At 68.5% G+C, this 115,343-nt stretch carries 101 protein-coding genes, 1 pseudogene, 1 CRISPR repeat array and 1 riboswitch (2 of these 104 only partly in view); of the genes and pseudogenes, 60 read left to right on the forward strand and 42 right to left on the reverse strand.

All coding sequences use genetic code 11. The features are described 5' to 3' along the window. Together ABD848_RS07490 and ABD848_RS07495 are read left to right on the forward strand one after the other, a co-directional pair. Positions 1-279, forward strand: partial view of a Scr1 family TA system antitoxin-like transcriptional regulator gene (locus ABD848_RS07490; RefSeq protein ID WP_344969070.1) — the 3' portion only. Its footprint begins 147 nt before the window's first position; 279 of the gene's 426 nt are visible here — the last part of the coding sequence; its start codon lies off the left edge, out of view; it ends in the stop codon at positions 277-279. Beyond that, on the forward strand, positions 269-451 hold the full coding sequence (locus ABD848_RS07495; protein WP_344969072.1) for a DUF397 domain-containing protein: 183 nt from the start codon (positions 269-271) through the stop codon (positions 449-451). Before ABD848_RS07490 ends, ABD848_RS07495 begins: the two co-directional genes overlap by 11 nt. Positions 452-880: 429 nt before the next feature. On the opposite strand, the gene glnA is transcribed toward ABD848_RS07495, so the two are convergent. Next, the gene (glnA, locus tag ABD848_RS07500) at positions 881-2,305 is read right to left on the reverse strand and encodes a type I glutamate--ammonia ligase (protein WP_344968846.1); all 1,425 of its coding nucleotides are present in this window, start codon (positions 2,303-2,305) and stop codon (positions 881-883) included. A 250-nt stretch (positions 2,306-2,555) separates the two neighbouring features. Here glnA and ABD848_RS07505 point away from each other — a divergent pair, with 250 nt between their 5' ends. After that, the gene (locus tag ABD848_RS07505; RefSeq protein WP_344968848.1) at positions 2,556-2,999 is read left to right on the forward strand and encodes an RDD family protein; all 444 of its coding nucleotides are present in this window, start codon (positions 2,556-2,558) and stop codon (positions 2,997-2,999) included. Between the two features lie 39 nt (positions 3,000-3,038). Here the strand turns inward: ABD848_RS07505 and ABD848_RS07510 are convergent, their stop codons facing one another. From ABD848_RS07510 to ABD848_RS07550, 9 genes are all read right to left on the reverse strand, one after another. Beyond that, positions 3,039-3,773, reverse strand: coding sequence for a DUF4191 domain-containing protein (locus ABD848_RS07510; protein WP_344968850.1), 735 nt, complete (start codon positions 3,771-3,773; stop codon positions 3,039-3,041). 113 nt (positions 3,774-3,886) lie between these two features. After that, the gene (gene lipA / locus ABD848_RS07515) at positions 3,887-4,831 is read right to left on the reverse strand and encodes a lipoyl synthase (protein WP_344968854.1); all 945 of its coding nucleotides are present in this window, start codon (positions 4,829-4,831) and stop codon (positions 3,887-3,889) included. Positions 4,832-4,886: 55 nt separating this feature from the next. Further along, entirely contained in the window at positions 4,887-5,618 is a 732-nt protein-coding gene (gene lipB, locus ABD848_RS07520) for a lipoyl(octanoyl) transferase LipB (protein ID WP_344968858.1), read from the reverse strand. Positions 5,619-5,640: 22 nt separating this feature from the next. Continuing rightward, positions 5,641-6,537: a TIGR01777 family oxidoreductase gene (locus tag ABD848_RS07525; protein ID WP_344968862.1), complete on the reverse strand. Its 897-nt coding sequence runs from the start codon at positions 6,535-6,537 to the stop codon at positions 5,641-5,643. A gap of 337 nt (positions 6,538-6,874) precedes the next feature. Continuing rightward, positions 6,875-8,356 (reverse strand): 2-oxoglutarate dehydrogenase, E2 component, dihydrolipoamide succinyltransferase, encoded by a 1,482-nt coding sequence (sucB, locus tag ABD848_RS07530; protein WP_425567459.1) that lies wholly within the window; start codon positions 8,354-8,356, stop codon positions 6,875-6,877. Positions 8,357-8,426: 70 nt separating this feature from the next. Further along, positions 8,427-9,806: a dihydrolipoyl dehydrogenase gene (lpdA, locus tag ABD848_RS07535; RefSeq protein ID WP_344968864.1), complete on the reverse strand. Its 1,380-nt coding sequence runs from the start codon at positions 9,804-9,806 to the stop codon at positions 8,427-8,429. 91 nt (positions 9,807-9,897) lie between these two features. Beyond that, entirely contained in the window at positions 9,898-11,403 is a 1,506-nt protein-coding gene (locus ABD848_RS07540; protein ID WP_344968866.1) for a leucyl aminopeptidase, read from the reverse strand. 706 nt (positions 11,404-12,109) lie between these two features. Then, positions 12,110-12,835 carry an adenosylcobinamide-GDP ribazoletransferase gene (locus ABD848_RS07545; RefSeq protein ID WP_344969076.1) on the reverse strand — a complete coding sequence of 242 codons (726 nt, stop codon included), beginning with the start codon at positions 12,833-12,835 and terminating at the stop codon, positions 12,110-12,112. A 32-nt stretch (positions 12,836-12,867) separates the two neighbouring features. Next, on the reverse strand, positions 12,868-13,836 hold the full coding sequence (locus tag ABD848_RS07550) for a bifunctional adenosylcobinamide kinase/adenosylcobinamide-phosphate guanylyltransferase (RefSeq protein ID WP_425567464.1): 969 nt from the start codon (positions 13,834-13,836) through the stop codon (positions 12,868-12,870). A 185-nt stretch (positions 13,837-14,021) separates the two neighbouring features. Between ABD848_RS07550 and ABD848_RS07555 the strand changes: the two genes are divergently transcribed. Continuing rightward, entirely contained in the window at positions 14,022-14,240 is a 219-nt protein-coding gene (locus ABD848_RS07555) for a hypothetical protein (protein ID WP_344968869.1), read from the forward strand. A gap of 390 nt (positions 14,241-14,630) precedes the next feature. Here ABD848_RS07555 and ABD848_RS07560 read toward each other — a convergent pair whose 3' ends face one another. Next, a complete protein-coding gene (locus ABD848_RS07560) occupies positions 14,631-15,635 on the reverse strand; it encodes an aldo/keto reductase family protein (RefSeq protein WP_344968871.1) in 1,005 nt (334 codons plus the stop codon). Between the two features lie 177 nt (positions 15,636-15,812). Next, entirely contained in the window at positions 15,813-16,424 is a 612-nt protein-coding gene (locus ABD848_RS07565) for a DUF3043 domain-containing protein (protein WP_344968873.1), read from the reverse strand. Positions 16,425-16,541: 117 nt separating this feature from the next. Here ABD848_RS07565 and ABD848_RS07570 point away from each other — a divergent pair, with 117 nt between their 5' ends. From ABD848_RS07570 to ABD848_RS07605, 8 genes are all read left to right on the forward strand, one after another. Then, a complete protein-coding gene (locus ABD848_RS07570) occupies positions 16,542-17,342 on the forward strand; it encodes a PspA/IM30 family protein (RefSeq protein WP_344968875.1) in 801 nt (266 codons plus the stop codon). Further along, positions 17,339-17,641, forward strand: a complete 303-nt coding sequence (pspAA, locus tag ABD848_RS07575) for a PspA-associated protein PspAA (protein WP_344968877.1) — start codon at positions 17,339-17,341, stop codon at positions 17,639-17,641. The genes ABD848_RS07570 and pspAA overlap by 4 nt, the downstream gene beginning before the upstream one ends. 256 nt (positions 17,642-17,897) lie before the next feature. Then, positions 17,898-18,812 (forward strand): zinc metalloprotease HtpX, encoded by a 915-nt coding sequence (gene htpX / locus ABD848_RS07580; protein WP_344968879.1) that lies wholly within the window; start codon positions 17,898-17,900, stop codon positions 18,810-18,812. 51 nt (positions 18,813-18,863) lie between these two features. Next, positions 18,864-19,442 (forward strand): PspA-associated protein PspAB, encoded by a 579-nt coding sequence (pspAB, locus tag ABD848_RS07585; protein WP_344968883.1) that lies wholly within the window; start codon positions 18,864-18,866, stop codon positions 19,440-19,442. Between the two features lie 100 nt (positions 19,443-19,542). Next, the gene (locus ABD848_RS07590) at positions 19,543-20,343 is read left to right on the forward strand and encodes a maleylpyruvate isomerase family mycothiol-dependent enzyme (protein ID WP_344968886.1); all 801 of its coding nucleotides are present in this window, start codon (positions 19,543-19,545) and stop codon (positions 20,341-20,343) included. Positions 20,344-20,400: 57 nt separating this feature from the next. Further along, the gene (locus ABD848_RS07595; RefSeq protein WP_344968889.1) at positions 20,401-21,510 is read left to right on the forward strand and encodes a glycerate kinase family protein; all 1,110 of its coding nucleotides are present in this window, start codon (positions 20,401-20,403) and stop codon (positions 21,508-21,510) included. A gap of 185 nt (positions 21,511-21,695) precedes the next feature. Continuing rightward, positions 21,696-22,046 (forward strand): iron-sulfur cluster insertion protein ErpA, encoded by a 351-nt coding sequence (erpA, locus tag ABD848_RS07600; RefSeq protein WP_344968892.1) that lies wholly within the window; start codon positions 21,696-21,698, stop codon positions 22,044-22,046. Positions 22,047-22,328: 282 nt separating this feature from the next. Beyond that, positions 22,329-23,294, forward strand: coding sequence for a carbohydrate kinase family protein (locus ABD848_RS07605; RefSeq protein WP_344969078.1), 966 nt, complete (start codon positions 22,329-22,331; stop codon positions 23,292-23,294). A 48-nt stretch (positions 23,295-23,342) separates the two neighbouring features. Here the strand turns inward: ABD848_RS07605 and ABD848_RS07610 are convergent, their stop codons facing one another. Next, positions 23,343-24,137, reverse strand: a complete 795-nt coding sequence (locus ABD848_RS07610) for a DUF2470 domain-containing protein (RefSeq protein WP_344968895.1) — start codon at positions 24,135-24,137, stop codon at positions 23,343-23,345. 75 nt (positions 24,138-24,212) lie between these two features. Between ABD848_RS07610 and rpsD the strand changes: the two genes are divergently transcribed. Beyond that, on the forward strand, positions 24,213-24,824 hold the full coding sequence (gene rpsD, locus ABD848_RS07615) for a 30S ribosomal protein S4 (protein ID WP_344968898.1): 612 nt from the start codon (positions 24,213-24,215) through the stop codon (positions 24,822-24,824). A gap of 70 nt (positions 24,825-24,894) precedes the next feature. On the opposite strand, the gene ABD848_RS07620 is transcribed toward rpsD, so the two are convergent. Then, a complete protein-coding gene (locus ABD848_RS07620) occupies positions 24,895-25,131 on the reverse strand; it encodes a sulfurtransferase TusA family protein (RefSeq protein WP_344968900.1) in 237 nt (78 codons plus the stop codon). A gap of 648 nt (positions 25,132-25,779) precedes the next feature. On the opposite strand from ABD848_RS07620, the gene ctaC reads away from it, so the two are divergent. Genes ctaC through ABD848_RS07635 form a run of 3 tightly spaced genes read left to right on the forward strand, consistent with a single transcriptional unit; the run spans position 25,780 to position 28,931 of the window. Beyond that, complete coding sequence (gene ctaC, locus ABD848_RS07625) at positions 25,780-26,775, forward strand: aa3-type cytochrome oxidase subunit II (RefSeq protein ID WP_459112873.1); 996 nt, start codon at positions 25,780-25,782, stop codon at positions 26,773-26,775. Next, positions 26,772-28,451 (forward strand): aa3-type cytochrome oxidase subunit I, encoded by a 1,680-nt coding sequence (gene ctaD, locus ABD848_RS07630; RefSeq protein ID WP_425567460.1) that lies wholly within the window; start codon positions 26,772-26,774, stop codon positions 28,449-28,451. Before ctaC ends, ctaD begins: the two co-directional genes overlap by 4 nt. Positions 28,452-28,466: 15 nt before the next feature. Then, positions 28,467-28,931, forward strand: a complete 465-nt coding sequence (locus ABD848_RS07635) for a cytochrome c oxidase subunit 4 (protein ID WP_344968903.1) — start codon at positions 28,467-28,469, stop codon at positions 28,929-28,931. A gap of 1,093 nt (positions 28,932-30,024) precedes the next feature. On the opposite strand, the gene qcrB is transcribed toward ABD848_RS07635, so the two are convergent. From qcrB to ctaE, 4 genes are read right to left on the reverse strand one after another with little or no spacing between them, the layout of a single operon-like run. After that, on the reverse strand, positions 30,025-31,692 hold the full coding sequence (gene qcrB, locus ABD848_RS07640) for a cytochrome bc1 complex cytochrome b subunit (protein ID WP_344968906.1): 1,668 nt from the start codon (positions 31,690-31,692) through the stop codon (positions 30,025-30,027). 3 nt (positions 31,693-31,695) lie between these two features. Then, positions 31,696-32,799 carry a cytochrome bc1 complex Rieske iron-sulfur subunit gene (gene qcrA / locus ABD848_RS07645; RefSeq protein WP_344968908.1) on the reverse strand — a complete coding sequence of 368 codons (1,104 nt, stop codon included), beginning with the start codon at positions 32,797-32,799 and terminating at the stop codon, positions 31,696-31,698. After that, positions 32,792-33,694: a cytochrome bc1 complex diheme cytochrome c subunit gene (gene qcrC / locus ABD848_RS07650; RefSeq protein WP_344968911.1), complete on the reverse strand. Its 903-nt coding sequence runs from the start codon at positions 33,692-33,694 to the stop codon at positions 32,792-32,794. Before qcrC ends, qcrA begins: the two co-directional genes overlap by 8 nt. A gap of 16 nt (positions 33,695-33,710) precedes the next feature. Next, positions 33,711-34,340, reverse strand: coding sequence for an aa3-type cytochrome oxidase subunit III (gene ctaE, locus ABD848_RS07655; RefSeq protein ID WP_459112874.1), 630 nt, complete (start codon positions 34,338-34,340; stop codon positions 33,711-33,713). Between the two features lie 252 nt (positions 34,341-34,592). On the opposite strand from ctaE, the gene ABD848_RS07660 reads away from it, so the two are divergent. Next, positions 34,593-35,042 (forward strand): response regulator, encoded by a 450-nt coding sequence (locus ABD848_RS07660; protein ID WP_344968913.1) that lies wholly within the window; start codon positions 34,593-34,595, stop codon positions 35,040-35,042. Positions 35,043-35,263: 221 nt separating this feature from the next. Further along, positions 35,264-36,310: an anthranilate phosphoribosyltransferase gene (gene trpD, locus ABD848_RS07665; protein ID WP_344969086.1), complete on the forward strand. Its 1,047-nt coding sequence runs from the start codon at positions 35,264-35,266 to the stop codon at positions 36,308-36,310. A 39-nt stretch (positions 36,311-36,349) separates the two neighbouring features. Here the strand turns inward: trpD and ABD848_RS07670 are convergent, their stop codons facing one another. The 3 genes from ABD848_RS07670 to ABD848_RS07680 are packed head-to-tail and all read right to left on the reverse strand — an operon-like array spanning position 36,350 to position 39,148. After that, positions 36,350-36,625: an Lrp/AsnC family transcriptional regulator gene (locus ABD848_RS07670; protein ID WP_344968915.1), complete on the reverse strand. Its 276-nt coding sequence runs from the start codon at positions 36,623-36,625 to the stop codon at positions 36,350-36,352. A 56-nt stretch (positions 36,626-36,681) separates the two neighbouring features. After that, positions 36,682-37,443 (reverse strand): rhomboid family intramembrane serine protease, encoded by a 762-nt coding sequence (locus ABD848_RS07675; RefSeq protein WP_344968917.1) that lies wholly within the window; start codon positions 37,441-37,443, stop codon positions 36,682-36,684. Then, a complete protein-coding gene (locus ABD848_RS07680) occupies positions 37,421-39,148 on the reverse strand; it encodes a DEDD exonuclease domain-containing protein (RefSeq protein ID WP_344968919.1) in 1,728 nt (575 codons plus the stop codon). Before ABD848_RS07680 ends, ABD848_RS07675 begins: the two co-directional genes overlap by 23 nt. A gap of 722 nt (positions 39,149-39,870) precedes the next feature. Between ABD848_RS07680 and ABD848_RS07685 the strand changes: the two genes are divergently transcribed. From ABD848_RS07685 to ABD848_RS07700, 4 genes are all read left to right on the forward strand, one after another. After that, positions 39,871-41,235: an NYN domain-containing protein gene (locus tag ABD848_RS07685; RefSeq protein WP_344968922.1), complete on the forward strand. Its 1,365-nt coding sequence runs from the start codon at positions 39,871-39,873 to the stop codon at positions 41,233-41,235. A 499-nt stretch (positions 41,236-41,734) separates the two neighbouring features. Then, complete coding sequence (locus ABD848_RS07690; RefSeq protein WP_344968925.1) at positions 41,735-42,742, forward strand: C40 family peptidase; 1,008 nt, start codon at positions 41,735-41,737, stop codon at positions 42,740-42,742. Positions 42,743-43,230: 488 nt separating this feature from the next. Next, positions 43,231-44,253 (forward strand): C40 family peptidase, encoded by a 1,023-nt coding sequence (locus ABD848_RS07695; RefSeq protein WP_344968927.1) that lies wholly within the window; start codon positions 43,231-43,233, stop codon positions 44,251-44,253. Positions 44,254-44,332: 79 nt separating this feature from the next. Beyond that, on the forward strand, positions 44,333-45,460 hold the full coding sequence (locus ABD848_RS07700) for a glycosyltransferase family 4 protein (RefSeq protein WP_344968929.1): 1,128 nt from the start codon (positions 44,333-44,335) through the stop codon (positions 45,458-45,460). A gap of 109 nt (positions 45,461-45,569) precedes the next feature. Here ABD848_RS07700 and ABD848_RS07705 read toward each other — a convergent pair whose 3' ends face one another. Next, positions 45,570-47,366, reverse strand: a complete 1,797-nt coding sequence (locus tag ABD848_RS07705) for an AMP-dependent synthetase/ligase (RefSeq protein ID WP_344968931.1) — start codon at positions 47,364-47,366, stop codon at positions 45,570-45,572. Positions 47,367-47,799: 433 nt separating this feature from the next. Between ABD848_RS07705 and ABD848_RS07710 the strand changes: the two genes are divergently transcribed. From ABD848_RS07710 to ABD848_RS07720, 3 genes are all read left to right on the forward strand, one after another. Beyond that, positions 47,800-48,204 carry a hypothetical protein gene (locus tag ABD848_RS07710; protein ID WP_344968933.1) on the forward strand — a complete coding sequence of 135 codons (405 nt, stop codon included), beginning with the start codon at positions 47,800-47,802 and terminating at the stop codon, positions 48,202-48,204. 105 nt (positions 48,205-48,309) lie between these two features. Further along, on the forward strand, positions 48,310-49,260 hold the full coding sequence (locus ABD848_RS07715) for an ROK family glucokinase (RefSeq protein WP_344968935.1): 951 nt from the start codon (positions 48,310-48,312) through the stop codon (positions 49,258-49,260). Between the two features lie 201 nt (positions 49,261-49,461). Beyond that, a complete protein-coding gene (locus ABD848_RS07720; RefSeq protein ID WP_344968937.1) occupies positions 49,462-50,187 on the forward strand; it encodes an endonuclease/exonuclease/phosphatase family protein in 726 nt (241 codons plus the stop codon). Between the two features lie 189 nt (positions 50,188-50,376). Here the strand turns inward: ABD848_RS07720 and ABD848_RS07725 are convergent, their stop codons facing one another. Together ABD848_RS07725 and ABD848_RS07730 are read right to left on the reverse strand one after the other, a co-directional pair. Continuing rightward, complete coding sequence (locus ABD848_RS07725) at positions 50,377-51,201, reverse strand: prolipoprotein diacylglyceryl transferase (protein WP_344968940.1); 825 nt, start codon at positions 51,199-51,201, stop codon at positions 50,377-50,379. 285 nt (positions 51,202-51,486) lie between these two features. Further along, complete coding sequence (locus ABD848_RS07730; protein WP_344968942.1) at positions 51,487-52,263, reverse strand: alpha/beta hydrolase; 777 nt, start codon at positions 52,261-52,263, stop codon at positions 51,487-51,489. A 308-nt stretch (positions 52,264-52,571) separates the two neighbouring features. Between ABD848_RS07730 and ABD848_RS07735 the strand changes: the two genes are divergently transcribed. The 4 genes from ABD848_RS07735 (at position 52,572) to ABD848_RS07750 (ending at position 56,626) form a co-directional block, all read left to right on the forward strand. Beyond that, a complete protein-coding gene (locus tag ABD848_RS07735; RefSeq protein ID WP_344968944.1) occupies positions 52,572-53,462 on the forward strand; it encodes a lysophospholipid acyltransferase family protein in 891 nt (296 codons plus the stop codon). 9 nt (positions 53,463-53,471) lie between these two features. Further along, the gene (macS, locus tag ABD848_RS07740; RefSeq protein WP_344968946.1) at positions 53,472-54,584 is read left to right on the forward strand and encodes a MacS family sensor histidine kinase; all 1,113 of its coding nucleotides are present in this window, start codon (positions 53,472-53,474) and stop codon (positions 54,582-54,584) included. A 599-nt stretch (positions 54,585-55,183) separates the two neighbouring features. After that, the gene (locus ABD848_RS07745; protein ID WP_344968948.1) at positions 55,184-55,888 is read left to right on the forward strand and encodes a sulfotransferase family protein; all 705 of its coding nucleotides are present in this window, start codon (positions 55,184-55,186) and stop codon (positions 55,886-55,888) included. A gap of 75 nt (positions 55,889-55,963) precedes the next feature. Next, complete coding sequence (locus tag ABD848_RS07750; RefSeq protein ID WP_344968950.1) at positions 55,964-56,626, forward strand: response regulator transcription factor; 663 nt, start codon at positions 55,964-55,966, stop codon at positions 56,624-56,626. 66 nt (positions 56,627-56,692) lie between these two features. On the opposite strand, the gene glpK is transcribed toward ABD848_RS07750, so the two are convergent. Continuing rightward, positions 56,693-58,171 carry a glycerol kinase GlpK gene (gene glpK / locus ABD848_RS07755; RefSeq protein ID WP_344968952.1) on the reverse strand — a complete coding sequence of 493 codons (1,479 nt, stop codon included), beginning with the start codon at positions 58,169-58,171 and terminating at the stop codon, positions 56,693-56,695. A 284-nt stretch (positions 58,172-58,455) separates the two neighbouring features. Between glpK and ABD848_RS07760 the strand changes: the two genes are divergently transcribed. Both ABD848_RS07760 and thiI read left to right on the forward strand, forming a co-directional pair. Further along, positions 58,456-59,481, forward strand: coding sequence for a 6-phosphofructokinase (locus tag ABD848_RS07760; RefSeq protein WP_344968955.1), 1,026 nt, complete (start codon positions 58,456-58,458; stop codon positions 59,479-59,481). 274 nt (positions 59,482-59,755) lie between these two features. Continuing rightward, the gene (gene thiI / locus ABD848_RS07765) at positions 59,756-61,027 is read left to right on the forward strand and encodes a tRNA uracil 4-sulfurtransferase ThiI (protein WP_344968957.1); all 1,272 of its coding nucleotides are present in this window, start codon (positions 59,756-59,758) and stop codon (positions 61,025-61,027) included. A 41-nt stretch (positions 61,028-61,068) separates the two neighbouring features. Here thiI and aroF read toward each other — a convergent pair whose 3' ends face one another. Then, entirely contained in the window at positions 61,069-62,115 is a 1,047-nt protein-coding gene (gene aroF / locus ABD848_RS07770; RefSeq protein ID WP_344968960.1) for a 3-deoxy-7-phosphoheptulonate synthase, read from the reverse strand. A 333-nt stretch (positions 62,116-62,448) separates the two neighbouring features. On the opposite strand from aroF, the gene ABD848_RS07775 reads away from it, so the two are divergent. The 3 genes from ABD848_RS07775 to ABD848_RS07785 all read left to right on the forward strand — a co-directional run bounded on the left by ABD848_RS07775 (position 62,449) and on the right by ABD848_RS07785 (position 65,321). Beyond that, positions 62,449-63,048 carry a molybdopterin-dependent oxidoreductase gene (locus ABD848_RS07775; RefSeq protein WP_344968963.1) on the forward strand — a complete coding sequence of 200 codons (600 nt, stop codon included), beginning with the start codon at positions 62,449-62,451 and terminating at the stop codon, positions 63,046-63,048. Between the two features lie 82 nt (positions 63,049-63,130). After that, positions 63,131-64,300: a histidine kinase gene (locus ABD848_RS07780; RefSeq protein ID WP_344968965.1), complete on the forward strand. Its 1,170-nt coding sequence runs from the start codon at positions 63,131-63,133 to the stop codon at positions 64,298-64,300. Positions 64,301-64,586: 286 nt separating this feature from the next. Next, a complete protein-coding gene (locus ABD848_RS07785; protein WP_344968967.1) occupies positions 64,587-65,321 on the forward strand; it encodes a LytR/AlgR family response regulator transcription factor in 735 nt (244 codons plus the stop codon). A gap of 13 nt (positions 65,322-65,334) precedes the next feature. On the opposite strand, the gene ABD848_RS07790 is transcribed toward ABD848_RS07785, so the two are convergent. After that, positions 65,335-66,597 carry an RNA-guided endonuclease InsQ/TnpB family protein gene (locus tag ABD848_RS07790; RefSeq protein WP_344968970.1) on the reverse strand — a complete coding sequence of 421 codons (1,263 nt, stop codon included), beginning with the start codon at positions 66,595-66,597 and terminating at the stop codon, positions 65,335-65,337. Between the two features lie 276 nt (positions 66,598-66,873). On the opposite strand from ABD848_RS07790, the gene ABD848_RS07795 reads away from it, so the two are divergent. Then, complete coding sequence (locus ABD848_RS07795; protein WP_344968972.1) at positions 66,874-67,152, forward strand: hypothetical protein; 279 nt, start codon at positions 66,874-66,876, stop codon at positions 67,150-67,152. Continuing rightward, positions 67,149-68,858: a sodium:solute symporter family transporter gene (locus tag ABD848_RS07800; RefSeq protein ID WP_344968974.1), complete on the forward strand. Its 1,710-nt coding sequence runs from the start codon at positions 67,149-67,151 to the stop codon at positions 68,856-68,858. Before ABD848_RS07795 ends, ABD848_RS07800 begins: the two co-directional genes overlap by 4 nt. Before the next feature lie 528 nt (positions 68,859-69,386). Here the strand turns inward: ABD848_RS07800 and pknB are convergent. The 4 genes from pknB to thiO form a co-directional block, all read right to left on the reverse strand. After that, positions 69,387-71,270, reverse strand: a complete 1,884-nt coding sequence (gene pknB, locus ABD848_RS07805; protein WP_425567463.1) for a Stk1 family PASTA domain-containing Ser/Thr kinase — start codon at positions 71,268-71,270, stop codon at positions 69,387-69,389. A 256-nt stretch (positions 71,271-71,526) separates the two neighbouring features. After that, on the reverse strand, positions 71,527-72,330 hold the full coding sequence (locus tag ABD848_RS07810; RefSeq protein WP_344968976.1) for a thiazole synthase: 804 nt from the start codon (positions 72,328-72,330) through the stop codon (positions 71,527-71,529). 2 nt (positions 72,331-72,332) lie between these two features. Then, complete coding sequence (thiS, locus tag ABD848_RS07815; RefSeq protein WP_344968978.1) at positions 72,333-72,533, reverse strand: sulfur carrier protein ThiS; 201 nt, start codon at positions 72,531-72,533, stop codon at positions 72,333-72,335. A 6-nt stretch (positions 72,534-72,539) separates the two neighbouring features. Then, positions 72,540-73,718 carry a glycine oxidase ThiO gene (gene thiO / locus ABD848_RS07820; protein ID WP_344968980.1) on the reverse strand — a complete coding sequence of 393 codons (1,179 nt, stop codon included), beginning with the start codon at positions 73,716-73,718 and terminating at the stop codon, positions 72,540-72,542. Beyond that, positions 73,716-73,826, reverse strand: a riboswitch (TPP riboswitch). (Overlaps the previous gene by 3 nt.) A 179-nt stretch (positions 73,827-74,005) precedes the next feature. On the opposite strand from thiO, the gene ABD848_RS07825 reads away from it, so the two are divergent. The 3 genes from ABD848_RS07825 (at position 74,006) to ABD848_RS07835 (ending at position 77,082) form a co-directional block, all read left to right on the forward strand. Then, the gene (locus ABD848_RS07825) at positions 74,006-74,365 is read left to right on the forward strand and encodes an Rv2175c family DNA-binding protein (protein WP_344968982.1); all 360 of its coding nucleotides are present in this window, start codon (positions 74,006-74,008) and stop codon (positions 74,363-74,365) included. Between the two features lie 300 nt (positions 74,366-74,665). Further along, positions 74,666-75,301, forward strand: coding sequence for a thiamine phosphate synthase (gene thiE / locus ABD848_RS07830; protein ID WP_344969091.1), 636 nt, complete (start codon positions 74,666-74,668; stop codon positions 75,299-75,301). A gap of 161 nt (positions 75,302-75,462) precedes the next feature. Then, a complete protein-coding gene (locus tag ABD848_RS07835; protein WP_344968985.1) occupies positions 75,463-77,082 on the forward strand; it encodes a long-chain fatty acid--CoA ligase in 1,620 nt (539 codons plus the stop codon). A 766-nt stretch (positions 77,083-77,848) separates the two neighbouring features. Here the strand turns inward: ABD848_RS07835 and ABD848_RS07840 are convergent. Both ABD848_RS07840 and ABD848_RS07845 read right to left on the reverse strand, forming a co-directional pair. Beyond that, a complete protein-coding gene (locus ABD848_RS07840; RefSeq protein WP_344968987.1) occupies positions 77,849-79,123 on the reverse strand; it encodes a DUF418 domain-containing protein in 1,275 nt (424 codons plus the stop codon). Positions 79,124-79,439: 316 nt separating this feature from the next. Continuing rightward, the gene (locus ABD848_RS07845) at positions 79,440-80,555 is read right to left on the reverse strand and encodes a polyprenyl synthetase family protein (RefSeq protein ID WP_344968989.1); all 1,116 of its coding nucleotides are present in this window, start codon (positions 80,553-80,555) and stop codon (positions 79,440-79,442) included. 742 nt (positions 80,556-81,297) lie between these two features. Here ABD848_RS07845 and metF point away from each other — a divergent pair. Then, the gene (gene metF, locus ABD848_RS07850) at positions 81,298-82,239 is read left to right on the forward strand and encodes a methylenetetrahydrofolate reductase [NAD(P)H] (protein ID WP_344968991.1); all 942 of its coding nucleotides are present in this window, start codon (positions 81,298-81,300) and stop codon (positions 82,237-82,239) included. Here metF and ABD848_RS07855 read toward each other — a convergent pair. Both ABD848_RS07855 and bldD read right to left on the reverse strand, forming a co-directional pair. Further along, complete coding sequence (locus tag ABD848_RS07855; protein WP_344968994.1) at positions 82,175-82,789, reverse strand: GNAT family N-acetyltransferase; 615 nt, start codon at positions 82,787-82,789, stop codon at positions 82,175-82,177. The genes metF and ABD848_RS07855 overlap by 65 nt on opposite strands. A 1,142-nt stretch (positions 82,790-83,931) precedes the next feature. After that, positions 83,932-84,426 carry a transcriptional regulator BldD gene (gene bldD, locus ABD848_RS07860; RefSeq protein WP_114396263.1) on the reverse strand — a complete coding sequence of 165 codons (495 nt, stop codon included), beginning with the start codon at positions 84,424-84,426 and terminating at the stop codon, positions 83,932-83,934. Between the two features lie 563 nt (positions 84,427-84,989). Between bldD and pyrR the strand changes: the two genes are divergently transcribed. The 13 genes from pyrR (at position 84,990) to metK (ending at position 100,980) form a co-directional block, all read left to right on the forward strand. Further along, positions 84,990-85,670, forward strand: a complete 681-nt coding sequence (gene pyrR / locus ABD848_RS07865; protein WP_344969002.1) for a bifunctional pyr operon transcriptional regulator/uracil phosphoribosyltransferase PyrR — start codon at positions 84,990-84,992, stop codon at positions 85,668-85,670. Then, positions 85,667-86,593, forward strand: a complete 927-nt coding sequence (locus ABD848_RS07870) for an aspartate carbamoyltransferase catalytic subunit (RefSeq protein WP_344969004.1) — start codon at positions 85,667-85,669, stop codon at positions 86,591-86,593. Before pyrR ends, ABD848_RS07870 begins: the two co-directional genes overlap by 4 nt. 11 nt (positions 86,594-86,604) lie before the next feature. Then, the gene (locus ABD848_RS07875) at positions 86,605-87,912 is read left to right on the forward strand and encodes a dihydroorotase (protein WP_344969006.1); all 1,308 of its coding nucleotides are present in this window, start codon (positions 86,605-86,607) and stop codon (positions 87,910-87,912) included. Between the two features lie 71 nt (positions 87,913-87,983). Then, a complete protein-coding gene (gene carA / locus ABD848_RS07880) occupies positions 87,984-89,093 on the forward strand; it encodes a glutamine-hydrolyzing carbamoyl-phosphate synthase small subunit (protein WP_344969095.1) in 1,110 nt (369 codons plus the stop codon). Between the two features lie 70 nt (positions 89,094-89,163). Continuing rightward, positions 89,164-92,466, forward strand: coding sequence for a carbamoyl-phosphate synthase large subunit (gene carB, locus ABD848_RS07885; protein ID WP_344969009.1), 3,303 nt, complete (start codon positions 89,164-89,166; stop codon positions 92,464-92,466). A 61-nt stretch (positions 92,467-92,527) separates the two neighbouring features. Then, positions 92,528-93,424, forward strand: coding sequence for a dihydroorotate dehydrogenase electron transfer subunit (locus ABD848_RS07890; protein ID WP_344969012.1), 897 nt, complete (start codon positions 92,528-92,530; stop codon positions 93,422-93,424). A 164-nt stretch (positions 93,425-93,588) separates the two neighbouring features. Then, a complete protein-coding gene (locus ABD848_RS07895) occupies positions 93,589-94,536 on the forward strand; it encodes a dihydroorotate dehydrogenase (RefSeq protein WP_344969098.1) in 948 nt (315 codons plus the stop codon). Between the two features lie 486 nt (positions 94,537-95,022). Continuing rightward, positions 95,023-95,724 carry an orotidine-5'-phosphate decarboxylase gene (gene pyrF / locus ABD848_RS07900; RefSeq protein WP_344969014.1) on the forward strand — a complete coding sequence of 234 codons (702 nt, stop codon included), beginning with the start codon at positions 95,023-95,025 and terminating at the stop codon, positions 95,722-95,724. 328 nt (positions 95,725-96,052) lie between these two features. Next, positions 96,053-96,373, forward strand: coding sequence for an integration host factor, actinobacterial type (gene mihF, locus ABD848_RS07905; RefSeq protein ID WP_344969017.1), 321 nt, complete (start codon positions 96,053-96,055; stop codon positions 96,371-96,373). Between the two features lie 350 nt (positions 96,374-96,723). Then, the gene (gmk, locus tag ABD848_RS07910) at positions 96,724-97,341 is read left to right on the forward strand and encodes a guanylate kinase (RefSeq protein ID WP_344969019.1); all 618 of its coding nucleotides are present in this window, start codon (positions 96,724-96,726) and stop codon (positions 97,339-97,341) included. A gap of 576 nt (positions 97,342-97,917) precedes the next feature. Then, a complete protein-coding gene (gene rpoZ / locus ABD848_RS07915; protein ID WP_344969022.1) occupies positions 97,918-98,196 on the forward strand; it encodes a DNA-directed RNA polymerase subunit omega in 279 nt (92 codons plus the stop codon). A 114-nt stretch (positions 98,197-98,310) separates the two neighbouring features. Next, complete coding sequence (coaBC, locus tag ABD848_RS07920) at positions 98,311-99,531, forward strand: bifunctional phosphopantothenoylcysteine decarboxylase/phosphopantothenate--cysteine ligase CoaBC (RefSeq protein ID WP_344969024.1); 1,221 nt, start codon at positions 98,311-98,313, stop codon at positions 99,529-99,531. Positions 99,532-99,786: 255 nt separating this feature from the next. Then, positions 99,787-100,980, forward strand: a complete 1,194-nt coding sequence (gene metK, locus ABD848_RS07925) for a methionine adenosyltransferase (protein ID WP_344969026.1) — start codon at positions 99,787-99,789, stop codon at positions 100,978-100,980. A 361-nt stretch (positions 100,981-101,341) separates the two neighbouring features. On the opposite strand, the gene ABD848_RS07930 is transcribed toward metK, so the two are convergent. After that, positions 101,342-101,806, reverse strand: coding sequence for a nitroreductase/quinone reductase family protein (locus ABD848_RS07930; RefSeq protein WP_344969028.1), 465 nt, complete (start codon positions 101,804-101,806; stop codon positions 101,342-101,344). Between the two features lie 122 nt (positions 101,807-101,928). After that, positions 101,929-103,119, reverse strand: a complete 1,191-nt coding sequence (locus tag ABD848_RS07935) for an acyl-CoA dehydrogenase family protein (RefSeq protein WP_344969031.1) — start codon at positions 103,117-103,119, stop codon at positions 101,929-101,931. 561 nt (positions 103,120-103,680) lie between these two features. Here ABD848_RS07935 and ABD848_RS07940 point away from each other — a divergent pair. Both ABD848_RS07940 and ABD848_RS07945 read left to right on the forward strand, forming a co-directional pair. Next, positions 103,681-104,370 carry an SAM-dependent methyltransferase gene (locus ABD848_RS07940; protein ID WP_344969033.1) on the forward strand — a complete coding sequence of 230 codons (690 nt, stop codon included), beginning with the start codon at positions 103,681-103,683 and terminating at the stop codon, positions 104,368-104,370. A gap of 96 nt (positions 104,371-104,466) precedes the next feature. Continuing rightward, the gene (locus ABD848_RS07945; protein WP_344969035.1) at positions 104,467-104,604 is read left to right on the forward strand and encodes a hypothetical protein; all 138 of its coding nucleotides are present in this window, start codon (positions 104,467-104,469) and stop codon (positions 104,602-104,604) included. 1,065 nt (positions 104,605-105,669) lie between these two features. Here the strand turns inward: ABD848_RS07945 and ABD848_RS07950 are convergent. Beyond that, on the reverse strand, positions 105,670-105,870 hold the full coding sequence (locus ABD848_RS07950; RefSeq protein WP_344969037.1) for a hypothetical protein: 201 nt from the start codon (positions 105,868-105,870) through the stop codon (positions 105,670-105,672). A 28-nt stretch (positions 105,871-105,898) separates the two neighbouring features. Further along, positions 105,899-107,947 (reverse strand): primosomal protein N', encoded by a 2,049-nt coding sequence (locus tag ABD848_RS07955; protein ID WP_344969039.1) that lies wholly within the window; start codon positions 107,945-107,947, stop codon positions 105,899-105,901. Positions 107,948-108,539: 592 nt separating this feature from the next. Between ABD848_RS07955 and fmt the strand changes: the two genes are divergently transcribed. Continuing rightward, positions 108,540-109,472, forward strand: a complete 933-nt coding sequence (gene fmt / locus ABD848_RS07960) for a methionyl-tRNA formyltransferase (RefSeq protein ID WP_344969041.1) — start codon at positions 108,540-108,542, stop codon at positions 109,470-109,472. A 100-nt stretch (positions 109,473-109,572) separates the two neighbouring features. Here the strand turns inward: fmt and ABD848_RS07965 are convergent, their stop codons facing one another. From ABD848_RS07965 to ABD848_RS07975, 3 genes are read right to left on the reverse strand one after another with little or no spacing between them, the layout of a single operon-like run. Then, positions 109,573-109,749, reverse strand: coding sequence for a DUF397 domain-containing protein (locus ABD848_RS07965; RefSeq protein ID WP_344969043.1), 177 nt, complete (start codon positions 109,747-109,749; stop codon positions 109,573-109,575). Between the two features lie 37 nt (positions 109,750-109,786). Further along, the gene (locus tag ABD848_RS07970; protein ID WP_344969045.1) at positions 109,787-109,966 is read right to left on the reverse strand and encodes a DUF397 domain-containing protein; all 180 of its coding nucleotides are present in this window, start codon (positions 109,964-109,966) and stop codon (positions 109,787-109,789) included. Further along, complete coding sequence (locus tag ABD848_RS07975; protein WP_344969047.1) at positions 109,950-110,774, reverse strand: helix-turn-helix domain-containing protein; 825 nt, start codon at positions 110,772-110,774, stop codon at positions 109,950-109,952. The genes ABD848_RS07970 and ABD848_RS07975 overlap by 17 nt, the downstream gene beginning before the upstream one ends. 391 nt (positions 110,775-111,165) lie before the next feature. Here ABD848_RS07975 and ABD848_RS07980 point away from each other — a divergent pair, with 391 nt between their 5' ends. From ABD848_RS07980 to ABD848_RS07995, 4 genes and pseudogenes are all read left to right on the forward strand, one after another. Then, positions 111,166-111,621, forward strand: coding sequence for an ATP-binding protein (locus ABD848_RS07980; RefSeq protein ID WP_344969049.1), 456 nt, complete (start codon positions 111,166-111,168; stop codon positions 111,619-111,621). 471 nt (positions 111,622-112,092) lie between these two features. Next, entirely contained in the window at positions 112,093-112,716 is a 624-nt protein-coding gene (locus tag ABD848_RS07985; protein ID WP_344969051.1) for a hypothetical protein, read from the forward strand. A 171-nt stretch (positions 112,717-112,887) separates the two neighbouring features. After that, positions 112,888-113,526: direct repeats of the CRISPR family, unit length 29 nt; unit sequence GGTGCTCCCCGCGCACGCGGGGATGGCCC. A 755-nt stretch (positions 113,527-114,281) separates the two neighbouring features. Then, a pseudogene (locus ABD848_RS07990) lies at positions 114,282-114,410 on the forward strand (IS5/IS1182 family transposase); the annotation flags it as partial. A 316-nt stretch (positions 114,411-114,726) separates the two neighbouring features. Continuing rightward, positions 114,727-115,343, forward strand: partial view of a cellulose binding domain-containing protein gene (locus ABD848_RS07995; protein WP_344969053.1) — the beginning only. It continues 1,318 nt past the right edge of the window; only the first 617 of its 1,935 coding nucleotides appear in the window; the start codon lies at positions 114,727-114,729; the stop codon falls past the right edge of the window.

Below are 115,343 nucleotides of genomic sequence, written 5' to 3' on the forward strand. Positions count from 1 at the left end.
CACCTGGTGGAGCGAAGCGTCCTACGTCTTCAGGTAGTACCGCCGTGTCCCCCGTTCCATCATGGAGGTTCGGGACCGTTCCGGATCTATACGTTCCCGGACAAGCCTGTGGTCGCCTCAGCGGAGCACATGGGAGGGGAGCAACTGATGGATGAGATGATGCGAATACAGCACTGCACTGCCGTCTTCGGGCTCCTCCAGGCTGAAGCTCTCTCAACTCGCGCGAGCCGGGATCTGATCAGGAAGGTGAAGGAAGAACTCGATAACTATCAAGAGTGACCCGCAGTGGCACAAGAGCACTTACAGTGCCTCGCAGGGGAGCTGTGTCGAGGTGGCTGAGGGGGAAACGATCCTGGTCAGGGATACTCAGAATCGACAACAGGGCCACATCGAGTATTCGTCCGACGCCTGGACCTCGTTCCTGCGCGACGTGAAGAGCGGCCTCCTGTAGAGTTTCCCACCTTCGACGCGCCCTCGGGCCTTACCTGCGCCCGAGGGTTTCGTCATGCCGGATGAGTGGCGTTAGGGACCGCATGCGTCACACGGTGGCTCATGGGCTTCGCTGTGCCCCCTGAGGCCCCGAACCTGATCCCGGTTTCCTTTTCCCAACAGCGGCATAGCGTCTGGGGCGCATTCAGCCGGCTTGGTGCCCCGAGAGTCGGCGCCGCACGTGCTCGGCGCTGTCGCCTCTCGTGCAGCCGTGGTCTCCGCACGACAAAGCCCCCGCCGTAGTTGCCCTACAGCGGGGACTTGGCACTCTCACACGGTGCCTGCCGTGCGCGTGTGAGAGCAGAAGACGACTGGCAAGGGCCGGCGCGGGGAGCTGTCCCCGACCCCATAGGGATGCGGGACAACGTCCCAGGCCGGCGGGGCCACTGTCTTAGATGTCGTAGTAGAGCTCGAACTCACGCGGGTGCGGGCGCAGCCGCAGCGAGTCGATCTCCTCGGTGCGCTTGTAGTCGAGGTAGGTCTCGATGAGGTCCTCGGTGAACACGCCGCCTTCGAGCAGGTACTCGTGGTCGTTCTCCAGGTTGTCCAGCGCCTCTTCCAGCGAGGCGGGAACCTTGGCGATGTCGTTGGCCTCCTCCGGGGGAAGCTCGTAGAGGTCCTTGTCGACCGGCTCCGGCGGCTCGACCTTGTTCTTGATGCCGTCGATGCCGGCCATCAGCATCGCGGAGAAGGCCAGGTACGGGTTGGCCGAAGGGTCGGGAACCCGGAACTCCAGGCGCTTGGCCTTGGGGCTGGTGCCGGTGAGCGGGATGCGGATGCACGCCGAGCGGTTGCGCTGCGAGTACACCAGGTTGATCGGCGCCTCGTAGCCCGGAACCAGGCGGTGGTAGGAGTTCACCGTGGGGTTGGTGAACGACAGCAGCGAGGGGGCGTGCTTGAGCAGACCACCGATGTAGTGGCGCGCCACGTCGGAGAGTTGAGCATAGCCCGACTCGTCGAAGAACAGCGGCTCGCCGTCCTTCCAGAGGCTCTGGTGGCAGTGCATCCCCGAGCCGTTGTCGCCGAAGAGCGGCTTGGGCATGAACGTGGCCGTCTTGCCGGCCGCGTTGGCCACGTTCTTGACCATGTACTTGTAGAGCTGGACCCGGTCGGCCTCCTGGAGCAGCGTGCCCAGTTCGATGCCGATCTCGGCCTGGCCGGCGGTGCCGACCTCGTGGTGCTGCAATTCGACGTTCAAGCCGGCTTCGATCATGGTGCGGACCATGCGCGAACGCAGGTCGCTGTAGTGGTCAACCGGCTCGACCGGGAAGTAGCCGCCCTTGTAGCGGGGCCGGTAGCCGAGGTTGCCCCCCTCACGCGCCGAGCCCGTGTTCCAGGCACCCTCGATCGAGTCGATCGCGTAGTAGCCGGTGTTGGGCTTGGTGTCGAAGCGCACGTCGTCGAAAATGTAGAACTCGGCCTCCGGGCCGAAGAATGCGGTGTCAGCGATCCCGCTGCTCTTCAGGTAAGCCTCAGCCTTCCGAGCGACGTTACGCGGGTCCCGACTGTAGGACTCCAGCGTGAACGGGTCATGGACGAAGAACGTCATGTTCAGCGTCTTGTGCTCGCGGAAGGGGTCCAGAACCCCCGTGCTGAGGTCAGGCAGCAGGAGCATGTCTGACTCATGGATCGCCTGGAATCCGCGGATGGAGGAGCCATCGAACATCCGACCCTCAGTGAACGTCTTCTCGCTGACGCTCTCGGTCGGGATCGACACGTGGTTAACCCCACCGAACAGGTCAGTGAAGCGAACGTCGAGGAACTTGACGTCCTCGTTGCGGATAAAAGCGAGGGCCTCTTCGGCGCTGCTGAACAAAACGTACCTCCGTGCGGCTGTAAGAAGTCCTCTGGGGCGTGGCCCTCGGTTACCTCTTGACGTGCGATCTCGAAGCTAGGACGGGTCGGTTTCCCAATCATGTCTCCGATGTTTCGCCCATGTTACGGAAGCGGTTGGAGTCCGCATAACAGCCGTTCCGACCACACTTGTAACCGATATCACGGCATTCCGGACCGCCGGGTGCGAGGCTTGGCCCGGAGGGCGCGTGGCTCCCAGTACCGTGTGAGCTATGGGCGACAGAGACGATCAGGCCGGTCGCGGCGGGGGCACTGAGCCGCCGTTTTACTACCGCGGCAACCGGTTGGGCATGCCCAGGACAGGGCCTGGCTCCATCCCCGGATTTGGGCGCCGTTTCGTCGGCGTGCTCATCGACTGGCTGCTCTCGCTGGCGTTGGCCCGCCTGTTCGTCGACGACCTCACCGCCGTGGCCAACGCCGCGCTCGTCATCTTCGCGCTGGAAAACGTCGTGCTGCTGACCCTCATCGGCACGACTGTGGGTAAGCGCCTGGTCGGTATCCGGGTAGCCGCCACCGGAGAGCGGCAGCTCTTCTATCCCCTCGCCGTGCTCGTGCGCACCATCCTGCTGTGCCTGGTGATCCCCGCTGTCATCTACGACCGCGACGAACGGGGGTTGCACGATCGCGCCGCAGGAACCGTCACCCAGCGGATCTGACCGCCCGGCCGGAAGACGCCCCCGGCCGCGGCGGGCACGTCACTGATTCTGTGACTTGGGCATCTTGGGCATCTTCGCGCCGCGCGGCATCGGCCCCTTGGGCATTTGCATCGCCGGCGGCAGCGCCTTGAGGCGGTAGCGGAGCTCGGCCACCTCGGCCTTGCCGAGATTACGCGGCAGTTTCACCATGCTGCGTTGCAACTTCGCGATGTGGACCTGCCCCTCGGCGTTGCCGACCTGCACGTCGTAGATCGGGGTGTTGTAGGCCACCCGGGACAGCCGCTTCTTCTCGGCCGCGATCAGCGGCTTGAGCCGCTGTGGGTCTCCTTCGCCCACCAAGACGATACCGGGGCGCCCCACGGCGCGGTGGACGATGTCCATACTGCGGTTGCCGTTAACGCCCGGCTCGACCGACCAGTCCCCGCGCATGTTCTCCAGCACTGCCATGCCCGCGCCCAGTTGACCTTCGAGCATCTGGTACTGGAGGCGCTGTGCGCTGCGAGAGAAGAACAGGAACCCGCTCAGGAACGCGACCAGCACGCCGAAAGGCAGCCAATACATCCAGTAGCCGAAGATGAGCCCGCCCACGATGGCCACCGCCAGCACCCCCAGCGCGATCCCGACGGCGATGGGGATCGTGCGGGGGCTTTGCTGGTGGACCACCTTGGCCACCATGCCGATCTGCTTAAGACGGCCGGGCTGTTTCTCGCCGCCGCCCTTGCCCTGCTGTGTGGTCGCCGGGCTGGTACTGGAGTCCTTGGGCTGCTTCGCCATGCCTCAAGGATAGGGCGAACAGGACGGCGAGGGGGAAACGTGGCCCCGCGACAGCCGTTTCAGCTTGGTCACGACCTCGCGGGGCCGTCGCCGTTGGCGAGACGGGGCAGGGGTCAGCTTCTCGCGGCCGCGGGGGCTTCGCGCCGCTCCACGGCCTGCTGGTACAGCCGGCCAGCGCGGTAAGACGAGCGCACCAGCGGCCCCGACATCACGCCGAGGAAGCCGATCTCTTCGGCCTCGGTGTTCAGCTCGACGAACTCCTCGGGCTTGACCCACCGGTCGATGGGGTGGTGCAGCTTCGAGGGGCGCAGATACTGGGTGATCGTCAGCAGATCGCAGCCCGCGTCGTGCAGATCACGCATTGCCTGGCTGACCTCATGACGCTCCTCGCCCATCCCCAGGATGAGGTTGGACTTGGTCACCAGTCCCTCGTCGCGCGCCCGCCTGATGACCTCCAGCGAGCGTTCGTAACGGAAACCGGGACGGATGCGCTTGAAGATCCGCGGCACCGTCTCGATGTTGTGGGCCAGCACCTCCGGGCGCGAACCGAAGACCTCGGCCAACTGCTCGGGGTTGGCGTCGAAGTCGGGGATGAGCACCTCGACGCCGGTACCGGGGTTGAGCTCGTGAATCTTGCGCACCGTCTCGGCGTAGAGCCACGCCCCGCCGTCGTCGAGATCGTCTCGGGCCACACCGGTGACGGTGGCGTAGCGCAGCTCCATGGTGCGCACCGACTCGGCGACCTTCAGCGGCTCCATCCGGTCCAGTGGGCTGGGCTTGCCCGTAGCGATCTGGCAGAAGTCACAGCGCCGCGTGCACTGGTCGCCGCCGATGAGGAAGGTGGCTTCACGGTCTTCCCAGCATTCGTAGATGTTGGGGCAGCCCGCCTCTTGGCACACCGTGTGCAGCCCCTCGCGGCGCACCAACGAATGGAGCTGGGTGTACTCCGGACCCATCTTCGCCTTGGTCTTGATCCACGGCGGCTTCTTCTCGATGGGTGTCTCGCTGTTGCGTGCCTCGATCCGCAGTAGCCTGCGGCCCTCGGGAGCGACGGTCAACGCCTGCCCCTTCCTCTTCGCTCGTCCATGGTCCCTCGTGGGGAAGTTCGTCGTCTCAAGCGCTGCCCGTTCCCCCGCGCGCACCGGCCAACTCGGTCGCCTCCTGCGGTTCGGGGATCTCCTCGCCACGGCGGTAGCCGCTCGCGCCCAGCACCTCGGCCAGGTGCCGCTCGGTTCCGGGCAGGATGTCGTGCACCCCGATCTCGCGCCCCAACTCCTGTGACAGCGACGTCACTCCGGCGTCGGAGATGCCACACGGCACGATCCGGTCAAACCAGGAAAGATCATTGTCGCAATTGACCGCGAAGCCGTGCATTCCGACCCCGCGTGAGACGCGGCAGCCGATCGCGGCCACCTTGCGCTCAAGCAGCCCTCGCGCGGGGTCGGCTTCGAGCCACACCCCGCTGCGCCCCTCAACCCGCTTACCCACCAGCCCGAACTCGGCGATGGTGCGGATGATCGCCTCCTCCAGCAGGCGGACGTAGGCGACGACGTCGATGGGATCGGCCAGACCGACGATGGGGTACACCGTGAGCTGACCGGGCCCGTGCCAGGTGATCTTGCCGCCCCGGTCGATGTCGTAGATGGGGGCGCCGGGATCGGCGAGCGGGCGATCCCATTTCCCGGTGCGCTTACCAGCCGTGTACACCGGCTCGTGCTCCAGCAGCAGAACCGTGTCGGGGATCAGGCCGGCGACACGGCGCTGGTGCAGCAGCCGTTGCAACTCCCATGCCTCCTTGTAGGGGACGGGAGTCTCGCCCAGCCAGGTATAGACGAGTTCACTCACGCCCCCAGCTTACGCCCGAGGCTCATCGGCCCATGATGTCGGATAGCGCACTGTCGATATCGGGGTGGCGGAAGGAATAACCGGCCGCCAATAGACGTTCAGGTACCACTCGCTGACTGACCAACACGCATTCGTCGGCGAATTCCCCCACGGCCAGCCGCAGTGCCGGTGCCGGCGCCACCGTCACGGTAGGCCGGTGCAGCACCCGCCCCAGCGCCTTGGTGTAGGCGGCGTTGGTGGTCGGTTCCGGTGCGGTCACGTTGACCGGCCCTGTGATGTCGGGGTGGTCCAGCAGGAAGCGCAACGCGCCCACTGCGTCGTCCAGCGATACCCAGCTCATGTACTGCCGGCCGCTGCCGACCCGCCCGCCCAAGCCGGCCTTGAACAGCGGCAGCAAGAACCCCAGCAGCCCGCCTGAGCGCGCCACCACCACACCGGTGCGCGAGTGGGCCACCGACACCCCGGCGGCGCGGGCCGGTTCCGTGGCCTCTTCCCACTCGTTCACCAGGTTGGCCAGGAATCCCTCCCCTTGGGAGGCGGCCTCCGTCGTGGCCGTGGTGCCGGTATCGCCGTAGAAGCCCACCGCCGACGCTGAGATCAACCGCTTCGGCGGGTGGTCCATGCCGGCCACCGCCGTCGCTAGAGTGCGGGTGCCCTTGATTCGGCTGTCCCTGAGGAGGCGCTTGCGCCGCGCGGTCCAGCGGGTCGGCCCGATGGGGGCCGCCGCGAGGTGGACCACGGCGTCGGAGCCGGCTAGGCGCGCTTCGTCGACGTAGCCACGCTCGGGGTCCCACTCGGCTTCGCCACCGCCATGGGCCTCGTGGCGGACGAGCCGGATGATCTCGTGGCCGTCCTGGGCCAGCGAGCTGCGCAAGGCGCTGCCGATGAGTCCTGATGCTCCACTGATAGCGATTCTCACGCTGAGGCGCCTACCCACATCCGCTGCTGCGATTCCTGCCGGTGCCGCCACATCGGTAGCAGTGCCCTTACAGATTCGGGAGAAAAATTTGGCTCAGTAGGTGCGCGGAACGTTGTTCATGCATTACGCTGAGTATCGTAAGCCTCATCCGAGGGAAACCAACGGACGAGGCTGGCTGCACGGCCCCCGGGCCGTCGGCACACAGACCTTGGTGATGGGGATCATCAGGGGATGGTGATTGGTGGGGTGAAAAGGTGGGGTGGTACCCGAACCGGGTACCACCCCACTGCCGTTTTACCGACCCGTGGCAGGTGCGGGCCGCCCGTCGTGGCCCGGCTCAGCCCAGTTCCGCCTCGAAGGCGCCCTCCTCCAGGCGCTCCTTGACGCTGTTCATGAACCGCGCCGCGTCGGCACCGTCGATCAGCCGGTGATCGTAGCTCAGCGCCAGGTAGGCCACCGAGCGCACCGCGATGACCTCGCCCAACTGCGGATCGTCGACCACCACGGGCCGCTTGACCACGGCGCCGGTGGCAAGGATGCCCACCTGGGGCTGATTGATGATCGGCGTCTGGAACAAGGCCCCGTCAGCGCCGGCATCGACCAGGGTGAACGTGCCGCCGCTGAGTTCGTCGGGGCTGAGCCCGCCGTTGTGGGCACGGTCGGTCAGGTCGACGATCTTGCGGGCCAGCCCGCCCAGGTTGAGATCGCCGGCGTCCTTGATCACGGGGGCGAGCATCCCGCGTTCGGTGTCGATCGAAATACCGAGGTTTTCGACGCTGTGGTAGGTGACCTCCTTCTTGGCGCTGTCGATCACCGCGTTGAGTTTGGGGTGGGTCTTGAGCGCCTCGATCGTAGCCAGCGCGAAGAATGGCAGGAACGTCAGCTCCACGCCCTCACGGGCCCGGAACTGCTCGGCGGCCTGTTCCCGCAGCCGCGCCACTCGGGTGATGTCCACCTCGATCACCTGGGTGAGCTGAGCGGAGATCTGCTGCGACTCCACCATCTGCTCGGCGATGGTTTGGCGTAGCCGCGTCATCTGCTCGGTGCGACCGCGCAGCGTGGTGTCGGGGACCACGGGCCGCGGCTGGGGCGCTGCGGTGGGCGGAGCCGGTTGCGCGGCGGTTGCGGCGCGCTGCTCCTGCTGCTGGCGGGCGGCCTCCTGGACGTCCTGCTTACGAATTCGGCCGCCCACGCCGCTGCCCTTGACCGTGCTCAGGTCCACGCCCTGCTCGGCGGCGAGCTTGCGCACCAGGGGGGTCACGTAAGCTTCGCCGCCACCGCCGGCCTCGGTCTCGGCTTCGGTCTCGGCCTTGGCGGCGCCGGTGCCCGTTGCGGCCCCGGTAGCGCTCACCGTTTCCACGTCAACCGGGGGAGTGATGTCCTCACGGCTGCGGCGCGTCTCGGCGGGGGCAGCCGCAGCGGGAGCGGGTTGTGGCTGTGGCTCGGGTTCGGCCCGCGGCGCCGGCTGTGGCGCGGGCGCGGGCTCAGGTGCGGGTGCAGGCGCGGGGGCGGGCGCCTCCTGCGCCGGGGGCTCCTCGACCGTCTCGACCGCGGGGGCACCGCCCTCGGTGGGCGCCTCCCCGGCCTCGCCGATCACCGCGATCTGGGCACCGACCTCGACCGTCTCGTCCTCTGCTACCAGGATCTGGCTCAACACCCCGGCGACTGGTGACGGGATCTCAGTGTCGACTTTGTCGGTGGAGACCTCTAGCAGCGGCTCGTCGACCTCGACGGACTCGCCTTCTTTCTTCAGCCACTGGGTGACAGTGCCCTCAGAGACGCTCTCACCCAACGCGGGCATATTAACGGGAGTCGGCATGAGTTCCTCTTAGCTGAGCTTTCGGAACACGACGCGGAGAGGGCACCCCTCGTGCCCGCTCCACAACGTGTCAGTCGTGGACGTGCAACGGCTTGCCGGCGAGCGCGAGGTGAGCCTCGCCCAGCGCCTCGGATTGGGTGGGGTGGGGATGGATGAGCTGGGCGACCTCTGCGGGCAGCGCCTCCCAGTTGTAGATCAGTTGGCTCTCGGCGACGAGTTCGCCCACTCGACTGCCCACCATGTGCACGCCCAGTACCGGCCCGTCCTTCTCTGCGACGACCTTCACCGCGCCCTGGGTTTGCAGGATCTGGCTCTTGCCGTTGCCGGCCAGGTTGTAGCTCGTCTCGGTGATCTCATAGCCGCGTTCGCGTGCGGTCTGGGACGTGATGCCCACGGAGGCCACCTCTGGCTCGCAGTACGTCACGCGCGGGACCCCGTCGTAGTCGATGGCCGGCGGGTTCAGACCGGCAATGTGCTCGGCGACGAAGATTCCCTCGGCGAAACCGACGTGGGCCAGTTGCAAGGTGGGGATGAGGTCGCCCACCGCGTAGATGTTGCCGACCCCCGTGTGCAGGTTCTCGTCGACCTGCACGAAGCCGCGCTCCATCCGGATGCCGGCCTCGGCGTAGCCCAACCCCTCGGAGACAGGGCCGCGCCCCACCGCCACCAGCAGCATCTCGGCGTCGTGAGAGGTGCCGTTGCTCAGCGTGACACGCACCCCGTCGCCGGTGGTCTTGACCGACTCGAACGGCGTGCCCAGTTCGGACTTGATCCCGCGCTTGCGGAACGCCCGCTCCAGCAGCTTGGAGCTGGCCTCGTCCTCAGCGGGGACGAGGTGGGGCAGCGCCTCCACGATAGTGACCTCGGCGCCGTAGGAGCGCCACACGCTGGCGAACTCCACTCCGATGACGCCGCCGCCGAGCACGACCACCGACTCGGGGACGCGGTCGAGCTTGAGGGCGTCGTCACTGGAGATGATCCGCTCGCCGTCGAGTTCCAGCCCCGGCAGTGTCTTGGGCACCGAGCCAGTGGCCAGCAGGATGGTGCGCCCCTGGTAGACCGTGCCGTCAACGGTGACCTGGTCGGTGCCGGTGAGCTTGCCCTCGCCCTGGACCACCGTGATCTGACGTGCCTTGAGCAGCCCGCTGAGCCCCTTGTAGAGGCCACTGACCACCTTGTCCTTGTACTTGTTGACGGCATCCATGTCGATACCCTCGAACGTGGCCCGCACGCCGAAGGTTTCGCTCTCGCGGGCGTTTTCTGCGACCTCAGCCGAGTGCAGTAGCGCCTTGGTGGGGATACAGCCCCGATGCAGGCAGGTGCCGCCGACCTTGTCTTTTTCAATCAGGGCGACGCTCATGCCCAACTCGGAGGCGCGCAACGCGGCTGCATAGCCGCCGCTGCCGCCGCCCAGGACGACGAGGTCGAAGGTACCGCCGCTTTCACTCACGGGAAGGACACTCCTTGTTCGCGGTTTTCGGTTGCGTCTGGCTCAGACGGTGGTGCGGCCGGGTGCGGTAGGGGCGTACCCGACAGCGTGGTCAATGTTCGGCCGCGGTGGCCTCGCCGTAGCTCTCAACGATGCGCACCAGGGTGCGGGCCGCCGCACCGGTCCCGCCTTTGGGGGTGTGGCCATAGGGCTGGCCCTGGTTGAACGCCGGGCCTGCGATGTCGAGGTGGGCCCAATGGACGCCCTCGGCGATGAACTCCTTGAGGAAGACTCCCGCGCTGAGCATCCCGCCCCACCGGTCGTTGGCGACGTTGGCGATGTCGGCCACGGGGGAGTCGAGCCCCTTGCGCAACTCCTCGGGCAGCGGCATCGGCCAGGCAGCCTCGTCGGCCTCCTCGGCGGCGGTGACCACGCGCGCACGGACATCGTCGTCGTTGGCCATCACGCCGAACACTCGAGAGCCCAGCGCCACCAGTTGGGCGCCGGTCAGTGTGGCGACGTCGACGATGAGGTCCGGCTGGTCCTCATGGGCGCGGACGAGGGCGTCGGCCATGACCAGCCGCCCCTCGGCGTCGGTGTTGCGCACCTCGACGGTCGTGCCTCCGTAGATGGTGAGCACGTCGGAGGGGCGCTGGGCGGTGCCGCTGGGCATGTTCTCGGCGGTAGCCAGGTAGGCGACCACGTTGACCTTGGGTGCCAGTTCGGCGATGGCGCGCATCGCGGCCAGGACCGCCGCCGCGCCGCCCATGTCGGACTTCATCCACTCCATCGACGCCGCGGGCTTCAGCGACAGGCCGCCGCTGTCGAAGGTGATGCCCTTGCCGACAAAGGCGACGGTGTGCTCGGCGCCGGGGTGGGAGTAGGCCAGCCGCACCAGCCGCGGCGGCTGCGCCGAGCCTTGCCCCACGCCGGTGAGCCCGCCATAGCCCCCTTCGGCCAGGGCTCGCTCGTCGAGCGTCTCCACCTCCAGGCCGTGGGTGGCGGCGACCTCTTCGGCGGTGGCGGCTAGGTCCTGAGGGCTGAGGTCGGCGGGGGCGGTGTTGACCAGATCGCGGGCAAGCCCCACCGAGGCTGCCAGCACCGTGGCGCGCTCGGCCGCGGCAGCGGCCCCGGAGGCGGAGCTGACCAGCAGCAGGGTCCCGGTGCGCCGCGCCGTCTTGTCGTCCTTGCGGTAACGGTCGAACGAGTAGTTGCCCAGGAGCGCGCCCAACCCGACGGCGCCGGCCTGTTCGGCGGTTTCGGCCGGCAGCGCCAGCGCGACCCGCGACTTGCCCTCCAGCGACCGGAGCGCAGCACCGGCGGCACGCGCCAGGGTGTCCGTGGTCGCGCCGCCGTCTTCGGCCGCGCCCAGACCCACGGCGACCACAATGGGCGCCTGTATCGCCCCCATACCCGGGACGGTGTGTACCTCCTCAAGCGCGCCACTGGCCCCCAACAGGGACAAAGCGGCGGCGAGCCCACCGGTGAAGGCGGAGTCAACAGCATGAGCGCCGGATGCGGGGCGGGGCCCATCGGCCCCGTTGTGGTAACCGACGATCACCGCGTCGACGTCCAGTGAAGTGGGGGAATCCGTAATGACTGACAGCGACGTGCTCACGCACTCGATGCTAATCCTTTTGACGTGCGGCCGGATACGCCGCTCCCGGCGTGGCAGCGCTGCGCGCCGATTCGGCAGCGTAGCTGGCCACGCCGTCACTGGCCGGGCCGGTACAGGTCACCCCGATCGGTGCCTGCGCCCACCCCACCACCGGCGGGGTGTGAAAAAATGTGACGATCCTGACAGCGGATTCAGAGTCATTCGGCCAGCGCACAGCGTTGGTCGAGGGAGTGTGAGGTGTCGCAGCGCATCCGAGTGAGCTCCCACGGTCGTCTCCGGTGCAAAAGCGGGAGGGGCGCCGCCGGCGACGGAGAGCCGGCTGCTCGGGGGTGGGCTGCCCTGGCGCGCGGCGTCCCCACCGTCGCCGCGTAGCCCCCGGCCGACAGTACCGACAGTGGGGGTCCCGGTTTGACCCCTCATAGAAACACCGCGCAGGGCGAGCATGGCAAAGCCGGCCAACCGGGGCGTTCCTTGCGCGGGCGTGTCTTGGGCGTGCGAGGCGGCGCGTGTCTCCCACGCGCAACGGGGCCACCGCCCCCGGAGGGCCCAGGAGTCGGGCCAAGAGACGGCGCCCGCGCGTGCGCCGCTCGCGATGGACAGAGCCATAGCACAGTGCCTGGCGTGGGCCGGCGCGTCGGCGGTGGTCTCCGGGCTGGAGCGGCCAGCCGCGAGAACAGGGCCTTGGCGGCGACGCCGGGACCCGCCCTCACACCGTCGCCGCGGCCACCAGCAGCGCCACGGTGGTGGCGGTCTCCGAGAGCGCGCCAAGCACATCGCCGGTGATACCGCCGATCCGGCGGATCGCGTGCCACAGTAGGCCGGACGCCACGGCCGGCCCCGCTAGCAGCGCGAGGGCATAGCCCATCCCGCCCGCGCCCACCGCCAGCAGCCCCACGGTCACCAGCGCCGCCGCCCATACCGGCACCGTGCCCGCCACGAACGCCCCTAGCCCCTCGGGACGCGCTGAGGGAACCCGTCCGGTGCAGGCCCAGGTGATCGCCAGCCGTCCGGCGGTTACCGCTGTGATCACGCCCAAGGCGGCGCTCGCCCACGAGGTCTCCGCTAGGCTCCCCAGCGCCAAGACCTGGATGAGCAGCACACATACCAGCGTGATCACGCCAAAGGGTCCGATGTCGGAACGCCGCATGATCTCCAGCGCCTCAGCGGCGGGGCGGGCACTTCCCAGCCCGTCGGCGAGATCGGCCATGCCGTCCAGGTGCAGCCCGCGGGTCAGTACCGCCAGCGCCGCCACCGCCAGTGCGGCTCCCAGCGTCCCCGGCAGTCCCACCGCTTCGGCCACCAGGAGCACCAGCGCGGCGAGCCCTCCCAGCAGCAGCCCCACCACGGGGGCCAGGGCCATCGCCCACGCGGCCACGTTGCGATCTACACGCCCGCCGGGCACCGGGATCGCGGTGAGCGTTCCCAGAGCCATGCCCAGTCCCGCCGCAGCGGTCGCGCCCCACTTCACGGCAGTCGGGTAACGCGACCGGCCACGGTCAGGACGACCTCCTCCGACTCGGCGGCCAGGCGTTGGTTCAACCGCCCCAGGAGGTCGCGGAACATCCCGCCGGAGGCCGTCGCGGGCACCACCCCCGAGCCGACCTCGTTCGTGACGGCCACGATCCGGGCCGTGCACTGCCGCCACGACGCCACCAGTTCCTCGATACGGGCCGCCACCTCGGCCGCGGCACCCCCCGGCGGTGGGTCCTCCCACAGTCCGCATTCGCCCATGACTCCGGCCAGCCAGGTGCCCACGCAGTCGAACAGCACCGCGCCTTCGGCAGCGTCGAGGACTCCTACCACGTTGAGGGTCTCCTCGGTGCGCCACCACCACGGCCGGCGCTGGCGGTGGGCGGCCACCCGTTGGGCCCAGGCGGGGTCACTGTCGCTCTTGGGGCCGGTGGCCAGATAGGTCACGTCGGGCTCTCCCAACAGCCGCCGCTCGGCCTCGGCGGACTTGCCTGAACGCGCCCCGCCGGTGACGAGCATGCGGTGCGGCCCCCGCACGCGCGGCGGCGGCCACGTTGACGGCGGACACGACAGGACCTGGCCGTCAGAGGGGGCCAGCGCCCCCCACAGCTTGGCGCGCCGTGCGAACTCGGCGGGGGAGTGCACCCGATGGTCACCGCCAATGGCGACGACAGCCGTGGTCATCCCCACAACTCCGGCGCGCCGCAGCGCCCCGATCGTTTCCGGAGCCTCCACCACGTCGACCAGCGCCAGATCCACCTCGGCAGAGGCGTGCCCTTCGGGCGGGGCCACCGTCTCAGTGAGGTGATGTTGGGCGTCAGGCCTGCTGTAGAGCAGACGTCCGCCCTCGGGAGCGTCGATACGGGTGCCGTACGGCAGGGCGGTGACCCGGTAGCCGGCCCCCGAGAGGCGGGGAACCCCCACTTCCGGCGCCGGCACGGGAAATCTCTCGTCTACCATCACCCGCACGGGTAGCCGTCGATCCACCGCCGCCCGGTTACACGACGCGCAGCGACAGTTGGGGGCGGGCCAGCCTGCGGGACCACCGGTCCCGGAAAAACGGATACGCACTCCCGCAAGGTAGCAACCCACGCGCTGGCAGTGCCGCTAGGCTCGATACGTCGAACCCGGTCGAGAGAGGAGGCGCCATGGCGTGGAGCTGGCGTTACGAGACCGCTGCGGGAACCGTCGTGGAAAGCGGAGCTAACGAGTCGCTGCCCGCGGAGCTGTTCTCTTCACGTGGCGACGCCGAGAGCTGGTTGGGCGAGACCTGGCGTGAGCTGCGCGAGGCCGGGGCCGAGCAGGTCACGCTCTTGGAAGGGGACCGTACGGTCTACACCATGAGCCTCGACGAAACCGCCGACTGAGGTCTGCCCGCCGCCCGTCTTCGGCCCCTCGCCGCCGGCAGGGGAACACCGCGGGTGCGCCCGGAAAGCGGGAAACGTCGCGCTTTTGCCGTGCCCGTGCGGCTGCGGCCGGGCGCTGCGCCGCTGGTCAACCGACCACAAGACAGCCGCGGCAAGCCCGGGGAAGGTGAGGGCGTTTTCCACAGCCCACTGGTGCGTTGGAGAGCCGCCAGGCAGGCCCCGCGCCGCGGCGGTAGCCAGTGGCCTTTGCCGGGGCGGGCCGGTGGGAGCCGACGCCGGGTCGGCCCCCACCGGGGACACGCGCGTTTTCGCTCCCTTCCGAATCTTGCGAATCGGCGGGCAGCGCCACGTGGCCGGACCGCATCGCGCCGACGGTCGACCAGCCGGAGACTAGGGACGCTGCGCGGGGCTGACGGTGTGGGCCGGATCGCGCTGGATCGAGTCGCCAAGGATCTCGTCGATGCGGCGCATCAGGTCGGCGTCGAGTGTGACGCCGCTGGCGCTGGTGTTGTCGCGCACCTGCTCTGGGCGGGAAGCGCCAATGATGGCCGCTGACACGTTGGGGTGCTGTAGCACCCACGCCACAGCCAGTTGGGCCATGCTGTAGCCCGCCTCGTCGGCGAGCCCCTTGAGCTGCTGCACCCGCGCCAGCAGTTCCTCGTTGTCGATCAGGCGCTTGATGAAACCGGCGCCGCTCTTCTCGTCAGTGGCGCGGCTGCCCTCCGGCGGAGCCTGCCCCGGCAGGTACTTGCCGGTGAGCACTCCCTGGGCGATGGGAGAGAACACGACCTGCCCCAGCCCCTCGCGCTCGCACACCGGGATGACCTCGGACTCGATGACCCGCCAGATCATGTTGTACTGCGGTTGGTTGGACACGATGCGGTCGAGCCCCATCTCGCCGGCGATCTTGAGCGCCCGCTCGATCTCGTCGGCGCGCCACTCCGAGACGCCGATGTAGCAGACTTTGCCCTGGCGTACCAGGTCGTCGAAGGCCCGAAGGGTCTCCTCCAGCGGGGTGGCGTAGTCGAAACGGTGGGCCTGGTACAGGTCCAGGTAGTCGGTGCCAAGGCGGCGCAGTGTCTGCTCCACCCCCCGCACGATGTGCTTGCGCGACAGACCGCGGTCGTTCTTGCCCGGCCCGACCGGCCAGAACACCTTAGAGAAGATCTCCAGGCCGTCGCGGCGTTCCCCCTTGAGCGCTTTGCCGAGAACCTCCTCGGCGCGGCCCTGGGCGTAGGCGTCGGCGGTGTCGAACGTGGTAATCCCCTCGTCGAGTGCCGTACGCACGCACGCGATGGCGGCGTCCTCTTCGACTTGGGAACCGTGGGTGATCCAGTTACCGTAGGCGATTTCGCTGACAACGAGCCCACTGGTGCCAAGATGACGGAATTCCATGGTGTATCACCCTATGGCGCTGCGGTGGGCAGCCACCACATTTGGCACGGGCGTCACCGCATACCGCGTTGCCCGTGTCGCACCCACCGTGGCCCCTGCGTCGCTGCCCCCGTGCCGGCGGCCCCGGGGCGCTCGGCTGCCCGGGCCGTGATCCCCGAGTTTTCCCTTAGCTGAGACTCAGGTGCCCGGTGCCACTGGGTCGCCGGCCTTGAGGCGGGGCTTGGGCATCCGCAGCCGGCGGATTTGCAATTGGCGCATGGCGGCGTACATGGCTACGCCCCGCACCGGCTCGTCGGGGAAGTGTTGCGCCGCCGAGCGCCGTGCCCGGATTCCGACCTGGAAGCCCTCGAAGACGATGGTGACCATCATCAGTGGCCACACGATGTAGGTCACAGCCAACTGCACCTGCGGAAAGGGAAGGAACAGCAAGACGATGATGCCCAGCGAGAGGTAGAGGAAGAACTCGCTGACACTGCGGCGGGAGTCGACCAAGTCGCGCACGAAGGCGCGCTGCGGCCCCCGGTCCTGGGGGCGGAAGTACCGTTCGTCCCCGCGGGCGTAGCCCTGGCGTTCGAGTTGGGCCTGGCGCCGTTGGCGCTCCCGGTACTGCTGGTAGGCCTCTTTGCGCGTCTTGGGCGCGTTCAGCGGACGGCGTAGGTTTTTTTCGGCCTCTTTGCGTCGGGGCGTGGGGCGATCCTTGGGCGGGGTGTAGCCCTTGCCGGTGGCGGTGTCGGCTGAGCTGGCCGGGGCCTGCTCGGCTGATGGGGTGGCAGAGCGACGTCGAAACACACCCCTTAGGGTAACCGGTTCCCTGTTCATGGCGACCTGTTGCGATAGCGCGTAGGGTTGTATAAAGCGCCCGCCGGGAACAGCCGAGTATGGACCGAGAAGGGGACGGCCACGCCGATGAGCGTGTTTCAGCGACTTTCCATGATCTTCAAGTCCAAGGCCACAAAAGCCCTGGACTCCGTCGAGGACCCGCGAGAGACCCTCGACTACTCGTACCAGAAGCAGCTTGATCTGCTCCAGAAAGTCCGGCGTGGCGTTGCAGACGTCGCCACGTCCCGTAAGCGGGTGGAGCTGCAAATCCAGCAACTCGAACAGCAGTCGGGCAAGCTCGAGACGCAGAGCCGCACCGCCCTCAGCCAGGGCCGTGAGGATCTGGCCCGCGAAGCCCTCACCCGACGCTCGGGGTTGCAGTCTCAGATCGAGAATCTGCGCCAGCAGCACGAGCAGCTCCAGGGGGAGGAGCAGAAACTGACGCTGGCCGCGCAGCGGCTCCAGACCAAGGTCGACTCCTTCCGCACCCGCAAGGAGACCATCAAGGCCACCTACACCGCCGCGCAGGCCCAGACCCAGATCAGCGAGGCGTTCTCCGGCATCTCCGAGGAGATGAGCGACGTCGGGATGGCCATCGAGCGCGCCGAGGACCGCACCACCGAGATGCAGGCCCGCGCCGGCGCCGTCGACGAGCTGCTGGCCTCCGGTGCTCTCGACGACGTCTCGGGTACGCAAAAGGACGACATTCAGGCGGAGCTGGACCGCATGGCCAGCACCGACGGTGTCGAACTGGAGTTGCAGCGCCTCAAGGGCGAAGTCGGCCAAGGCAGCAGCTCCAGCACGCAGCAGCTCGAGAGTGGCACCGGTGACGCGTCGCAGACTGGCCAGCAGGCCCAGTCTCCCAACCGGCAGGGGGAGGGCGCGTGATCGTCCGAATCATGGAGGAGGGACAGTTCGACCTCTCCGAAGCGGATCTGGACCTGCTGAACTCCTTCGACAGCACGTTGGAGCGAGCCATCGAGACCGGCCATGAGGACGAGTTCCGGGCCGCGCTGCACGACCTGCTAGCCCGGGTGCGTCACGACGGCAAGCCGCTGCCGCTCGACGCCCTCCAACCCTCTGAGGTCATCCTGCCGCCCTCGGACGCAAGCATGGAGGAAGTCCGCGCCATGCTCGGCGACGAGGGGCTCATTCCCGACACTCCCGATATCGCGGATCGCACGTGACCTGTTCCGGTGGGCGCGCGGGGCGACGCCGACCCTGCCCATTGTCGTAGCTCGTTCCTCGTCGGTGATCCCGGGCCCGCGGGCCCGGGATCGAACGTCTCTTGTGCGTCTTCGCTGCCGCAGCCCCGTTGCACCACCCGGCCGCCGCGCTCGCGTGGCCCCTCCCGATTCCGCCACATTGTCGCCCCTCGTCTGATTTCCCATAAAATTCCTGGTCAGAGGGTATGTGCGTGGTTTCGGCGAAAGGTGGCCCGCTGTGGCTGGTTCCCGCTTCATCCCCGACCGCGGGCTCACGGCCCGCATGGTCACGACGATGACCCTGCTCGGCATCGTCTACGTCGCCTTCATCGTCGCCCTGATCCTCGTGGGCATGCCATGGTGGCTGGTGGCGCTGATCGTCGTCGGTTTCGCCATCGTGCAGTACTTCTCCTCCGACAAGATCGCGCTGTATGCGATGGGCGCGCGGGAGGTCTCCCCAGACGAGGCCCCCGAACTGCACGCCGTCGTCGACCGGCTGTGCGCGATGGCCGATATGACCAAGCCCCGGGTGGCCCTCGCACGCAGCGACGTCCCCAACGCCTTCGCCACCGGACACCGGGAGCACAGGTCGGTGGTCTGCGCGACCACGGGCCTGATGCGCCGACTCGACACCGCCGAGCTGGAGGCGGTGCTGGCCCACGAACTGTCCCACGTCGCCCACCGCGACGTCGTGGTGATGACCATCGCCGGTTTCCTCGGCATCGTGGCCGGTTTCCTCACCCAGATGGGGCTGCGCTTCACCCTCCTCAGTGGCGGGCGCGGTCGCGACAGCGCCAACCCGGCCCTGGTCGCTCTCGCGGTGGTGGCCGTAAGCGCGGTGGTCTGGGCACTCAGCTTCCTGCTCACTCGAGCCCTGTCGCGCTACCGCGAACTGGCGGCCGACCGCGCCGCGGCCTACCTGACGGCACGCCCCTCCTCATTGGGCAGCGCACTGACCAAGATCACCGGCGACATCGCCCGCATCCCCTCCCGCGATCTGCGCCGCGTGGAACCGTTTAACGCCTTCTTCTTCACCCCCGCCTTCACCAAGAGCGGGTTCAGCCTCAGTCAGCTCTTCGCCACCCACCCGCCCGTGCAGCGGCGGTTGGACCAGCTCGCCGACATCTCTCGACAACTGGGCAGCGGCGCATGAGCGTCGCTCGTCGCGGCGGACCCGTGCGCTATCAAAACAAGGGAGAAGCCGATGGGTTTCCTGCGGGCCCTGCTGGGTCGGTCCAAGCCGGCCAAGCCCGACCTCGACCGCCTCTTCGCCCTACCGTCGGCGGCCGTGACACTGCGCGCCACGGCCGGTTTCCTCCCCTCGGGCACGGCATCGGTGGCCTTCCGGGCCGCCGAGGGGCCGGCCTTCGCCGACCTGCAACGCGACCTCACCGAACTCCTCAACGCCAACAGCCACCACGCGGTCGAGCCGGTCAACGACGAGTACGGCTACACATGGCTGGTGCTCCGGCACGATCCGGCCGACCCCAGCGCCGTCGGCGAGCTCGTCACCGACCTGCACGCTGTCAACTCCACCTTGGAAAGCGCCGGCTTCGGCCCGGCGCTGCTGTGCTCGCTGGTGACCTTCGCCGACGACAGCCACCACCGCGTCGCGCTGGTCTACCTCTACAAGCGCGGCACCTTCTACCCCTTCGCTCCCACTCGGGACGGGCGCCGGGACAACGCACTGGAGTTACGGGTCGAGGCATCCCTGCGTGACGACCTGGCCATGGAGCCCGACAAGGCGCGCTGGTTTCCCGTCTACGGCGCTCCCGGTCTATAACCGGCCATCGGGAAGGCGCCGGCAACGTGGCAGCGCATTGACACCCCCGCAGGGAGGCGGTAACCAGCTCATAACCCCTCACCGCAGTCTAGGAGCCTCGTTGCCCAAGACCCCGCCGCCCGACCAGTGCCATCGCCTCTCCCACGAGACCTACGTCGACGCCCTCGCCGCCGAAACGCGACGCATGGCCGCCACCGTGGCCGGTGCCGACCTCACCGCCACCGTCCCCACCTGTCCCGAGTGGGATCTCGGCAAGCTCGTGCGCCACGTCTCCCGCGTGCACCGCTGGGTGAACACTCTGGTCAAGCATGGCATCACCGAGCCGACCCCCAGGAGCGAGCTGCCCAGGCCCGCCGCTCCCGAGCGCGCCGAGGACTATCCCGCCTGGCTCACCAGCGGAGCCGAAGAGCTGGCCACGGTGCTGCGCGCCGCCGACCCCAACGCCCCGGTGTGGAACTGGAGCACCGACCACTACGTGCGCTTCTGGTCCCGGCGCATGCTGCACGAGACGATCGTTCACCGCGTCGACGCCGAGCTGACCGTGGGGATCAAGCCCGCCGTGGAGCCGTGGTGGGCCGTGGACACCATCGATGAACTGTTCAGCAACCTCGCCGCGGCACGGTTCGGCGACACCCGTCGGCAGTTCCAAGGTGACGGCTCGGTGCTGGCCCTGGCCGCCACCGACGTCGACGTCCACTGGCGCGTGCACCTCCACGCGCGCGACTTCACCCTGGGCCACGCCGCGCCCGACGCGCCCGCGACCTCGACGCTGGCCGGACCCGCCGGCGAGCTGGCGCTTACCGTGAGCCGGCGCCGCCCGTTGGAGCCGTCCGCCCGTGGCTGCACGCTTACGGGCGAGCGCGCCCCCTGGGACTCGTGGCTGTCGACTCTGGCGTTCTAGCCGCGCACCGCCGGCCCACGTGCGCCCTCGCCTGGGCGTCCGGGCAGACTAAAGAGCGTGCGTATCCTCATAGCTCCAGACAAGTTCGCCGGAACCCTCACCGCGGTCGAGGCCGCCGAAGCCATCGCCGAAGGCTGGCGTTCCGTTTCCCCCGACACTGAGTGTGATCTCGTCCCGCTCTCCGACGGCGGTCCCGGCTTTGTCGAGGTCCTCCACGCGAATCTGGGCGGCAGGCGCGTCAGTTGCTCGGTCACCGGGCCGCTGGGCGAGCCCGTCACAGCCGACTATCTCCTCGTCGGAGAGGGCACACTTACCGCCTACATCGAGAGCGCGCAGGCCTGCGGGCTGCACCTGGTGCCCTCCGAGCAGCGCGACCCGGAACGGGCCACCAGCTATGGCGTCGGCGAACTCATCGACCGGGCCGTGGCCGCGGGGGCGCGTACCGTCGTCGTGGGGCTGGGCGGCAGCGCCACCAACGACGGCGGCGCCGGTATGCTCGCCGCGCTCGGTGCCCAGCCCAGCGCCCAACTGTGCAGCGGCGGCGCGGCGCTGGCCCGGCTTTCCGGCGCCCCCGACCTCTCCGCCGCCCGCGCGCGTACCGATGGCGTCACGCTGGTGGCCGCCACCGACGTCGACAGCACCCTGCTGGGTATCCACGGAGCCAGCGCTGTGTTCGGCCCGCAGAAGGGGGCCGACGCCGACCAGGTCCAGCGGCTCGACGCCGCTCTCACCACCTTCGCCCTCGCCACCGACCCCGCGGCGCTGCGTGAGGCTCCCGGCTCTGGCGCGGCGGGCGGTCTGGGCTACGGGCTGCTGCTGTTGGGCGGCACGATCGAGTCGGGCGTGGCCCGCGTGCTGGGCACGGTGGGGTTCAGCGGCTACGCCACCTCGGCCGACGCCGTCATCACCGGCGAGGGGTCCTTTGACTTCCAGTCGCTGCGCGGCAAGTTGCCCCACGGTGTGGCCAAAGTCGCCACCGAGTACGGCAGGGCCTGTCTCGTGTTGGCCGGCAACGTGGCTGTGGGCCGGCGCGAGGCAGTGGCGGCGGGCATCACCGAGACCTACTCCCTGGTCGACTCCGCTGGATCGGTGGAGGCTGCCCTCGCCCAGCCCGCTGCTGAGCTGCGGGCGCTCGCAGCCCAGGTGGCCCGGCGCTGGCGGCGGTGACGGGCCTGGCGGAGCGGATCATAGCCAGGTGTACAACGACGACCTACCCTGGAGGCCAGCAGAGGCCACCCCAGAGGGGGGTCACCCCCAGGCGGGGAATGCACGAAATCGATCAGACGTTATACGACGTTGCAGAGCATGGAGGTCGCCGCAGCGGCGGCCACCCGTTTTGGAGGATCTAGCAGATGACGGTTCAAAGCGAGGCCCCCGCGCAGGGTGTCATCCTGACTGACGACGCGGCAGCCAAGGTCAAGGCCCTGCTGGAGCAAGAGGGCCGCGAGGACCTGCGGCTTCGGGTCGCCGTCCAGCCGGGTGGCTGCTCGGGGCTGCGCTACCAGTTGTTCTTCGACGAGCGTGAGCTCGACGGTGACGTGGTGGCCGACTTCAGCGGCGTCGAGGTTGTCACTGACCGCATGAGTGCTCCTTATCTCATCGGCGCCACGATCGACTTCGTCGACACCATCGAAAAGCAGGGCTTCACCATCGACAACCCCAACGCCACCGGCTCTTGCGCTTGCGGTGATTCCTTCCACTAGGCCCGGACACGGGGGCTCAGGTGGAGTCCACTAGGCTTCCCTAGCGGCGCTGCCCCGAACAGCCTCGCGATGGCCCGCACGGGGAACCGTGCGGGCCATCGTCGTGTCCAGGTGGTTTTCCCGTGGGCGCGGTGGGCGCGAATCGCGTCGAGGCGCTGTCCTCGGGGGCGCTGGCCTGCACCGATCGTGTCTGATTTGCCCCAAGGGTGTGGTTCGAATAGGCCGGTCGGTACTCTTGAGGTCTTGTCCGAACGTGTCCCCACACACAAGGAGCCCTCCGCAGTGCGCATCGCGGTTACCGGATCTATCGCCACCGACCATCTGATGAACTTCGATGGCAGGTTCTCCGAACAGTTCATCGCCGACCAGTTGGAGCAGGTGTCGCTGTCGTTCCTCGTGGACGACCTGGAGATCCGTCGCGGCGGAGTCGCGGCCAACATCGCCTTCGGTATGGGCCGGCTGGGTCTGAGCCCCGTTCTCGTCGGCGCGGTTGGCGCCGACTTCGACGAGTACCGCTCCTGGTTGGAGCGCAATGGGGTCGACACCACCGGTGTCCACACCTCCGAAATGCGGCACACGGCCCGCTTCGTCTGCACCACCGACCGTGACCAAAACCAGATCGCCTCGTTCTACGCCGGTGCTATGGCCGAGGCGCGCAACATCGAACTGAATCCGCTCCAGCAGAGCGGGCTCGACCTCGTGCTGATCGGCGCCAACGACCCCGAAGCCATGGTGCGCCACAGCGAGGAGTGCGTCGCGCGCGGTATCCCCTTCGCCGCTGACCCCTCCCAGCAGCTCGCGTTGCTGGACGGCCCCCAGGTGCGTCAGCTCATCAAGGGCGCCACCTACCTGTTCACCAACGAGTACGAGAAGGCGCTGGCTGAGCAGAAGACCGGCTGGAGTGAGGAAGAGATCCTCGACGTCGTCGGCACCCGCGTCACCACCCTCGGGGCCAAGGGCGTACGCATTGACCGCAAGGGAGAGCCCTCCGTGCAGGTGCCGGTGGCTGAGGTGGGCCAGAAGGCCGACCCCACCGGCGTGGGTGACGCCTTCCGCGCCGGGTTCTTCGCCGGCGTGCACTGGGGAGAGTCGCTGGAGCGGTGCGCCCAACTGGGCAACGCCGTGGCCGCCCACGCCATCGAGGTCGACGGTCCGCAGGAGTACCACCTGACCAAGGAGAGCCTGATTCAGCGGCTGACCGCCTCCTACGGCGAGCAGGCCGCTGAGCCGGTGCGTAAGAACCTGTAATCGTCCGCATCGCCTGGGGTGACCTTCGCGGTCGCCCTGCCCGGGAGGTCACGGGTTGGCACGGTCTGTGGCCTCCCGGTGCGCGATGAGGTGGTGCAGCGCGCGTTCCAGCTCGCACGCCGCCGTAGCCGGCACGTTCCACGGCACCCGCACCACGGCCGGCTGTGAAGCGTCATAAGGCGCCACCCACAGCGTCACGCCGTGGCTGTCGAGATCCCAGACCCAGGCCGCTCCCTCGGGGACGCCGGGCAGATGGGAAAGGGCCGCGCTCAGATCGTCGCGGTGGCGGTCGTTGACCTGGCTGAGGATGCGTTCGGCCGCGGGCAGGAGGGGGTCGGGCCGGGCCCGGCGGAAGGCCGCGCCCTCGATGACCCCGGCCTCGTCGTAGGCGTCGTAGAACACGAGGTCGGGCTCGACTCTGGCCAGTAACGGCATATCGGGGTCGACGGCTGTGGGATCATTGTCCACTGCGGTCAGCAGCTCCTCGCTGGGGTGGCGTTCCCACACGGCGAGGGCCGCTTCGCGGCGTTCGCGAGTGGGCACGGGCGCTATCGTGCCCTCCCACCACATGCGAGCGCGTACAGTAGAGATGTGACCCACGTGCCGCAGCGCGGAGATCTCTAGGCCGACCGCGAGGTCGGCGTGGCCCGGCCGGGGCCTCCGCAGCGCCTCGCGCAGCGGATGGTCGGCGTCGAGCACGAGCACCGCGCGACCGGCATGGTCGACCGCCCCGCATGCGCTGAAACGCGTGGCGGGATCGTCTGCCAACGCCGCCGAGGTGGGGGTCGCCGTGGCGGCAAGGGAGCGGATCCGTTCGATCGTGGACGGGCCGGGTCGTCGCATGACACCTCCTAGACTTAGGCAAGCCTTACCTAGGATTCCCGTTTTCGCAAGAGACTGACATATCGGAGGACTTGAATGCGCTACACCGGACCTAAGGTGCGGTTGTCCCGGCGCGCCGGTGTCCCGCTGACCCGTAAGGCGGTCAGCTACTTCGAGAAGCGGCCCTACCCGCCGGGTGAACACGGCCGCCGGGTTCGGCGCTCCACCAGCGACTACGCCGTGCGCCAGGCAGAGAAGCAGAAGCTGCGCTGGTACTACGACCTGTCCGAGAAGCAGCTCGCCCGGGTCTACGACACGGCCAAGAAGCGTCCTGGCCGTACCGGTGAGGAGATGATCTCCGAGCTGGAGCTGCGACTCGTCACCGTCGTGCTGCGCTCTGGCCTGGCCCCCTCGATCTACGCCGCACGCCAGTACGTCAACCACGGCCACATCACGGTCGACGGCAAGAAGGTCGACATCCCGTCGTACCAGCTCAAGCCGGGCCAGGTCGTTGGCGTGCGCCAGAAGTCGCGCAACATGGTGCCCTTCGTCGAGGCCGCCGAAGGCGTGCACGCCGACGAGAAGACCGCCGGTTACCTGGCGGTGAGCCACAAGGATCTGCGCGTCGCGGTCGTCGACCGCCCCAAGCGCGAGCAGGTACCGGTGCCCTTCGACGAGCAGCTCGTCGTGGAGTACTACGCCCGCTGACCTCGGGCCATCCTCACGGGCCGCACGGCCACGCCGGTTCGTGCGGCCCGTGAGGTCGCCGCTGGGGCCTTCAGTACATCCGACGGATGTGGAAGGCGCTGCCCTGGGACAGCGGCACCTCGGCCACGAACTCCTGCATCTTCATCCGGCACCACGAGGGGATATCACTTCGGGCTGCCGGGTCATCGGCGGTGACGGCGATCACCGATCCGATGGGCACCTCGCGAATGCGTCCCGCCAACATGATGATCGGGATCGGGCACTTGCGGCCGATCGCGTCGATGGTCAGCAACGGCTGGTCGGACACAGACGCTCCTTTTGGGCTGCTCCCGCTGTGGCGAGGTGGGACGTTGGCGTGGGGGTGACGCGCGTCCCATCGGCGGTCCCGCCCTGCCGCTCGCCGTGTGGCCTCAGGTCAGTGCCGCGGGCCATACCCCAGGATCGGGCCTCCCGCGCCCCCGGCTGTCGCCACCGCGAGAGACGGGTCCACCGAGCCTTACATCCTATCGGCCGGCGGGGTCGCCGGTGAGAGGACACGCGCGCCGGCACCCCGTAAGGAGCAGTGGTCACGGGGTCTGTTAGAACAAGGCCTGTGTCCCAATCTTTACCCGTGGCCGCCGTTAACCGGCACCCGGTTAAAGGGGGCCGCGATACAGCGGTACTCTCGCTTTAGCCCGTCCGTGAGCGCAGGATCACCGGTGCTGCGTACCGGTACCGGACTCACGGGACAACGGGTGGGGCCGACCATTGCGACACCTACTGCCGCCCCGCGCGAGCGCGGCGTCGGCTGGCGGAGACGCTGGTGACCGCGCCGCCAACGGCGCGCCGCGCACGACGCTGACCAGGCGTGCCCGTGATCAGCGCCGTATACGGATCGCGATAGGTTTGGCCTCGGCAAGCTCTGGATAACGACCGCCCGCGCGCGTCGCGGGCATCACCGCTGGGAAGGCAATCCGTGAGTCCGACCCGCCATAGGAATCGGCGCCACGCGCTGCGCCGATGGGCACCGCGCGGCGCCGCGCTCGCCGCTTTGGGGATGGCCGCGACCGGCTGCGCGTCGAATGAGTTCACTCGGTTGGGTGTGCCAGAGCCGATCACCGAGCAGGCCGAGCGTGTCCTCGCGCTCTGGCAGGGCTCGTGGGTGGCGGCGTTCGCGGTCGGCATTCTTGTATGGGGACTGATCATCTGGTCGGTGATCTTCCACCGCAAGCGCTCCAATCAACTGCCGCCTCAGGTGCGCTACAACATGCCCATCGAGGCGCTCTACACCGTCCTGCCGATCGTCATCATCGCGGTGCTGTTCTACTTCACCGCGCGCGATCAGACCTACCTCCTGGAAACCGACGAGCCCGCCGACGTCAACGTCCACGTCAACGCTTTCCAATGGAGCTGGGAGTTCACCTACGAGGACGAGACCAACGTCAACGGCGAGAACGTCTCGGTCGTGGGGACTCCCGACGAGAAGCCGACGCTTGTCATCCCCAACGACAGCGTCATCCACTTCGACATGACCTCGCCCGACGTCATCCACTCGTTCTGGGTCCCCAAGTTCCTGTTCAAAATGGACGTCATCCCTGGGCGTACCAACGAGTTCCAGGTCAAGGTCAACGACGGCGTCACCGGTGAGTTCGCTGGCCGCTGCGCGGAGCTGTGCGGGGTGGACCACTCCCGGATGCTGTTCACGGTGCAGGTGCTCGAACCAGAGGACTACGAGGCCTGGCTCCAGGAGCAGAAGCAGAACCCCCCGGAACTGCCCTCGGCTCCCTCGCCTGACGAGGAAGGCGCCGACGGTTCCCAACAGACCCCGCCCGCCGCCGAGGATGGCGCCGCGGCGCAGGAGTCGCAGGAGCAGCCCGAAGCCGGTGCGGCAACGGCCGAGGAACCGGTGCCGTCAGGGGAGGGCTCGCCGGCTCCCACCACGACGGCTGACGAGGAGGCAAGCCAGTCATGACCGCGATTGACGAGCCGCGCGCCAGCCAGCCGGCGACGCCGGCGCCCACCCCCAAAGGGTCGATGATCGTCAACTGGCTGACGTCGACCGACCACAAGGTGATCGGGTACATGTACCTGATCACCTCGTTCGGGTTCTTCCTGTTCGCCGGCCTGTTGGCGCTGCTCATCCGGGCCGAGCTGATGCTGCCGGGGCTGCAAGTCGTGAGCAACGAGCAGTTCAACCAGTTGTTCACCATGCACGGCACGATCATGCTGCTGTTGTTCGCGACCCCGCTGTTCGTCGGGTTCGCCAACATCATCATGCCGCTGCACATCGGCGCCCCCGATGTGGCGTTTCCGCGCCTCAACCTGTTCGGCTACTACCTGTTCCTCTTCGGTGGGCTCATCGTGGTGGCCGGTTTCCTCACGCCGGGGGGCGCGGCCAGCTTCGGCTGGTTCGCCTACACGCCGCTGTCGGACGCGGTGCGCTCGCCCGGGATCGGCGGTGACCTGTGGATCTTGGGTCTGCTCGTCGGTGGTCTGGGCACCATCCTCGCCGGTGTGAACTTCATCACCACCGGGCTGTGTATGCGAGCCCCCGGCATGACGATGTTTCGGATGTCGATCTTTTCGTGGAACACGATGCTGACGAGCGTGCTCGTCCTCGTGGCCTTCCCGGTGCTGACCGCGGCGCTGATCGGCCTGGCCGCCGACCGCTTGGTCGGCACCCACGTGTTCGACTCGACCCACGGCGGTGCCCTGCTGTGGCAGCACCTGTTCTGGTTCTTCGGCCACCCCGAGGTCTACATCATCGCTTTGCCGTTCTTCGGCATCGTCACTGAGGTGATCCCGGTCTTCAGCCGCAAGCCCATCTTCGGCTACAAGGGGCTCGTCGCGGCGACCATCGCCATCACCGGGCTCTCGGTGACGGTGTGGGCGCACCACATGTTCCCCACCGGCGCGGTGCTGCTGCCGTTCTTCTCGTTCATGTCGTTCCTCATCGCCGTGCCGACCGGCGTGAAGTTCTTCAACTGGATCGGCACGATGTGGCGCGGTCAACTGGACTTCAAGTCGCCGCTGCTCTTCGTGGTGGGCTTCCTGGTGACGTTCCTCTTCGGCGGGCTCACCGGCGTGTTGCTGGCCTCCCCGCCCATCGACTTCCACGTGACCGACTCCTACTTCGTGGTGGCCCACTTCCACTACGTCGTCTTCGGCACGGTCGTGTTCGCGATGTTCGCCGGCTTCTACTTCTGGTGGCCCAAGTTCACCGGCAAGATGCTCGATGAGGGGCTGGCCAAGGTGCATTTCTGGTTGCTGTTCTTCGGCTTCCACGGCACGTTCCTGGTCCAGCACTGGCTGGGTGCCGAGGGCATGCCGCGCCGTTACGCCGACTATCTGCCCGGTGACGGTTTCACCGCGCTCAACATGGTCTCCTCAGTGAGTTCCTTTGTCCTAGGAGCCTCCACCCTGGTGTTCTTCTGGAACGTGTGGGTCACGCACAAGAACGCCCCCAAGGTCGAGACGGATGACCCGTGGGGGTACGGATGCTCGCTGGAGTGGGCGACCTCGTGCCCGCCGCCGCGGCACAACTTCACCTCGCTGCCGCGCATTCGCTCCGAGCGTCCAGCGTTCGACCTGCACCATCCCTACGTCGCCTCCCCGGGCGCGGCGTCGCAACCGGAAAGCGTCAAGTAAGGCGGGCAGATCACCATGAAGATGCAGGCATATCTGTTTATGGGCGTCTCGACCTTCTTCGGTCTCGTCGCTCTTCTCTACGCCTACTGGTCGTGGGCGGTGCAGGGCCGGATCGAGTGGGCCGGCACCGTCGCTCTCGGTGTGGCCATCGGCTTCGGGTGGATGGTCGGCTTCTGGCTGTGGCAGTCCACCCGGCGCAGCGAGCGTTACCACGGCCCGCCTCCTGAGGAGCGGCTCGACGGCGAGGTCGAGGACAACAGCGGCACCTACGGGTTCTTCAGCCCGCACAGTTGGTGGCCCCTGTTCGTGGCCGCCTCCGTCGCCTTTACCGCTGTGGGAGTGGCTATCGGCTGGTGGATGGTGTTCATCGGGGGACTCGCCCTGATCCTGACGACCATCGGATGGGTCTTCGAGTACTACCGCGGTGAGTTCGTCGACCAGATGGAAGCTGAGAAGGTCGAAAGCGCCGGCGAGCAGTAACGTCCCGATCCCCGGGGCGGTCGCGTCCCGCCTGATCACGGTCCCCGGGTGGGAGCCACAGTGTGGCTCCCACCCGGGGATTTCTCGTGCGCGCCCACGCACGCCCTCCCGGAGGGCGCGTGTGGTGGGGTAGGGCTGTGGGCTGAGAAGAGCGTGCGGTGTTTTCCCCTCGCTCGTGCCTCGATCGCTGCGCGATCTCGACAGCCTGGGGGCTGTGGCCACGCTGGGGTGGGTGCTGTGGCTCGACGCTTTCTGGGGTGCCGCCTGCCACAGAGATCGCCGCCCACCGCTGTATCCCCCACGACAGCGACCTCGCACGCGAGGGGGTGTCTTGTGTGGCAGCGACCGCGTATGTGACGGCAACGTTTCGCGCGGTAGTGGTGTTTTGGGGAGCGAGCTTGGAGGCGAGGGGTGTCTTGTGTGGCAGCGACATCCCGTGTTGGAGCGATGTTTCGACCTCGGTGGCTGTTCCGCGTCGTTTCCGGGCGCCTCCGCCACGGCGCCCCTGTGAAGCTGCCGAGATCGCGCAGCGATCGAGGCACGAGTGTGCGGCGAACCTTTCAGCCGCGGCCCGCTTCCGAGGGTTGTTGAGTTCGCGCGGCGACCGAGGCACGAGCGAACAGCACCCCCACCCCGCTTGCCACCAACACCCCGGGGCGCCTCGGTTTCCCGGGGAAAGTACCTTCGGGCCTTCGCCGGTCGGGGACTCGCTGGCACGGCCGGCGGCGCTGAGCGCCACACAGCGCCGTTGTTCTGCCGAGGGGTAGTCCAGGTCAGGTGTGGGGCAAGTGACGCGGGAGCGGGCGTCTCAGCGCCGTACGGCCTGGTTTATCGGTTTTGGTCTCACTCCATACCGGCTTTGCTGCTGACACGTATTGGGTGCTCGCCGCTTGGGCAGCGCCGCGCGGTTCTCTAGCGTTCCCGCGTCGACTGGAAAGCCTGAGGGGCGCAGGGGCGCCCCCTCGACTCCGGAAGATCCCAGGATGAAGGGGGCGCGCCAACCCACCGGGGCCACACACGCCAACGGCCCGGTCGCCCCTCCCGATTGTGGGAGGTGGCGACCGGGCCGTGACAAAGGACCGGGCTGCCCGGATCAGGGTGTCTTGACGGGCTCCTCTGGGGTTTCCGAGCCCGAGCGCTCCTCGACGGCCACCGTTTCGGGGACAGCGTGGGGCTCCCGATGGGGCTCGGCCCCCTCGAAGGGGATGTCGTCCTTGGTGTACCAGTGGGCGAGCGCCCGGCGCAGCCTGCCCATAGCCTTGCGGTTGCCGGGGGCCTCGACACCGTTCTCGTCGACCTCGGCGGCGCTGACGCGCGCCACCGGTTGCTTGGCCTCCAGCACGTGGACCGAATCCTCCGAGGTCGGCCGGTGGACCTCGATGAACTCGCCGCTGGAGAGCTGCTCGATGCGTCCGCTCTCGTAGCCGTGCTCCAGCGTCTCAAGGTCGCGCCGTTGCAGCCCCAAGCAGATCCGCTTGGTCACGATGAAGGCGATCACCGGCCCCACGAAGATCGCGATGCGGAAGAACCACGTGGTGGCGTACAGGTTGATCGAGAACGTTTCCGAAAGGATGTCGTTCGACCCGGCCAGCCAGAGCAGACCGTAGACGGTGGAGGCCGCCACGCCCACCCCGGTGCGGGTGGGGGCGTTGCGCGGCCGGTCGGCCATGTTGTGGTGGCGCCTGTCGCCGGTGATCCACATCTCGATCCAGGGCCACGCCAAGAGCGCGATGGCCAGCAGTCCGATACTGCCCAACCCGGGCAGCAGGACCCCGGTGGGGATCGAGTAGCCTGCGACGTCGATATCGAACCAGTTCGGGAAGATCCGCAGCGCCCCCTCCATGAAGCCCATATACCAGTCGGGCTGTAGCCCGGAGGTGATGGAGGTGGGCGTGAACGGCCCGAACAGGTGGACCGGGTTGACCTGGACGAGGGCCGACAGGCCGGCGATCACGGCGAAGGTGAAGAAGAAGAACCCGCCCGCCTTGACCGCGAACGCCGGGAACATCGGTGTCCCTACGACCTGCTTCTCGGTGTGGCCCTTCCCCGGGTACTGCGTGTGCTTCTGGAACCACAAGATCATGATGTGGGCCACGATCAGCGCCAGCAGAATGCCCGGGATGAGCAGGATGTGCAGCATGTACAGCCGCGGGATGATGTCCTCGCCGGGGAACGCGCCACCGAACATGAAGTAGGAGATGTAGGTCCCGATGACCGGGATCGCGATCAGCACACCCTGGAAGATCCGCACACCCATGCCGGAGGCCAGGTCGTCGGGCAGGGAGTAGCCGAACAGACCCTCAGTCATCGACAGCACCAGCAGCAGTGCCCCGATCGACCAGTTGATCTCGCGCGGCTTGCGGAAAGCGCCGGTGAAGAACACACGCAGCATGTGCGCCACGATGGCGGCCACGAAGACCAGCGCCGCCCAGTGGTGGATCTGGCGCATCAGCAGCCCACCGCGCACATCGAAGGTGATGTGCAGCGTGGATGCGTACGCTTCGCTCATCTGTACACCGTTGAGACGCTCATAGGAGCCCTCGTAGGTGATCTCTTGCATGCTCGGGTTGAACCACAGGGTCAAGAACACCCCGGTGAGCAGCAAGATGATGAACGAGTACATCGCGATCTCGCCCAGCATGAACGACCAGTGGTTCGGGAAGACCTTGCGCAGGTTCTTCTCCCCGACCTTGGCCAGGTGGAAGCGGTCGTCGATGAAGTTACCGACGCCGCGTAGCCCTTTGGGTGCTGGAGTCGTCATCTGCTACACATCCCTCTCCGCGTCCCAGAAGGTTGGTCCGACGGCGCTGGAGAACTCTCCATCTGCGACGAGATAACCTTCACCGTCCACTGTAAGCGGGAGCTGGGGCAATGGACGATTGGCCGGCCCGAACACGACCTCGGCGGCGTTGGTGGCGTCGAAGGTCGACTGGTGGCAGGGGCACAGAATCCGGTGCGTGGTCTGCTCGTAGAGCGCGGCGGGGCAGCCGACGTGGGTGCAGATCTTGGAGTAGGCCACGATCCCGTCATGGGTCCAGTTCAGCCGCTCTCCGGTCATCCGCTCCCCGAACTCGGACTCGTTCATCTTGATCAGCAAGATGACCGACTGCGCCTGCTCGTCCAGCGTGAGGTGCTCGCCCTCAGGAACCGAGGGCAGGGCGGTGATCATGCCGCCCTCCTCCAGGTCGCTGGCGAGGATTTCACGCTCGGAGCCCTCCACCACCATACGCTGTCCCCGTTGCCAGGGAGTCTTGTGCAGCTCGTTGCGCGGCAGCGGCCCCAGGTCCCGCAGCAGCAGGATGGGGGCCAGCCCTAGCGGAAGCATCGACAACAGCAGCGTACGGCGCATCAGCGGCCGTTTGGTGATCCCGCTCTCCTCGCCGCCGCGCATGAAGAAGTCGCTGAACGAGCGCTTCTCCGCGGCGGGAGAAGGCATCTCGTCGTAGGGCGAGGAGACCTCGTAGTGCGGCATCACCCGGCGGGTCCACACGGTCATCCCCGCGCCGATGGCAAACAGCGCCACAGCCAGGGTGCCGCCCAACGCCAGGTTGGAAAGTTTGCCAATGGCCGGCGCGGCGATGGCCGGCTCGCCGTCGGGTCCGGGCGGGAACAGGAAGTAGCTCACCAGGAAGCCGATGCCGGCCAGGAAAGCCAGGGTGAACCACAGCGCGGCGACGCGCTCGCCCTTGCGCTGCTCTTCCTCAGTGTGCGTGTGCGTCTCAGCGGCCGGGTAGGGGCCGCTGTGGCCGCGGTGGTCGCCCGGGCCGACCTCGGTAAGGGCGCCCTCGGTCCCCGAAGGCGTGCCGAGAATCCGTTCCCGGGCACCGTCGCCGGCCGTGTTGTCGTGGTTGCTGGTGTTGTCAGTCATGGGCTCGCTGCTTCGCGGTGATCCAGATGGCACACGCCACGATCAGGCTGAGGCCGATGGTCCAGCTAATCAAGCCCTCGGCCACCTGGCCGACCCGGTTGAGCGCAAAGACACCGCCGGGGTTGGGCTCGTATTGCAGGTTCTTCACGTAGGCGATCAGATCCTGCTTGGACTCGGGCGTGATGGTCTGGTCGTTGAACACGGGCATGGCGCCGGGGCCGGTGATCATGGCCTCGTAGATCTGGCGCGGTGACGCCTCGTGGATCGAGGGAGCCCATCGGCCCCCAGTGAGGGCACCGCCGTTACCGGACCAGCCGTGGCAGTGCGCGCAGTTGGTCATGTACAGCTTCTGGCCGGCCTCGGTGTCGCCCCCACCGGAGATGTACTCCTCGAAAGCGGCCTCGTACTCCTCCAGGGCCTGCTCGTAGGCGGCCTCACTGTCGAACTCGGAGCGCTGCGGCTCGGTGCCGGGCACCGACGGCACCTGCGGCCCACCGCCGAATGCCTGCTGCACGTAGGCGGCCAGATCGTCGATCTGCTCCTGGTTGTAGACCGCCTCACCCCGAGGCATCTGCTGGTCGGGGTTGGTCGAGGGCATCCGCCCCGTGCTGACCTGGAAGTCCACGGCCGCGGCCCCCACCCCGTACAGGCTCGGGCCGCTGGCGGTGCCTCGGCCGTCCCTGCCGTGACAGCTCATGCAGCTCTGCTCGAAGAGCTCCCTGCCGTTGGCCAGATCGACCTCAGCCGATTCGGTCTCGGCCGCGTCGCTCTGCGCTTGAGCCCGCTCGGCCGAGGGCGCCACGACGGCGTATCCCAAGCCGAGGAGCGCCAGCGCGAGGGTGACGACGACATACCCCGCCAGGGGATGCCGTCGCCGCGCGGTAATCCATTTCACGGTTTCCCCGTTCGGGTCACTGGATGAAGTAGATGGTTGCGAACAAAGCGATCCAGACCACGTCGACGAAGTGCCAGTAGTAGGACACGACGATCGCGCTGGTTGCCTGCTGGTGAGTGAAGCTCTTCGCGGCGTACGTGCGTCCCAGCATGAGCAGGAACGCGATGAGACCACCGATCACGTGCAGGCCATGGAACCCCGTGGTGAGGTAGAACATCGAGCCGTATGCGCTGGACTGTAGAGTCAGCCCCTCGTGCAAGATCAGCTCGCGGTACTCGTTCGCCTGCCCGAGCACAAAGATCAAGCCCATGACGAAGGTGATGATGAACCACCTGCGGAGCTTGTGCACGTCACCGCGCTCGGCGGCCCAGACACCGGCCTGTGCGGTGAAGCTGGACGCTACCAGAATCACGGTGAAGACCAGGGCGTAGGGCACGTCGAGATGGATTGTGGGCCAATCGCCGAGGTTCTGCGGATCACCCTTGGTGACCGATCGGATGGTGTAGTACATCGCGAACAGCGCCGCAAAGAACATGAGTTCGTTGGCTAGCCACACGACGGTGCCAACGCTCACCAGGTCAGGTCGCTTAGCCGCACCGTGCCTAGGTGTCGGTCCTGTTTCTTGGTTCGCGGTTGCTGTCGCCACGGGAGCATTATTACGGCATCTGACGAGAGCTGTTGCACGACCCCCCGAAACGTGCCCACCACGCCGCCGCGAAACAGGTGCGTGAGCGCCCTAGTGGGCAAGCTTACCGCCCCAGCTCCACGCCCTGGTCGCCCCATGTGGCGTAGGCTGTCGTGTTCGGCGGCACAAGGCAACTAAGCTCGCAGGGGTGCCCGTCCGGTCGGGCGTGGCCGGTCCGGCGCCGCCGATGGCTAACGACAAGGACGGTGGATCATGGGCAACACTGGTGTGGAGGCTCCGGGGGGCACCTCGCAGGACTCCACCATGCGCATCCTCATCTTTAGTGACAACGCGAGTGTGCGCGAGGAGGTGCGGCTGGCTATCGGTCGTCGCCCCGCCGCCGACGTTCCCAAGGCGGAGTTCGTCGAATGCGCCACCGCCCCGGCCGCGCTCAAGCGTCTTGGCGACGCCGCGATCGACGTTGCCATCCTCGACGGCGAGGCTCAGCCCGCCGGCGGGATGGGCGTGTGCCGCCAGGCCAAGGACGAGATTTACCGCTGTCCTCCGATTATGGTGATTGTCGGCCGGCGAGACGACGGCTGGCTCGCCACCTGGTCTCGGGCCGACCGGGTGACCACCCACCCCATCGACCCCGTCGCCCTGGCCGAGTCCCTGGCCGAACTGATGCGCCAGCGCGCCCAGCGTCCGGCCGTGACCGGGTAAGCTCGGCTACCTGTCCCCGAGCTTCCCGGGGAGCCCTCGCAGCCCGGCACCGCAGCGCCCTCCCTATGGCTTGCGGTCCCACCCGAGGCGGGCGGCAGCCGGCCATGAGGAGCCCCACCGGCCACGTCCTCGGGGCGCTTCACACACCGGTGTGGCTGTGGCCCCGCCTCCACCGACTGCTGCATCGAGAATCCCCCGCCAGCCGAGGAAGTGACGTGAACATCCAGCAACGCACCTGGTCCGACCTGATCCACAACCTGCTCACCGGCGAATCCCTCACCGCGGCCGACACCGAGTGGGCTATGAACGAGATCATGTCCGGCTCGGCGACCGACGTTCAGATCGCGGGTTTCGCCGTGGCGATGCGCGCCAAGGGCGAGAGCGTCGAGGAAGTCACGGGGCTGGCCCAGGGCATGCTCGACAACGCGGTCGCCATCAGCGTGCCGGGGGCCACAGTCGACATTGTCGGTACCGGCGGCGACCGCGCCCACACGGTCAACGTCTCCACGATGGCCGCTCTCGTGGCCGCCGCGGCCGGGGCGCGCGTGGTCAAGCACGGCAACCGCGCGGCCTCCTCCTCGTGTGGCACGGCCGACGTCCTCGAACGTCTCGGTGTCGTTATCGACCTGCCGCCCGAGAACACCGCCCGGGTCGCCGACGAGGTCGGCATCACCTTCTGCTTTGCCAAACTGTTCCACCCTTCGCTGCGCCATGTCGCCAAGGCCCGCAGCGAACTCGCGGTGCCCACGGTGTTCAACTTCCTGGGCCCCTTGACCAACCCGGCCCGTCCACGAGCCGCCGCGGTGGGGGTGTTCGATCCGGCCATGTGCGAGGTCGTCGCCGGGGTCTTCGCCCGGCGGGGAATGTCGGCGCTGGTGTTTCGTGGCGATGACGGCTTGGACGAGTTGACGACCACGACCACGTCTTCGGTGTGGTTGGTCAATGACGGTCAGGTGCGTTCGACCACGCTGGACCCGAGTGCGCTGGGCATTGAGCCGGCCCAGCCTCAGGCGCTACGCGGCGGCGATGTCGAGTTCAACGCCCAGGTGGTGCGAGACGTCGTGGGCGGAGCCACCGGAGCGGTGCGCGACGCCGTCCTGCTCAACGCGGCGGCGGCGTTGCTGGCCGCCGAGGGGGTTTCCGATTCGTTGGAAGAGCCGCTGTGTGCGGCCTATGCGCGCGCGGCCGAAGCGGTCGACAGCGGCGCCGCAGCCGCCCTGTTGGACACGTGGGTCGAGGTCAGCCAAGCCTACGCCAAGCAGGTCTGAAGGGCGGGGCCCGACGGTTGCGCTGCCGGGCACGCCGGCTCACATCCCCAGCGAGAAGGCCGCCTCCAAGTCGTGGCGAGAGTAGGCCTGGAACGCGAGGTGGGTGTCCGAGGAGCGCACGCCACTCACCTTGTTGATGTGCGCCGGGATGACCTCAGCGAGTTCCTCGTGGCGCCGTACCCGCACCATCGCGATCAGGTCCACTCCGCCAGTGACGGAGTAGACCTCGCTCACCCCCTCGATCGCGGCGATCGCTTCGGCGACCTCGGGGATGCGCTGCACGTCGGCGTTGATCATGACGATCGCGGTAATCACGGCTGTTTTCTCCTGAGCTTTTCTGAAGTGGACCCGAGTCGGCCGGCGGCGCGGACTCAGTGTGCGTCGGACAGGCGGGCCCCCGCCCGCCAGGGCACACGGTAGACGAGGAGCCCCCCTACGACGCCGGCCACAAACCCGAACACGTGGGCCCCGTATGCGGTCGGGGGGCTCTCGACCGGCAACAGCGCGAAGCTGATGTAGAGGAAGTACTGCGTCGCGAAGTAGGTCCCGATCAGCACCCAGCTCGGCAACCGTACCGGGATGACTCCAAAGACCAGCGTGATGACGCGGCTACGGAACTGGACCACCAAGTAGGCGCCCAGGACCCCGGAGATAGCGCCCGAGGCGCCCACGAGCGGCACCGTCACCGGCCCCTCGCCGAGAGCGAACCCATAACAGGCGATAACCCCAGTGGCCAGGTAGAACCCCAGGTAGCGCAGCCGGCCCAGCCGGTCTTCCACGCAGGGCCCGAACACGAACAGGTACACCATGTTGCTCAGCAGGTGCAACGGCCCGCCGTGCAGGAACATGGAGGTGAAAGCCGAGATCCAGGGCACCTTCCCGAAGTCGCCGCCAGAACAGTCGGTCGGGTTGGCCAACTGGTGTCCGCTGAGCAGCTCCGCCGGGATCGCCGCCCACCGCAGCAGGTAGACCTCCTGGGAGCACAGCCGCGCCAGCAGGTCGTTGCTGTACCACAGGGCGAGCTGGGAGGCCGGCGAGGCCAAGTAGACGGTGACGCTAGCCCCGATGAGCAGGTAGGTGACGATCGGCGGTCGCCGCACCGGGTAGTCGTCACTCAAGGGAAGGCCGGCCATGCGTCCAGTCTGTCAGGCTCCGATATTTCTGTGCTCCACCGACAGGGCATGTCCACGAGCCTTCCAACTCGACCAGCCGCACGCCGGGAGTCTCCAGCCAGCGCAGCACGCACTCCATCTCCGCGGCGGTCGCGCGCGGCACCGGGCCGGCCTCGGGGGAGGCCACGGCGACCGTTTCGGCCGTGGCGACCAGGGCCTCCAGATAGCGCTGCGGATCGCTGTCGGCGGTGAGCACGCCCGAGGCGGCCAACCGCCCGTGCCGCACCACGCACATCTCCCAACCGGCTGCCGCGCGGCGGGCGGCCACCAGGTGCGGCAGCCGCGCCAGCGTGGTCAGCCGCTCGGCACGCGCGCACGCCTCGACGAACGCGGTGAGTCGGTCGCGGTGCACGGCCGCCTCCTCGAACCGCAGTTGCGCGGAGAGTCCGCGGATATGGCTGGTCAGCGCCGTGACGACAGGAGCGGCATCCACGGTCATCGCCCGGTGCGCGGCCTGGGCGTGCACCGCGTACTCCTCGGGGGACTCGCCGCCCTCGCACGGCGCCCCGCACCGCCCCATCTGCGCCAAGGCACACGCCGCTACCGGCGTTGACTTCGGCCCCAAGCGGTGGGAGCACTGGCGTAGCTGGAACGTGTGGTGCAGGGCTTCGCGCGCCATCTCAGCGCGCCGCGTCGAGGGGAAGGGGCCGATGTAGGCCGCGGCGTCCTCGCGGGTCTCCCGCACGATCGACAGTCGGGGATAGGTTTCGCGGGTGAGTTTGAGCCAGACCGCGCGTTCGGGGTGGCGTGAGCGCCGATTGTAGGCGGGTTTGCGTTCGGCGATCAGCCGGAGTTCGCGCACTTCGGCTTCGAGCCCGGTGGCGCAGGTGATCGGCGTGACCCGAGCGGCCAGCGCGATCATCTCCCGTACGCGCGCCCTGGTCTCGGCGGCGGTGAAGTAGGACTTGACGCGCTTACGCAGGTTGTCGCTCTTGCCGACGTACAGCGCCGCCCCGCTGGCGTCCTCGAAGATGTAGACGCCCGGAGTCTGGGGGAGGCCCTCGGCCAGGTGGCGGTTGCGCCGCTGGGCCGTGGTGGGCGCGCTGCGGAACCGGCACAGCTCTTCCGAGGTGGTCACGCCAAACGCCGCGATCCGCTCCAGCAGCCCGTGCAGCACCTCCACCGTGGCGCGTGCGTCGTCGAGGGCGCGGTGCGTGGGCTGTGTGGCGCCGCCGAAGAACCCGGCGAGGGTGGCGAGCTTGTGGTTGGCGACCTCGTCGCGGGTGACCAGCCGTCGCGCCAGTGCCACTGTGTCGACGACGGCAGGGGCGGGCCAGGGGTAGCCGTGCTTGACACAGGCGTCTTTGAGGAAGCCGGTGTCGAAGGGGGCGTTGTGGGCCACGAGGACGGTGCCGCGGTCAAAGCCGGCGAATTCCAGGAAGCTCGGTAGCACCTCGGCCACTGCCGGCGCCTCGGCCACCATCGTCTGGGTGATGCCGGTCAGCAGCGTAATGAAGGGGGGAATGGCAACACCGGGATCGACCAGGGTGGCGAACTCGCCCAAGATCTCACCACCGCGCACCTTGACCGCCCCGATCTCGGTGATGCCCGCCCCGTCGCCGCGCGAGCCGGTCGTTTCCAGGTCGACCACCACAAACGTCGTTTCCGACAGGGGAGTCCCCAAATCGTCGATGCTCACTTGGCCTGCGGGCCGCTGGTGTGCCATTTGGCCAGGCTACGAGGAGACGGCGTGAGCGGTCGCCGCGGGTGCTCACGTGCGCTGAAAGCCGAACGGCCTTGAGTCGACGTGGAAAGATGAGAATCATCGGCCGATCTGGTTGGGATCATGGGGGACCGGACCTTTGGTGCGGCCAGGATCAGGTTTGGCACCAGCGACAGGAGGACAAGCCCATGCGTATTTCGTCATTGACTGCCAGCCGGAACTCGCAGGGCACTGGGGGGCTGTTGCGGCCCCACCCCACTCGGGCTCGACGCCGGCGCGCCGGTAGCGGTGCTGTCGTGCAGTGTTGCGCCGCGGCGTCGGGCGGGGCCGGCCTGACGTTTCCTCCCGCTGCGGGGAGACAGTCCCGGGGCGCCCGGTGAGTTGCCCGCTTCGCCGCCGCCTGCACCAACGGGGGAGGGGGCGCTCGCGGCCTTAGGCCACCTTTCGCCCGTTGCGGTGCACGATGTCGCGGACGGGTTCGCCGCGGGCGTCTTTCCAGAAATGGGGAGGTCCTCGACGAGAGCCACCTGGGTGCTGCCGAGTATGCGGCGGTGAACGTGGGTGCATCGCTGTGAGGGGCTTCGTTGGTTCCCTAACACACTCTAAGGTCTACTCCACTTATGACCTTTCCGTGTTCCTTGTGACACTTAACGTGATTTCTGACAGGAAGGAGGAGGGCGTTTCCTCCCGTCCCTCAAGGGTGGAGTATCCGCGCCCAACATCTCATGACGCCCGACTCCAATGAGGCCCGCGCACAGCCGGCCGGCGCTGATCACGACGACGAGAAGGAGAGTGGCGCCCCGCTGCCTGAGCCGGTCCGCGCCCGTGTCGTCGAGTACGGTTCCGAGGTTCTCGGTCAACTGTCTACGGCTGAGCTGCCCTCCGCGCTGCGGCGCATCGCCAAGTTCGAGCCACGCCGCCGCGCCCGGCTGGCCGGCCCGCAGATCGCCGCCCAGTTGGAGGCCGATACCGCTTTCCGCCAACGTGTCGCGCAACGGGTCCAGGTGCTGTGGCCCGACCTTACCGCGCGGCTGGGCGAAGGGGTCGTGCCTCCGGCGGCCGAGCCGGTCACGGTGGCGGCGGTCGCCTACCTCCTGCGCCCCTCGGGGTGGGCGACGATCGTCGAACGGGTCCGCGACGAGCTGGATCGCCGCGAGGGCGTCAAGCAAGCCGAGGAGGCAGCCGAGACCATCGCCGACCTGCGGCACCGGTTGAATGAGGCCCACGCCCAGCACCGAGACGAGGTCGCCCAACTGCGTTCCCAACTCAAGCGGCAACGCAGCACGATCGCCGACCTGCGCCGCAGCCTGCACGCCGAACGCCAGCGCGCCAAGGAGGCGGTCGAGCGCAGCGAGGAGGCGATCGGGGAGGCGAATGAGCGCGCTGAGGAGGCGGCGGGCCGGGTCAACGCCGTGGAGTCGGAGAACCGGCGGCTGCGCAATCGCCTGGCCAGCGCCGAGGCACAGATGGAGAACGCCCGCCGAGCCGCACGGGCCGGACGCAGCGCTGACGACGCCCGGCTACGGGTCCTCCTGGATGTGCTGGTCGACGCCTCGCACGGGTTGCGGCGCGAACTCGCCCTGCCCACCTCCATCGACAGCCCTGCCGATCTCGCCGTCGACGAGGAGCGCGACACCGCCGCGGCTCTGTCCGGCCCGGGGCTGCCCGACGACGATCCTGGACTCATCGACCAGTTGCTGGTCCTTCCCCGGGTTCACCTGCTTGTCGACGGCTACAACGTCACCAAAACCGGCTATGGCACCCTGCCGCTGGCCGACCAGCGCGCCAGACTGTTACAGAGCCTGGAGGGGCTGGCTACGCGCACCAAAGCCGAAATCACCTGCGTCTTCGACGGAGCGGAAGTCGAGGTGCCGCCGGCCTCTAGTGTGAAACGGCGGGTGCGACTGCTCTTCAGCGATCCCACGGAGAGTGCCGACGACCTCATCGTTCGGCTGGTGCGCGCCGAACCCCCCGGGCGACCGCTAGCGGTGGTGACCTCCGACCAGGAGATCGTGCGGGCCGTACGCAGGGAAGGGGCACGCACGCTGGCCTCCTCCTTGCTGCTACAACGCTTGGAACCCGCGGGATAGCCGGGGACGCCCAGCTCCGCTCCTAGCGGCTGTGACCGCATGGCGCTACCGATTGGTGAAAAATGGCCGGATGTGGCCATTGGTGTTTCTTGTTCCTGTTGAGCGTGTTTTGTGGGGCGACCGCGCGCCACTCCGGGGCGGCCTTCGGTCCCAGCAGCGCCGCTGATCGCCGCCCACCCGCCACAGGCGGCGCCGGCCTACGCCACCGGTGTGTCGGACATGACAACTTTGGGGCCACAGTTGAGCTGGCACAGGGCGTCCGCTAAGTTTTTCGCGGAGCATGCTCGCCGCTGAGGCGCGTGGGTACCCCCTGGTCCCTCCGTGCCGCTGCCGAGTGGCTCTACATCGCATGCGGGAGGTCGAAAGGGGCGACTGCGCTCCCGGTGCTCTCCCGTCCTCCCCCCTGTGGGGCTGACGTGTCCAGTGGTGGTTGCCGTTCGCCGGCGCTCCTCGACACGTACCTGCCACAAGATATGACGAAAAGGAGCGTGTGCCTCCCATGACCAGTAACGATGGTCGGCGCGCAGCCCGCCGGATCGCGACCGGTCTCGGCGTGGCCGCTGCGGGAAGTCTGATTCTTCCGTCCGGGATCGCTCAAGCCGATCCCGAACCCACGCGCGAGGACGTCGAGCAGCGCCTCGACGAGCTCAATGCGGAGGCCAGCTCCGTCGTCGACGACTACAACGCGGCCAAGGAAGACTACGACGCCGCCAAAAAGAAGGTCGAGGAACTCGAAGAGCAGGTCGGCGACGAGGAGGAGCGCTACAACGAGCTGCGCGACAAGATCGCCAGTTTCGCTAGCGCCGCCTACCGCTCCAACGATCTCAGCGCCACGACCACCATCGTCTCTGCCGATGATCCCGACGCGATCCTGGAGCAGTCCGCCGATCTCAGTTACCTCTCCGCCAACCAGCAGGCCCAGCTTGAGGAGTTCGCCGGGTCCTCCGAACGGTTGATCAATCTCAAGGAGGAGGCCGAGGCGGCGCTGGAGAAGGCCGAGGCCAAAAAGGAAGAGCTGGAAAGCAAGAAGGACGAGGTCGACGCGAAGATCGCCGAGCAGGAGGAGTTGCTCGCGCAATTCCCCACCGCTGACCCCGCGTCGGACTCGACTGTCGACTCTTCCGGGGGCGCCACCTACACCGGTCCGGCTTCCGGCAACGCCCGCGCGGCGCTGGACTTTGCCTACGCTCAGGTCGGCAAGCCCTATGTCTACGGTGCCAGCGGTCCCGACAGCTACGACTGCTCTGGGCTGACGATGCGTGCCTGGGCTCAGGGCGGAGTGAGTCTGCCACGTACCACCTACGCCCAGGCCGAGGTGGGGCAGCGAGTCAGCCGCAGTGCGCTGCAACCGGGCGACCTGGTTTTCTTCTACGGCAGTCTCGGTCACATGGGGATCTACGCTGGCAACGGCCAGATGGTCCATGCGCCCCGTACCGGCAGGAACGTCGAGGTCGTCTCGCTGTCGGGCTACTGGGACAGCCACTTCCAGTTCGGGGTGCGTCCCTGAGCCGCTCTGGTATGTGTTCGACCGTTGACCCGAAGTTTCCGGGTTTCGGTCCTCGTCGATACGCCACCGGTGTGGTGGAGTGTCGTGCGGGGATGGTGCTCCCTACCGTCGTAACCCGCGCATTCGCGCTATGCGCCGCGGGGTATCGGACAGACGGTCACAGAGAAAGCCATATTTCGGACAAATATCAAGAGGCGCGCCAACGTAACGAAACGGTTGAGAATGGTGTTCGGGATGCATTAGGGTTCATCGCCGAGCAGGGTCGTCATCCTCGCCACTACCCGGTGGCAACGGCCGGCTCCCGCCACACCTCCGCGCTCTGACAGCTCGTACCCAATGGCGCGGAGACCGGGTCCGTCGCAGGCGTCGCCCCCGCATCGGCGCCCCCGCCGCGGATGACCGGGGCAGTAGTGCCTACCCGCCGCGGTACCGCGGGCGGTGCACTCGTGGCCCGGGAGGCGGAACTGGGAGAAAGGTGTGCCACAACCGTGGATGAACGCCGTGATCGTCGCTCCCACGGTCGCCATCTGGCGACCGTGAGCTTCATCGCCGCGGGCGCCCTCACCCTGTCACAGGGGGCAGCCCACGCCGATCCCTCGCCGGACGAGGTGCGCGACAGGATCGAGCAGCTCGAAGAGGAGTTCTCCGAACTCAGCGCGACCTACAACCAGGCCGAGCAAGACCATGACGCGGCCCAGGAGAAGCTGAAGGAGCTCCAAACCGACCTCGAAGAGGCTGAGAACGATCTCAGTGAGCTGCGCGAGTCGGTGCGTATGCTGGCCAACGCCGCCTACAGCGGCACCGACTACACTTCGCCCTCCTACCTGCTCAGCTCCACCGGCCCCGAGGACGCCCTCCAGCAAGCCGCCGACCTTGGCTACCTCTCCGCCAATCAGGAGCGCAGCCTCGAAGAGTACGCCGACAAAAAGGACAAGTTGGCCAAGCTCAAGGAGGAGGCTGAGCAGACCGAGGCCAAGGCCAAGGAGAAGCTTGAGGAGGCCAAGGAGGCCAAGGAGGAGGGCGAGGCCAAGATCGAGGAGCAGCAGGAGCTCCTCGACGAGCTGACCGCCGAGCAGCAGGCCCAGGCCACCGCCGGGGTCAGTAGCGACAGCTCCAGCGCCGCCGGCGCCGCTTACACTGGTCCGGCTTCCGGTAACGCTCGGGTGGCTTTGGACTTCGCCTACGCCCAGCTCGGCAAGCCCTACATCTGGGGCGGCACCGGCCCCAACGGCTACGACTGCTCCGGACTGACCCAGGCGGCTTGGGCCCAGGCCGGCGTGAGCCTGCCGCGCATCTCCCAGGACCAGTTCTACGCCGGCCAGCGCGTTACATGGGGCAACAAGCAGCCGGGGGACCTACTGTTCTTCTACAACAGCTCCGCACCCACCCACGTGGGGATCTACGCCGGCAACAACAAGATGGTCCACGCCTCGAACTCCAGCACCCCCATCAGCGAGGTCACGCTAGGCAGCTATTACCAGAGCAACTTCGTGGGTGCCGTGCGGCCATAGCGTCGCCCGCTGTGCGGCGTCACGCCTCTCCCGGCGGGGCTGCACGGGGGCACGCGGCGCAGATTCTAGACTCGGGCGCGTGGGCGCTACCCTCATCATCACTAACGACTTCCCGCCCCGCGCCGGGGGCATCCAGGAGTTCGTGCATCAGCTCGCGCTGCGCCGGCCGGCGGAATCGGTCGTGGTGTACTGCTCCACACCCCGTCGCCAGGACCCCACCAACTTCGACCTGCGCCAACCGTTTCCGGTGATCCGGGAACGCACCTCGGTGCTGCTGCCCACGCCCGACGTGCTGCGCCGGGCGCGCAGTATTGCCCGGCTGACCGGTTGCGACTCCGCGCTGTTCGGAGCGGCGGCCCCCTTGGGGCTCATGGCCGACGGGCTACGCCCGGCCGGCGTCGAGCGTGTGGTCGCCCTCACGCACGGTCACGAGGCGGGGTGGGCGATCCTGCCGGGGGCCCGCCCGCTGCTGCGGCGTATCGGTGAACGTACCGACACCATCACCTACCTGGGCGACTACACCCGCACCCGGCTGGCCCGCGCCCTGACACCGGCGGCGGCCTCCCGGATGCGTCAGCTCGCTCCTGGCGTTGATCTGGACCGCTTTTACCCCGGTGCCGGCGGGCAGTGGGTCCGCGAACGTTACGGCATCGTCGGGCGCCCGGTGGTCGTCTGCGTCTCGCGGCTAGTGCCCCGCAAGGGCCAGGACACGCTGCTGCGCGCCTGGCCTCGGGTGCTGGCCGACGTCCCCGACGCCGTGCTGCTGATCGTCGGCGGCGGCCCCTACGAGCGGCGGCTAGCAGCGATGACGCGCTCGCTGGGGATCACCGAGTCGGTGCGCTTCACCGGCTCGGTGCCGTGGTCGGAGCTCCCCGCCCACTACGATGCCGGCGACGTGTTCGCCATGCCCTGCCGCACCCGCAACGGCGGTCTCGACGTCGAGGGGCTGGGCATCGTCTACCTGGAGGCTTCGGCCACGGGCCTGCCGGTGGTCGCCGGTGACTCCGGCGGAGCCCCCGATGCTGTGCGCGAAGGAGACACCGGCTACGTCGTCAACGGACGCTGGCCCGGGCCGGTGGCCCGCCGGGTCATCCGGTTGCTGCGTGACCCCGCTGCTGCGCGGGAGATGGGGCGGCGGGGCCGCGCATGGGTCGAGCGCGAGTGGACCTGGGAATCGTCCGCGCGACGCCTTACGGAGCTGCTGTAGTCCCACCGCGGGGGCGGCTGGCCGTTATCCGGTGGCCGCTGTGCCGCGTGTCCCCCGTACCGCTGCCGTAGCCTGTGCGGGGCTCGGTGGGGCGACGGGGGCGACGGTCTCAGGCGTGGTAGAGGTCCTCGATCTCTTGGGCGAACTGTTCGGCCACGACGTGGCGCTTCACCTTCAGCGAGGCGGTGAGCTGCCCGCCCTCCTCGGTGAAGTCCGTCGCCAGGATCGTGAACCGGCGCACCGATTCGGCGCGCGAGACCGCCTTGTTGGCGTTGTCGACAGCTTCCTGGACTGCTGCGATGAGGTCGGGATCGTCGGTGAGTTCAGCGATGCCGCCGGTCTTGCCGCGTTGGTTCTTCCAAAACTCCAGGGCCTCGGGATCGAGGGTGATCAGCGCGGAGATGAAGTTGCGGTTGTCCCCGACCACCATGCATTGGCTGACGAGCGCATGCCCGCGTAGCCGGTCTTCGAGGATCGAGGGGGAGACGTTCTTGCCGCCCGCTGTCACGATGATCTCTTTCTTGCGCCCGGTGATGCTCAAGTATCCGTCATCGTCGAGCGAACCGAGGTCACCGCTGTGGTACCAGTGGTCCTGGTCGAAGGCTTCTTCGGTGGCGCGGGCGTTGTTCCAGTAGCCGCGCATGACGTGATCGCCCTTGATCAGTATCTCGCCGTCGTCGTCGATCCGGATGCTCACGCCGGGGAAGGGGGGACCGACCGTGCCGATCTTGACCCGGTCGGGACTGTTCACCGCTGTCGGGGCAGAGGTTTCGGTCAGTCCGTAACCCTCCAGGATGGCTAGGCCCACGCCCCGGAAGAAGTGCCCCAGCCGCTCGCCCAACGCCGAACCGCCCGAGACGGCGTAGCTGGCCCTACCACCGACCGCCGCCAGGATCTTGCCGTAGACCAATCTGGCGAAGACGGCGTGCTTGAGCCGCAGCGTCAGGCCAGGGCCGCCCGTGTCGAGGGAACGGCTATAGGCGATCGCGGTCTCAGCGGCAGCGTTGAAGATCTTGCCGCGCCCCTCCGCGGTGGCCTTCTGCTGGGCCTTGGTGAACACCTTCTCGAAAACCCGGGGCACGGCCAGCAGGAACGTCGGCTGGTACACGCCAAGAGCGTCGATCAGCTCGGGACCGGTCGAGGGGAAATGCCCGAGCACGGTGTTGGATTCCACACACCCCACCTGGATGATCCGGGCAAAAGAGTGGGCCAGCGGCAGGAACAGCAGGGTGGAGCGTCCCGGGAGGCTGAACACCTCCTCCAGCGGCCCTTGGATGATGTTGCGGATGGTGAAAAGCAGGTTGCGATGGGTCAGTTCGCAGCCCTTGGGGCGGCCGGTGGTACCGGAGGTGTAGATGAGAGTGGCCAGATCGTCGACTGTGCCGGCGGTGCGCCGCTGCTCGACCGCGGTGTCTTCGACCTCGGCGCCCGAGCGGGTGAACTCGGTGAGCCCCCCGTCCTCGATGCGCCAGATGTTCTTCAGGTCGGGAAGCTCTGTGGTGATCTCGCGTACCCGCGCCTCGTGCTCGGCGCCCTCGACGAACACCGCGCTGGCCCCGGAATCCTGCAAGATCCAGTGGATCTGCTCGGCCGATGACGTTTCGTAGATGGGCACGGTCACCCCGCCCACCGTCCAGATCGCGTAGTCGATCAAGGTCCACTCGTAGCGGGTGCGCGATATCAGCCCGATGCGGTCACCGTGGTCGACGCCGGCCGCGAGCAGTGCCTTGGCCACCGCGGAGACGCTGTCGCCGAATTCCCGGCACGTGACGTTGTGCCACTGGCCGGCCTCCTGGCGTCGCAGCATGACGGCGGTGGGTTCCTGGGCCGCCCGTGTGAAAACCGTGTCAGTCAGGTGCTCGTCAGGAGATATCTCGACTGTCACCGGACGACTGTATTCGCGCACGACTTTCGCTCCTGGGGTAGAAAATCTGTGTGGGGATGTGAGGACGGTAACAAGTTGTGTTATTAGCTGGTAGAACCGGTTTCTCGTTGGTATCCGATGGTGATACACACCTCCCGTCTCCCGTGATCGTGCCCATGGGGCGGTCGCCGCCCCCGATAGACCGCCGCAAGGACACCAGCCCGATCACTTCCTCGCCCCGCCGGATCGCCCACGAAGTGGCGCCGCGCCCGCCGAGCTTATGTCCTGCACACCGTGACCGGCCCACTGCCGCTGCTCCCGCTATCCCAGGACATGCCCACAGTCGTGGAGGTCACCAATCGGTACCGGGTTCGATTCCACTTCGTGATATTTCCGGTTTCGGCTCCTCCCCCCTCTGTCGTGGGCCCGTGGCGAGCTAACGTGAACTGGAAGACAAAGGCACAGGCAGGTGATCATGGCAGAGCCCAATCGCGATTCCGCTGGTTCGCAGGACATCATCGACGACGCCCTCCGGTTGGCCGATGCCCTCCAGCGCAAGCTGATCGTCGCTGGAGTGCGCCGCGGAGTCGGTAACACCACAGCCACCCCACCGCCCTCGAAAGGCGACGTGTGGGAGGAAGCGGTCCGAGAGCCTGAAGAGGAAGAGCCGCCGGCACTGGAGCAGGTGATCGATATCGCCCGCTCGGCCGGCCCTGAGGTCGCTGGACACCTCGGGCGGGCCGGAGGAACCCTCCTCAACGCACTCGGCCAGGCATGGCAGGTGGTCGAACGCTCGCTGGAGCAGGAGCGGGCCAGGCGGGAACAGCGCGATGACCATGGCTCCGGCGAGCCGCCGCCGCAGCTTCCTCGAACTCGATGAGGACACCGGTGGGCGTCATTGGTCCAATCCAATGGTTTACTCCAATGGGACATTCCGCGGGAGCTCGCCCCGGGCGTCGGGGCACGAGGTGGAAGGGAGTCACCCATGCGGTTGACCATCGGCGCTGACATCGGTGGAACGAAAGTGGCCACCGGGATCGTCGATGAACACGGACGCATCTTGGCCAAGATCAAGCGTCCCACCCCGGCGGCCAACAGCGACGCCATCGCAGATGTCGTGGGCGACACGATCGAGGAGCTTTTGGAGCGCTATCCCGACACGCCGGTCGACGGCATCGGGGTGGGAACCGCCGGCTTCGTCGACGAGGAACGCTCGACGGTCGTCTTCGCCCCTAACCTGGCTTGGCGCGACGAGCCGCTCAAGCGACGCTTGCAGCAGCGCGTCGACCTTCCGGTGGTGATCGAGAACGACGCCAACGCCGCAGCGTGGGGCGAGGCGCGTTTCGGTGCCGGACAGGGCACTAACTACGTGATCTGTATCACGCTGGGAACCGGGATCGGTGGCGGGATCGTCACCGACGGTTCGCTCTACCGGGGGCGGTTCGGACTCGCCGCCGAGGTCGGGCACTACCGTGTGGTGCCCGACGGGCGTCGCTGTGGGTGCGGTAACCGAGGGTGCTGGGAGCAGTACGCCAGCGGGCGCGCGCTCATCGCCGAGGCCCAGGATCTGGCCACAACCGCCCCGACCCGTGCCCGGCGGCTGTTGGAGCTGGCTCAGGGCGACCCCAGTCGTATCCAGGGCGCCGAGATCACCCAGGCTGCCAAGGAGGGCGACGCGGCGGCGCTGGAGTGCTTCCGAGCGGTGGGCCACTGGGTCGGCCTAGGGCTGGCCGATCTCGCGGCCATCCTCGACCCTGAGCGCTTCGTCATCGGCGGAGGTGTCTCCGATGCCGGTGACATCCTGCTCGACCCGGTCCGTGAGTCGTTCATCAAAAACGTCACCGGCCGGGCGGTGCGCCGCTTCTCCGATATCCGTACCGCTGTCCTCGGGGCTGCGGCGGGAATCGTGGGCGCCGCCGACCTCGCCCGTCGCTGAGCGAGCCCCGCGGGTCATCATGGTGGGACCTGCGGGGCTTAGGTGCTGTTGTGGACGGGCGGCGAGAGCAGGCGGTGGGCAAACGCCTCCGCTGTCGCCTTCGTAGGGAGCGAGATCGCGCAGCGATCGAGGCACGAGCCGACGAAGAACACCCCACGGCGCCCACACCCCAGCCGTTCAAAAACCAGAACCTAGCCGCCTATGCGTGTTCTCACCTACAACGTTCGGGGACTACGCGACGACCCCCGCGCTGTCGCGCGGGTCATCACGGCGTGCCGTCCCGATGTCGTGTGTCTCCAAGAGGCGCCTCGACTGGCCGGCTGGCGCGCCGGCCGGCGCGCTCTGGCCCGCGCCACCGGACTCGTGCCGGCGGTGAACGCGCGGGTCGGGGGGACAGCGGTGTTCGTCCGACCCGGGCTGGTCGTGCTGCGTGCCGAGCACCGGGTGCTGCGCCGCTACCCGTGGCTGCACACGCGCGCGGTGGCGATCGCCGTACTCGCCGATGGCAGGCACCGCCTCACCGTGGCCAGCCTCCACCTGGACCTGCACGCCGGGGCCCGGCTGCGCCACATGGCGCAGGTGGAGCCCCACCTGCGCCGCCTGGCGCGCCGCTATGGCGCGCCGCTGGTGGTGGCGGGCGACTGCAACGAAGGGCCGGGCGCGCCGGCACGTCGACTCTTGGGGCTTTTCCTCGACGATGCGGCCGAGCTCGCCCCGTGGGGAGAGGCGGCCACGTTCACCGCCCGCCGCCCGCGCCACCGCATCGACGTAGTCTTCGCCGACCCGGGGGTGGCGGTGGTACGGGCCGGCGTGCCCACGGCGCTGGTCCCCTCGGGCGCCCTCGTCGCCGCCAGCGACCACCGTCCGGTCCTGGCCGAACTCACCCTGCCCCGCTGGGCCGGCCCGCGCGCGGCCGACACGCCATAGCCGATGGCGCACAGGGGCGCCGGCGCCGGAACGGCACCTAAGTTCTGTCTTTCAAACGGGCGACGAGGGTAGGCGGTAAGCGCCTGCACTGCCGTCCCCAGGCTGGCGAGACCGCGCAGCGATCGAGGCACGAGCGACCGAAGAACGCTCCCACCACCCCTACACCCCCAGCCGTTCGCACCACAGAACCTAGATGACGGCACCGTCGTCGGGGCCGCTGTCGCGTGGCGGCCGGTCGCCCATGCGCACGACCAGCACGATGAAGCCGGTGATGAACCCCGCCACGGCGCAAAATGCCAGCCAGTCGGGCAGGTTGAGGCCCAGCAGCGTGGCGGCCAGCAGCACGAGCGGGCCGCCGAACAGTCCCGCCCACGACAGCCTGCTGACGAGGTCTCCCCGCGGCAGCGGCGGGGGCGGCGGCGGGATGTAGTGCTCCTCGGGATCGTCGTGGGGTTCCGCCGGGCGCACGACGCGCCCTTCGCCGGCTGAAGGCTCGTGATCGACGTCTTCGAAAGAGTCGGCATCGGAGGTGGCGTCAGGAGCCGTAGCCTCCTCGGCCGCCGGCACGTTCTCCGCGTCTGGCCACTCGCCCGCGGTGGTGCCGCTGTCAGCGGTGTAGAAGCGCGCGACCAGATCGGCCCAGACGTCGTCGTCGCCACGTTGGCCGGTTGTGGCCGTTTCGCCGCCTTTGAGACGTTCTGGCAGTTCGGAGGGCTCGGGAGCCTCACCTGTCCGTGGCTCGGTCAGACCGGGGAGTTCGACGCCCAGGATGCGTTCGGCGGCCTCGCGCTCAGCGGCGTCGACATAAAGACGATCGGTCGCCGCGCCGCCTTCGTCGGTTTTCTCGCCTTCGAGCGCCCGGTCCCCCAAAGGGTCGTCCCCGAGGGGAATCGCGTAGGCGGCCACACCGGCGTGGCGCAAGGCGTCGAGCATCACGTCGGCCAGGTCGGGTGAAAGAAGGACAAACGGGATGTAGGTATCCGCGAGCAGGCCGTTGCCGCGGCGATGCGTCATCGGGTTGTTGGGCGTGGGTGCCCTCGCCTTCAGGCGGGGGAGGAACGCCCGCCTCCTTTCCCGGTCTGGTGTTACACGATGTTGCAGTGACGGTGACGGTGTCCCAGGACAGCGCCGGACGCTGGGGCGTGCCGATGCGGCGCGAGGACACGCCCCAGCCGGCGGTAGGGGCGGGAACCGGTGTACGACCTCAACGGGAGTCCTCCCGGACGGGGCAGTCGGCGACGAAGCGGGAAACCCAGCGGGCGACCGCTGGCCTCCCCTCCCGTTAGGGAGGAGAGGAAGTCAAGCGTCCAACCCTTCCCCGCTCCTGCTGTGTTCGCGTACGAAGGCGAGACTGCCGTCGAAGATCGCCGTGGCATCGTTGTCGAGTGTGGCGACATGGTAACTGTCGTCGCACGAGCGAACGGTGATCCGCGCGTTGACGGCCTCTCTTGTGAGGATACGCAGACTTGCCGGCCCGACGACGTGGTCCTGCGGGCTGCGGTAGGCCAGGATCGGCGCAGTGACACTTGGCAGTGCCCGGCGGGTCGTGCGCCACAGCTTCGGGAGTGTCGCCGCGGCTGCCACGGGAATCCGGTCGTAGCCGACCTCATGGGCGCCCTCCCGCTTGATGTCGCTGGCCACGCCCCTCACCGCCGGCAGCACGTGCTTCAACAGCGGCGCCAGCCGCAGGAACCGATTCTCCATCGCCAGCGAGGGGTTGACCACCACGAGCCCCGCCACCGTTTCGGGGTGCAGTTGGGCCAGCCGCAGCGCCAGGCAGCCCCCCAGGGAAAGCCCCATGACGAAGACGGTGCCCTCGGGGCCGCAGGCGGCAGCCAGCTCCAGCAGCGCGCTCTCAGCCGCCGCCACCCAGTCGTCGGAGGTGGTGGCCGCCATGTCGCGCCATGTGGTGCCATGACCGGGCAGGAGGGGAAGCTCGACGCTCAGTCCGGCCTGCGCCGCGTGCTCGGCCCAGGGACGCAGGGACTGCGGCGTACCGGTGAACCCGTGGCACAGCAGCACCCCCACGGAGCCGCCGCTGTGTCGGTAGGGCTCGGCCCCCGCAAGTAAAGACATGGAGCACTCCCTCGACCCTCGTTCGCACCCCTACCGCCGTCGGTGTCGCCGCACCGACGCTCTGAAAAAGTAACCTAGCGAACCGTTCGCCGGAAACCCCGACAGGGCGGTGCCTGACGCCCTGTGGCACCCGGTGTTCCGCGGGCAGACACACCCGGTTGCGTCCACTCCGACAGGGCGCTCTTTCGGGCCGACATTGGTAGTCAGGCGCCAGCGATGCGAAGATAACCGCGATTGTTTGGTCGAGCGGGACAGCGAGCGTGGGTGACAACAACGGTCGCTCCCTACGGCTACGGGGGTGACACTAGATGTTTTACTGGGTGGTCAAGGCTATTCTCGGCCCCGTGCTGGCGCTGCTTTGGCAGCCGCGCGCCGAGGGCGTCGAGAACGTGCCCCGCCAGGGACCGGCCATCATGGTCAGCAACCATCTGTCGTTCTCTGACCATTTCTTCGGGCCGCTCCCGCTTCCGCGTAAGATCACGTTCCTGGCCAAGGCGGAATACTTCACCGGCAAGGGCGTGAAAGGTCTGATCAGCCGCTTGTTCTTCACCGGAGTGGGTCAGATCCCCATCGACCGCTCCGGCGGCAAGGCCAGTGAGGGAGCGCTGCGCACCGGCCTGCGCGTGCTCAGGCAGGACAAGCTGCTCGGCATCTACCCGGAGGGAACCCGGTCGCCCGACGGGCGCCTCTACCGGGGACGCACCGGTGTGGCGCGCCTGGCGCTGGAGGCCAAGGTGCCGGTGGTGCCCATGGCGATGATCAACGTCGACAAGATCATGCCTCCAGGCCGCACGCTGCCCAGGCTCGGTGTCCGCCCCAAGGTCGTCTTCGGCGCCCCACTGGACTTCTCCCGCTACTACGGCATGGAGAAGGACCAGCGGGTGCTCCGTGCCGTCACCGACGAGATCATGTACGCCCTGATGCAACTGTCCGGGCAGGAGTACGTCGACCGCTACGCCCAGTCGGTCAAGTCCGAACTCGAGGCAGCGGCCAAGGAGGAGCGCAAGGAGCAGCACGCCGACAGCAAACAGCGGCGCCAGGCCAAGCGCACGGCTCGCAAAGGCCAACGCGCCAAACGCCGCCAGGAGCGCCGGGACAAGCGGGCGGAGCACCGCCGGGGCAAGGGGGCGGAGCGTACCGCGGAGGGCGAGTACGGCCCCTCGTCCCCGGAGGCCTCCCAGGAGTCCAACGACGACTGAGGCCGGCTGATGGGCTTTCATGTACCGCTGTGGCGCGGTATCGCCGTCTTCCGTGTCGCCTCGCTCATCTACGCCGCAGCCCTAGTCCTGCAACATCTCGGGCGCATCGAGCGGCCGATCCTGGCCGGGAGTGTCATCGCCGTCATGGCGGCGTGGACCGTGGTCGCCACCTACGCCTACGCCGAGCCCTCTCGGCGCACCCGTACCCTCGTGGGCGCCGATCTCGCCGTCTCCTTCGCATGCATGCTCAGCACCTCGTTCGTCGTTGACACCGGCTACTTGACGGTCGCGCCGCCACTCACCGCGACCTGGTTCGCTGCGGCCCCGCTGTCGGCCGCGGTCATGGGCGGGCGCCGGTGGGCCGTCGGCGCTGCACTGAGCTATGGCTGCTGTGACACCGTGCTGCGTGGTGGGATTAACTCCGAGGTCGTCAATGGGGTGGTGTTGCTCCTGCTGGCCGGATACGCCGTGGGGTACATGACCCATATCGCCACCGAAGCCGAGGAGCGGTTCGCCCACGCCGTGGAGCTGGAGGCCCGAACCCGCGAACGTGAACGCCTGGCCCGCTCCATCCACGACTCCGTGGTGCAGGTGTTGGCCATGGTCCAACGCCGCGGTGTCGAACTCGGCGGGGAAGCCGCCGAGCTGGGACGCATAGCCGGCGAGCAGGAGGCGGCGCTGCGCAGCCTCATCGGAATGGAGCGCCACTCCACCACCCTCGCCGGCGGTCAGACCGACCTGCGCGCGCCCCTGGGGGGCCACGCCTCGGCCACCCTCACCGTCTCCACGCCAGCCACGGAGGTCGTGGTGCCGGCCGCCACCGCCGCCGAGATCGACGCCGCGGTACAGGCGGCGCTGTCCAACATCGACCGGCACTGCCCGCCGGGCACCCGCGCCTGGCTGCTCCTCGAAGACGAGGGCGACGCGGTCGTGGTCACCGTGCGCGATGACGGTCCCGGACTCGCCCCCGAGCGCGTGGCGCAAGCCGAAGCCGACGGGCGGCTGGGCATCGCCCAGTCCATCAAGGGTCGGGTGCGCGACCTCGGCGGAGAGGTGACCATCACCGCGCCGCCGGGGGAGGGCACCGAGATCGAGATGCGCGTCCCGCGACGCGGCGCTTAGGTTCTGTCGGGCGAACGGCCGGGGTGTGGGGGCTTCGGTCGCTCGTGCCTCGATCGCTGCGCGATCTCGCCAGCCGGCGGGGCGACGGCGGAGCGCTCACCCACGTGCGCCCACCGCCCCTTGCCGCCCTTCCGAAAGCTAGGGCTGTCCGCCCGCGGTCGACGCCGACTGAGCGTGGCCCGGGGGCGGGGCCCGATCACTGCGGTGCCTGGGGAGCCCGGCTACACCGCGGCCGGCCGGCGCGTTTCGGCAGCGTTTTTCCGCCCCTAACTGCCGCACGCATGGCGCGCCGCTTTCTCAAGCGTCAAGCATGTGACGAACTTGACGCGAGTTCGACCGCATGTAAATGTAGCTCGGTGGATCACATTGCCGTCGCTGATGCGGCAATAACTGCGGAATCTTCCGCAGGCCCCTTTTCTGGAGGCTGTTTCCAGGGTGATGATGTCCTCCGACTGTGCGGCGTCAGGACATTCTCTTCGGTGTAACGGTCAGTGCAAGGAGAGAGCTCGGGCCGAAATTTTGTGTCCCGAGGGGCGTGGCGTCACATCTGGTCGGGCACTGGTTTTCCTGGGAAAACTGAATGGAGATGAGGAGCGATCGTGCTACAGGTCATCGGAGCCGGCTTTGGCCGCACTGGGACCCTCTCGCTCAAGAGCGCCCTGGAGAGGCTGGGATACGGGCCCTGCTACCACATGGTGGAAGCGCTCTCCAACCCCGACCACATCAACCGTTGGGTCGCGGCGCTGGACGGCCGTATCGGCTTCGACCAGGTATTCGCCGGTTACCGTTCCACGGTTGACTGGCCCGGAGCCGGAGTGTGGCGCGAATTGGCGGCGGTGTTTCCCGACGCCATGATCTTGCTCAACACCCGCGATCCCCAGCGCTGGTACGACAGCGCCAGCAAGACGGTGTTTCGGATGCAGCTCGACCGGGACGCACCCGACATGCAGCAGGTGTGGCAGTTGATGGACGCGATGCCGCACAGCCAAGATGTGCTGTCGATGATCGAGCGGACCATCAATTGGGAGTTCAACGGCGACTTCAGTCGGGAGAACGCCGTCGCGGTCTTTGAACGCCATAATCAGCAGATTCGCGATGAGATTCCGCCCGAGCGACTGCTCGAATACCAGGTCGGGCAAGGGTGGGAGCCGTTGTGTGACTTTCTTGGGTGCCCCGTTCCCGAGGAACCTTTCCCCCGGCTCAATGACACCGATTCCTTCATGGAGATTCTCGAAGGGGCTCTGGCCAAATCCATGCACTCCACCGATGAACCAGTACAAGGCGGTCCGCCGGCCGGGGCGTGACGAGGGCACAGCCGACCCGCCCACTGGGACCGCGCCGCACTCCAGGGCGTCGCCCGGCTCGCTACAGTCGGTTCCATGGAGCGCGACGGGATTCGGGTCATGGTGGTCGACGACCATCCGATGTGGCGGGAGGCGGTCGCCCGCGACCTGAGCGAAGCCGGATTCGAGGTCGTCGCCACGGCGGGGGAGGGCGGCAAGGCCATCCGGGTGGCGCCCGCCGCTCGGCCCACGGTGGCGGTCGTCGACCTGCAACTGCCCGACATGCAGGGCGTGGCGGTGATCCGGTCGCTGCTGGCCACCCCGGAGCCCCCGCGCATTCTCATCCTCTCGGCCAGCGGCGAGCACCAAGACGTGCTTGACGCGGTCAAGGCGGGCGCCACGGGCTACCTGGTGAAGTCAGCCACCGGCGCCGAACTCATCGACGCGGTCTGCCGGGTCCACGAGGGGGACGCGGTCTTCACCCCCGGTCTGGCCGGCCTGGTATTGGGCGAGTACCGGCGTATGGCCGCCGCTCCGCAGCAAGGAGGGGCTGAGGGGGACGCGCCGCGGCTGACCGAGCGCGAGACCGAGGTGCTGCGCCTGGTAGCCAAGGGGCTGTCTTACAAGCAGATCGCCGCCCGGCTCACCCTCTCCCACCGCACGGTGCAAAACCACGTCCAGAACACGCTGAACAAGCTCCAGTTGCACAACCGGGTCGAGCTGGTGCGCTACGCCATTAACCAAGGGCTGGACCATTAGCCGAGGACGCCCCACCCCAGGGCACCTGCCTCTGCCCGCCCCTACTCGCGTCGTGCCTCGCCGCGGTCAGCTCAGCTCCGCCCACCCCTTGGAGCGTTCCACCGCCACCCGCCAGCGCCGGTAGGCGGCCTCGTCGCGCTCGCCGGGCTCGAAGCGCAGATCCAGTTGCCAGGTGTGGGCCAGTTCCTCGGTTGAGGACCACACGCCGGTGCCCAACCCGGCCAGGAACGCTGCGCCCAGCGCGGTCGTCTCCTGCACCCGGGGCCGGGCCGCCGTGACGCCGAGTTGGTCGGCCTGCATCTGGCACAGCAGGTTGTTGGCCGAGGCGCCGCCGTCGACGCGCAACTCGGGCAGGGTGGTCCCGGAGGCCGTGGCCATGGCCTCGACCACGTCGCGCACCTCGAAGGCGATCGCTTCCAACGTGGCGCGCACGAGATGGGCCCGCTGGGTACCGCGGGTGATGCCGAAGATCGCGCCACGCGCCTGCGGGTCCCAGTCGGGGGCGCCCAGTCCGGTCAGAGCGGGCACGAAGACCACACCCCCGGAGTCGGGAACGCTCGTGGCCAGCGCTTCCGACTGCGGGGCGGCGTCGATGAGGCCCAGCCCGTCGCGTAGCCACTGCACGGCGGCGCCGGTGACGAAGATCGACCCCTCCAGGGCGTACTCCAGCGCCCCGTCGGGGTGCTGCCACAGCACTGTGCTCAACAGCCCGTGCTCGGGGGCGATCGCCGTAAAGCCGGTGTTGATCAGGACAAACGAGCCAGTGCCGTAGGTGCACTTGGAGGTGCCGGGCGTGTAGCAGTTCTGGCCGAACATGGCGGCCTGCTGGTCACCGGCGATACCGGCGATGGGAAGACGCAGCCCCAAAAACTCGCTGGGCTCTGTTTCGCCCACGACGCCGTAGGAGGGCACGATTTCGGGGAGCGCCGTCATAGGCACGTCGAACAGGTCGCACATCTCCGGCGACCACCTACCGGCACGCAGGTCGTAGAGGAGGGTCCGCGAGGCGTTGGAGGCGTCGGTCACGTGGCGCGCGCCGGCGGTGAGCCGTGCCACGAGGTAGGAGTCCACGGTCCCCACCGCGACCTCGCCGGAGAGGACCCCTTTCCACGCGCGTTCATCGTTGCGCGCCAGCCACGTGAGCTTCGTGGCGGTGAAATAGGGGTCCAGACGCAGCCCCGTGATTTCGCTCACGCGCTGCTCGTGCCCGGCCCCGCGCAGCTCTGCGCAGATCCCGGCGGTACGGCGGTCCTGCCAGACGATGGCGCGGCGCGGCGCCGTGAATCGCCGGCGGTCCCACAGCACCGCGGTCTCGCGCTGGTTGGTGATGCCCACACAGCTCGGCGCTTCGGCGGCGGTGTCCAGCGCCGACTGGCAGGCGGCGAGTGTGGCTTGCCAGATCTCCTCCGGTACGTGCTCCACCCACCCCGACTCCGGATAGTGCTGCGGAAACTCCTCGTAGCCGCGGGACAGGACACCGCCGTCCTCGCTGACGACCAGGGCCGTGACACCGGTTGTTCCGGCGTCGATGGTGAGCACGGACATGGGGTTGGCCTCCACTGGTTCGGGCGACTATGGTCTAGACCATGTGAGGTTCGCAGAACGGAAAACGCCGCAACGTCGCCCCATTGCGGGGCGTCGTCACCGCCAAGCACATACCCGGTGCGAGGATGGTGCAAGTCTGGTTGGCGCACTTTCCGTGATGCCCATCACAGTGTCGCCGTTGTGCTGACGGCGATGCGCCGCGAGGTCAAGAGTCCATGTGCGGGCGTCGGAGCTGTACCCGTCATGGCGTTGTGAGATCTGGATTTTTACAAGGAGTGCACGCAATGCGAATCGGGGTGCTGACCGGTGGCGGCGATTGCCCCGGACTGAACGCGGTCATCCGCGCGGTTGTCCGGAAGGGCATCAAGGACTACGGCTACGAGTTCGTCGGCTTCCGCGACGGCTGGCGCGGGCCGCTGGAGGGCGACACCATGCCGCTGGACCGCGCCGCGGTGCGCGGCATCCTGCCGCGCGGTGGCACCATCCTGGGGTCCTCCCGCACGAACCCCATCAAGATCGAGGGCGGCGTCGAGCGCATCAAGGACAATCTCGCCGGCGCCAACATCGACGCTCTCGTCGCCATCGGCGGTGAGGACACGCTGGGCGTGGCGCGCCAGCTCACCGATGCCGGCCTGCCGGTCGTGGGCGTGCCCAAGACCATCGACAACGACCTCAGCGCCACCGACTACACATTCGGTTTCGACACTGCGGTCAACATCGCCACCGAGGCGATCGACCGGCTGCACACCACTGCCGAGTCGCACCACCGTGCCCTGATCGTCGAGGTCATGGGCCGGCACGCGGGCTGGATCGCGCTGCACTCCGGCATGGCCGCCGGGGCCAACGTCATCCTCATCCCGGAGCGTCCCTTCGACATCAACGAGGTCGTCGCCCACGTCGAGAGCCGCTTCGAGACCCGCTACGCGCCCATCATCGTGGTCGCCGAGGGGGCCCACCCCAAGGAGGGCCAGATGGAGCTACAGACCGGCGAGAAGGACGCTTTCGGCCACGTCCGGCTGGGCGGCATCGGTCAGCGCCTGGCCGAGGAGGTCGAGTCCCGCACCGGCAAGGAGGCCCGTTCGGTCGTGCTGGGCCACGTCCAGCGCGGTGGCACGCCCTCGGCGTTCGACCGGGTGCTCGCCACCCGCCTGGGCGTCAGCGCCATCGAGGCCGTCCACGACAAGGACTACGGCAAGATGGTCGCGCTTCAGGGCACCGAGGTCCGCCGGGTCGACCTCTCCGCCGCCACCGACGAGCTCAAGACGGTTCCCGCCGAGCGCTACCAGGAGGCCGAGGTCTTCTTCGGCTAACAGCGCCCTGCGCCGCGCGCCCGGTCCCGTACGCGGGGCGGGCGCGCGGCGTGCGTCGCCCCTGAGGCTGGGACCGGTCAGCCTCGGGCCTCTGCCGTGGCGAGGGGCACCCCCGCGCCTCGGGTTGCCCCCACCGCCCCCTTGTCCCTGACGCGGAAGTCATGTCCCGCTGAGCGGTATCTGGTGGAATCGGTCTCCGGCGTGTTCGATACTGGGGGAACGGCTCCCTGGAGGAGAGCCGCCCCTAGTCTTGAAACATCCGGGAGGTGCAGTCATGTCCGCCTCGCTTGACGCCGCCACCGTCCAGTCGCGAGAGGTCGGCGCCAACGTGGCAGAGTCGGACTCTCCGCGGGGGCTGGGCGAGCTGTGTGTGCTGATGAAACTCGGCGAGATCGTCCTCAAGGGCAGCAACCGCCAGCTCTTCGAGCGCCGACTCCACAACAACATCCGTGCCGCCGCCCGCGGTCTCAGCCAGATCAAACTCTCCCAGCGCAAGGGCGTCATCGTCATCCGCATGCCCGGCGCCGGCGACCTTGAGGTCGCCGAGCTCGCCGAGCGTATGACCGCCATCATGGGTGTGGTGTGGGTGCATCTAGTGCGTCGCCTCCCCAAGGACGTCGACGTCGTCACCGATGTCGCGGTGCGTTCCATGGCTGAACGCGAGGGCACCTTCGCCGTGCGCGCCCGGCGCCGCGACAAGCGCTTCCCCATGACCTCTTCGGAGTTGGCCGGCTACGTCGGAGCCAAGGTCCAGGAGACCCATGGGCTCCCGGTCAAGCTCAAGCACCCCGACAACACGGTCTTTATCGAGGTCGACAAGGACGAGGTATTCGTCTTCACCGACGGCACGCCCGGCCCGGGCGGGCTGCCAGTGGGCATGAGCGGGCGCGGACTGGTGCTCATGTCGGGCGGGATCGATTCCCCTGTGGCCGCCCACCGCATGATGCGCCGAGGCCTCAAGGTCGATTTCCTCCACTTCTCCGGCATGCCGTTCACCGGCCCGGAATCCGTTTACAAGGCCTACAGCCTTGTGCGTCAGCTCGACCGTTTCCAAACCGGTTCGCGGCTGTTCGTGGTGCCCTTCGGCAAAGCCCAGCAGCAGCTCAAGAGCTCCGGCGCCGAGCGACTCCAGATCATCGCCCAGCGCCGTCTCATGCTCAAAACCGCTGAGGCGCTCGCCGAACGGCTCGCGGCCGAGACACTGGTCACCGGGGACGCGCTCGGGCAGGTCTCCAGCCAGACCCTGACCAACATCACCGCCCTCGACGACGCCGTCGACGTCCCGATCCTGCGCCCGCTGGTGGGCATGGACAAGACCGAGATCATGACCGAGGCCCGCCGGATCGGGACCTTGGCCATCTCCGAGCTGCCCGACGAGGACTGCTGCACCATGCTCACGCCTCGCCAGGTAGAGACCGCCGCCAAGATCCCCGACCTGCGCCAGATCGAGCGGCGCCTCGACGTCGCTGACCTCGCCGAGCACCTCGCCGGCGCCGCACAGGTGCACAAGCCCAGCTTCTACGGCGCCGCAGCGCCGGCGGCCTGAACAGCCCGGCGGCGTCGGTGCCGTGCCCGCCCGCAGCGCGATCACGCCGTCGCGCCCTCGGCTGCGACGGGCTGGGGGCGGGCACGGCCCAGCGCACTCGGCAGCGTCTCCAGCATCTCGCGCAACGGGGCCAGATCCTCCTCAACGAGTGCCTGCGGCCCGTCGCACAGCGCGGTCTCGGGCGTGGGGTGGACATCGACGATCACCCCATCGGCGCCCACGGCCAGCGCCGCCCGCGACAGCGGCAGCACCAGCCTGCGCTGCCCGCCCGAGTGCGAGGGGTCGACGATGACGGGCAGGTGGGACAACTGCTGCGCCACCGCAACCGCGCTGATGTCGAGCGTGTTGCGCGTCGCCTTCTCGAAGGTGCGGATGCCTCGCTCGCACAGCACGATGTCGAGGGTGCCGGATTGGGCGATGTACTCCGCCGCCATGAGCCACTCCTCGATCGTGGCGTTCATGCCGCGCTTGAGCAGGACCGGTAGGCCGGCCTGCCCCACCGCGCGCAGCAGTGCGAAGTTCTGCATGTTGCGGGTGCCGATTTGCAGCATGTCGGCGTAAGAGGCCACCAGGTCCACGTCTGCGGCGTCAAGAACCTCGGTGACGATCGGCAGTCCCGTGGCGTCGCGCACATCAGCGAGAATCTTCAAGCCGGCCTCGCCCAGGCCTTGGAAAGCGTAGGGGGAGGTGCGGGGTTTGTAGGCGCCACCGCGCAGCAGCGAGGCACCGGCGGTCGCGGCCATGCGCGCCGCCGCCAGCGTCTGCTCGGGGGTTTCGACCGCGCAGGGGCCGGCGATCAGAGCGGGGGCACCGCCGCCGATCGTCGCGTCGGCCACACGCACCACGGTGCGAGCGCTGTGGCTCTCGCGGCTGACCAGTTTGTAGGGCGCGGAGACGCCCACCACATCGGCCACGCCCGGCAGTGCCTGGAGCTCTGGAGGAGGCACCTGAGCTGTGTCGCCCCCCACTGCGATAAGGGTGCGGCTCGTGCCGCGGCTCACGTACGCCTCGCCACCCGTGGCGGTGACCGCGTCGACGGCAGCGGCGATATCGCCGGAGGTGGCGTCGGCGTCCATCACGATGACCATGTACAGCTTCCTAACGTTGGTCCACTGATGTGAGCGAAACAGTGACGAGCCGAAGGCGGAGACGGTGGCCTCGGAGCAACAAAAAAGGAGCCCCGGGCGGGTACCGGCCCGGGGCTCCTTCGAGGTCGTCCGTGTCAGCGCAGCGCTTGTCGGGCGACCGTCCTACCCTTAGGCCGGTAGCCATAAAAGCGCCAAAAGTTCCGCTGCATGGCAGCGACTATAACGTATGCCGCGCGTTCATGGCAGGGCGCGGGCCGATGAGAAGCGTGACCCACGACTGGCACGATTGCCACGACGACATTGATACGGCCCCATGCCGACAAGGGAGTTGGATTGCCGGAGCATCGACTACCGCCGGGCCAACACGTACCGCGTGGGTACCCCGTTTTGCACTATGGGCCGGTGCCCCGGTTCCGGCCGCAACGCTGGGACCTGCGTGTCTATGGCGCCACCGAGAGCATGGGAGAGTACCGGTGGTCGTGGCCGGAGTTCGATGAACTCCCCCGCGTCGAGGTCGTCGCCGATCTCCACTGTGTCACCAAGTTCACCCTGCCCGACAACCGCTGGAGTGGGGTTCCCGCGGCGTCCCTGGTGGAACTCGCCCCACCCGCCCCCTCGGTCACGCACGTCATGGTGTGGGCCGAATACGGCTACAGTGCCAACCTGCGCATCGATGATTTCATCGCCCCCAAGGTGCTGTTGGCCACCCACCGCGACGGCGAACGCATCGCCCCCGAGCACGGGCTGCCCGTGCGCCTGGTCGTGCCGCACCTGTACGGCTGGAAGAGCGTGAAATGGGTGCGCGCCATCGAGTACCTCACCGTGGACCGCCGCGGCTTCTGGGAGGAACGGGGATACCACAACCTGGGCGATCCTTGGGCTGAACAGCGTTACGCCTACCAAGAGGAGCCAGGCCAAGGGCCGCCGCGGTGAGGGCAGCGCCGCCGCGGCGATCATAAGGTCGTTCACAGCGAATCGCCCCGCGTTCCCCGGCCGATCCCCTAGCTTGTGCCCCATGCTCTACATCGCGCTCGTCAGTAGCGTCATCGCCGTGGCGTGCGCGGGCGAGCTCGTCCGGCGCTCCCTGCACAACCGACGCCATCAGCGGGTCCTCGCCGCCGACGCCACCTGTGCCACCCTGCATACCGCGGCGTTGGCCGCTCCGGCACTGCGGCGCGGTCTGGAGCCGGAGTCGGCCGGGCGCGCTATCCGGCACGTGCGCACGCTGTTAGGTGGCGCCCCTGTGGCCATCTTCGACACCCGGGAGCCGCTCTCCTCCAGCGGCGTCGAATCGGCGCACCTGGCCGAAGCCACGAAGCTTGCCGCCGCCGTCATCGCCGAAAAGCGCATGCATGTGCGCAAAATTTCCTGCGACGACCCCAGTTGCCAACTGGACTCCTCGATCGCCGTCCCTCTCGTCGCTGATGACGAGCCCCTGGGGGCGCTGCTGGTTTTCAGCCCCACGGCCGCGCCCGTGCTGGTCAACGCCACCCGCGAGGTCGCCCGCTGGGTTTCCGGGCAGCTTGAGCTGGCTGACCTGGACCGTTCTCGTGCCCGCCTCGCCGACGCCGAGCTTCGAGCCCTGCGCTTACAGATCTCGCCGCATTTCGTCTACAACTGCTTGACGGCCATCGCCTCCTTCATGCGCACCGACCCGATGCGGGCCCGCAGGTTGCTGCTGGACTTCGCTGACTTCGCCCGCTACTCGTTCCGTTCCTCACGCAACCTCACCACTCTCGACGAAGAACTGCGCTCCATCGACCGTTACCTGGCGTTGGAACGCGCCCGCTTCGGCTCGCGGCTGCGGGTCACTGTGCGCGTCGCCCCTGAGGTGTTGCCGGTCAACGTTCCGTTCCTGTGCCTGCAACCGCTGGTTGAGAACGCGATCCGTCACGGCATGGAGGGCAAACCCGGCTTGGGCAGTGTGGGGGTTATCGCCCGAGACGCCGGCGCCGAGGTGCGTATCAGCGTCGAGGACGACGGGGTCGGCATGGACCCGGCGCGGCTGCGCGAGATCCTGGCCGGCGAGGCGGCCGAGTCGGCGGGGATCGGCCTTGCCAACATCGACGGCCGGCTGCGGTCGATGTTCGGCGACTCCTACGGGCTGGTGATCGAAACGGGGATCGGCGCTGGCACCAAGGTCAACCTGCGCGTCCCCAAGTTCCTCCCGCACCACCACGGCTAGGTCCCTCTCGTAGGGGTGTAGGGGCAGCATGCCGCGCACGGGACACGCCAAACACCGCCCTCGGCCGTCCTGGCGCCCCCGCCGGTCGTCTGCCAGTGGGCGGCGATGACCGTAGACGACACCGCCGACGCCGTGGACCTCCCATTCCGGCGCTCGCCCTTCCGGGCAACTCGGGCACCCCACCCGCCGTAAGAGCGCGGCCTCGCAGTACCACACTGACCGGCGAAGTTCTCGGATGATGCTGAATCGGTTGCGGAGGGTGATGAGCTCGGCCATTCTCGGAGCTATGCTGCGTGCACTCGCTGTCGACGACGAGCTTCCCGCTCTTGAGGAGATGTCCTATCTGCTGCGCCACGACCCCCGGGTGGGCGAGGTGGCCACCGCCGCCGACGCTACGGCCGCCATGCGCCAGATCAGTGAGCGTGATGAGGCATACATGTTCGACACGCTCTTCCTCGATGTCAGGATGCCCGGCCCCAGCGGCGTCGACCTGGCGCGGTTCGTCTCTGCGCTCGCCAACCCCCCGCTGGTCGTGTTCGTCAGCGCCCACGAGGATTTCGCCGTCACCGCCTTCGAGTTGCGGGCCGTTGATTACCTGCTCAAACCACTGCGCGAGGAACGCCTCGCCGATGCTCTTGACCGCGTGATCGAGTTGCGCCAAGACGCCACGGCCCGCACGCGCATCCCCGTCGAACTCGCCGGCCGGGTCCGCTTCATCGAGCGCGCCGACATCTACTACGCACAGGCGCGGGGCGACTACGTGTTACTGCGCACGGTCAACGGCACCCATCTCATCCGCAGTACGCTCGGCGCGTTGGAGCGCGATTGGGCCAGTACCGGGTTCGTCCGTATCCACCGCAGCATCCTCGTGGCCGCCCGCCACGTTTCGGAGTTACACACCGACGGCTCCCGCACGCGGGTGCGCGTGGGCGGAGAGTTGCTGCTCGTCAGCCGCAGACAGGCCAGAGAGGTCCGCGAACGGTTGCTTAGCCAAACTGTGACCGGCGGTGAGGGTTCTTGAATTCCTCTCCTTCCTAACGGGAGGAGAGTCCAGCGGCCGCCCGCTGGGTTTGCTGCCTCGCCGACTGCCCCGTCCGGGAGGACTCCCGTTGAGGTCTTACACCGGCTCCCGCCCCTCCTGCGCGATGCTGCTTCGTAAGCTCAGCAGCATCGCACAGCGGGGCCCCGACCGATGCCGCCAGCCCGGCGGTCTTGATGTTGATCGCGGCGTTGACGTCGCGGTCGTGGGTCACACCGCAGTCGCAGGTCCAGGTGCGGACGTTGAGCGGTATCGTCTTCCGCGGGGCGCCACGGGTCGAACAGGTCGTGGAGGAGGGGAAGAACCGGTCGATCGCGACCAGCTCCCGCCCGCGCCAGGCACACTTGTACTCCAGCATCGACCGCAGCTCGCTCCAGGCCGTACCCGAGACCGCGCGGGCGAGCTTGTGGTTGTTGACCAGGCTGCGCACGCGCAAATCCTCGATCACGACCACTTGGTTCCCGCAGAGGAGTCGAGTCGAGAGCTTGCGCAGGAAGTCCCTCCTGCGGTCGGTGATGCGGGTGTGCATCCGGGCGACCCTGCGGCGGGCCTTGGCCCGGGTGTTCGACCCCTTCTGTGTGCGCGACAGCTCCCGCTGGGCCTTGGCCAATCGGGCGCGGTCACGGAACTCATGTTTGGGGTTGGCGATCTTCTCCCCGGTCGACAGGACCGCCAGGCAGGTCGGGCCCGCCGCCACTCTCACCGCGCGATCCGAGGCCGGCGCCGGCCGGGGCGTGTCCTCGCACCGCATCGACACGCCCCAGCGCTCGGCGCCGTCCTGGGACACCGTCGCCGTCGTGGGCTGTGCGTCCGCCGGCAGGGGCTGCGACCACACGATGTCCAACGGCTGGGCCATCGTGGCCAAAAACAGCGCGCCGTGGCGGTGGGTGACCCCGGAGCGGGTGCATTCCGCCGCGGCCCGCGAGGTCTTCTTGGACTTGAACCTGGGGTACTGGGCGCGCTTGCTGAAGAAGGCGCGAAACGCCGCTTGCAGATGCCGCAAGGCTTGTTGCAGCGGGACCGAGGACACCTCGTTCAACAACGCGAGGTCGGGGTCCTTCTTCCACGCGGTGAGCGCGGCCGAGGACTCGGTGTGGTTCCCCCTGCGCTGCTCGGTGAACCACGCCCGGGTGCCCAGGTCCAGGGCGCGGTTGCAGACCAGGCGCACCCACCCGAACGTGCGCGACAGCTCCGCCGCCTGCGCATCCGTGGGGTAGAAGCGGTACGTGAACGTCCGCTTCACCGTCGACCTGGTCACGCGCACCATCTACTGCAACATCGTGTAACACCAGACCGGGAAAGGAGGCGGGCGTTTCCTCCCCGCCGGAAGGCGAGGGGCCCCACGCCCGAACAGCCGATGAACGACAGCAACCCCCCCTTTCCTTTTCCGTCCGCGGAGGAGCGCAGTCGCCGCCGCACGGTGGTGGTCGCTCCCGCCACCCGCCGTAATGCGCGCAGACCAGCCTGTGCTCACGAACCATCCCCGTTATCCCAGCAGCCGGGCTGTGACGATGAGAGCACCGTCACGCGCCTCATGCGCCGCCAGTTGGCTCTGGCCGTGTCGTTCATCGGTGGGGGAGTGCTGCTGTTGAGCATTCCCCTGACGCTGGCTCTCCTGCCTCCTCACCTCACCGGTTTCCTCCCTGAACTGGCGTGGCAGGTGTGGTTCGTCGCCGCTGCGGCGATCCCCCCGTTCGCGCTGCTGTCGGTAATCGCTCTGGTGAGCATGGCCGAACGGACCGAGCAGCGGTTCGCGCGGGGAGCCGGCCTGGGCGTCGAACATGAGCGGGCCCCTAGGGAGATCCACGGGTGATCTGGCTCGCCGCTGTGCTCGTCCTCATGGCGACAGTCCTCATCGCTATCTTGGCTGTTGCCGGTGGCTTCAGCGGGATGCGCCGCGCCGCCGGCGTCTCAACGGCCCCACGGCCGCTCTCGGTGCTCTCCTCAGCCGCTGCGATCTGTGGGGAGTACGTGTCGGCCGCCGCGTTCTTGGGGTTCGCGTCCCTCGTCTTCGTCTACGGTTTCCAGGCGGCGTGGCTGGTCGTGGCGATAGGAGTGGGCTACCTTGTGCTCCTCGCACTGGTCGTGGCTCCACTGCGCCGCTCTGGCGTTTACAGCCTCTCCGACTTCGCCGAGTGGCGGTTGAACGCTCCGCTCCTGCGGCGCGTGATCAGCGGCTGTCTGATGCTGATCGGCTGGCTCTACCTGCTCGCCCAGTACAGTGCCGCCGGTCGGATCGTAGAGTGGGCCACCGAATGGCCGCCGTGGGCGGGGTGGCTCACGCTGACGGTCCTGGTGCTGGGGCTGGTGATCGGCAGGTTCGCCGCCGGGGCGGGCGCTCAGGCTCTGGGGTTTTGCTTCAAGATCACGGCCATCGCTGTTCCCGCTGTCATCTTGGCGGTGCTGTGGCAGGGAGCGGCCACGCCGGTGCCCGAGGCCACCCCCGAAGCCTTGCTGCACGAGGCGACCTCGGTCCACATCCGCCAGGATCAGCATTTCCGCCTCACGCAGGCCACTCCGGTCCACGTGCAGGGCACGATCGACGGCACCACGTTCAGCGGCGAGGGCCAGGAGCGGTGCCTACGGCCGGGCAGCCACACCGTCCTCGCCAGTACCCACCTTTCCTTCGACTCCGGCCAGGCAGCATTCGATGCCATTGACACCTCAATACCCACCGCCATAGCCAGTCCCGGTGAGCACGAGAGTGTCTTCGGCAGCAGCGTCGCCTCGGTCTACCTGGCGGTGGCCTTGGGCATCATCGGATTGCCCCAGCTCGCGGCCCGGTTCCACGGAATTCCCGACCCCAAAGCCGCCAGACGGACCGTGCTCGTGGCGATCGCGCTGATCGCCGTCTTCTCGGTCTTCCCACTGATCTACGCGGGCTTGGCCCGCTTCCACGCCGGTGACCTCCTCCTCAATGGCCGCGTCGACCTCCTGCTGTTGGACCTACCGAAGCGGCTCAGCGACGGCGGGCTAGAGCTGATACTGACACTGTTGCTGGTGGCCGGGGCGGTCACCGCGGTCATCACCGCATCGGTGAGTCTGGTGCGGGTGTTGGCCGCCATGATCTCGCAGTGCATGTCCTGCGAGGCGGCGCACGGCTTCCGGCTGGGCGCGCTGCTGGCCGTGACGGTCCCCCCCGGCGTCCTCTTTTTACTGCCCGACCTGGCCGATGTGGGGCTCATGCTCACAGTTTTGGCTGCGTTTCGCCTCAGCGCGGTCACGGTGGCCCCCATGGTGTTGCTGGGGATCTGGTGGCGCGGCTTGACCACGGCCGGCGCTGTCGCCGGCATCGCCGTGGGCATGACCGGCACCGCCGCCAGTGGTCTCCTCGCCGCTCAGGAGGCCGACTGGCCTGCCGGAGCAGCCGTTTTGGTCACGCACCCCACGATGCTCCTGGCGCCGCTCGTCTTCGCGACCATGGTCACGGTCTCTCTGGCGACGCGGCGGCGTCGTCCGCGCGGGGTCGGCGCCAAGCTGGCCCGCATGCATCTGCCGCAGGATCTCGTTCACGGCTGACCCGACCGCTCACCCGCCTCTGCTGAGCCGCCCGCCGCACCGCCCGGTGCGGCGGGCACGGCTGCGCCGTGCTGCCGGCGCGCGGATCTCGTCGCCCGCCGACCGCCTCCTGCACCGCGGTGCTGCCGGGCGACGACGGGGGACCGTTCACCGTGCTCGGGTGACCGTTCGTCGAGACTGCCGTTCCGTGCGGCGATGGGTCTGTGCCGCCTGTCGATCCAGCGCTTGCGACAGCGCTTTTCCGCCGCTGCTGCCCCTAGGGTAGAGACAGATCAGCCGGGAGAGACCCGAACTCGGGATCGACCGGCTCACCGCCGGCTACGTTCGTCCGCACCCGCGTCGTAGCCGGCAAAAGGGGGGAAAGAACCGGCGCCGTGAACGCCGGCGGTTAGCGAAGCTGCCGGTGTGAGGAGGGGAACGGCGCCGGCACCGTCGCCCGGGCGCCCTAGGTGCCCGGGCGACGTGGGTGCACATGTGGCCGCTGCCGCGCCCCGAAGCCTCCGTAACGCCGCAGCGCCGACCGCTCCCTTAGTCGTCGTCGCCGTTGGTGCGCCCGAAGATCCACAGTTCGATCTCGGTGCCCTTCTTGGCTTCGCCCTTGGGGTTGTACTCCTGTACCTGGTTGCCGCCTACCGGCCGACGGACCTTCACCGAGAAGCCGAGTTCCTTGAGCTGCTTCTTGGCTTTGTCGAGCCGCATCCCCTTGACATCGGGGATCTCGATCTTGTCGGGGCCGGAGGAGACGGTGATGGTCACGCTGTTGCCCTTGCTGACGCCCTCACCCTCGGCGGGGCTTTGCTCGATGACCTGTCCCGCCGGTACGTCCTCGCTGGCCTGTTCGGTGATCGAAACGTCCAGGCCGTTCGTTTCCAGCGTCTCCTTGGCTTGGTTCTGCTGTAGCCCGACGACGCTGGGCATGCTGAATCCGGCGCTGACCTGTAGCGTCACCCCCGCTTCCCGGTCGGCGTCATCGCCGCTTCCCGGCGTGGTGGCGAACACGGTCCCGCTGGGGTGGTCGTAGGAGACCGACTGCTCCTCTTCGATCTGGGTGATGCCCTGCTCCTCCAGCAGGCTGCGCGCCTCGTCGACGGTTTTGCCGGTCACGTCGGGCATCTCGACGTACTGCGGCCCCTTCGACACGTGCAGGGTGATCGTGTCACCGGGCAGACCACGCGATCCCTCGCCGGGGTCGACTTTGGCAACGTCGCCTTCGTCGACCTCCTCGCTGTAGACCGGATCGCCCATCTCGACCTGTAGTCCCACGCTCGACAGTGCCTGCGTGGCACGGTTTTCCGACTCGCCCACCACCTCGGGCACGTTCACGTAGCGGCCGAACAGCAGCCACCAGCCCAACCCCAGTACCACGAGCACCGTGACCGCCCCGATCAGCAGCATCGGGTAGGGCGGGTTCCGGCGGCGACGGCGTCCGCGGCCACCGCGGTCACCGCCGTCGAAGTCGAGGTCGCTCACGTCGACGATGAGCGTGTTGTTGTCGCCGCCCTCTCCAGCGGTGCCACTGGTGGCCGCGGCGGCGGTGAGTGTCGTACTGGGATCGGTCTCGGGCATGGCCCGGTAGACCTCGAACACCTCGGCGAGGTAGCTGCCCGCGTCGGCGGGGCGGTACTGCGCCTCCCGCTCGGTGGCGCGGGTGACCAGCCGGTCGATATCGGCCCCGAGCCCTTCCACGACCCGGGAGGGCCGGGGAACGTCCTCATTGACGTGCTGGTAGGCCACAGCCAGCGGGGTGTCGCCCGTGTGGGGCTGCTGCCCGGTGAGCAGCTCGTAGAGCACGATCCCGGCGGCGTAGACGTCGGTGCGGGCGTCGGAGAAGCTCTGGGAGATCTGCTCGGGGGCAAGGTAGGCGGCGGTGCCCATGAGCGTGCCGGTCTTGGTCAGGCCCTGCTGGGTCGCCTCGGCCACCCGCGCCAGCCCGAAGTCCACGACCTTGACGTGGCCCTCCTGAGTGAGCAGCACGTTCTCCGGCTTGATGTCGCGGTGCACCATACCGGCCTGGTGCGCGGCGCCCAAGCCGGCGAGCACGGGCACCATGATCTGCAACGCCTCGCGTGGACCGAGCCGTCCCCGCGCGTTGAGCAGGTCGCGCAGCGTGCGTCCCGGCACGTACTCCATGGCTAGGAACACGTGCCCGTTGTCGGCGCCCTGGTCGTAGACCTGCACCACGTTGGGGTGGGAGAGCCGGGCCACCGAATGCGCCTCGTTGGTGAAGCGCTGCACGAAGGAGGGGTCCTGCGCGAGGGACGAATGCATGACCTTGAGAGCCACACGCCGGTCTAGTCGAAGGTCTTGGGCGACGTAGACGGTGGCCATACCCCCACCGGCGACGCGCGACTCGATGTAGTAGCGATGGTCGAGCGTCGCGCCGACGAGGGAATCCGCTGTCGTCATGTCCACGGTGGTGAGTCTAGAGCCGATCACTGGGGCCAAAAGCCTTGAAGGGGGTTTCTTGGGTCCGGCGGGCGGGTATCGAGCGCGAGCCAGCGGTTGGGTGACCCCGCCGCCCGCGGCATGGCACTGCGCCCCCTGGCGATGCGCGCGTTTTCCGAGCAAGCGCGCTGTCCAGCGCGTCACTATACGGGCAATGTCGGATTCTACGCTACCGACGGCGCGCGGCGGCAACGGCGGCGGGGCCTATGGGACGCCTGAGGGGTCACTCCGCCCGCGGCGACGAGGCGTGAGCGTAGCGCCGCACCGGGATGCGGCCCGCGCGACGTGCCCCGCGGCCGGCGCGCACGGCGTCGCGCATCGCAGCGGCCATAACCGCGGGCTCATGGGCGCGGGTCACCGCGCTGGCCAGCAACACCGCGTCGCAGCCCAGTTCCATGGCCAGCGCCGCCTCGCTGGCCGTGCCGATGCCGGCATCCAGGATCACCGGAACGCTGGCCTGTTCGACGATCAGCTCGATGTTGTGCGGGTTGCGGATGCCCAGCCCCGAGCCGATAGGGGCGCCCAACGGCATCACGGCCGCGCACCCCACCTGTTCGAGGCGGCGGGCGAGGATCGGATCGTCGTTGGTGTAGGGCAGCACGACGAAGCCGTCGTCGACCAGTTGCTCGGCGGCGTCGAGCAGCTCCACCGGGTCGGGCAGCAGCGTCCGCTCGTCGGCGATGACCTCCAGCTTGACCCAGGTGGTCTCCAGCGCTTCCCGGGCCAGCCGCGCCGTACGCACGGCGTCGGCGGTGGTGAAGCAGCCCGCCGTGTTGGGGAGGGGGCGGATACTGTTGCGCCGCAGGATGTCCCAGACCGAGCCGGTGGTGGTGGGGTCGACGCGGCGCATCGCCACGGTCGTCATCTCGGTTCCCGAGGCCTGTAGCGCCGCTTCCAGCGCGTGGTGCGAGGGGGCGCCGCCGGTTCCCATGATCAGCCGGGAGGTGAACTGCGTTCCGGCGATGACGAGGGGATCGGTCTCGGCTGTGGTCTGCGGCGGTGCGGTAGTGAAGGGTGCTGTGGTCAACGTCAGCCTCCCTGAACAGCGGTGAGCACGTCGATACGGTCGTTGTCGGTGACCGCGGTGTGGTTCCAGTCGGCTTTGGGCACCACCTCGTCGTTGCGCGCCACCGCCACCCCGCTCGTGGCGGTTGTCAGTGACCGCACGACGTCGGCCACGGTGGTGTCCGGTTCGACGGTGCGGCGCTCGCCGTTGATGATGACATCCACTGGTTTCTAGGCTTCCCTTCCGGTTGGCGCCCACTGCGGTGCGAGACGATTGGCGTGGAATCGTTGGGCGTAGTCGGGGAGTCGGCCTTGAGCCAGCGCCTCGGCCATAGCGTCACCGGTGGCCGGGGCGCACAGCACGCCGTGACGGAAGTGCCCGACCGCCAGGTGGAGTCCGGCCACGGCGGTGGGACCCAACAGCGGCTCGTTGTCGGGAGAGCCGGGCCGTAGTCCCACACAGGTCTCGGTGATCTCCAGTTCGCTGACGCCGGGCACTAGTTCGTGGCCGTCGCGCAGCAGTTGCCACACCCCTCCCGCCGTCAGTCGGGTGTCGTGGCCGACCTCCTCTTGGGTGCCGCCCAGGATCACCTCGCCGTCGTTGCGCGCGACGAGGTACACGGGGGTGCCCTTGACCAGCCCGCGTACGGTGCGGGTGACGAGCGGGGCCTCGTGAGGGCCACCGCGCAACCGCAGCAACTGCCCTTTGACCGGGCGAAGCGCGGGAACGGTGTCGGGTGGCAGGCCGGTGATGCGGGAGGTCCACACGCCTGCCGCCAGTACCACCTGGTCGCCCCGCAGGTGAGTGCCATCGGCTAACTCCACGCCGTTGACCCGGTCCTCGGGGCCGGTGACCGCACGCACACGCCCTTCCACCACGGTGACTCCCCTGTGGGCGGCGGCACTGCGCAGGGCGGCGGTGAGGCGTCGCGGGTCGATGGAGTGGTCGGCGGGGGCGAAGATCCCGCCGCGTACCGAGGGCGCCAGCATGGGCTCCATGCGCCGGCACTCCCGGCTGGTTAGGCGCTGCACGTCGAGGCCGAGCCGTTCGCGCAGCTCGCGCAGTTCGTTCAAGCTGGCCATGTCGTCGCTGTCGAAGGCGACCTGGAGCGTCCCTTCGGTGCGGTAGCCGGGGTCCGTGCCGCTGTCAGCGCGCAGTTCCTCGATGAAGTCCGGGTAGCGGTCGCGCGAGAGGATGCCAAAGCTCATGAGAGCTTCCTCGCCGAACGTCGCTTCGGTGGCCGGTGTGAGCATACCGGCGGCCACGTCGGAGGCGGCGTTGGCCAAGCCGGGACCCACCAGGGCCACCCCTAGCCCGCGCTGGGCGGCGCGCCAGGCGGTGACGAGGCCGATGACCCCGTCGCCGGCCACGATGGCGTCGAATGCACGGGGATCGTCGAACGTGGACACGTGGCCTGTTGCCCTCCCTTCGCCGGTATGGTCCGGATCAGGTTCGTGCGGTCGGAGGCCGGCAGCCTCCCTCTCAGCCGGGTCCGCCCGGCTCCCGCGGGTCCATGTGCGGTTCTTTCCTCCGAGTCTAGGACCACCGGTCGCGGCGGGGGTGCAGGTGCCCCACTCCTGGGAAGGCCGCCTTCGGCCTACTGCCGCGGCCCGCTTTTGGCCGCTGTGGCTACGCCAACAGCGATCACGAGGTCAGCCGGGTTTGGGTCCTCCGGGTATGTGGGAAATCGTCTGACGTGACACAGATCGACCCTGAGACCGATGCCCTGGTCGGCGAATGGCTGACCCTCCGGGAGGCTGCGAAAGCCCTGGACACCAGCCCGAACCGCGTCAAGCAGTTCATTCGCGACCACAAGCTTCTCGGCTTTATCCGCGCCGGTGAACTCTCGATTCCCGCCACCTTCATCCGCGACGGTGAGGTGGTCAAGGGCCTGCCCGGGACCCTCACGGTCCTCGCCGACTGCGGCTTCACCGACCAGGAGTCACTGCGCTGGATGTTCACCCCCGATGACACGCTGCCCGGCGCCCCCATCGACGCCATCCGCGCCGACCGCGGCACGGAGGTGCGCCGCCGCGCTCAGGCGCTGGCGTTTTAGGCCGGACCCCTGGGCTGGGCGGGCGCCGGTGTCTGCCCAGCCGGCGGCTCGTGAGTGTCCTAGCCGTGGTTAGGGTGGTGGTGTGGCCCCCTGCTGGGGGCGCCACCACTGTCTCGGTGGGGGCCACCGCGCGCGTGGTCCGGCGGTGTTCAGCGGGTGGTCGTTGTGGCGAACCGCGCGCCGAGCACCGCCAGTTTCTCAGTGCAAATCCGGGCGCGACCGGGGCCGCGCCCGTGGGGTGAACGTGCGATCGCTCCCCGCGCCACCGGCCGGGGCCGCCGCGAAAGGTGCAAGGTGAGGTTGCGGGAACGTCTGGAGTCGGCCCGGCTCTACCTGTGTACCGACGCCCGGCGCGAGCAGGGGGATCTGGCCGACTTCCTTGAGGCCGCCCTGTCGGGCGGTGTCGACATTGTCCAGCTGCGCGACAAGACCCTTGAGGCCAGGCAGGAGTTGGACTGCCTGGAGACCGTGCGCGACGCGTGCCAGCGCCACGGTGCGCTGCTGGCGGTCAATGACCGTGCCGACATCGCGCGAGCCGTTGGGGCCGATGTGCTGCATCTGGGGCAAAACGACCTCCCGGTGTCCTACGCGCGCGACATCATCGGCGCCGAACCGATAATCGGGCGCTCCAACAACACCCCCGAACGCGCCGCGGCCTCGGCGCGTCAAGAAGGCGTCGACTACTTCTGTGTGGGACCCGCGTGGGCCACTCCCACCAAGCCGGGGCGCCCTGCGGCCGGTTTGGAGCTCGTCGACTACGCCGCCCGCCTGCCGACCAACCGCCCGTGGTTCGCTATCGGTGGGATCGACCTCACCAACCTCGACCAGGTGATGGCGGCCGGGGCGCGCCGGGTCGTGGTTGTGCGCGCCATCACCGAAGCGGCTGAGCCCCACGAGGCCGCCGCGCAGTTCCAGCGCCGGCTCCGGGCGCAGTGACCGGCTTACTCGGCTGCTGCCGACGTCTTTTCGTGGCGGTCTCGCCTTGTCCTCCCATTTCCTAACGTCGTTAGGTGATGGTGACTCGGAGGGTTCTGTACGCGCCACACCGGTTGCCCTTAGTCTCATGGCACCAATCACACCGATGAGGGGTGAGGGCCATGCGTGGCACGATGCAGGATGTACCGCTCTCCATTGCTGACCTGGTCCGTTACGGCACTTCGGTGCACGGCGAGGCCAGCGCGATCACGTGGACCGGTGACGAGCCCCGCCGATCCAGCTACGCCCATACCGGCCGCAGGGCGGCCCAACTCGCCCACGCGCTGCGCGAGTTGGGGGTCACCGCGGATCAGCGGGTCGCCACCTTCCAGTGGAACAACCAGGAACACTTCGAGGTCTATCTCGCGGTGCCCGCCATGGGGGCGGTACTGCACACTCTCAACATTCGCCTGCCCGCCGACCAGATCAGCTACATCGCCAACCACGCCGAAGACTACGTCGTCGTCGTAGACGCTTCACTGCTGCCCCTGTTCGCCCCGCTGCTACCGCAGATGTCCACCGTGCGCCACGTCATCGTGGCCGGCGGCGACCCCGGCGACCTGGCCGCCGACGGGGTCACGGTCCACCGCTACGAAGACCTCATCGCGGGTCGCTCTACGGAGTTCGCCTGGCCTCGGGTCGACGAGCGCGACGCTGCGGCCATGTGCTACACCTCCGGTACCACCGGCAACCCCAAAGGGGTCGTCTACAGTCACCGCTCCATCTGGCTGCACTCCATGCAGGTGTGCATGAGCGATGGCCAGGGCCTGTCCCAGGCTGACCTGACGCTGGCCGTGGTCCCGATGTTCCACGCGATGTCGTGGGGGCTGCCCTACGCCTCCCTCATGGTGGGGGCCTCGGTGCTGCTGCCCGACCGCTTCTTGCAGCCCGCGCCGCTGGCCGACATGCTCGTCGCCGAGCGCCCGACCCTGGCCGCTGCGGTGCCCACGATCTGGCAGGGACTGCTCCACGAGCTCGACCAGAACCCGCGCGACATCTCCTCGCTGCGCCGGGTGCTCGTGGGGGGCTCGGCCTGTCCCCCCGAGGTCATGCGGGCCTTCGAGGAGCGCTACGGGGTCCCGGTGCTGCACGCCTGGGGGATGACCGAGACCTCTCCCTTGGGCAGTGTCGCCCACCCTCCGGCGGGTGTCAGCGACGAACAGCGCTGGTCCTACCGGCTCAGCCAGGGCCGGCTGCCCGCGTCGGTGCAAGGGCGCATCGTCGGCCCCGACGGCCTACCGGCGCCCAACGACGGCGAAAGCGTCGGAGAGTTGGAGGTGCGCGGCCCTTGGGTCACCGGCGGCTACTACCGCGACGAGGACCCCGCCAAGTTCGACGACGGCTGGCTGCGCACCGGCGACGTCGGAACGCTCTCGCCTGACGGCTTCCTCCGGCTCACCGACCGCGCCAAGGACGTCATCAAGTCCGGCGGCGAGTGGATCTCCTCGGTGGAACTGGAGAACCAGGTGATGGCCCATCCCGCTGTAGCCGAAGCCGCCGTCATCGCCGTGCCCGACCCCAAGTGGGACGAGCGCCCCCTCGTGGCCGTGGTCGTCAAGGAGGGCCACAAGGTCGACGCCGCCCAGTTGCGCTCCTTCCTCGCCGAGAAACTCCCCCGCTGGCAGTTGCCCGAGCACTGGTCCTTCATCGAAGAGGTGCCCAAGACCAGTGTGGGCAAGTTCGACAAGAAGGTGCTGCGCCAACGCCATACGGACGGCAAGCTCGACGTCGTCGACCTCTAGGACTAAAAAGCCCACGCGCCTCCACTCTGCCGTGGAATCGCGCCTCGCGGGCGGCCTCGGCCGGAGCGCGAGCCTTTCGGTCATAGCCGGCGTCGGCCTCAGCGCGCCGCGGCGGCTGAGCAGACCGTCCGGGGCCGCTATGTTTTTGTCGGGCGGGGTGGCGAAGTAGTGCCGTTCGCTCGTGCCTCGATCGCTTCGCGATCTCGGCAGCCTGAGGGGGCGATGGCTGGGTGGACAGTGGCGCTGGTGGCCGCTGGGTGAGGAAACACTGCTGTAGCCTGGTCGCGCCCGCGTGGTCGCTTGGGGAGTCTCAGGGTGCTGGTGGCCGCTGGGTGAGGAAACACTGCTGTAGTCCGGGGCACGACAACGTGTGGCCCCCTTCCGAGACAGCGCCAGGGTGTGGCGGTCACCTTGGGTGTTTCCTCGTTTCACGGCAGGTAGCGGTCTTCGAAGTGGCAGTGGAGTGCGTGCGCCTGCGTCGGGTGTGGCCCGTTGCCGGGTGAAGAGGGATGGTCGCCCGGATACGGCGCCAGGGTGCGCCGTATCCCTAGGCATGGTCCATCGCGTCGGTGTCGCGTTTGTGCAGTGGGGTGATGTGTGTGCTCAGCCCCTGGACACAGCCCACCCCTGGGCTGCCGAGATCGCGAAGCGATCGAGGTACGAGCGATGGGAAAACTCACGCGCTCTCCTCACCCCCACCGCGCCACAGGCCCGCGCACGGGGTGAGCCGTGACACGCCCCGCCTCGGTTCGCCCCTCACTCTCTCTCACCCTTGCCGGGAGTCGTCGCTTTCCCGGTCGCGTTGCGCCGCCGCGGCCGGACCGTAGGAGAGATTGCGCAGCAGCGCCTCGGCCGGGCCGCGCCGGTTGGCCCGCTCCAGCGCGTAGGCGCCGAGCACCGTCACCAGCCAGACCCCGATGGCGAACGCGGCCATGGAAGCACTGGTGAGCGAGCCGCCCAGCCCCAAGCCCCAGGCGGCCAGCACAGGGGCGCAGATCACCGACTGGGCCAGGTAGCACGACAGCGACCGTTTGCCCACGGCAGCCACCGCCGTGACCGCCACCCCCTGGCGTCCGCGCTTTGCCAACCAGCCGCCGAGGAGGCCGAACAGGGCTACGTAGCCCACCCCGCCGGCCAGTCCGCTCAGCGAGCGTATGCCCGACAGGGCCGAGCCGGTCACCGCCGAGACGTCGAAGACTCCCACGTGGTACAGCGCCTCGGGCAGGGCGCACAGCCAGGCCACCGCGACACCGGCCAGCGTCATCCCCCACAGCAGTCGGCGGTGGTGGCCGGGCTCCTCCAGGATGCGGTGACGCGCCGCCCACATCCCCAGCAGGATGGCGGCCGGGATCACCAGCGCCACGGCTTGCCACAGGGTGAACAGTGGCCACAGCATCGCCCGTTCGGCCACCGCTGCCAAAGCGTCCTCTTCACCGAATGAACCCGTCAGAAACGACATGTCGGTTGTGGCGGCCTGTCCCTGGGCCGCTTGGGGAACCAGGGCCAAGGCGAGTCCGGCCAGCACGTTCACCAGCAGCAGTAGGGCCAGCAGGCCGCTGAGCACACAGGCCCAAACGCCCAGGGTGCGGTTGCCCCGGCGCAGGAACAGCCCGCCCAACACGAGCCCGGCCAGCCCATAGGCGCCGAGGATGTCGCCGATGAACAGCAGCGCGGCATGGACGAACCCGAAAACCAGCAGCCACAGATTGCGCCGCCGCAGCACGGCACTGGCAGCCCGGTCGGAAACGCCGGCGGCCCGCTGCCGGTTGAACAGGTGCACCATGCCGTAGCCGAACAGGAAGGCGAACATCGGGAAGACCCGCCCGTCGACCGCTGTGATGATCGTGAACTGGGTGATGCGGTCCAGCGTCGAGCCGGTCGTGGGATGAACGTTGATCCCCGTGCTTGGGGCCGCCCACAGGTACCAGACGGTGTTGGCCAACGCGATGAGCAGCAACATGAACCCGCGGGCGAGATCGGGGGCGAGCGCGCGTTCCGTGCTCGTCGTCGGCCCGCGCACCGCGGCCTGCCACGTACTCAATAGGGGTCTCCTCCCTGTCACATGCTCCCTGCGGGAGCAGCGTGCACGTATCCGATGCTGTGTCTCATCCACTGCCGAGAGAGACGCAGTTCCCTAGGTGGGACGCTATGTGTGATTACTGAGGCGTAAAGGTCGAGCTACGGAACAGTGTTTTTCTGGTGCATCGAGGAGACGGGAGGGGCCCTCAGGGGGCGATTGCGGCCGGCCGGCGGTCACTGCTTTTCCGTCCAAAAGCAGTTACTCAACGTATTCATTTCTGGTGGGGGCGGGACGAGTTGGGGACCGTCTGCCGTGCCGTGGGTCCTGTGAGGAGGTGTCAGTACTTGCGCGACGTCGCTGCGACGATGAGGTCGGCCAGCGCGGCACGCGCCTCCTCGGCCACGGCGCCGTTGTCCAGCGCCGTCGTAGCCTGCTCCACATAGTCGTCGACGTGGCGCTCACAGGTGCGCAGCGCGCCACTGTCGACGATGACCTCGCGCATCCACGCCACCGTTTCGGCGTTTAGGTCGGCGCGTCCCAGGTGGCGGCGGAACTCGGCGGCGTCGGCCGGATCGGCCCGGCGCAACGTTTCGGCCACGAGGACGGTGCGCTTGCCTTCGCGCAGGTCGTCCCCTGCGGGCTTGCCGGTGTGCGAGGGGTCGCCGAAGACCCCGAGGATGTCGTCGCGCAACTGGAACGCGATGCCCAGCGGCTGGCCGTAGGCCGTGTAGATCGGCGCCAGATCGTCGTGGCGCCCCGCCAGCGCCGCCCCCATGTGCAGCGGCCGTTCAATCGTGTACTTGGCGGACTTGTAGTGCATGACCCGCAGGGCCGCCGCCACGGTGACGGGTTGCTCACCGGTGCCGGTGGCCTCTCCCGCCACGGCGGTGGCCTCGCCGCGCGCCTGCCCCACGAGGTCGAGGTACTGGCCGGCCATCACCTCGGTACGCATCAGGTCGAAGGGACCCCGGCCCGCCCGAAGCGCCTCGTCGGTCAGCCCGCTGCGCTGGTACATCTCGTCGCACCAGGACAGGCACAGGTCGCCGAGCAGGATCGCCGCGCCTCGCCCGAACGCCCCTGCGTCGCCGCCCCACCCCGCCGCCGTGTGCACCCCGGCGAGCCGCCGGTGCGTGGCCGGTGCCCCGCGGCGGGTGTCGCTGTTGTCGATGACGTCGTCGTGGATGAGGGCGCAGGCTTGCAGCAATTCCAATGAGGCCGCCGCGGCGTAGATCTCGGGAACGTCGTGGCCCCCGGCCCCGCGCCAGCCCCAGTAGCAAAACGCCGGCCGTAGGCGTTTGCCTCCCGCCAGCATCTCGTCGAGGGCGTCGACCACGGGCGTCAGTTCCGGGCCGATCTCGCCCAGCCGCGCGCGCTGGTGCCGGGCGAACGCTGCGAGTTCGGCGTCCACGGCGGGCTTGACGAAGGACACGGGGGACAGGTGCGAGGAGTTCATTGGTTTTCCTTCACGGCGCCACCGGCTGTCGGGCCGGGGATGAAACGGACTGCTGCGCAAGCAGAGTCGGCGACGGGCGGTTGCCGCCGGCACAATCGCCCACTGCACCACAGCCCGCATGTCGGTTCGGAGTAAAAGTTCGGGGCGCGGCAGAGGCCGGCGTGGTGACCGGAGTGAGAACCGCGTCCGGTCCGGCCTGGCGCCGGGCTGCCAGGATGGCAGTTCGGCGCTTTGGCTTGGCCGGGAGATCGACAGGCGGCACGCCACCCCCGGTTGGTCGGGGCGGCTGTCGTCGACGAAGCGGAAAGCTCACCCCGCAAGGGGTGAATCCCCGTTCCTTGCCTGGGGGAGAACTCACGTGCGTTCGTGGCCTCTGGTCCCGAGCCATGGCGCGGGCCAGACGCCGGCCTCCCTACTATCGCCGTTGCGTGACGGGAAACGTGCCTGGTGTGATCCAGCGGTGTCCCTTCCGGTTGTGCGATTCCACACAGCTTGCCTACCGGGTCCACGCAACGGTGGGCGCCGGCCGCGAAGCCCTGGGACGCCCCAGCTCGCCCGGCGTTTAGTGCGCGCGGGGGAGGGCGCAGTGGCGGTTCTTGGTGGCCTCTGGGCCCGAAATCGTGCCAAGAGACCGAAATAGCAGGTTATCGGGTATTTTCGCGCTTCTCGGTATGGGCCGCCGCACTACTGATGACCGGGGGGTCCATAGCCGAATGCAGGAATGGGCCCTAAGGTAAGAGGCATGCTTGGGTCACCGTCAACGTCATCAGCCGACGAGCCGTACGCCCCTGTCACACGGCCACGGCACATCCGGGAGTTGCTCGCTGAAGGTAAACCGACGTTCTCTTTCGAGTTCTTCCCTCCGAAAACACCGGAGGGAGAGCGCAAGCTGTGGCGGGTCATCCGCCAACTTGAGGCGCTCCGGCCATCCTTCATCTCCGTCACCTACGGAGCTGGAGGCGGCACCCGCGACCGCACAGTCGCCATTACCGAAGGCGTGGCCACCGACACCACGCTGCTGCCGGTCGCCCACATGACGGCCGTCAATCACTCCGTTCAGGAACTGCGTCACCTCATCGGCCGGTTCGCCGATGTCGGCGTGTCCAATCTGCTCGCCCTGCGCGGCGACCCGCCCGGCGATCCGCTGGGGGAGTGGGTCAAGCACCCCGAGGGTCTGGAGTACGCCGACGAACTCGTCCGGCTCATCAAGGAGAGCGGCGACTTCTGCGTGGGAGTTGCGGCGTTCCCCTACAAGCACCCCCGCTCGGTCGACGTCGACACCGATGTCAAGTACTTCGTCCGTAAGTGCCAAGCCGGCGCCGACTACGCCATCACCCAGATGTTCTTCGACGCTGAGGACTATCTGCGGCTGCGCGACCGGGTCGCCGCCAAGGGCTGTGATGTGCCGATCATCCCGGAGATCATGCCGGTGACGAACATGCGCACCATCGAGCGTTCCGAACAGCTCTCCGGCGCCCCCTTCCCGCCGGCTCTGGCCGCGGAGTTCGAAAAGGTCTCCGACGACCCCGAGGCCGTGCGTCAACTGGGGATCGACCAGGCCACGCGGCTGTGTGAACGGCTGCTCAACGAAGGCGCACCCGGCATCCACTTCATTACCTTCAACCAGTCCACCGCCACCCGCGAGATCTATCAGCGGGTCGCCGGCGCCCGCGTTCCCGCCTGAGCGGCAGCCACGCGGCCATGACCGTGAACGCCTGGTGCGGGCTCCCCGGGAAGTGGAAGTTCGTCAGGATCTCGATGAAACCGTAGGAGTGGTACAGGCCGTGGGCGGGTGTGGCGTTTGAGGGAGTCGAGAGTACCGCCGTACGCTCCCGGCGCTGGGCGGTAAGCCGTTCCAGCATGCGCCGCCCCACGCCCTGGCCCTGCCACTGTGGATGCACGTGCACTTCGGCGACCTCGAAGGAGTCGCTGAACCACTGGTGGACCGCGGCGGGGTCGTAGAGCCGAAGTTCGTCGGTGACGACGTCGTGCCACCACTGCCCCTCCTGGCCGTGGAACCCGTAGGCGAAGCCCACCGTGGCTTCGCCGCCGGGGAGTGCGGCCAGGACGCAGTGGAACCGCGGCAGGTGGGCGTGGCGTTCCATGATGGCGCGCCTGCCGCTGAGCTGGTCGGAAGGCGGCTTCATGGCGTGGACGTAGACATCCAGCAGCGCGGGGATCGCCTTGGTGAAGGCAGGAGCGTTCAGCTCCCACAGTTCGATGTCGGTCTCCACGGCTACCTCGCTACCTCGCTACCCACGAATATACGGCGCCGCGCCCGTTTTCCCCACTGCTGCGGCCGTGCCTACGCCGTCCACGCCCACGAGGGCGGGCCAACCGGCGACACGCCCCGACGCTGCCGTCCCGGCTCGGCAGTGCCCGGGCATGCCTCGCTGATGGGGGGATCGTTGCGCTCCGCTGGTGCGCCGACGCTCCTCTACGCAGCAGCCTACGGACAGCCGTGAGGGGCGGAGGGGAGCCACGCCGAGCCCGGCGATCCTGCGTCGCCGAGGGCTCTCGACGTGCCCGGTCGATGCCCCCACCGGTGTCGTGGTCAGCTCGACCGAGACTGGCTTAGTCGAATTTCTGTTCGATATACTGGGGAGTGTGGTCCCCCTGAGGCTCGCGCTCACGGCTGCCGGAGCGGCCGACGAGTGCGGGGAGCGGCCGGGTGGGGGGAGGGGAAGCCTCTCGCTCGGCCGCGTCCATTCTGGGGCCGTTCAGCACCGCCGGCCGCCCAAGCCCCGCCCCGCCGAGCCGAGGCGGTGGCGCTGGAGACGGCTGCGGCCCAGGAGCGGCTGCGCCGCCCAGCGCCTCGCCGGAAGCCCCGTGAGCCCTCGCCGGGCCGCGTGGGTGCAACCGCTGTGCCACGAGCCGGTCCTACATGAGTCCTCCCGCGTCGTGCGCGGTGTTTCGCGGCTGCGGCCGGCGCTGGAGTGGCGACTACGTGCCAAGCGGCGGCCGCGCCCCGTGCGTGGCGTAGGGCACAGCCGCCGCTTCATCTCGTGCGTGATGGTGAGTTGTTCCGAGCCGTTCTTCCTTGGCCCCGGCCAAGGGAGGATCATTCCGCTCAGCGGTGGTGATGGAGAGCCCGAGGCGTGGTGGCCCGTACCGGCCGCACCCCGCCGGTCGACCGGCCGACTGCGGCCCCGTCGGTAGGGTCACCCCGGCTGTGGCGACATCCTCGTGTCCCATCCGGCGGGGCGGTGGGGTGGGTCCCAACACACGCCCGCTGCGTTGGGACGTTGCGAACTACAGGCGACATGGCCGCCGTGTGGCGTGGTAACCACGCTCGGCGGCAGCCATCGCCCGCGGGTAGCCGGCAGCGAAGAAGAAACCGGGTGTCGGTGAGGCGTAACGGTGCTTGGCTGCCGGTCTAGAACGCATCCACGGCGCGGCGCGCCTCAGGGTCGAGCACGCCCCAGTTGATCAGTTCCTCAGTGAGGTCGGCTGGGGACCGGTCGTAGATGACCGCCAGCGAGCGCAGGTCCTCCTGCCGGATGGAGAGGACCCGTCCGTTGTAGTCGCCGCGTTGGCTCTGGATGGTGGCGATGTAGCGCGCCAGTGGACCGGCCTTCTCCTGCGGAAGCTGCTGCATCCGCTCCAGGTCGATCACCAGCTTGGGAGTCGGCCCCAACGGGGCCGGCGCCGCGCCGCCGGGCAACAGTTCTGACATGGGCACGCCGTAGAAGTCCGCCAGTTCGGCGAGCTTCTGTACGGTCACAGCCCGGTCACCGCGTTCGTAGGAACCTACGACGACGGCCTTCCACCGCCCATGAGATTTCTCCTCCACTCCGTGCAGGGACAGCCCCTGCTGGGTGCGGATCGCGCGCAGCCGCGCGCCAAGTGACTTCGCGTATTCCGATGGCATCTTCTTCGTCGCTCCCCGGCCGTGAAATTGGCTGGTGTGGGCGGCGGACCCCCGATTCGCTCGGTTGCGCACCGGCCCCCGATTTGGCGTTCTACGTCGTCTCGCGGGGTCGGCTTGGCGCCGTCCCGCCCAGATTGGTTACGGACAGTGACGGTAAAGCGGTGAGCGCGCCAGGTCAAGCCGTTAGGTGAAAACGCGACTAATCAGTGGCCAAACTGTGTGTAAGTGAGAAGAGCTTCAGGACAATCTCAAATGCGACACATCACATGACTGTCGGCATACGGGAATCCCTGGTGCGTAAGGCTTTTCGTCGTTATATGGGGGGTTCGAGAGGGGCAGCGACGCCAGCTCAGGAGAGAGATTCAGTGAATGTCAATACTTTAGTTTGTGACAAACGCAACATTTTTTCCTAGGGTGTGGCCTTGCCGCGTAGGTTCTCGCAGCTCCGGGGGTAGTCGTGACTGCGCTTCGCGTCGGTTCCGATCGGCCGCGCTGATAACGTGATGGCCGTCCGACGTCCTTTAACGACCTGTCCAGTGAGGCAGGGAAGGGGGTCACCTGCGATGTCTGCCCAAGGGCACACACCTACCTCTGACGACGACGCCCCAGAGGCGGCGCCGTCCCACCGCGGAACCCGCGAGCCCAGCGCCGAGGCCCGCGCCGTCCTCGAAGCTCCCGAGATCGATCGGGCGCTGACCCGCATCGCCCACGAAGTGCTGGAACGCACCAAGGGCGGTGCCGACATCACCCTGCTGGGCATCCCCACGCGCGGCGTTCCACTCGCGCGACGCCTGGCCGAGCGCATCCAAAGGGTCGAGGATCGCGACGTCCCCTGGGGATCGCTCGACATCACCATGTACCGCGATGACCTGCGGCTGGCCCCCGCCCGGGCCCTGGGGCGCACCGAAATCCCCACCGGCGGCATCGACGGCCACCTCGTGGTCCTCGTCGACGACGTGCTCTTCTCCGGGCGCACCGTCCGCGCCGCCCTCGACGCCCTCAGCGACTTGGGGCGCCCGCGAGCCGTCCAGCTCGCCGCCCTCGTCGACCGCGGCCACCGCGAGCTGCCCATCCGCGCCGACTACGTCGGCAAGAACCTGCCCACCTCGCTGCGCGAGAGCGTCACCGTGCTGCTGCACGAGCTCGATGGTCGCGACGCCGTCCTCCTCGGGCCTGCGCGCCCGCGCGCGGGACATCCGGCCGACTCACAGCGCCATACCGGCGCAGAGGGCGAGAGATCATGAGACATCTGCTGCGCGCCGGTGACCTCTCCTGGGATGAGGCCACGCTGGTCCTCGACACCACCCGGGAGCTTGCCCAAGTCAGCGATCGCTCCGTCAAGAAACTGCCCACGCTGCGCGGCCGAACCGTGGTCAACCTCTTCTACGAGGACTCCACCCGCACCCGCACGTCCTTTGAACTGGCCGCCAAGCGGCTCTCCGCCGATGTGATCAACTTCTCGGCGAAAGGCTCCAGCGTCTCCAAAGGGGAGGGGCTCAAAGACACCGCCCTGACGCTGCAAGCCATGGGAGCCGACGGCGTGGTCATCCGCCACGACTCCTCCGGCGCGGCCCGCCGCCTGGCCACCTGGATCGACGGCAGCGTCCTCAACGCCGGCGACGGCATGCACGAGCACCCCACCCAAGCGTTGCTGGACGCCTACACGATGCGCGAACGTCTCGGCCGCCTGGAGGGGCTGCGCGTGGCCATCGTCGGCGACATCCTCCACAGCCGGGTGGCGCGCTCCAACGTCTGGCTCCTGGCCACGCTCGGCGCCGAGGTCACCTTGGTGGCCCCGCCCACTCTCGTACCGGTGTCGGTGAGCACGTGGCCGTGCGCCGTCTCCTATGACCTCGAAGCGGTGCTGCCCAAGACCGACGTCGTCATGATGCTGCGCGTCCAAGCCGAACGGATGCAGGCCGCGTTCTTTCCCACCGCCCGCGAGTACAGTCGTCGTTACGGACTCGACGGCGACCGCTTCGCGCTGTTGCCCGACCACGCCATCGTCATGCACCCAGGGCCGATGGTGCGCGGCATGGAGATCTCCGCCGAAGTCGCCGACTCGCCGCGCTCCACCATCACCGAGCAGGTAGCCAACGGAGTGAGCGTGCGCATGGCCGTGCTGTATCTGCTGCTGGGCGGCTCCGAGCCCGCCTTCGGGAACTAGAGGGACCCGTATTGAGCACCACTGACAACGCCCGCGTAATCCGCGGTGCCCGCATCCTCGGCGGCGAGCCCGCCGACATCCTGGTGCGCGGCGGCGTCATCGCCGGCTTCGACGCTGAGGCCGAGACCGCTGCCCGCGCCGGCACCGAAGTCATCGACGCCCACGGCCTGTTCGCGCTGCCCGGTCTGGTCGACCTCCACACGCACCTGCGCGAGCCCGGACGTGAGGACGCCGAGACCGTCACCAGCGGCTCCAAGGCCGCGGCCATGGGGGGCTACACCGCCGTGCACGCCATGGCCAACACCGATCCGGTGGCCGACACCGCCGGCGTCGTCGAGCAGGTGTGGCGCCTGGGCCGCGACGCCGGGTACTGCCACGTGCAACCGGTCGGCGCCGTCACCCACAATCTCGACGGCACCCACCTGGCCGAACTGGGCGCGATGGCCGACTCCCTTGCCGACGTGCGGGTCTTTTCCGACGACGGCAAATGTGTCTCCGATCCGCTGCTGATGCGGCGCGCGCTGGAGTACGTCAAAGCGTTCGGCGGCGTCGTGGCTCAGCACGCCCAAGAGCCCCGGCTGACCGAGCACGCCCAGATGAACGAGGGCGTGGTCTCCGACCGGCTCGGGCTGACCGGCTGGCCCGCCGTGGCCGAGGAGGCCATCATCGCGCGCGACTGCCTGTTGGCCGAACATGTCGGGTCGCGGCTGCACATCTGCCACGTCTCCACCAAGGGCTCGGTGCAGATCCTGCGCTGGGCCAAGAGCCGTGGCTGCGACGTGACCGCTGAGGTCACCCCCCACCATCTGCTGCTCACTGAGGAGCTGGCCGAAAGCTACGACCCCATCTACAAGGTCAACCCTCCGTTGCGCACCGCCGAGGATGTGCACGCCCTGCGCGAGGCTCTCGCCGAGGGCACGATCGACTGTGTGGCCACCGACCACGCTCCTCACCCGGTGGAGGCCAAAGAGGCCGAGTGGTCCAACGCCGCCATGGGCATGCTCGGACTGGAGACCGCGCTCTCGGTTGTGCAGCACACCATGGTCGACACCGGTCTGCTCGACTGGCCCGCCCTCGCCGACCGGATGTCGGCCACTCCTGCCCGCATCGGTCGTCTGCCGGGCCAGGGGCGTCCGCTGGCTGTGGGCGAGCCCGCCAACATCACGCTCTACGACGCGGGCGCGGCCCGCGAGATCGATCCCGCCGCGATGGTCTCCAAGAGTGCCAACACTCCCTACGGGAGCATGACCCTGCCCGGTCGGGTCGTGGCCACGTTCCTGCGCGGCGTTCCGACGGTCCTCGATGGGAAGATGCAGTGACGAAAGAAGCACCCAGTCCAGCCAGCACAGCCGTACCGCCGGCCTCGGCCGCCCGCGACGGGGTTCCCGCGATCCTCGTGCTGGAGGACGGCCGCGTCTTCCACGGTCGCTCCTTTGGCGCTCCAGGCGAAACCTTCGGTGAGGCGGTCTTCAACACCGGCATGACCGGCTACCAGGAGACGCTCACCGATCCCTCCTACCACCGCCAGATCGTGGCGATGACCGCTCCGCACATCGGCAACACCGGCATCAACGACGACGACCCTGAGTCGGGGCGCGTCTGGGTCGCCGGCTACGTCGTGCGCGAACCCGCCCGCATCCCGTCCAACTGGCGCTCCCAACGCAGCCTCGACGACGAGCTGCGCGCCCAGGGCGTCGTGGGCATCGCGATCTCCGGCACCCGCGCGCTCACCCGCCATCTGCGGGAGCGCGGCGCCATGCGCGCCGCTATCAGCACCGTCGAACTCGACCCGGCGACGCTGACCCAGCGCGTCCTGGACAGCCCGAAGATGAGCGGGTCCGCTCTGGCCCAGGAGGTCACCACCAGCGAGCCCTACACCGTGCACCCGCCCCAGGGGGCCACGCCCCAGTTCCGGGTGGCCGCGGTCGACTTGGGTATCAAGGCCATGACCCCGCAGCGCCTGGCCGAACGCGGCTGTGAGGTCACCGTGCTGCCCGCCAGCGTGACCGCCGAGGAGATCCTCGCCTACCGGCCCGACGGGGTTTTCTTCAGCAACGGTCCCGGCGACCCGGCCACCGCCGAGACCGCGGTGGCCGCGATGCGCGGTGTCCTCGACGCGGGCACGCCGCTGTTCGGCATCTGTTTTGGCAACCAGATCTTGGGGCGCGCCCTGGGGTTGGGCACCTACAAGCTGCGCTTTGGCCACCGCGGCGTCAACCAACCGGTGCGCGACGTGCACACCAAACGGGTGCACATCACCAGCCACAACCATGGCTTCGCGGTGGACGCGCCCACCGACGGTCCCTTCGACACGCCCTATGGCCGCGCCGAGGTCAGCCACATCGATCTCAACGACAATGTGGTGGAGGGGCTGCGGCTGTTGGACCGTCCCGCCTTCAGCGTCCAATACCACCCGGAGGCCGCCGCGGGGCCTCACGACGCCGCAGAACTGTTCGACGCCTTCTGCGCGCTGATGGCCGAGCACCGCGACTCGGCTTGATCCCGTTCCCACCGCGGCGCCCGCGCCGTTTGCCGCGGACTCCACCCAACCGTTTCCGAGAAGGAAAGTAATGCCGCGCCGTAGTGACCTGTCATCTGTTCTCGTGATCGGCTCGGGGCCGATCGTTATCGGTCAGGCGTGCGAGTTCGACTACTCCGGCACCCAAGCCTGCCGCGTGCTCAAGGCCGAGGGTCTGCGCGTCATCCTGGTCAACTCCAACCCGGCCACGATCATGACCGACCCCGAGTTCGCCGACGCCACCTACGTCGAGCCGATCACGCCCGACATGGTCGAAAAGATCATCGCCAAGGAACGCCCCGACGCCCTGCTGCCCACCCTGGGCGGGCAGACCGCGCTCAACACCGCGGTCGCCCTGCACGAGTCGGGCGTGCTCGCCAAGTACAACGTGGAGCTGATCGGCGCCAACATCGAGGCCATCCAGTCGGGGGAGGATCGCGACTCCTTCAAGGAGATCGTCGAGCGCATCGGCGGTGAGTCGGCCCGCTCGCGCATCTGCCATTCGTTGCAGGAGTGTCTGGATGTGGCCGAGGAGTTGGGCTATCCCGTGGTGGTGCGCCCCTCCTTCACCATGGGCGGGGCCGGCTCGGGGTTCGCCCATGACGAGGCCGAGTTGCGCCGCATCGCCGGCCAAGGGTTGTCGCTCTCGCCCACCCACGAGGTGCTGCTGGAGGAGTCCATCCTGGGGTGGAAGGAGTACGAACTGGAGCTGATGCGCGACGGCAACGACAACGTGGTCGTCGTCTGCTCCATCGAAAACTTCGACCCGATGGGGGTGCACACCGGCGACTCCATCACCGTGGCGCCCTCGATGACGTTGACCGACCGCGAGTACCAGCGCATGCGCGATATCGGCATCGCGGTCATCCGTGAGGTCGGCGTTGACACGGGGGGCTGCAACATCCAGTTCGCCGTCCACCCTGGCACGGGGCGCATCATCGTCATCGAGATGAATCCGCGCGTGTCGCGGTCCTCGGCGTTGGCCTCCAAGGCCACCGGGTTTCCCATCGCCAAGATCGCGGCCAAGCTCGCCGTGGGCTACACCCTCGACGAGATCCCCAACGACATCACCGCCGAGACGCCGGCCAGCTTCGAGCCCAGTCTCGACTACGTCGTGGTCAAGGTGCCCCGGTTCGCCTTCGAGAAGTTCCCCGGCGCCGACACCTCGTTGACCACGACCATGAAGTCGGTGGGGGAGGCCATGGCGATCGGCCGTTCCTTCCCCGAAGCCCTCCAGAAGGCCATGCGCTCCCTGGAAAAGGAAGGGGTAGGGCTGACCTGGGCGGGCGAGCCCGGCGCCAAGGAGGAGCTGCTACAGGCGGTGGCCACGCCCACCGAGACGAGGCTGCGCCAGGTCCAGCAGGCCATCCGCGCCGGTGCCACCGTGGCCGAGCTGCACGCCGCCACCGGCATCGACCCCTGGTTCCTCGACCAGCTCTTGGCGCTGGAGGAGGTCGCCACCGAGTTGGCCGCGGCCCCCAAGCTCGAAGGGGAGCTGCTGCGCACGGCCAAACAGGTGGGCTTTTCCGATGTCCAGATCGGCGAGATCGTGGGCAAATCCGAGGAGGTCGTGCGCGAGCTGCGCCACGCGCTGGGCATCCACCCGGTGTATCTGACCGTCGACACCTGCGCCGCCGAGTTCGCCGCCCAGACGCCCTACCTCTACTCCAGCTACGACGAGGACACCGAAGTCCCCGAGAGCACGCGCCCCAAGGTCATCATCTTGGGCTCGGGACCCAACCGCATCGGCCAAGGGGTGGAGTTCGACTACTCCTGTGTGCACGCCTCGTTCGCCCTCTCAGCGGCCGGCTACGAGACGGTCATGGTCAACTGCAACCCCGAGACCGTCTCCACCGACTACGACACCAGCGACCGGCTCTACTTCGAGCCGCTGACCCTGGAGGACGTGCTCGAAGTCGTGCGCGCCGAGCAGCGCACCGGCCACGTCATAGGCGTGATCGTGCAACTGGGCGGGCAGACCCCGCTCGGGCTGGCGCGCCGCCTCAAAGAGGCCGGTGTGCCCATCGTGGGCACCACGCCGGAAAACATCGACCTGGCCGAGGACCGCGGCTCCTTTGGCCGGGTCCTCGCCGAGGCCGGGTTGCCCGCGCCCAAGCACGGCACCGCCCGCTCCTTCGAGGAGGCCAAACTCGTCGCCGACGAGGTTGGCTACCCCGTCTTGGTGCGCCCCTCCTACGTCCTGGGCGGGCGCGGCATGGAGATCGTCTACAACGAGGAGATGCTGCGCGCCTACATCGAGCGCAACGCCGAGGTCAGCCCCGAGTATCCGATGCTGATCGACCGGTTCCTCGACGAGGCCATCGAGTTGGACGTCGACGCCCTCTACGACGGCGAGGAACTGTATCTGGGGGGCGTGATGGAGCACATCGAGGAGGCCGGAATCCACTCCGGCGACTCCGCGTGCGCGCTGCCCTCGATCACCTTGGGCCGTGAGGACATCGAGCGCATCCGCTACTCCACAGAGGGCATCGCCCGCGGCACGGGGGTGCGCGGCCTACTCAACGTCCAGTACGCGCTCGCCTCAGGCGTGCTTTATGTGCTGGAAGCCAACCCGCGCGCCTCGCGCACCGTCCCGTTCGTGTCCAAGGCCACCGCGGTCCCGCTGGCCAAGGCAGCCGCCCGCGTCATGATGGGCACCTCCGTCGCCGAGCTGCGCGGCGAGGGCATCCTGCCCGCCCACGGCGACGGCGGTACGCTACCCATGGACGCGCCGGTGGCGGTCAAGGAGGCGGTCCTGCCGTTCAACCGTTTCATCGACAAGCACGGCGAGGGCGTCGACACCGTCCTCAGCCCCGAGATGCGCTCTACCGGCGAGGTCATGGGGCTCGACTCCGGGTTCGGCCCCGCCTACGCAAAGTCCCAACTGGCCGCCTACGGGTCCCTGCCGCTGTCGGGGCGCGTGTTCGTCTCCGTGGCCAACCGCCACAAGCGCACGATGATCTTCCCCGTCAAACGGTTGGCCGACCTCGGCTTTGAGATCCTGGCCACCGAGGGAACGGCGTGGGTGCTGCGCCGCAACGGCGTGCGCGCCACCGTGGTGCGCAAGCACAGCGAAGGCCCCGGCCCCCGGGGGGAGCCCACGATCGTGCAGCTCATCCACGAGGGGAGTGTGGACCTCATCGTCAACACCCCGTTCGGCAGCGCGGGGCAGGCCGGTCCCCGCCTCGACGGCTACGAGATCCGTACCGCCGCGGTGCTGCGCAAGGTGCCCAGCGTCACCACCGTGCAGGGGCTGGCCGCTGCGGTCCAGGGCATCGAGGCCCTGGTGCGGGGCGACATCGGGGTACGTTCCTTGCAGGAGCACGAAGCGGCGCTGCGCGCGACCGAAGGGTGACACGACGGCGTGAGTGCCGCTCCGCCCGGTAGCGGCGCGGCAGCCAGGAAAGAGGAGCCGGGTGAGTGACTTCCGACCGGTGCAGATGCGCAGCCCCGTGCTGGCTGTGCGGCGGGTGGACGCCTATCACGCCATCACGGTCGTGGCGCCGGGGGTCGCCGAGCGGTTCCGTTCGGGACAGTTCGTCGCCGTCGCCGTCGGCGGCGAACAGTCCAGCATGCTCATGCGCCGCGCCTTCGCGATCCACGAGGTCAAACCCGACTACGGGGGCACCGTGGAGTTCCTGTTCGCCGTGCGCGGCAACGGCACGGCGTGGCTGGCCGAGCGCCGCTCCAGGGACCTGCTCGACATCGTCGGGCCCTTGGGGCGGCCTTTCCCGCTGCCGCGCGACCCGGTCAACTGCACCCTGGTGGGGGGCGGCTACGGCAGCGCACCGCTGTTTCCGCTGGCGCACTCGCTGCGCCGGCGCGGCTGCCGGGTGGACTTCGTGTTGGGGGCGGCCTCGGCCGACCGGGTCTGCAACGCCATCGCCGCGCGCCGGGTGGCCGAGACGGCCACCTTCACCACCGAGGACGGCTCCTTTGGCGTACGCGGCCAGGTCACTGACGCGCTGCCCCAAGTGATCGAGGACACCTACACCGACGTCGTCTACGCCTGTGGCCCCATGCCGATGCTGCGCGCCGTCAGCGCCCTGTCCATGCGCTACGACATCCCGGTCCAGGTCGCCGTGGAGGAGACGATGGCCTGCGGGACCGGGGTGTGCATGGCCTGTGTCGTGCCGGTGGTGGGCGATGACGGCGTGACTCGGATGATGCGAGCCTGTGTCGACGGCCCGGTGTTCCGCGGCGAGCAGGTGCGCTTTGACGACCTCGGCACGATCCCTTTCGACGCCCTCGGGGCGCCCGGTTGGAAGGCGCGCGGTGGCGACGACACGGTACAGATCAAGGACGTCGGCTAGCGATGGCCGACGCGCCCCCAGGTATGGCGTGGTGGATGACGGCCGGCGCGGGGCCGCGCCCCCTGCTGGAACCGGTGCCGATCGCCTGGCCGCAGGCGCGCTCCGCAGCGGTTGGAGCCGCGCACCGGCCAGCGCGTGAGGTGGAGACGGAGGACGCTGACGAAATGAGTCCCGACCTGCGTACCTGGCTGGGTCACGTGGAGTTGGCCAACCCGGTCATGACCGCGGCCGGCTGCGCCGGCGCCGGACGCGAGATCGCCCAGTTCTTCGACATCTCGCGGTTGGGGGCCGTCATCACCAAGTCGGTGATGCTGCAACCGCGCGCGGGCGGGCCGGCGCCGCGGATGACGGAGACACCCAGTGGTGTGCTCAGCGCGGTCGGACTCCAAGGGCCCGGCATCGATGTCTTCCTCCAGCGCGACTTGCCCTGGTTGCTCTCGCGCGGGGGCCGCGCCGTGGTCTCCATCGCCGGAGCCTCCCCGGAGGAGTACGCCGATCTGGCCTCCCGGTTGTCGGCGGCCCCCGGGGTCACCATGATCGAGGTCAACCTGTCGAGCCCCAACCCGGCCGACCACGGGCGCCACTTCGTCGACGACCCGTCCGCGGCAGCGCGGGTGGTGGCGGCCGTGCGCGGGCGCGCCCGTTCCGACATCCCGGTCTTTGCCAAGCTCTCTGCCGATGTGGCCGACCTGGTGGGGTTGGCCACCACCTGTGTTGAGGCCGGCGCCGACGGGCTGTCCATGATCAACACTGTGCGGGGCATGGCCATCGACACCAGCAGCATGGTTCCCGCCCTAGCGGCGGGGGTCGGCGGCGTCTCGGGGCCGGCGATCCGCCCGGTCGCGGTGGCGTGCGTCTACGACGTCCACGCCGCGCTGCCCCAGGTTCCGCTCATCGGCATGGGCGGCGTGCGCACCGGCGTGGACGTGCTGGAGTTCCTGTTGGCCGGCGCTGCCGCGGTGGCGGTGGGCACGGTGATCTTCCACGACCCCTCGGCGTGTGCGCGCGTGGTGCGCGAGTTCGAGGAGGTGCTGGAGCAGCGCGGCGTCCGCCGCGTCGGCGACCTCATCGGCGCCGCTCACCGCCGTTCCGGCGCGGCGGTGCGGGATTGAGCGCGCCGCTGTCGGCCGGACGCTCTGTCCTGCCTCCTGGCGTGGCGCCGGAGCCGCCCCGGGCCGTTTGCGAGGTTCGCAGGCCCCGGCAGGGCCGTTGGGCAGCCGGGAGCGACGCGCGAGCTGATCCCCGGAGGCAGCACTCAGGTCGCCGCTGCCGCTACGGAATCTTTGGGAGCCCTCCCATCCTTCGGAAGCCGTGTTCGCGCGGCTACGCTCGTTTGAGCGCCGTAGAGAGGCGTATAAGGGGGTATGGGGCGCTTCGCTTCGCGAAACGGATCACCGGTACTGGTGTCGCGGCCCTGGCACACGCCGGCATGTTCCCCCGCAAACCGGGGAACCGCCTGTTGCAGTCGTCTCATGTTGACGACCGGCGCGGGCCGCCGCGGCCAGCGGCGCTTGACCGCGTGTCCGCTGTTCAAGCGACCGTCCCAGGCGGGACGGTCCACTCAATCCCGCCCATCCGTGACACGAAGGAGAACGATCGTGGCCGCGCCCATCGCTGTCGCCATCGACGCACCCGATATCGAGACCGCCGCCCAGTGGGCTTCCTCGGTTACCCCGCACGTCAGTACGCTCAAGGTCGGGCTGGAGCTGTACCTGCGCTACGGGCCGGAAGTGATCGCCACCATGCGGGGCGCCAACAAGGTCTCGCTCTTCCTCGATCTCAAACTGCACGACATCCCGGCGACCGTGGCCGGAGCCGCGCGTGCGGTGGCCCGGCTCAAGCCCGCCATCCTCACCGTGCACGCTTCCGGGGGGCGCGACATGATTCGTGCCGCCGTCGACTCCGCACCCGACACCACGATCGCCGCCGTCACCGTGCTGACGTCGCTTCCTGAGGACGCCCTTGAGGAGGTAGGGCTGCGTGGCCCCTCCTCGGATGCCGTGCGCCGGTTGGCGACGCTGGCCGTGGAGGCGGGCGCGGGGGCACTGGTGTGCTCGCCCCACGAGGTCGCCTCCCTGCGGGCCGAGGTCGGCCCCGACGTCACGTTGATCACGCCGGGGGTGCGGCCCGCGGGCGCTGACCGGGGCGACCAGGCGCGGGTGGCCACGCCAGAGGAGGCGTTGGCTGCCGGAGCCGACCTGTTGGTGATTGGGCGGCCCATCACCAACGCCACCGATCCTGGGGCGGCTGCCGCCAGCATCGCCGCTGCGCTGCGGCGGGCCGAGGCCACCTCGGCGTGAGTACCGTCACGTCCCCGATTGGGGGGACTAATGTCATTTTCGGACTTTGCTCCTTGTGTGGAATGTTCGTCCGAAATATGACCATGCACGGATAATGTGGGGAAGGTCACGCTTCGATCATGGCGGGAAGCAAACTCCCGCCATGATCGCGGGTGAGGGTCTACCAGGCATTTTTCCTGTCGTTGCGCGTTCGTGTGCTGACCAAGCGTAGTTACTTGGACGAAATAGGGCTTGAAAAGCCACTTTGCGTTGCCGAACAGGGGCGGAACCTACTAACTTGCGCAGGCGTCCGCCCTCCGTAATCGAGAGAAATTCGAGGTGACCCGGCGTGGCCCTTCCTCCCCTCACACCTGAGCAGCGCGCCGCGGCTCTGGACAAAGCCGCTAAAGCCAGAAAAGAGCGCGCGGAAGTCAAGAATCGGCTCAAGCACGGTGGTATCTCCCTCGCGGAGGTTCTTGCCGAAGGCCGTACTGACGACGTGATCGGCAAGATGCGCGTCTCCGCCCTGTTGGAGTCCCTCCCCGGCGTGGGCAAGGTGCGTGCCAAGCAGATCATGGAGCGCCTCAACATCGCGGAATCCCGGCGTGTCCGGGGCCTGGGCGCCAATCAGCGCGCTGCGCTCGAAAGCGAGTTCGGCAGCGCTGAGTAACCCCCCATGAGTGGGCGGCGGGCATCGTCTCGGCGTCCCTCCCCGCGTCGAGCCCGGTTCGGCCGCCTCTCTGATCCGGCCGGCGCGACCCCTACCAGGCCGCGGCGTGGCGAGCAGGTGGAAGTCCCCTCACACACTGTGATTCCACCCGGCCGCGCCGCGGCTCAGTGGTATAAAGGGAAGCCACGCCACCAAACGCGCCCGCCCCAGTTGAGCGCGGTCGCGTCCGCAGCCGGGGCAGAGCCGTTCCGGCCGCAGGCCACGGTGGCGTTCGCCCAAGTACACCGCGCCTTCCGGCGTGGCTGTTGACGTCCAACCGCTGTCGCGGTGCCGGGAAGTTGTGAGGATCAGTGCCCAACGCACCTGCTGCAACCGAGGTCGGGCGCACTGTTGGCGCCAGTCGGCTCACGGTGCTGTCGGGACCCTCCGGCGTCGGCAAGAGCACCGTCATCGCCGAACTCCGCAAGCAGCGCCCGGAGGTCTGGCTCTCGATCTCGGTCACCACGCGCAAGCCCCGTCCCAGCGAGACCGACGGTGTCGAGTACCACTTCGTCACCGACGCCGAGTTTGACCGTCTCGTGGCCGAGGGCCAACTCCTGGAATGGGCCGAGTTCGCCGGCAACCGCTATGGCACCCCCCGCGTGCCGGTGGTGGAGCGGCTGCGCGCCGGCCGGCCGGTGCTGCTGGAGCTCGAACTCAACGGCGCTCGGCAGATCCGCACCACCATGCCTGAGGCGTGCCTGGTGTTTCTCGCACCTCCCTCCTGGGAGGAGTTGGTGCGCCGCCTCTCTCAACGCGGCACCGAATCTTCTGAGGTCGTACAGCGGCGCCTAGAGACCGCCCGTGTCGAGCTGGCCGCCGAGAAGGAGTTCGACCACACCATCGTCAACACCTCGCTGGAAGAGGTCCGCGACCGGCTGCTGACGCTGGTCACCGCTCCCTCCAACGGAGCCAACGCGCGCCGGTGAGCTCCGGGCGCTCTAGGCTCTGTTGTTTCGGAAAGGCGGCGCGGGCGGGCGGGGGGCGAGCGTGTCCGCTTGTCGCCTTCGCTGGCTGGCGAGATCGTGCAGCGGTCGAGGCACGAGCCAACGACGAACACCTCCACGGCCCCCACTCCAGTCGTTCGGAAAACCAGACCCCAGATCCTCCACGGCGGGGCAGAGCTCCGGGACCCCGTGGCCGCTGAGCGCGGGCCCCGCAGGCGACACCGGCGCCGCCGCGGAGCTTCGCACCCCGCACGGTTCGCTAGCCTGGAAGAGTCGCGACGCGGCACATCCGGCCAAAGAGGGCTAGCCGCCCGCGGCGGCCCTCGTCACGCCAGGCGAGTCACGCGGCGAGCTGTGGGCCACACCCACCCAAACGACGCCGTCGCCGGCCGCGATCCCCGGCGCAAGCCGGGGCGCCCGACCGATCCGCCGCGCGGGCCGGCCAGCCCTCGCGCCGCACTGTGCGGACCACCAGTGGTCCGTACCCTGGAAAACACAGCACGCAATCCGCGGTCCCGCGGCTGGGGCCGCGTCAACCAGCAGCAGGGGGTACGCAACGTGGCAGGCACAGAGCCCGTCGCCGAAGGCATCACCAACCCGCCCATCGACGACCTTCTCGGCGCCGTCGACAGCAAGTACAGCCTGGTCACCATGGCCGCCAAGCGTGCCCGGCAGATCAACGCCTACTACGCTCAGTTGGGCGAGGGCCTGCTGGAGTACGTCGGCCCTCTCGTGGAGACCCAGGTTCAGGAGAAGGCGCTGTCCATCGCCCTGCGCGAGGTCAACGACGGCCTGCTGAGCGCAGAGCCCCACGACCAGGGCGGAGAGGTTCGGTAGCCGACACGCCGGCTGCGTGCCCACCGTCACTGTCACCCGCCTCCGGTATCGGCCCACGCGCCGCTGCCGGGGGCGAGCGACTCTCGCGGCGGCCCGCTGCTTTAGAGTCCCACCGTGAGTACACACAACACGCCTGAGGTCGTTCTCGGTGTGGGCGCGGGCATCGCCGCCTACAAGGTCTGTGAACTGCTGCGGCGCTTTACCGAATCCGGGCACAGCGTGCGCGTCGTCCCAACCGCCGACGCGCTGCGTTTCGTCGGCGAGCCCACCTGGGCGGCCCTGTCGGGGCAGCCGGTGGCGACCGACGTGTGGGACACCGCACACGAGGTGCCGCACGTGCGAATCGGGCGCCGCGCCGATCTGGTGTTCGTCGCTCCGGCGACCGCTGACCTCATCGCGAAGGCCGCGCACGGTCTAGCTGATGACCTTCTCACCAACACGCTGTTGACCGCTCGGTGTCCCGTGGTGTTCGCCCCGGCCATGCACACCGAGATGTGGGAGCACCCCGCCACCCGCGACAACGTGGCCCTCCTGCGTTCCCGGGGCGCCACGGTGCTCGAACCCGATGTGGGCCGTCTCACCGGTGCCGACACCGGGCGGGGGCGGCTTCCCGACCCTGAGGCGCTGTTCCAGGCCGGTTGTCGCGCGCTGCGGCGCGGCACGTTGCCCCTCGACCTTACCGGCCGAAACGTCCTGATCTCCGCCGGGGGCACCCGCGAGGCCATCGACCCGGTGCGCTTCATCGGCAACCACTCGTCCGGCCGGCAAGGCTACGCGCTCGCGGCCACCGCTGTCGCCCGCGGAGCGAATGTGACCCTTATCTCGGCTAACGTCGGTTTTTCGGGGCCCGCTGGCGTTGACGTACGCCCTGTCACCTCCGCGCTGGAGCTGCGCGCGGCCATGCTCCACGAGCGCGACAAAGCCGACATCGTCGTGATGGCCGCCGCTGTCGCCGACTTCCGCCCCGACACCGCCGCGGTGAACAAGATCAAGAAAACCGGGGACACCCCCACCCCCATCGCCCTCGTAGAGAACCCAGATATCCTGCTGGAGCTGTCGCGCCATCGTGGTGGTGTGAGCCCCCAGAACCAGATTGTCGTCGGGTTCGCGGCTGAGACCGACAACGTCGTCGAGAACGGCCGCGCCAAACTCGCGCGCAAAGGATGCGACCTGCTCGTCGTTAACCAGGTCGGCCAAGGGCGCGCTTTCGGCACAACCGAAAACCAAGCGAGCGTGCTCGCGGTCGATGGAACGGTCACCGAAATCGAGCACGCTCCCAAAGAAGATGTGGCGGACCGAATCTGGGATCTGGTGGTCGAACGCCTTCCCGCGTAATACTGGTCTGCGGTGCCGCCTAAGCGCCACCGTGCCCAAGGCACCGCTACGAGCGCGTCAGCGACCGCGTTTGCCCATGTCAGAGCCGACGGCGAACCGGTAAAGGCACCTCGGCATCGTTGCCGTAGACGGGGTACCACTACAGTGGACCCGCAACCGACCACACCGGTCGGTTCGACGGGATTCACACATCCCCGTCGAGTCCGACCACATCGACAACTGTCAGCCAGCAGCCGCTGCAAGGAGTCACATAACGTGTCACGTCGCCTTTTCACCTCCGAGTCGGTCACCGAAGGCCACCCCGACAAGATGGCCGACCAGATCAGTGATGCGCTTCTCGACGCGATGCTCAGCGAGGACCCCAAGAGCCGTGTCGCCGCCGAGACGCTGATCACCACTGGCCAAGTGCACGTCGCCGGTGAGGTCACCACGAAGACCTACGTCGACATCCCTAGCATCGTCCGCCAGAAGATTCTGGAAATCGGCTACGACTCGTCGGCGAAGGGATTCGACGGAGAGTCCTGCGGCGTCTCCGTGTCGATCGACGCCCAGTCCCCTGACATCGCTCAGGGCGTCGACACCGCCCACGAGAGCCGCACCGAGAGCGCCTCGGACGCCCTCGACAAGCAGGGAGCGGGCGACCAGGGCCTCATGTTCGGCTACGCCAGCCGCGAGACCCCCGAGTTGATGCCGCTGCCGATCAAGCTCGCCCACGCCCTGGCCGAGCGCCTCTCCGAGGTGCGCCGCAACGGTACGGTCCCCTACCTCCGCCCCGACGGAAAGACCCAGGTCACGGTCGAGTACGACGGCACCACCCCCGTTCGCCTGGACACGGTGGTCCTCTCCAGCCAGCACGCTCCCGACATCGACCTCGACGAGCTGCTGACCCCCGATGTCAAGGAACACGTCATCGCCCCGGTCGTGGCCAACTACGGCCTCGAGTACGACAACTACCGGCTGCTGGTCAACCCCACCGGCCGGTTCGAGATCGGTGGCCCCATGGGCGACGCCGGGCTGACCGGCCGCAAGATCATCGTCGACACCTACGGCGGCTACGCCCGCCACGGCGGTGGCGCCTTCTCCGGTAAGGACCCCTCGAAGGTCGACCGCTCGGCCGCCTACGCCACCCGCTGGGTCGCCAAGAACGTCGTCGCCGCCGGCCTGGCCGAGCGCGCCGAGGTTCAGGTTGCCTACGCCATCGGCAAGGCGCACCCGGTCGGTGTCTTCATCGAGACCTTCGGCACCGAGCAGGTGGCCCCCGAGGTCATCGAGAAGGCTGTCCAGGAGGTCTTCGACCTGCGTCCGGCCGCCATCGTGCGTGACCTTGACCTGCTGCGCCCGATCTACTCCAAGACCGCGGCCTACGGCCACTTCGGCCGCGAGATCCCGGAGTTCACCTGGGAGCGCACCGACCGCGCCGAGGCGCTGAAGTCCGCGGCAGGCGCCTAAGCGGTACCGCCCTCGCCGAGTCGGGTCCGCTCGTTGGCCACACGCCGGTGAGCGCGCCCACCCAGCCGGCCTGACCGGCCGGCGGCGAGCAGCGAGCATGTCGGCCCTGGTCTCCGCGACTGCGGAGGCCAGGGCCGCCGCTGATTGTGCGCCCCTACCGGTGAGCGCCGCCCGCACCGCGCCTTAGGTTCTGTTTTTTGCAAAGGGCGGCGCGAGCGGGTGGTGGGTGTACGTGGGTGAGCGCCCCCGCAGGCTGCCGAGATCGCGCAGCGATCGAGGCAGGAGCGAACGGAGAACACCCCCCACGGCCCACCCCCAGCCGTTCAAAAACAACAACCTAGGCGGGGCAGCGCCGAGCGGCTCACAACCGGATCATGGTGCTGCGCACGATCTCGAAAACCGGGCGCCTGGCCGCGGCCTCGATGAACTCCGCCTCGCTGGCCTGCGGCGACAACGCCAAATGCGAGCGCACCGCCAGCGCCCGCATCGGGTGGTCCACGTACTCCCGCAGCACCGGCGCGGCCCGCTCCGGCGTGAGCTCCGCCGCACTGACCAACTCGATCCAGCCGCCGCGGCGCAGGGTGGCGAAACCGTCATGGCGGATGTTGTGCACCCACCCCACCGCGCCGTAGGGAGCGACGAGGAAACGGCCCTGGCTGTTTTCGATCAGGCTGACGGGGGTGCTGCGCAGGAACCCCGACTTGTTGCCGCGTGTGGTCAACAGCCGCATTTCGGCCGGCCCCGCTCCGTATTTGAGCAATTCCCCGATCATGGCGTTCGCGCTACGCCGTAGCCTCGTCTCCGGTCCGCCTGTCGCCTGCGCCATCGCCGTCTCCCTGCTGTCGCGTCGTCTCGCTGGCCGGGTGTGGGCTCAAGTCTTCCATGTGGGCAGGTGCCGGTGGGGCATTCCCGCACCGGCTACCCACCCCGCGCGGCGAGGCGGCCTCGTCAACGGAAAGCCGGAATCCCGGTGATGGAGTGCCCCAGACTCAGCGCGTGCACCTCTTCGGTGCCCTCGTAGGTCGCCACGGTCTCCAGGTTCAACAGGTGGCGCAACACCGGATAGTCCAGCGTGATCCCGTTGGCGCCGTGGATGGAGCGCGCCGCGCTCGCCACCCGTTGCGAGCCCGCCACGTTGGCGAACTTGCCGAAACTGATGTGGTCGCGGTGGCAGGCTCCGCTGTCCTTGAGTCTGCCGATGTGCAGCGCGGTCAGGCAAGCGTGGTTGACGTCGACCACCATTTCGGCCAGCTTGTGCTGAGTGAGCTGGAAACCCGCGATCGGGCGGCCGAACTGCACCCGCGCGCCCGCGTAGTCCAGCGCGGCCTGGTAGCACGAGCGCGCGGCACCGGCCACCCCCCACACGATGCCGTAACGCGCCTCGTTGAGGCACGACAGCGGCGCGCCCAGGCTTCGGGCCTCCGGGAGTCGTGCCGTATCGGGCAGCCGCACGTCCTCCAACACCAGCTCCGAGGTGATCGAGGCGCGCAGCGACAGCTTGCGCTTGATCACGTGGGCGCTGAATCCCGGCGTGTCGGTGGGCACCACGAAACCGCGGATGCCCTCGTCGGTGCCGGCCCAGATCACCGCCACGTCGGCGATGGAGCCGTTGGTGATCCACATCTTGGCGCCGTTGAGCACCCAGTCGGAGCCGTCGCGGCGCGCTCGCGTGCGCATCGCCCCGGCGTCGCTGCCCGAATCGGGCTCGGTCAGCGCGAAGCACCCGATGGCCTCGCCTGCGGCCATGCGCGGCAGCCACTCTTGTTTTTGCTCCGTCGAGCCGTAGGTGTGGATCGCCGTCATCGCCAGCGACCCCTGGACCGAGACGAAGCTGCGCAGCCCTGAGTCCACAGCCTCCAATTCCCGGCAGGCCAGCCCGTAGCTGACCGCGTTCACCCCGGCACAGCCATAGCCGTGCAGGTGCATGCCGAACAGCCCCATGTTCCCGAAGTTCTTGGCCAGCGCCCGCGGCTCGGGGATGGTCCCCGCCTCGAACCAGTCAGCCACATGGGGGAGGAGTTCCCTGGTGGAGAAGTCGCGCACAGCGTCACGGATCGATCGTTCCTCGTCGTTGAGACCGTGATCCACACCCAGGAAGTCGTTGGGGTCGGGGGCGGCCGGCTTGCTCTCATGAGTCATCGACGTTTTCGGCGTGGCACCCCCGCACCGGAGCGCTCCGGCGAGGGACCCACACCGATTCCTCCTTTCAAGCACGGAGCCGCCGCGTTCGCCGTCGCGGTGCGGGGCACATATTCGGCGGTCATTCCTCTACTGTTTCTATCTCACCGGGTCATAGCGGTTATAGCCAGTGCTCACCCAGCGGCACCACGCAGTCGTCCCAGCTCAAACACCCGCGTCTCCGCGCCAAAACTGCTTAAGCGCAGGTTGAGTGCTCACAACGGAGAAGAGGAAACGGTCTCTTGGCCGCGGGAGCACCGCTGGTCGCCGCCGTGGCCACACCCGGCCAGCCGGCGCGGTCCCAGACCCGGTACCGATTCCCGCCGCAATCTCTATCTCACTTTCGCGGTCCTCCCGAGAGGAACTCCCGAGCAAGGATCGACGAATTTCAACGGCGGATAAATTTCGCCGAAGACGGTAGCATCGGGCGCTAACAGCGGGACGCTCGGGAAACGGAAAGCGCGCCACCGCACGCCGCCGCTCTTCCGAACGCCCCACGCCAACGTCTCGGGGAGTGCGATCGTGACCGACGAGTGGCAGGCCCCGCACACCCACGACGCGCCCCCCGCCGTGGAACTCCCGCCGCCACCGTCTCGCGTCATCGATCTCGCCACCCACCCGCTACGCGGGGCCTCAACAGCAGCGGGCCCGCCTTCGCGGCTCGACAACGCCAAGCGCTCCTTCCTGCGCCGCGCGGTGGAGTACCTGAGCGTCGAACTCGGCATCCGCCACTTCATCGACGTGGGCTCGCGCCTGCCCGTCGCTGACGGCATCCACGGCATCGTCCGCTCGCACGCCGCCGGCGCCCACGTCGTCTACGTCGACACCGCGACCGCCGCGCCGCTGTACGACCGCTCGCCCTCCCAGTTGGACGGACTGTCCGTCGTCGCCGGCGACCCCGCCCCCCACGCCCTCGTCGACACCTTGATCGCCCGTGGCCACATCGACCTCGACACGCCCGTCGCGGTGCTCATGATCGAACCCGCCGCCGTAGGCGGCGCCGGCCGCACCCGCGCCCTCGCCCAGGCGCTGCACGCCGCCACCGCGCCGGGCAGCCATGTCGTCCTCGCCGCCGACGACACCACGGCCGACATCTTCACCCCCTTCACCCTCCTCGCTCCCGGCGTGGCCGACATGGCGTGGTGGCCCTACCCCGACGAGGAGGTCAGCGCCACCGGCACCGGCGTCTCCGTAGGGATGGCCCGGCGCTGAGCTTTTCGCGCCCTCGCGGGTGTGTCGGGGCGCCACCGTCGGTGTCGCGCCAGGGCAGGGACGGCATTGCGCCGAGAGTGCATTCACCATGCGGCTATGACTGTGTTTGTCACCATCGGCGACGCGCCAGACGACATCCGTGATGTCTTGACGGCGCAAGCCCGCGAGCACGGTCAGTCCTTGCAGGCGTTACCTGCGTGGTCTGATGCGGCAGCGAGCGGAGTTCGCCCGTAACCGTCAAATCCTCGCCGATATCGAGAAAGACCTAGCTACAGGGGGTTTCTGTGGGGTGGTCAAGCGGGGTGGGGTGGAGTGGTGGCTCGTGCGGTGATCGTTGCGTGGTTTCGGTGCTCGTGGCGGGTGGGGTGTGTGGCGTGCCTGGGGCGGAGAGGGTGCTGTTCGCTCGTGCCTCGATCGCTGCGCGATCTCGGCAGCCTCAAGGGGGGCGCCGGGGTGGGGGGGCGAGCGGAAACGACGCGGACAGCCCCCGGGGTGAGGCAATGTTGCTGCGGCGCGCAATGTTGCCCTCGCCAACCTCGCCGGGAGCTCGCTGTCCCTTGGCCTAGTCCTGGAAGCGGGGGTTTCCATGGCCTTCGAACTTGGCCGGGAGTTCGCTGTCCCTGCGCGCGGGGCGCCCGGCGTACATGTCAGTCCTCCGCCGGGAAGGGCGTCGCTGTCCCTGCGCGTGCGGGGGCGTGTGATATTCGCCGCCAGCTTCGGCAGGGTGTGCGGCTTGTCCCTGCACGGGGGGCGTGATGAGGACCCCAGCAGTGAGTCATGTGACCTCGCTGTCCCTGCGCGCGCGGAGGCCTCCAGGACTCGCTGCCGCACAGGGCGTCGCTGGCGCGGAGGATGATGATGCTCTCCCGGGGTATGCCGTTGTCGCGTGGGAGATACAGCGGTGGGCGGCGGTCCTGCGGAGGTGGTGGCAGAGCGTGCCTGGCGTTTACTGCGACGCTTGGTCCGGCTTCCCACGTTCCGGGTCTCTGCGGAGGTGGCAGAGGGCGCCCTGCAAGGCGTTGAGCCGCCCCCATCCCAGCCTCGGGCTGCCCGGTGCGGTGCCTGTCTCACCCCCAGTTTTCCCGTTGCGGTGCCTGGCCCACCCCCAAGTTCTCCCGTCGCGGCGTCTGTCCCACCTCGGCCGCGGCCCGCCCCAGGCTGCTGAGATCGCGCAGCGATCGAGGCACGAGCGGCGGGAGAGGCCGCATACTCTCCTCAAGCCAAAGCCGCATCCCGCCGCACGCCCCCGCGGGGGCGTGCGGCGCCGAGCCCCCGAACACGGCCGATCTCATCGCCGCTTCACGGGTGCGCGACGACATCCTCTACTCCGCTGACGCCCGCCTGGCCAAGACTGCCGCGCCCCACTGCCGGGGCGAGCTGGTCAACTAAGCCGAGGCGACGCAACGGAGCCGGCAACTCTTCGTCAACCCCGCAGAGTTCCGCAGCCACCCCCGAACACCTGGCGAGATGCCACTGTCCAGGGCTGAGAACGGTCAGCATCGGCCCGTCCTCCCAGCGCGGCCACGACTCAGATCGTGCGCATCGGGTCCAGGTGCACCTGAACCAGCCGCTCGTCCTTGCGGGCGCTGCGCGCCACCGCCGCCGCCTTGAGCGAGGCCGCCAGCGCGCGCGCCGAGCCCATCGGCACCCGCAGCAGCGCACGCTCGGCCGTACCCGACCCTTCCGCGGCCACCGGCACCGGACCCAACAGCTCGGCCTCCTCCGGCAGCTCCAAACTGTCGACGAACTCGCGCACGTTCTCCGGCTCCCCGGTCACCGACGCCATAGTCACCGCCGGCGGAAACCCCAACTCGCGGCGCTCGGCCAACTCCCGCTCGGCGAAACCCGCCGGGTCCCACCGGATCAACGCCTGCGTCACCGCCAACCCCGCCTCGGCCAGCACCACGACCCGCCCGCCGTCCCCGGCCGGGCGCACCAGCGCCGCCGCGTTACACCACCGCCGCAGCGCCTCCTCCGCCGCACGCAGATCGGCCCGCCCCAACAGTGTCCCGCCGTCCAACAGCAGCGCCGCCGCATACCCCCCGTCGGCGACCGGCTCAGCCCCCGGCGTGGCCACCACCAGCGCCGCCCGCGCCGGCACCCGCGTCACCACCTCCTCGCGTCCCGAAGTGCGCACCGGCAACGCCGGAAACGCCCGCCCCAGCTCCTCGGCCGTGCGGCGCGCCCCCACCGCCGTGGCCCGCAGCCGCCCGTGCTCGCAGGCCCCACACCGCCAGTCACCCGCGATATGCCCGCACCAGCGGCAATACGGCATGGCGTGCGCACTTTGCAACGCCAGCGGGCCGTTGCAGGAGCCGCAGCGCGCCGGCGCCCGACACCGCGCGCACGCCAACGCGTCGAGATAGCCTCGCCGCGGCACCTGCACCAACACCGGCCCCTCTTGTGCGGCCTCCCGCGCCACCCGCAGCGCCAGGCTCGGCAGCCGCGCCGACCGCGCCGCCTCGTCGCGCGCCATCTCGGTGTCATCCCCGGTGGCCAGCACCCGCGGCGCCCGCGCCCGCACCGTGTCCCGAGCGGCGGCCAGCGGGCGCGCCCACCCCGACTCCACGAGCCGCGCCGCGTCGGTGGTGCACGTGAACCCGCCGATCAGCGCCGCCGCCCCCGCCCGGTGGGCGCGCAGCGACAGCACGGTGCGCGCGTGCGGGTAGGGCGCGTGCGGGTCGGCGTGCACGTCGTCGCCGTCATCCCACAGCACCACCAGCCCCAGTTCGGCCACCGGCGCGAACATCGCCGCCCGCGTGCCCACCACCGCCCGACGCTGCCCGCGCAGCAGCGCCAGCCACCGCCGGTACCGCTCAGCCGGCCCCAGCTCGGCGGTCAGCGCCACGTGCCGCCCCGCGCCCATCCGCTCGTCCAGCGCGGCGTCCACCGCCGCCACGTCACGACCGTCGGGCACGACCACGACCGCGCCCCGCCCGGCCGCCACAGCCTCGGCCACCGCCACCGCCACGGCGTCACTCCACTGCGGGCCGGGCAGCGCCGACCACACCGCCCGCGGCGCACCCCCCTCCCGCAGCGCGCTCAAAAACGCCGGTCCTGCCGGGTAGTCCTCCCACGGCCCCGCCGGGGGAGGAGCCGGCGGCTTTGCCGCAGCCGCCGCGGGCTCGCGCTCCACCCGGCCGTGGCGCGGCGGGATCGCCAACCGCAGCACGTCGCTGAGCGTGCCCGCGTAACGGTCGGCCACCAGCCGCGCCAACCCCGCGATCTCCGGCGTCAACACCGGCTCCGAGGAGACGACCTGGCGCAGGTAGGCCAGTTGGCCCTCGAAACTCGACTCGGCGATCCGCTCCAGCAGGAACCCGTCGAGCGTGCGGCCGTTGAACCCCACCCGCACCCGGCAGCCGGGCACCGCCTGGGCATCCATCGCTTCGGGCACCAGGTAGTCGAAGGGCTGATCCAGGTGGGGCAGCGGCGTGTCAACGACGACCCGCGCCACCGGCAACTCCGGCGCCGGGCGGCGCGCACGCGGACCACGCCCCTTCGGGGCGCTGCTCCCGGTGCTGCTCTCGCGGGGCACATTGAACAGCGCCCCGTCGTCGTCCTTCGGCGGGCTCATCTGCCTCTCCTCGGCGCCCGGGTCCCGGCTGGCGAGCCGGGCCGGCGGCACCCTCTCCTCACGCGCTCATCGTCTGCTCGGCCGGCGCCCCAGGGTGGTGGACAGGGGCGACGTGCCCCTGACGGGGCTCCCCGCATCGTAGGCCGCGGCACAGACCTTCACCGCGCCCGCCCGACCGGCGCCCTCGCCCAGCGGCCCACCTGGGCAGTCCACCCCGCTGATACCGCAACGACGGACGCGCATCACCTGCGACGGCGCCGCGAGGTAGCCAGGCCCCCGCCGCGTGGCTGTCGGCTCAGCTCCTGTGGGGAGGCCGCAGGCTGCGCCCCCGCCCCTCTCAGCCTGTCGACACAGTGCTGAGCAGGCGGGGCCTGCCTCCATCCTGGCCGATCCCCCTCCGGCGGCAACACGCTTCCGGCGCCGCATCGACCGCCGGCACCGCGGCCCGCCCTTTCCACCATTACACTGGCCGCGATCCGCCGCGTCCCCGCCACCTGCGGGCAGACGCGGCGTCCTCGTCGGGGGCCGTGGTGTGTACACGCGGGGAACACGGCCCTGGTTTCGACTCGTCCCGCCAACGTTGGGGTGGTATATGAAGGTGGTCTTCGCGGGCACGCCCGAGGTCGCGGTGCCGTCGCTGGAAGCGCTCCTGGACTCCCGGCACGAGGTCGCCGCCGTGGTGACCCGCCCCGACGCCACCTCCGGCCGGGGGCGCCGGGTCCACGCCAGCCCCGTCGCGCACAAAGCCGAAGAGGCGGGGGTGGAAGCCCTGAAGCCGGCCAAGGCCAGCGACCCCGCGTTCCTTGACCGGCTACGCGCCATCGGCCCGGACTGCTGCCCGGTCGTGGCCTATGGCGCTCTGCTGCGCCAAGCCGCGCTCGACATTCCCCGGCACGGCTGGATCAACCTGCACTTCTCACTGCTGCCCGCCTGGCGCGGCGCGGCACCGGTGCAGCACGCGGTGCTGCACGGCGACGACGTCACCGGCGCGGCCACCTTCCGTATCGAGCCCGACTTGGACTCCGGCCCGGTCTACGGGGTCCTCACCGAACCCATCGGCGCCCGCGACACCAGCGGCGACCTGCTGGAGCGCCTCGCCCACGCCGGAGCGGAGCTGCTGGTGCGCACCCTCGACGGGATCGAGAGCGGCCAGCTCACGGCCCGCCCGCAGGAAAGCGACGGCGTCTCGTTCGCGCCCAAGCTCACCACCGAGGACGCCCGCGTCGACTTCACCGCCCCGGCCATGCGGGTCGACCGGCTCGTCCGCGCCTGCACTCCCGCGCCGGGGGCGTGGACCACTTTCCGCGGCACCCGCCTCAAGCTCGGCCCCGTGGTCCCGCTTCCCGACGCCACCGCCCTGCCGCCGGGGCGGTTGGCGGTGACCAAGCACCAGGTGATGGTGGGCACCGCCACCCACCCCGTCGAGTTGGGGGAGGTTCAGCCGCAGGGCAAGCGCCGCATGTCCGCCGTCGAATGGGCACGCGGCGTACGCCCCGGGGAAGACGAGCGCCTGGGCGAAGAGTGACCGCTGCCGCCGGCAGCGGAGGTGAGATGAGGGAGAGAGCCGATTGAAGCCCCCAGGCATTCGCTTGCCTAGGGGCCGGTGGTGCGTTCTATGCCGCTGGCTACAGTCGGCCGTCCTTCACCTGCGAGAGGAGCGCGGTCCACTCGGTGGCAGAGAAGGCGAGGTGTCCGAGTTCGCGGTGTTGGGTGTCGCGCACATAGACCGTGGCCGCGGCCTCGGCCACCTCGACACAGCTGCCCGCCTGGCTGTTGCTGTAGCTGCTTTTGATCCACTCCATAGCAGGCTTTATACCCAGTCAGCGTGACATGCCATCTCTACAGGCGATCGGTGCGCACCTCTGCGAGAAAAGCAGCCCATTCCGCAGCAGACATGGTGAGGTGGCCAAGATGGCGGGTCTGGGTGTCACGGATCTTGACTGCCTCAGGGGTCTTGTAAATCTCGACACAGTTTCCGCCGTTTCCCTGGCTGTAGCTGCTTTTAACCCACATCTCCATAACGTTCTCCGTTGATCTTGCGTATCAGCTCGATGGAGGCGAGGACAGGCAACGCCTCCGCTTGAAGGGCACCGAACAGCGTCGTCAGCTCATTCACCTTGTCCGGCCGCTCGAATATCTCGCCTCCCAACACATGTTCCACGTACGCGGCCGACTGTGTATCAGTGAGCGTCATGAGCCGAAAGGGAGCGCCGGGATCTGCGCTTGTGGGAGTGGCGGGAAGCACCTGTAGCCGGATGGTGCCGTCCTCCACCAGGCCGGCGATGTAGTCCAGTTGCTTCCGCATAATCGTCTCATCTCCGACAGTGCGCGAAAGCACCGCCTCATGGACGATGAACCACAGCAGAGGGCGCTTCTCATTCTCCAAGACGGCGGACAGCCGACCTGTACGGCTCTTCACAGTCTCCTCCACCTCCTCAGCCGTGGCTGTGGGGCGGCGTGCCCTGATCAGCGTGCGCGCATAGGCGGCAGTTTGCAGCAAGCCGGGGATGGTCGTGGGCTCGTACTCCCGTACCTCGGTCGCGCGTTGCTCCAGCAGAAGCACGTCCTTGAACCACTCCGGGACGTACCTCTGATTATTCAACTCCTGCCATATTCTCCGCAGCGTGCCACCTGTATCCAAAACGGTGTCACAGATGTCCGCTTGGTCCGATTGTGGCTTTCTTGTGGCGCGCTCGATTCCCCCAACCATCCCGTGGGAGAGACCGATCTTCCCCGCGAGTTGGCGCTGCGTCATCCCAGCCTGCTCGCGCAATCGGCGCAACTCGTTGCCGAACCGTCGCCACCTGATCTGTTCCTCCTTCTGCATGGAGACAGAATTGCATTCCTCGGATACCCCTGGAAACCGATACGCCAATAATGCAAGGAACTGTAGTCCTTCTAGCAAGTAAGTGCATGGGGGTGGCATTGTTGCTCGCGTGCATGAAAAGCCGCCGAGCGCATTAAGCAGCCGGTGGGATACGCGAGAACTCCCGGCTCCACCAGGAGCCGGGAGCAATACGAAAACGGCCCTGACCAGGTGTGGCCGCACCCGGTAGGGCCTGAGCCCTTCGACCTGGACAAAGCAGGTGAGGACCTATGAGCAAGGCTAGTCGGTGTGCCGGGTTGTCCTGGCATGACGGGTGTTGCGGAGTTGGGGCTCCGGTTTGCCCGCGTGGTCGCCGTGTGCGCCCTTACGTGTTGAGGGTGGGTGAGCGGCGATGACGGGGATCTACGACCGCGCCTGGCGGCGCCGCTTTGCTGGCGTGCCTGCGAGTGTGAAGGCGAGTCGGGATTGGGTGGAGTCGGTGGCCGCCGAGATGGGCGCGCCGCAGGAACAGCAGGCCACCGCCGCCCTTCTGCTCTCGGAGACGGCGACGAACGCGCTGCGGCATACGGCCAGTGCTGAGCAGGGGTACACGGTGGAGGTGTGGGCGCGGTTCGCGGGCTGGCTGCGGGTGCAGGTGCGCGACGCCGGGAGTTCGTTCCGCCCGCAGGTCCAGAGCCGAGAAACCACTGCCGAGCGCGCCTCGGGCTATGGACTGGCCTTGGTGGAGGCCTTCGCCCACACCTGGGGAGCCTTAGAGCCCGAGGCCGGAACCGGGGTGTTCTTTGAGATCGCTTGGCAACCGGTGGCGCCCCATCCCCCCGCCCCGCTCGACATGCCGGGGATGTGAGCGGCGATGGAGGTCTACCCCAGCGCGCAGGTGCGCCACCTGCGCGCGGAGTTTCCCGACTACTGGATCTATCGCACAGGGGCGGCGTGGTGTCCCGACTATGTGGCCGTCGCCGGTGAACACGCCCTGAGGCGCGGGAAGGCACCCATGCTGGCCGCGTCGAATGCCACCCAACTAGCGGCGCGTCTGCACGCCCAGGACCCGCGCCCGCCGCTGCCGCGGCGGGATCGCACGAAGCGCTACTGGAGACCCTGGCCCAACCACCCGGCTAGGGAGAGCCCAAGACCGCCCGGTCGGCCCACGAGGGTCCCCCTGCGGGGTCCTCCTGTGGGGGCGTGCGGTGACCGTGGGAGGGGGCCGCACACCCCCACCCGGGCCGACCGGGCACCCCCGTTGTTCTGTGCCTGATCTGTGTGTTGCACACACCCCTGCCCGACCTGTGTGTTTCGCCTGTGAGGAAAGACCCTGTTCATGACCACCACCCCCAACGAGCAGCCCCACGCATCCTCCGAGGAGCAGTCCCCCGCGTCCCCCGACGCCCAGTCCCCCGCATCCCCCAACGAGTGGCCCCGCGCATCCCCCCACGAGTGGCCCCGCGCATCCGCCGACGAGCGGCCCCGGGAGCATCCTGCGTTGGCGCGGCTGCATCGCCACAGCCCACCCGAGGACTACCGGGTGGCCTATGAGGCGGGGATTGCTGCGGCGGCTTTGGCCGCCCACACCGGCTGGAGCCTGCCCACCGTCTACGCTCGCCTACGTGCGGCCGGGACCGTGATGGGACCGGGGGCGCGCCCGCATGCCCTGCTCAATACTCTCGAGGTCATCCGCCTCTACCGCGATGAGGGCTGGTCAATGAACCGCCTGGCCACCCATGTGGGGGTGAGCCTCGATACGATCAGCCGCCGCCTGCACGCCGCTGGCGTGGTGCGCACCCCCCACACCCCCAGCCCCACCCGCCTGAACCCCGATGATGAGACCTTCGTGCTGTATCGCCACGGGGCTCATCCCCGCGCTATTGCCACCGCGCTGGGGCTCAACCCCCGCACCGTCCAAAGCCGCCTGACCAAAGCCCGCGCCCGCGGCTGGATCACCTAACCACAACACCCACACCGGCAGCCCTCGGGCGGCTGTAGCCACGGCTACACTGCCAGCCATGGGACACCAACCAACACCTCTGCGCACTTTGCGACCTATGGGGCATGTGTCTGATTCTCAACAAGTGGTCACAACAGCCATTCACCGCTGATAGCGCCGCAGGTCAACGAGGGTGCTCCCCGCGCACGCGGGGATGGCCCGACGTCCACGCGCACCGACTCGCGCAGGGACTGGTGCTCCCCGCGCACGCGGGGATGGCCCCAATCAGCATCCGGACCCACGATCCGGTGGTGTGTGCTCCCCGCGCACGCGGGGATGGCCCCATCGCCGTCCCCGATTTGTTCGGCAGGGAGCCGTGCTCCCCGCGCACGCGGGGATGGCCCCAAGGACGTTGAGCAGTTCTCCAAGCTCACCATGTGCTCCCCGCGCACGCGGGGATGGCCCTACGACCGTGACCTGGAGATCTGGAGCGTGTTGGTGCTCCCCGCGCACGCGGGGATGGCCCTCGGGGCTAGAGACCATCCGACCCGCTGTGCGGGTGCTCCCCGCGCACGCGGGGATGGCCCCGCTCTTCTCCATCTTCATCCTGGATAATGGCGGTGCTCCCCGCGCACGCGGGGATGGCCCCCGAGAACAGTTCAACAAGGAGGCTAAGGAGTTGTGCTCCCCGCGCACGCGGGGATGGCCCCGGGTTCGTCGTGCCGTAGTCAATGCCCACGCTGTGCTCCCCGCGCACGCGGGGATGGCCCCGCGCGGTCAGGATGAGCAGGCAAGACCTCAGCGTGCTCCCCGCGCACGCGGGGATGGTCCCCTACGCCGATGCCCACGGCCCCGTCATGCTCCGTGCTCCCCGTGCGTGCGGGGATGATCCCTCCCGAGTGTCGCCAAAAGTCGTACGGGAGGCGCGCTCTCGGCGCAGGGGGTGGTTGTGCTTGGCGGAGTGGGAGGGTGAGTCGTTCGCTCGTGCCTCGATCGTTCCGCGATCTCGGCAGCCTGAGGGGGTGCGGTGGCTGGGGTGACATGAGAAGCGTGGGGTGCGGTAGTTGATGGGGCATGAAGCGATGCCGGTGGCCGCCCGGGTGAAGGAACGCTGCGATAGGTCGGGACGTCCCAACGGGCGATATCCTCCCCGGATACGGTGCCAGGGGGCGCAGCCGCCCATGGACAGGCGGCGCCCCCGAGAAGCGGCAGGTGAACTCCTCGGCATACCCCCTGCGGCAGGTTCCCGAAGGGCGGCGCCAGGCTAGGGCCCCACCCCAGGCACAACTCACACGCCTACGCCGCGGTCCCCGAGGCCGGTGACAAGGCGGCGCCAAGCTAGGCCCTCAGGCACAGCCCACCCTCAGCAGCCGGGCGAACTCCCGTGGGGCCGTGGCGCTAGGGCATCCACTCCAGGTACAGCCCGCCCCTGGCTGCCGAGATCGCGGAGCGATCGAGGCACGAGCGACGGGAAACGCCTCGTGATCTCCTCAGCCCAAACCCACACCGCACCGCAGGCCCGCACATGCGGGAATGGTCCCGCGGTCCCGCTTCTGCTCGCCCCGACGGCCGATGTGTTCCCCGTGCGGCGAAGTAACTGGCTGGGCGGCTGCCGCTGTCTACGTCGCCATTACGAACGCAGGGCTGATCACTTTCTGGCTTTTACCGCCCTCGCCTGCACACTTATCTGTTACCACCGCAGATTCGCCAATTGAGAAGACATTTTAACTCCTTGTAGGGGGTTGACGGCGGCAAGGGGGGTGGCTAATGTGTCAGCGTTTCGATATTTTAAGCTTGATTCTTAATATCAAATATTCGCTGCGAGTTGCCTCCTTTGAGGTGGCTATTTCCGTCTCCCGTCGCCGTGGAGGATAGGCCGAGACGACGCCTACTTCTCCCTCGTCATGAAAAAGTTTCCTCATGGCGCCTGCGAATGGGAGCGCTCCCAAAAAGTAGAGCGAAACGGCTCCGACCGAGTCGATGAGAGCCAAGACGGCGCAGGTCAACTCCCATTCCCAGTAGGAGGAACACATGACATCACCTCCGGATGAATCCATGATCAAAGAGCCGGAGTTCCCGAGCCGGCGGGCTGTTTTGGCGGCGCTGGGGGCCTTGCCGGTCTTCGCGGCTGCGGCGCCGGCTCGGCCGCCCTCTGCGGCGGCGGCTGTCGATGCGTTCGTCGATCCCTCGGCACAGCGGCAGACGATCCGGGGCTTCGGCGGCATGAACCACACGGCCTGGATCGACGACTTGACACCTGCCCAGCGGGACACGGCATTCGGCAACGACGAGGGGCAGCTAGGGTTCTCCGTGCTGAGAATCCCGGTCCACGAGGACCAAGCCAACTGGAGCAATGAGGTGGCCACGGCTAGACGCGCCATCGAGCACGGGGCGCTCGTTATCGCGGCGCCGTGGAATCCTCCCGCTCACATGGTCGAGACTTTCGTCCGCGGGGACCAGTCCGACGCGAAGCGCCTCCGACACGATATGTACGGCGCTTATGCGCAGCATTTGAACGACTTCTACGAGTTCATGAGGGACAACGGGGTGGACCTGTATGCCATCTCGGTGCAGAACGAACCCGATTACGCGCACGACTGGACGTGGTGGACTCCAGAGGAGATGATCCGGTTTTTGCGCGAGAACGC

The organism is Salinactinospora qingdaonensis, from assembly GCF_039539445.1.
Classification (GTDB): domain Bacteria; phylum Actinomycetota; class Actinomycetes; order Streptosporangiales; family Streptosporangiaceae; genus Salinactinospora; species Salinactinospora qingdaonensis.

Bases quoted from the DNA above. Each gene is read 5' to 3' on its own strand.
- ABD848_RS07505 (WP_344968848.1), top strand. From the start codon at position 2,556: ATGGGCGACAGAGACGATCAGGCCGGTCGCGGCGGGGGCACTGAGCCG.
- ABD848_RS07510 (WP_344968850.1), bottom strand. From the start codon at position 3,773: ATGGCGAAGCAGCCCAAGGACTCCAGTACCAGCCCGGCGACCACACAG.
- sucB (WP_425567459.1), bottom strand. From the start codon at position 8,356: ATGCCGACTCCCGTTAATATGCCCGCGTTGGGTGAGAGCGTCTCTGAG.
- ABD848_RS07545 (WP_344969076.1), bottom strand. From the start codon at position 12,835: ATGGCTCTGGGAACGCTCACCGCGATCCCGGTGCCCGGCGGGCGTGTA.
- ABD848_RS07555 (WP_344968869.1), top strand. From the start codon at position 14,022: ATGGCGTGGAGCTGGCGTTACGAGACCGCTGCGGGAACCGTCGTGGAA.
- ABD848_RS07560 (WP_344968871.1), bottom strand. From the start codon at position 15,635: ATGGAATTCCGTCATCTTGGCACCAGTGGGCTCGTTGTCAGCGAAATC.
- ABD848_RS07570 (WP_344968875.1), top strand. From the start codon at position 16,542: ATGAGCGTGTTTCAGCGACTTTCCATGATCTTCAAGTCCAAGGCCACA.
- pspAB (WP_344968883.1), top strand. From the start codon at position 18,864: ATGGGTTTCCTGCGGGCCCTGCTGGGTCGGTCCAAGCCGGCCAAGCCC.
- erpA (WP_344968892.1), top strand. From the start codon at position 21,696: ATGACGGTTCAAAGCGAGGCCCCCGCGCAGGGTGTCATCCTGACTGAC.
- ABD848_RS07610 (WP_344968895.1), bottom strand. From the start codon at position 24,137: ATGCGACGACCCGGCCCGTCCACGATCGAACGGATCCGCTCCCTTGCC.
- rpsD (WP_344968898.1), top strand. From the start codon at position 24,213: ATGCGCTACACCGGACCTAAGGTGCGGTTGTCCCGGCGCGCCGGTGTC.
- ctaD (WP_425567460.1), top strand. From the start codon at position 26,772: ATGACCGCGATTGACGAGCCGCGCGCCAGCCAGCCGGCGACGCCGGCG.
- ABD848_RS07635 (WP_344968903.1), top strand. From the start codon at position 28,467: ATGAAGATGCAGGCATATCTGTTTATGGGCGTCTCGACCTTCTTCGGT.
- qcrB (WP_344968906.1), bottom strand. From the start codon at position 31,692: ATGACGACTCCAGCACCCAAAGGGCTACGCGGCGTCGGTAACTTCATC.
- qcrA (WP_344968908.1), bottom strand. From the start codon at position 32,799: ATGACTGACAACACCAGCAACCACGACAACACGGCCGGCGACGGTGCC.
- ABD848_RS07660 (WP_344968913.1), top strand. From the start codon at position 34,593: ATGGGCAACACTGGTGTGGAGGCTCCGGGGGGCACCTCGCAGGACTCC.
- ABD848_RS07675 (WP_344968917.1), bottom strand. From the start codon at position 37,443: ATGGCCGGCCTTCCCTTGAGTGACGACTACCCGGTGCGGCGACCGCCG.
- ABD848_RS07680 (WP_344968919.1), bottom strand. From the start codon at position 39,148: ATGGCACACCAGCGGCCCGCAGGCCAAGTGAGCATCGACGATTTGGGG.
- ABD848_RS07685 (WP_344968922.1), top strand. From the start codon at position 39,871: ATGACGCCCGACTCCAATGAGGCCCGCGCACAGCCGGCCGGCGCTGAT.
- ABD848_RS07690 (WP_344968925.1), top strand. From the start codon at position 41,735: ATGACCAGTAACGATGGTCGGCGCGCAGCCCGCCGGATCGCGACCGGT.
- ABD848_RS07710 (WP_344968933.1), top strand. From the start codon at position 47,800: ATGGCAGAGCCCAATCGCGATTCCGCTGGTTCGCAGGACATCATCGAC.
- ABD848_RS07715 (WP_344968935.1), top strand. From the start codon at position 48,310: ATGCGGTTGACCATCGGCGCTGACATCGGTGGAACGAAAGTGGCCACC.
- ABD848_RS07720 (WP_344968937.1), top strand. From the start codon at position 49,462: ATGCGTGTTCTCACCTACAACGTTCGGGGACTACGCGACGACCCCCGC.
- ABD848_RS07725 (WP_344968940.1), bottom strand. From the start codon at position 51,201: ATGACGCATCGCCGCGGCAACGGCCTGCTCGCGGATACCTACATCCCG.
- ABD848_RS07730 (WP_344968942.1), bottom strand. From the start codon at position 52,263: ATGTCTTTACTTGCGGGGGCCGAGCCCTACCGACACAGCGGCGGCTCC.
- ABD848_RS07735 (WP_344968944.1), top strand. From the start codon at position 52,572: ATGTTTTACTGGGTGGTCAAGGCTATTCTCGGCCCCGTGCTGGCGCTG.
- macS (WP_344968946.1), top strand. From the start codon at position 53,472: ATGGGCTTTCATGTACCGCTGTGGCGCGGTATCGCCGTCTTCCGTGTC.
- ABD848_RS07750 (WP_344968950.1), top strand. From the start codon at position 55,964: ATGGAGCGCGACGGGATTCGGGTCATGGTGGTCGACGACCATCCGATG.
- glpK (WP_344968952.1), bottom strand. From the start codon at position 58,171: ATGTCCGTGCTCACCATCGACGCCGGAACAACCGGTGTCACGGCCCTG.
- ABD848_RS07760 (WP_344968955.1), top strand. From the start codon at position 58,456: ATGCGAATCGGGGTGCTGACCGGTGGCGGCGATTGCCCCGGACTGAAC.
- thiI (WP_344968957.1), top strand. From the start codon at position 59,756: ATGTCCGCCTCGCTTGACGCCGCCACCGTCCAGTCGCGAGAGGTCGGC.
- aroF (WP_344968960.1), bottom strand. From the start codon at position 62,115: ATGGTCATCGTGATGGACGCCGACGCCACCTCCGGCGATATCGCCGCT.
- ABD848_RS07780 (WP_344968965.1), top strand. From the start codon at position 63,131: ATGCTCTACATCGCGCTCGTCAGTAGCGTCATCGCCGTGGCGTGCGCG.
- ABD848_RS07785 (WP_344968967.1), top strand. From the start codon at position 64,587: ATGCTGCGTGCACTCGCTGTCGACGACGAGCTTCCCGCTCTTGAGGAG.
- ABD848_RS07795 (WP_344968972.1), top strand. From the start codon at position 66,874: ATGCGCCGCCAGTTGGCTCTGGCCGTGTCGTTCATCGGTGGGGGAGTG.
- ABD848_RS07835 (WP_344968985.1), top strand. From the start codon at position 75,463: ATGCGTGGCACGATGCAGGATGTACCGCTCTCCATTGCTGACCTGGTC.
- ABD848_RS07845 (WP_344968989.1), bottom strand. From the start codon at position 80,555: ATGAACTCCTCGCACCTGTCCCCCGTGTCCTTCGTCAAGCCCGCCGTG.
- metF (WP_344968991.1), top strand. From the start codon at position 81,298: ATGCTTGGGTCACCGTCAACGTCATCAGCCGACGAGCCGTACGCCCCT.
- bldD (WP_114396263.1), bottom strand. From the start codon at position 84,426: ATGCCATCGGAATACGCGAAGTCACTTGGCGCGCGGCTGCGCGCGATC.
- pyrR (WP_344969002.1), top strand. From the start codon at position 84,990: ATGTCTGCCCAAGGGCACACACCTACCTCTGACGACGACGCCCCAGAG.
- ABD848_RS07870 (WP_344969004.1), top strand. From the start codon at position 85,667: ATGAGACATCTGCTGCGCGCCGGTGACCTCTCCTGGGATGAGGCCACG.
- carB (WP_344969009.1), top strand. From the start codon at position 89,164: ATGCCGCGCCGTAGTGACCTGTCATCTGTTCTCGTGATCGGCTCGGGG.
- ABD848_RS07895 (WP_344969098.1), top strand. From the start codon at position 93,589: ATGAGTCCCGACCTGCGTACCTGGCTGGGTCACGTGGAGTTGGCCAAC.
- ABD848_RS07930 (WP_344969028.1), bottom strand. From the start codon at position 101,806: ATGGCGCAGGCGACAGGCGGACCGGAGACGAGGCTACGGCGTAGCGCG.
- ABD848_RS07935 (WP_344969031.1), bottom strand. From the start codon at position 103,119: ATGACTCATGAGAGCAAGCCGGCCGCCCCCGACCCCAACGACTTCCTG.
- ABD848_RS07945 (WP_344969035.1), top strand. From the start codon at position 104,467: ATGACTGTGTTTGTCACCATCGGCGACGCGCCAGACGACATCCGTGAT.
- ABD848_RS07950 (WP_344969037.1), bottom strand. From the start codon at position 105,870: ATGCTGACCGTTCTCAGCCCTGGACAGTGGCATCTCGCCAGGTGTTCG.
- ABD848_RS07955 (WP_344969039.1), bottom strand. From the start codon at position 107,947: ATGAGCCCGCCGAAGGACGACGACGGGGCGCTGTTCAATGTGCCCCGC.
- fmt (WP_344969041.1), top strand. From the start codon at position 108,540: ATGAAGGTGGTCTTCGCGGGCACGCCCGAGGTCGCGGTGCCGTCGCTG.
- ABD848_RS07965 (WP_344969043.1), bottom strand. From the start codon at position 109,749: ATGGAGTGGATCAAAAGCAGCTACAGCAACAGCCAGGCGGGCAGCTGT.
- ABD848_RS07970 (WP_344969045.1), bottom strand. From the start codon at position 109,966: ATGGAGATGTGGGTTAAAAGCAGCTACAGCCAGGGAAACGGCGGAAAC.
- ABD848_RS07975 (WP_344969047.1), bottom strand. From the start codon at position 110,774: ATGCAGAAGGAGGAACAGATCAGGTGGCGACGGTTCGGCAACGAGTTG.
- ABD848_RS07980 (WP_344969049.1), top strand. From the start codon at position 111,166: ATGACGGGGATCTACGACCGCGCCTGGCGGCGCCGCTTTGCTGGCGTG.
- ABD848_RS07985 (WP_344969051.1), top strand. From the start codon at position 112,093: ATGACCACCACCCCCAACGAGCAGCCCCACGCATCCTCCGAGGAGCAG.